The 115,343-nt window shown below is 50.5% G+C and carries 78 protein-coding genes and 1 tRNA gene (2 of these 79 cut by a window edge); 45 read left to right on the top strand and 34 right to left on the bottom strand.

What is annotated here, in order from left to right:
• From BUB94_RS07120 to BUB94_RS07135, 3 genes are all read left to right on the top strand, one after another.
• Positions 1 to 498, top strand: partial view of a peptidase associated/transthyretin-like domain-containing protein gene (locus tag BUB94_RS07120; RefSeq protein WP_073235530.1) — the final stretch only. 1,848 nt of this gene lie to the left of the window's left edge; only the last 498 of its 2,346 coding nucleotides appear in the window; its start codon lies beyond the left edge, outside the window; its stop codon occupies positions 496 to 498.
• A 42-nt stretch (positions 499 to 540) separates the two neighbouring features.
• Positions 541 to 1,224, top strand: a complete 684-nt coding sequence (locus tag BUB94_RS07125) for a M15 family metallopeptidase (protein WP_083538167.1) — start codon at positions 541 to 543, stop codon at positions 1,222 to 1,224.
• Between the two features lie 119 nt (positions 1,225 to 1,343).
• The gene (locus BUB94_RS07135; protein ID WP_175549692.1) at positions 1,344 to 3,434 is read left to right on the top strand and encodes a PEGA domain-containing protein; all 2,091 of its coding nucleotides are present in this window, start codon (positions 1,344 to 1,346) and stop codon (positions 3,432 to 3,434) included.
• Positions 3,435 to 3,502: 68 nt separating this feature from the next.
• Here the strand turns inward: BUB94_RS07135 and priA are convergent, their stop codons facing one another.
• A complete protein-coding gene (priA, locus tag BUB94_RS07140) occupies positions 3,503 to 5,590 on the bottom strand; it encodes a replication restart helicase PriA (protein WP_073235723.1) in 2,088 nt (695 codons plus the stop codon).
• A 128-nt stretch (positions 5,591 to 5,718) separates the two neighbouring features.
• Here priA and BUB94_RS07145 point away from each other — a divergent pair, with 128 nt between their 5' ends.
• Both BUB94_RS07145 and BUB94_RS07150 read left to right on the top strand, forming a co-directional pair.
• Positions 5,719 to 8,619: a DUF349 domain-containing protein gene (locus BUB94_RS07145; RefSeq protein ID WP_073235538.1), complete on the top strand. Its 2,901-nt coding sequence runs from the start codon at positions 5,719 to 5,721 to the stop codon at positions 8,617 to 8,619.
• A gap of 103 nt (positions 8,620 to 8,722) precedes the next feature.
• A complete protein-coding gene (locus tag BUB94_RS07150) occupies positions 8,723 to 9,694 on the top strand; it encodes an L-threonylcarbamoyladenylate synthase (RefSeq protein WP_073235541.1) in 972 nt (323 codons plus the stop codon).
• 125 nt (positions 9,695 to 9,819) lie between these two features.
• Here BUB94_RS07150 and gmk read toward each other — a convergent pair whose 3' ends face one another.
• The 4 genes from gmk to BUB94_RS07170 form a co-directional block, all read right to left on the bottom strand.
• Entirely contained in the window at positions 9,820 to 10,380 is a 561-nt protein-coding gene (gmk, locus tag BUB94_RS07155; RefSeq protein ID WP_073157260.1) for a guanylate kinase, read from the bottom strand.
• Positions 10,381 to 10,499: 119 nt separating this feature from the next.
• Complete coding sequence (locus BUB94_RS07160; RefSeq protein ID WP_073157257.1) at positions 10,500 to 11,411, bottom strand: glycosyltransferase family 2 protein; 912 nt, start codon at positions 11,409 to 11,411, stop codon at positions 10,500 to 10,502.
• A gap of 20 nt (positions 11,412 to 11,431) precedes the next feature.
• On the bottom strand, positions 11,432 to 14,038 hold the full coding sequence (locus tag BUB94_RS07165; protein ID WP_073235544.1) for an NPCBM/NEW2 domain-containing protein: 2,607 nt from the start codon (positions 14,036 to 14,038) through the stop codon (positions 11,432 to 11,434).
• Positions 14,035 to 15,999, bottom strand: a complete 1,965-nt coding sequence (locus tag BUB94_RS07170) for a M6 family metalloprotease domain-containing protein (protein ID WP_175549693.1) — start codon at positions 15,997 to 15,999, stop codon at positions 14,035 to 14,037. The genes BUB94_RS07165 and BUB94_RS07170 overlap by 4 nt, the downstream gene beginning before the upstream one ends.
• Positions 16,000 to 16,224: 225 nt before the next feature.
• On the opposite strand from BUB94_RS07170, the gene BUB94_RS07175 reads away from it, so the two are divergent.
• The 3 genes from BUB94_RS07175 (at position 16,225) to BUB94_RS07185 (ending at position 19,871) form a co-directional block, all read left to right on the top strand.
• The gene (locus tag BUB94_RS07175) at positions 16,225 to 18,294 is read left to right on the top strand and encodes a transketolase family protein (RefSeq protein WP_073157248.1); all 2,070 of its coding nucleotides are present in this window, start codon (positions 16,225 to 16,227) and stop codon (positions 18,292 to 18,294) included.
• 147 nt (positions 18,295 to 18,441) lie between these two features.
• Positions 18,442 to 18,885, top strand: coding sequence for a transcriptional regulator NrdR (nrdR, locus tag BUB94_RS07180; RefSeq protein ID WP_073157245.1), 444 nt, complete (start codon positions 18,442 to 18,444; stop codon positions 18,883 to 18,885).
• A gap of 32 nt (positions 18,886 to 18,917) precedes the next feature.
• Entirely contained in the window at positions 18,918 to 19,871 is a 954-nt protein-coding gene (locus BUB94_RS07185) for a class I SAM-dependent rRNA methyltransferase (RefSeq protein ID WP_073235554.1), read from the top strand.
• Here the strand turns inward: BUB94_RS07185 and BUB94_RS07190 are convergent.
• The 5 genes from BUB94_RS07190 to BUB94_RS07210 all read right to left on the bottom strand — a co-directional run bounded on the left by BUB94_RS07190 (position 19,868) and on the right by BUB94_RS07210 (position 36,826).
• Complete coding sequence (locus tag BUB94_RS07190; RefSeq protein WP_073157238.1) at positions 19,868 to 21,394, bottom strand: sigma-54 dependent transcriptional regulator; 1,527 nt, start codon at positions 21,392 to 21,394, stop codon at positions 19,868 to 19,870. The two genes, BUB94_RS07185 and BUB94_RS07190, sit on opposite strands and share 4 nt — an antisense overlap.
• A 24-nt stretch (positions 21,395 to 21,418) precedes the next feature.
• Positions 21,419 to 21,793, bottom strand: a complete 375-nt coding sequence (locus tag BUB94_RS07195) for a response regulator transcription factor (RefSeq protein ID WP_073157234.1) — start codon at positions 21,791 to 21,793, stop codon at positions 21,419 to 21,421.
• 1 nt (position 21,794) lies between these two features.
• Positions 21,795 to 24,080 (bottom strand): PAS domain-containing sensor histidine kinase, encoded by a 2,286-nt coding sequence (locus BUB94_RS07200; protein ID WP_073235557.1) that lies wholly within the window; start codon positions 24,078 to 24,080, stop codon positions 21,795 to 21,797.
• An 85-nt stretch (positions 24,081 to 24,165) separates the two neighbouring features.
• Positions 24,166 to 30,069 (bottom strand): glycoside hydrolase family 9 protein, encoded by a 5,904-nt coding sequence (locus tag BUB94_RS07205; RefSeq protein ID WP_073235560.1) that lies wholly within the window; start codon positions 30,067 to 30,069, stop codon positions 24,166 to 24,168.
• A 94-nt stretch (positions 30,070 to 30,163) separates the two neighbouring features.
• On the bottom strand, positions 30,164 to 36,826 hold the full coding sequence (locus BUB94_RS07210; RefSeq protein WP_175549694.1) for a glycoside hydrolase family 9 protein: 6,663 nt from the start codon (positions 36,824 to 36,826) through the stop codon (positions 30,164 to 30,166).
• 131 nt (positions 36,827 to 36,957) lie between these two features.
• On the opposite strand from BUB94_RS07210, the gene BUB94_RS07215 reads away from it, so the two are divergent.
• Complete coding sequence (locus BUB94_RS07215; protein ID WP_073157221.1) at positions 36,958 to 38,064, top strand: hypothetical protein; 1,107 nt, start codon at positions 36,958 to 36,960, stop codon at positions 38,062 to 38,064.
• A 432-nt stretch (positions 38,065 to 38,496) separates the two neighbouring features.
• Here the strand turns inward: BUB94_RS07215 and BUB94_RS17040 are convergent, their stop codons facing one another.
• A complete protein-coding gene (locus BUB94_RS17040) occupies positions 38,497 to 39,135 on the bottom strand; it encodes a hypothetical protein (protein ID WP_073235566.1) in 639 nt (212 codons plus the stop codon).
• A gap of 62 nt (positions 39,136 to 39,197) precedes the next feature.
• On the opposite strand from BUB94_RS17040, the gene BUB94_RS16730 reads away from it, so the two are divergent.
• The gene (locus BUB94_RS16730) at positions 39,198 to 39,338 is read left to right on the top strand and encodes a hypothetical protein (protein WP_175549695.1); all 141 of its coding nucleotides are present in this window, start codon (positions 39,198 to 39,200) and stop codon (positions 39,336 to 39,338) included.
• 1,009 nt (positions 39,339 to 40,347) lie between these two features.
• Complete coding sequence (locus tag BUB94_RS07225) at positions 40,348 to 41,982, top strand: fumarate hydratase (protein ID WP_073235569.1); 1,635 nt, start codon at positions 40,348 to 40,350, stop codon at positions 41,980 to 41,982.
• Positions 41,983 to 42,127: 145 nt separating this feature from the next.
• Here the strand turns inward: BUB94_RS07225 and BUB94_RS07230 are convergent, their stop codons facing one another.
• The 3 genes from BUB94_RS07230 to BUB94_RS07240 form a co-directional block, all read right to left on the bottom strand.
• The gene (locus tag BUB94_RS07230; protein WP_073157212.1) at positions 42,128 to 42,679 is read right to left on the bottom strand and encodes a pseudouridine synthase; all 552 of its coding nucleotides are present in this window, start codon (positions 42,677 to 42,679) and stop codon (positions 42,128 to 42,130) included.
• Positions 42,680 to 42,763: 84 nt separating this feature from the next.
• Positions 42,764 to 44,545: a pectate lyase family protein gene (locus tag BUB94_RS07235; protein WP_139260162.1), complete on the bottom strand. Its 1,782-nt coding sequence runs from the start codon at positions 44,543 to 44,545 to the stop codon at positions 42,764 to 42,766.
• Between the two features lie 290 nt (positions 44,546 to 44,835).
• Positions 44,836 to 46,020: a TraB/GumN family protein gene (locus BUB94_RS07240; protein WP_073157417.1), complete on the bottom strand. Its 1,185-nt coding sequence runs from the start codon at positions 46,018 to 46,020 to the stop codon at positions 44,836 to 44,838.
• 114 nt (positions 46,021 to 46,134) lie between these two features.
• On the opposite strand from BUB94_RS07240, the gene BUB94_RS07245 reads away from it, so the two are divergent.
• The 13 genes from BUB94_RS07245 to BUB94_RS07300 all read left to right on the top strand — a co-directional run bounded on the left by BUB94_RS07245 (position 46,135) and on the right by BUB94_RS07300 (position 61,033).
• Complete coding sequence (locus tag BUB94_RS07245) at positions 46,135 to 46,749, top strand: hypothetical protein (RefSeq protein WP_073157207.1); 615 nt, start codon at positions 46,135 to 46,137, stop codon at positions 46,747 to 46,749.
• Positions 46,750 to 47,129: 380 nt separating this feature from the next.
• Complete coding sequence (locus tag BUB94_RS07250) at positions 47,130 to 47,573, top strand: hypothetical protein (RefSeq protein WP_083538161.1); 444 nt, start codon at positions 47,130 to 47,132, stop codon at positions 47,571 to 47,573.
• A gap of 88 nt (positions 47,574 to 47,661) precedes the next feature.
• Positions 47,662 to 48,330, top strand: a complete 669-nt coding sequence (cmk, locus tag BUB94_RS07255) for a (d)CMP kinase (protein WP_073157203.1) — start codon at positions 47,662 to 47,664, stop codon at positions 48,328 to 48,330.
• A 35-nt stretch (positions 48,331 to 48,365) separates the two neighbouring features.
• Positions 48,366 to 50,114 carry a 30S ribosomal protein S1 gene (gene rpsA, locus BUB94_RS07260; RefSeq protein ID WP_073157201.1) on the top strand — a complete coding sequence of 583 codons (1,749 nt, stop codon included), beginning with the start codon at positions 48,366 to 48,368 and terminating at the stop codon, positions 50,112 to 50,114.
• Between the two features lie 461 nt (positions 50,115 to 50,575).
• Positions 50,576 to 51,895, top strand: a complete 1,320-nt coding sequence (locus tag BUB94_RS07265; RefSeq protein ID WP_073235572.1) for a bifunctional phosphopantothenoylcysteine decarboxylase/phosphopantothenate synthase — start codon at positions 50,576 to 50,578, stop codon at positions 51,893 to 51,895.
• A 2-nt stretch (positions 51,896 to 51,897) separates the two neighbouring features.
• Positions 51,898 to 52,845 carry a uracil-DNA glycosylase family protein gene (locus BUB94_RS07270; RefSeq protein ID WP_073235573.1) on the top strand — a complete coding sequence of 316 codons (948 nt, stop codon included), beginning with the start codon at positions 51,898 to 51,900 and terminating at the stop codon, positions 52,843 to 52,845.
• A 108-nt stretch (positions 52,846 to 52,953) separates the two neighbouring features.
• Positions 52,954 to 54,471 carry a replicative DNA helicase gene (dnaB, locus tag BUB94_RS07275; RefSeq protein WP_083538162.1) on the top strand — a complete coding sequence of 506 codons (1,518 nt, stop codon included), beginning with the start codon at positions 52,954 to 52,956 and terminating at the stop codon, positions 54,469 to 54,471.
• Positions 54,472 to 54,483: 12 nt separating this feature from the next.
• Positions 54,484 to 55,266, top strand: coding sequence for an MlaE family ABC transporter permease (locus BUB94_RS07280; RefSeq protein WP_073157193.1), 783 nt, complete (start codon positions 54,484 to 54,486; stop codon positions 55,264 to 55,266).
• 12 nt (positions 55,267 to 55,278) lie between these two features.
• Positions 55,279 to 56,073 (top strand): ABC transporter ATP-binding protein, encoded by a 795-nt coding sequence (locus tag BUB94_RS07285; protein WP_073157190.1) that lies wholly within the window; start codon positions 55,279 to 55,281, stop codon positions 56,071 to 56,073.
• A 66-nt stretch (positions 56,074 to 56,139) separates the two neighbouring features.
• Positions 56,140 to 57,456, top strand: coding sequence for a hypothetical protein (locus BUB94_RS07290; protein ID WP_073235576.1), 1,317 nt, complete (start codon positions 56,140 to 56,142; stop codon positions 57,454 to 57,456).
• 150 nt (positions 57,457 to 57,606) lie between these two features.
• Positions 57,607 to 58,827 (top strand): hypothetical protein, encoded by a 1,221-nt coding sequence (locus tag BUB94_RS07295; RefSeq protein ID WP_139260163.1) that lies wholly within the window; start codon positions 57,607 to 57,609, stop codon positions 58,825 to 58,827.
• 8 nt (positions 58,828 to 58,835) lie between these two features.
• Positions 58,836 to 59,396: a hypothetical protein gene (locus BUB94_RS16420; RefSeq protein ID WP_139258202.1), complete on the top strand. Its 561-nt coding sequence runs from the start codon at positions 58,836 to 58,838 to the stop codon at positions 59,394 to 59,396.
• Positions 59,397 to 59,491: 95 nt separating this feature from the next.
• On the top strand, positions 59,492 to 61,033 hold the full coding sequence (locus tag BUB94_RS07300) for a nitrilase-related carbon-nitrogen hydrolase (protein WP_073235582.1): 1,542 nt from the start codon (positions 59,492 to 59,494) through the stop codon (positions 61,031 to 61,033).
• Here the strand turns inward: BUB94_RS07300 and BUB94_RS07305 are convergent.
• From BUB94_RS07305 to BUB94_RS07335, 7 genes are all read right to left on the bottom strand, one after another.
• Positions 61,030 to 61,671, bottom strand: a complete 642-nt coding sequence (locus BUB94_RS07305; protein WP_073235585.1) for a DedA family protein — start codon at positions 61,669 to 61,671, stop codon at positions 61,030 to 61,032. The genes BUB94_RS07300 and BUB94_RS07305 overlap by 4 nt on opposite strands.
• 97 nt (positions 61,672 to 61,768) lie before the next feature.
• Entirely contained in the window at positions 61,769 to 63,385 is a 1,617-nt protein-coding gene (locus BUB94_RS07310) for a tetratricopeptide repeat protein (RefSeq protein WP_073157177.1), read from the bottom strand.
• A 56-nt stretch (positions 63,386 to 63,441) separates the two neighbouring features.
• The gene (locus BUB94_RS07315) at positions 63,442 to 65,007 is read right to left on the bottom strand and encodes a peptidase associated/transthyretin-like domain-containing protein (protein WP_139258200.1); all 1,566 of its coding nucleotides are present in this window, start codon (positions 65,005 to 65,007) and stop codon (positions 63,442 to 63,444) included.
• A gap of 8 nt (positions 65,008 to 65,015) precedes the next feature.
• Positions 65,016 to 65,642 carry a hypothetical protein gene (locus tag BUB94_RS07320; protein ID WP_073235588.1) on the bottom strand — a complete coding sequence of 209 codons (627 nt, stop codon included), beginning with the start codon at positions 65,640 to 65,642 and terminating at the stop codon, positions 65,016 to 65,018.
• Between the two features lies 1 nt (position 65,643).
• Positions 65,644 to 66,969 (bottom strand): hypothetical protein, encoded by a 1,326-nt coding sequence (locus BUB94_RS07325; RefSeq protein ID WP_073235591.1) that lies wholly within the window; start codon positions 66,967 to 66,969, stop codon positions 65,644 to 65,646.
• A complete protein-coding gene (locus BUB94_RS07330; protein WP_073235594.1) occupies positions 66,969 to 68,255 on the bottom strand; it encodes a hypothetical protein in 1,287 nt (428 codons plus the stop codon). The genes BUB94_RS07325 and BUB94_RS07330 overlap by 1 nt, the downstream gene beginning before the upstream one ends.
• Positions 68,252 to 68,959, bottom strand: coding sequence for a hypothetical protein (locus BUB94_RS07335; protein WP_073235597.1), 708 nt, complete (start codon positions 68,957 to 68,959; stop codon positions 68,252 to 68,254). The genes BUB94_RS07330 and BUB94_RS07335 overlap by 4 nt, the downstream gene beginning before the upstream one ends.
• 36 nt (positions 68,960 to 68,995) lie before the next feature.
• Between BUB94_RS07335 and xseB the strand changes: the two genes are divergently transcribed.
• From xseB to BUB94_RS07365, 6 genes are all read left to right on the top strand, one after another.
• A complete protein-coding gene (xseB, locus tag BUB94_RS07340; RefSeq protein WP_073157160.1) occupies positions 68,996 to 69,208 on the top strand; it encodes an exodeoxyribonuclease VII small subunit in 213 nt (70 codons plus the stop codon).
• A gap of 3 nt (positions 69,209 to 69,211) precedes the next feature.
• Entirely contained in the window at positions 69,212 to 70,033 is an 822-nt protein-coding gene (locus BUB94_RS07345; RefSeq protein ID WP_073157157.1) for an ABC transporter ATP-binding protein, read from the top strand.
• A gap of 10 nt (positions 70,034 to 70,043) precedes the next feature.
• Entirely contained in the window at positions 70,044 to 71,285 is a 1,242-nt protein-coding gene (locus tag BUB94_RS07350; RefSeq protein WP_073235600.1) for a class I SAM-dependent RNA methyltransferase, read from the top strand.
• A gap of 65 nt (positions 71,286 to 71,350) precedes the next feature.
• Positions 71,351 to 71,788 carry a hypothetical protein gene (locus tag BUB94_RS07355; RefSeq protein WP_083539634.1) on the top strand — a complete coding sequence of 146 codons (438 nt, stop codon included), beginning with the start codon at positions 71,351 to 71,353 and terminating at the stop codon, positions 71,786 to 71,788.
• Between the two features lie 4 nt (positions 71,789 to 71,792).
• Positions 71,793 to 72,728, top strand: a complete 936-nt coding sequence (locus BUB94_RS07360; protein WP_073157149.1) for a GIY-YIG nuclease family protein — start codon at positions 71,793 to 71,795, stop codon at positions 72,726 to 72,728.
• Complete coding sequence (locus BUB94_RS07365) at positions 72,728 to 73,159, top strand: hypothetical protein (protein WP_073157146.1); 432 nt, start codon at positions 72,728 to 72,730, stop codon at positions 73,157 to 73,159. Before BUB94_RS07360 ends, BUB94_RS07365 begins: the two co-directional genes overlap by 1 nt.
• 52 nt (positions 73,160 to 73,211) lie before the next feature.
• On the opposite strand, the gene BUB94_RS07370 is transcribed toward BUB94_RS07365, so the two are convergent.
• Both BUB94_RS07370 and BUB94_RS07375 read right to left on the bottom strand, forming a co-directional pair.
• The gene (locus BUB94_RS07370) at positions 73,212 to 76,703 is read right to left on the bottom strand and encodes a PD40 domain-containing protein (RefSeq protein WP_073235603.1); all 3,492 of its coding nucleotides are present in this window, start codon (positions 76,701 to 76,703) and stop codon (positions 73,212 to 73,214) included.
• A 165-nt stretch (positions 76,704 to 76,868) separates the two neighbouring features.
• A complete protein-coding gene (locus tag BUB94_RS07375) occupies positions 76,869 to 78,920 on the bottom strand; it encodes a cellulase family glycosylhydrolase (protein ID WP_073235606.1) in 2,052 nt (683 codons plus the stop codon).
• Positions 78,921 to 79,064: 144 nt separating this feature from the next.
• Between BUB94_RS07375 and BUB94_RS07380 the strand changes: the two genes are divergently transcribed.
• Positions 79,065 to 80,480: a nitroreductase family protein gene (locus BUB94_RS07380; protein ID WP_073235609.1), complete on the top strand. Its 1,416-nt coding sequence runs from the start codon at positions 79,065 to 79,067 to the stop codon at positions 80,478 to 80,480.
• Positions 80,481 to 80,486: 6 nt separating this feature from the next.
• Positions 80,487 to 81,446, top strand: coding sequence for a hypothetical protein (locus BUB94_RS07385; RefSeq protein WP_073235612.1), 960 nt, complete (start codon positions 80,487 to 80,489; stop codon positions 81,444 to 81,446).
• A 16-nt stretch (positions 81,447 to 81,462) separates the two neighbouring features.
• On the opposite strand, the gene BUB94_RS07390 is transcribed toward BUB94_RS07385, so the two are convergent.
• Together BUB94_RS07390 and BUB94_RS07395 are read right to left on the bottom strand one after the other, a co-directional pair.
• Entirely contained in the window at positions 81,463 to 82,155 is a 693-nt protein-coding gene (locus BUB94_RS07390; RefSeq protein ID WP_073235615.1) for an LrgB family protein, read from the bottom strand.
• Entirely contained in the window at positions 82,152 to 82,562 is a 411-nt protein-coding gene (locus BUB94_RS07395; RefSeq protein WP_073235618.1) for a CidA/LrgA family protein, read from the bottom strand. Before BUB94_RS07395 ends, BUB94_RS07390 begins: the two co-directional genes overlap by 4 nt.
• Before the next feature lie 124 nt (positions 82,563 to 82,686).
• Here BUB94_RS07395 and fmt point away from each other — a divergent pair, with 124 nt between their 5' ends.
• From fmt to BUB94_RS07415, 4 genes are read left to right on the top strand one after another with little or no spacing between them, the layout of a single operon-like run.
• Entirely contained in the window at positions 82,687 to 83,613 is a 927-nt protein-coding gene (gene fmt / locus BUB94_RS07400) for a methionyl-tRNA formyltransferase (protein WP_073235621.1), read from the top strand.
• Positions 83,614 to 83,621: 8 nt separating this feature from the next.
• Positions 83,622 to 84,923 (top strand): transcription antitermination factor NusB, encoded by a 1,302-nt coding sequence (locus tag BUB94_RS07405; protein ID WP_073235624.1) that lies wholly within the window; start codon positions 83,622 to 83,624, stop codon positions 84,921 to 84,923.
• 15 nt (positions 84,924 to 84,938) lie between these two features.
• Positions 84,939 to 85,544 (top strand): hypothetical protein, encoded by a 606-nt coding sequence (locus BUB94_RS07410; protein WP_073235626.1) that lies wholly within the window; start codon positions 84,939 to 84,941, stop codon positions 85,542 to 85,544.
• The gene (locus BUB94_RS07415; protein ID WP_073235629.1) at positions 85,544 to 87,250 is read left to right on the top strand and encodes a hypothetical protein; all 1,707 of its coding nucleotides are present in this window, start codon (positions 85,544 to 85,546) and stop codon (positions 87,248 to 87,250) included. Before BUB94_RS07410 ends, BUB94_RS07415 begins: the two co-directional genes overlap by 1 nt.
• Here the strand turns inward: BUB94_RS07415 and BUB94_RS07420 are convergent.
• The 9 genes from BUB94_RS07420 to BUB94_RS07460 all read right to left on the bottom strand — a co-directional run bounded on the left by BUB94_RS07420 (position 87,247) and on the right by BUB94_RS07460 (position 97,393).
• The gene (locus BUB94_RS07420; protein WP_073157120.1) at positions 87,247 to 88,329 is read right to left on the bottom strand and encodes an A/G-specific adenine glycosylase; all 1,083 of its coding nucleotides are present in this window, start codon (positions 88,327 to 88,329) and stop codon (positions 87,247 to 87,249) included. The genes BUB94_RS07415 and BUB94_RS07420 overlap by 4 nt on opposite strands.
• 148 nt (positions 88,330 to 88,477) lie before the next feature.
• Entirely contained in the window at positions 88,478 to 89,917 is a 1,440-nt protein-coding gene (locus tag BUB94_RS07425) for a glycosyltransferase (protein WP_073157117.1), read from the bottom strand.
• Entirely contained in the window at positions 89,880 to 90,662 is a 783-nt protein-coding gene (gene hisA / locus BUB94_RS07430) for a phosphoribosylformimino-5-aminoimidazole carboxamide ribotide isomerase (RefSeq protein WP_073157114.1), read from the bottom strand. Before hisA ends, BUB94_RS07425 begins: the two co-directional genes overlap by 38 nt.
• Before the next feature lie 15 nt (positions 90,663 to 90,677).
• Positions 90,678 to 91,712: a hypothetical protein gene (locus tag BUB94_RS07435; protein WP_073235632.1), complete on the bottom strand. Its 1,035-nt coding sequence runs from the start codon at positions 91,710 to 91,712 to the stop codon at positions 90,678 to 90,680.
• Between the two features lie 21 nt (positions 91,713 to 91,733).
• Entirely contained in the window at positions 91,734 to 92,717 is a 984-nt protein-coding gene (locus BUB94_RS07440; RefSeq protein ID WP_073157110.1) for a GDP-mannose 4,6-dehydratase, read from the bottom strand.
• Positions 92,718 to 92,802: 85 nt separating this feature from the next.
• Complete coding sequence (gene aroB, locus BUB94_RS07445; RefSeq protein ID WP_073235634.1) at positions 92,803 to 94,416, bottom strand: 3-dehydroquinate synthase; 1,614 nt, start codon at positions 94,414 to 94,416, stop codon at positions 92,803 to 92,805.
• A gap of 2 nt (positions 94,417 to 94,418) precedes the next feature.
• Positions 94,419 to 95,306 (bottom strand): shikimate dehydrogenase, encoded by an 888-nt coding sequence (gene aroE, locus BUB94_RS07450; RefSeq protein WP_249269291.1) that lies wholly within the window; start codon positions 95,304 to 95,306, stop codon positions 94,419 to 94,421.
• 87 nt (positions 95,307 to 95,393) lie between these two features.
• Positions 95,394 to 97,184 (bottom strand): helicase-associated domain-containing protein, encoded by a 1,791-nt coding sequence (locus BUB94_RS07455; RefSeq protein ID WP_073157104.1) that lies wholly within the window; start codon positions 97,182 to 97,184, stop codon positions 95,394 to 95,396.
• A gap of 136 nt (positions 97,185 to 97,320) precedes the next feature.
• Positions 97,321 to 97,393, bottom strand: a tRNA-Thr gene (locus BUB94_RS07460).
• 109 nt (positions 97,394 to 97,502) lie between these two features.
• Between BUB94_RS07460 and BUB94_RS07465 the strand changes: the two genes are divergently transcribed.
• The 9 genes from BUB94_RS07465 to BUB94_RS07505 all read left to right on the top strand — a co-directional run.
• The gene (locus tag BUB94_RS07465) at positions 97,503 to 98,186 is read left to right on the top strand and encodes a tetratricopeptide repeat protein (RefSeq protein ID WP_073157101.1); all 684 of its coding nucleotides are present in this window, start codon (positions 97,503 to 97,505) and stop codon (positions 98,184 to 98,186) included.
• Positions 98,187 to 99,164: 978 nt separating this feature from the next.
• Complete coding sequence (locus BUB94_RS07470) at positions 99,165 to 99,659, top strand: type IV pilus modification PilV family protein (protein ID WP_254793699.1); 495 nt, start codon at positions 99,165 to 99,167, stop codon at positions 99,657 to 99,659.
• Positions 99,656 to 100,942 carry a PulJ/GspJ family protein gene (locus BUB94_RS07475; RefSeq protein WP_073235640.1) on the top strand — a complete coding sequence of 429 codons (1,287 nt, stop codon included), beginning with the start codon at positions 99,656 to 99,658 and terminating at the stop codon, positions 100,940 to 100,942. The genes BUB94_RS07470 and BUB94_RS07475 overlap by 4 nt, the downstream gene beginning before the upstream one ends.
• Before the next feature lie 11 nt (positions 100,943 to 100,953).
• Positions 100,954 to 109,407 (top strand): hypothetical protein, encoded by an 8,454-nt coding sequence (locus tag BUB94_RS07480; protein ID WP_073235644.1) that lies wholly within the window; start codon positions 100,954 to 100,956, stop codon positions 109,405 to 109,407.
• Positions 109,408 to 109,631: 224 nt separating this feature from the next.
• Positions 109,632 to 109,823, top strand: coding sequence for a hypothetical protein (locus BUB94_RS07485; protein ID WP_073235645.1), 192 nt, complete (start codon positions 109,632 to 109,634; stop codon positions 109,821 to 109,823).
• Between the two features lie 95 nt (positions 109,824 to 109,918).
• Positions 109,919 to 109,972: a prepilin-type N-terminal cleavage/methylation domain-containing protein gene (locus BUB94_RS17485; RefSeq protein ID WP_073157404.1), complete on the top strand. Its 54-nt coding sequence runs from the start codon at positions 109,919 to 109,921 to the stop codon at positions 109,970 to 109,972.
• Between the two features lie 211 nt (positions 109,973 to 110,183).
• On the top strand, positions 110,184 to 111,983 hold the full coding sequence (locus tag BUB94_RS07495; RefSeq protein ID WP_073235649.1) for an ATP-dependent nuclease: 1,800 nt from the start codon (positions 110,184 to 110,186) through the stop codon (positions 111,981 to 111,983).
• 22 nt (positions 111,984 to 112,005) lie between these two features.
• Positions 112,006 to 113,712: a LamG domain-containing protein gene (locus tag BUB94_RS07500; RefSeq protein WP_073235651.1), complete on the top strand. Its 1,707-nt coding sequence runs from the start codon at positions 112,006 to 112,008 to the stop codon at positions 113,710 to 113,712.
• A gap of 209 nt (positions 113,713 to 113,921) precedes the next feature.
• Positions 113,922 to 115,343: the 5' portion of a BamA/OMP85 family outer membrane protein gene (locus BUB94_RS07505; protein WP_254793700.1), read on the top strand. The gene runs 1,332 nt beyond the window's last position; the window shows 1,422 of its 2,754 coding nt (coding positions 1-1,422); it begins with the start codon at positions 113,922 to 113,924; its stop codon lies beyond the right edge, outside the window.

Consider the following 115,343-nt stretch of genomic DNA (forward strand, 5'->3'; position numbering starts at 1 on the left):
AGCTCTGTCTACGGTGAATATGAACTGGATGGCGGTAGGAGCTTGCCCTGGGAAGCCAATTCCCGTCTTGATATTCTTTCTCACTTCCGCTACTATCCCCGCAAGGACTCTATCGTGTCTGTAATTTTGACTCATCATGCAGCCTTGCATCGTCCGCTGTATTACTATTCGGTTACCCCGGCTACAGCCAATTCCATTGGCACTCGAGAACTGAAAGATTATCACCAGTTTACGGATTTCTTCCGCACAGACCTTCGCGTCAATTTGGATTTGATTCCCAAGAAGAGTTTCTTCCGTACGGCCAGGTTCTATCTGGAACTTGATAACATCTTTGCAAATCTGGATGTTGAATTCCTGGGTTCCGACAACTACCGCGAACGTTCTTATGTAACTCGTGATGACCGCAAGAAGAATTCTGCTGACGGTTATGATCTGGTTCCCTTTATGGCTAAGGGCTTGGGATTGTACCCTCAGTTTGGTGTAGAAGTTCAGTTCTAGTTTAGCTTGTTCCGCCTTCTTGTAATTTTGGCCCTTTGTGGTATGGCATTGGCGAATCCTACGGATGTCGCCTTTGTTCCGCCTAAGCCCGAAAAACCTTTGCGATTCTGTTCCGCAGTAAAGCAGTGGATTGCCTTTGCCGAACAGGATTCCAGCCTTGTGGAAATTACCCGTATGAAAGGCTTGCGCATGGATTTACGCTATGCGACTTTTGATAACGTAACGGGACATGACTTGTATTGCGGCGTGCAGCGGGCTTTTGTCCGCAAAGAAGCCTACGAGAAACTGAAGAAAACCATCCGTGTCATGGAACAGGAATTCCCGGGAGCCAAGCTAGTCATCTTTGATGCCGCTCGACCTGTTTACGCTCAGGCTGCCCTGAGGAATACCGTGCGAGGAACTCCATATTCCCATTACGTTTCTTCTCCGGCGAAAGGGGGGCTTCATAATTTCGGACTTGCTCTGGATTTGAGTCTTACGGATGCAGAAGGAAACTTGCTGGATATGGGGACTGATTTTGATTCCTTTGAACGCTGTGCGGGTTCTGTAGGGGAGTCTGAAGCTTTGCAAAGTGGTCGTTTGACTCAACAGCAGATAGACAATCGCAATAAACTTCGTTCTATTATGAAAAAGGCGGGATGGGTTCCTCTAGGAAGCGAATGGTGGCATTTTAATGCCTTTACCCGAGATTATACCTACGAAAATTTTGAGAAGTTTGGCATCTAATTTCCCCTATGCTTGCTTTCCTACATACCCTTTAGGGTTGATTTTTGAGTGGTGAGTTGTTGCATATAAATCATATAGAATGTATCTTTTCTATTACATAAGATTTTGAGGGACGCGATATGAATTTAAAAGTTCTTTTTGGAGCGCTAGTACTTTGCAGTTCGGTTGTTTTGGCTGATGATTGGGATTCTGTAGGTTGGGACGACGCTGGTTGGGATGAACCTGCTCCCGCGGCAAAACCTGCTCCTAAGCCCGCTCCGGCCCCAGCTCCTGCACCCGCTCCTGAGGCTCAGCCCGCTCCGGCTCCTACCCCGGCACCCGCTCCTGAGGCTCAGCCCGCTCCGGCTCCTACCCCGGCACCCGCTCCTGAGGCTCAGCCTGCTCCGGCTCCTGCCCCGGCACCCGCCCCTGTGGCCCAGCCCGCTCCGGCTCCTGCCCCGGCACCCGCCCCTGTGGCCCAGCCCGCTCCGGCTCCTGCCCCGGCACCCGCTCCTGTGGCCCAGCCCGCTCCGGCTCCTGCCCCGGCTGCCGAACAACCTGCTACTTTCGTACCGTCGGTTGCTCCCGTAGCATCAGAACCGGCTCCGCAGAGTCCTACCCCTGTGGCTAATGTGGCTCCTGCTGGTGCTGCTTTGGATCTGGATAAGTTGACCGCCAAGGATACCGACGACTTTAACATTTATTCCAACCGACTGCAGCTGATTATGGACAGCGTTACCGCCGCCCACGTTTTCGTACAGCAGATTGAATCCGATGTCAAGGCTCAATTGCCCCCTCTGGCTCCCAAGGGCGAATTTGAAAAGATGGCTGATTTTGAAAAACGCAGAGCTGTCTACGACAAGGAAGTTAAGTCACTTTCTGAAGCACGTTCCCGCGTTGCAGTAAAGCGTATCGCTGAACTTGAAGAAGCGGCTGATAAAATCAGGAAGATTCAGTCTGGTATGTACTCCGATGTAGAAGTGCGTACCTTCCCCGAAAATGCTCAAGTGGTTCTGTCTACTACGGGTGAGTCCTTGGAAGCTCCCGCTAAGTTCGAAAGCGTTGTTCCTGGCAAGTTGACGGTGACCGTTTCTTATCCCTCTTACGAAACAAGAGTTGTAGAAGTTGAATTGAAGGCCAATACCAAGTTGAAACTTGATGTTGTTCTTGAAGAACAGAGCATTTTCTCTAGAGAAGGTGAAATCAAACTTTCTGAACTTCTGCTCAAGAATTCCACAAAGTCTGAAGAGTATAAGGCTCGTGTGGTTATCATCGAAAATCGTATCAGACAGACTGATGGCGAACGCACTCAGATGATCAACAAGTTTATGGCCACTTACCCCAAGTTGTCTCCCCAGCAGCCAAACGAATCATCCGAAGAATTCGCTCGCCGTAGGGATCAGTGGCAAGAAGAAGGAAACCGTCAGTATAGTGAACTGATTTCCCGTTGTGACAAGTATCGTGAACGTCTGCTTCGCGCCATTGAAGTCTTGAACGACTACATGGTTGCTGTTCAGGCGGAGACTATTCGTGCCGAAGCTCCCAAGGCTCAGGTGACCATTGGTTCTTATGATTCTGAAGCTGAAACCTTCAGCGTGTCCGTGGTGGATTCCTTGGATGTCGCAACTCCGTTCTTGTTTAGCGGTGTGATGAAAATGCCGATTGACAAGGCTGCAACCTTTGATCGTTCCGCTCCTTTCAAGACCGAAGTGGAATATCTGAATTTCCCGTTGAAGACTCAGGCTGGCGACCGCTATATCGCAATGTCCAATCTTTACTTGAGCCGTGGCGGAGTTCCCTTTGACGTGGACGGTTCTTTCTCTGTGAATGAATTTGCCAATGAACCTGAATTTGTCAATTGGAAGGCCAAGTCCGATTCTATTCTTGCTGGTGAATTGAAAACCCGCGGCCTTACTGCAGAATATGCCTACGGTAGCGATATGCCTTCGGCTCAGCAGCAGTCTGGCGAGTCCTGGACTTGGCGCGCATGGACCCGAATTGCTGCCGCAGTTCTTATTGCCGGTGGTGTAGGTGTGGGCATCTATGAGAACTCAAAGGCTAATGATGTTGCTAACGATTATAACACTTCTGTGTTCAGCAATTACGAAGAAAAACAGGCTGCTCAGAAAAAGGCTGTAGATGATATCGACCATCATCAGACGCTCCGTAACGTTTTCTATGGCGTTGCCGGTGCAGGTCTTTTGGCTGGTGTGATTACCTTTGTGTTCTAAGTCAAAACGTTTCTAACGAAGAACGGATGCTCCTATAAGGAACATCCGTTTTTTTTTGTATGCGTTTCCTATTGAATTTCCACCTTTATATCTACTCCCATAACCCAGGGTTTGGGGGAGTTGACGATGGGCGAAAGAATTCTCCGCACGGGGGCCAGATCCTGTGTCTTGATGTAGAGTCTGGTCCAGTGTACGTTTTGCACAATGGGGACGAAGGCGTCTACGGGGCCTAATACCATAAAGCTCTTGTCGGCGCGGAGGATGTTTTCTAGACGTTCCACCGTATGGCGTAAAAGGTCTGGGTCCTTGCTGCCGCAGCTGATTTCTACCAGCTTGCAGAAGGGCGGGTAGCAGGCGGCTTGTCGGTCGTCAGTTTCCATGGAGGCGAAACCTTCGAAGTCATGGTGAATGGCAAATTGCATCACCGGCTCGGAGGGCTTTAAAGTCTGAATGAAGACTCGGCCTTGGTCGCTTTGCGGGTCGTCGGATTTGCGGGAGGCTCGGCCGGCTCGACCTGCCGTCTGACTCAATAATTGGTAAAGACGTTCGGTTGTTCTAAAATCGGGGATGCCTGTGCCGCTGTCGGCTCCGACGATTCCTACCAAGCGAACTCCGGGGAAGTCGTGGCCCTTGGCAACCATCTGGGTGCCAAGCAAAATGTTGAATTCACCGCTGCGGAACTGGTCCAGAATTTTTTCGGTGGCACCTACGTTCTGGGTGGTGTCGCGGTCCATGCGGATGACTTTGGCTCCGGGAACCCAGCCGTTGATTTCTTCTTCCAGCATTTCGATGGCTCCGCCCACGAATTCGTAGGTGTCTGCTCCGCAGCTGCCGCAGGGGGTGTTTACGGGGTAGAGGGTGGCGCAGTAATGGCACATGAGAGAACGGTACTGCTTATGATATACCAGAGGAATGTGGCAGTTCTTGCAGTAAAGGGTTTCTCCACATTCCGTGCAGACTCGAACCTTTGAATAACCGCGGCGGTTCATCAGGATGATGGCCTGGTCTCCGGCGGCCACGTTTTCGGTCAGGGCTTCGCGGAGGGCGGGGGAGAGCATGATGCCTTTCTGCTGGCGGTTCTTGCCCATGTCTACGATGTCGATGTGAGGCATGGGTGCCTGGGTGGCGCGTTCCTTTAGCGTCAACAGCTTTAGCTTTCCGGTTTGTGCGTTTGTGTAGGTTTCAAGGCAAGGAGTTGCGCTGCCTAAAACCACAAGGGCTCCATGCTTGAATGCCAAGTGGAATGCTAGTTCACGGGTGTGATATCGTGGGGCAGGGTCCTGCTGCTTGAAAGAAGAATCGTGTTCTTCGTCTAAGATGACAAGGTCAAAGTCGAAGGGAGCCAGAATGGCGCTGCGGGTACCAAGGACTACTTTTGCATCACCGCGCATAATGGACAGATAGCCTTCTCGCTTTTTGGGGGCGGACAGGGCGGAGTGCAGAACCACGATGGGAACTTGCAGAAAGTCTTCAAACCGTTTGGAAGTCTGCGGTGTCAAACCGATTTCGGGAACCAGGATTAAAACTTTTTTGCCCTGGCTCAGGGCGACTCGGGCTAACTCCTGATAAATGCGGGTCTTGCCGGAACCGGTAACGCCGTGAAGGAGGGTGCCGCGGAAACCTGTGCCGTTAAGATCGGCGACTAGGGACTGCAGTGCGTTATTTTGTTCTAACGTCAGCGGCGGCTGGGCGGTAGATTCTGCGGATGGCTTTATGGTTGCACTAGGGGTGTCTGCCGGCAAGTCTGAATTTTTCGATGCGGCCAGGGCGTCCAGGAACTTTTCAAAATCGGCAGGCCAAAAAACAAATAGCGATTTCATTGGCGTGCTTATATAATACCTGGCGACCCATTCCAGATTTTCCATATATCGTTCGTTAAAGGAGAATCCGGATTGGTGAGGGTAGGCGGGGCGCACCTGGAATGAGGGCCGCTGCTGGTGTACCTTGGAAACTACGGCCAGGGCAGGCTTCTTGCGTGTGGCGAACTGAACCCATACAACATCACCGCGTTTCAGGGTGACGCCAACAGGGACTCCGTATGTATAGACATCGGGAGCCATGGGGATGTACACTTCGCAGAAGTCGGTCAGCAGCTCGGGTTTGAGCTTGTTATGAACTTCTTCGGGTGCGTTTAGTTTGGGAATTCGTCTTGCCACGGCAACAAAGATAGTTAATAGTGTAAAAAGCACCTAATTTCTGCCATTTTTTTATTGACAAAACTTTTTTTAGTTAGATTATGCTATACACGAGCCCCCAAGGGCTTGTCTACCTATTGGAGAAATTTATGAGCTTATTTGATTTTGTAAAACCGAACTGGAAAAAGTCTGACCCCGCTATCCGCCTCAAGGCAGTAGACGAAGTCGACGATCAGGACATTATTGAAGGTCTTGCCAGCGACGTGGATGTTCGTGTTCGTACAGCTGCCGTCAAGAAGGTGGCTAGCCTGGATACTCTCAAGCGCATCTCTCAGAATGATGCCGACGAAAGTGTAAAGTCCCTGGCAAAGAACCGCTATCTGGAAGAAATCGTCAAGAAGCTGAAGTCCCTGGATTCTGCAACGAGTGAAGATATTGCACTGCTTTCTGAAATTAAGGATACTCACTTCGCCGATGACTTGCTGAAGGCTGCCGCTACTTGCGATGCCATTCGCGAAGAACTGGTGAAGTCTTGCACCAAGGCTAGCGTTCTTACCATTGTGGCTACCCGCGATGCCAAGGAATCCGTTGCCATGGCCGCTGCCGAAAAGGTGACTTCTGAATCCTTTATGGCTGACATCGCCAAGAGCTCCAAGCATACTTCCGTCCGTAAGATGGTGGCCGATAAGATTCGCGCCAAGAAGGAAGCCGAAGATGGTGGCAAGAAGGCTGCTGCTCTGTTGGCAGGTAAGCAGGAGGCTCTGCTGGGTCAGGCACATCACCTGGCTGCCCAGAAGGATCCTCTGGCTGTGAAGTCTCAGTTTGAAGAACTGATGGCCGAAGCCCGCGCCTTGGGCATGGGTGACAAGCAGGCTGCCCTGGATGAAGTTTATGCAAGCTTTAATAAGTTCTGCGATGAAGCCAATGCCGAAAAGATTGCCGCTGAAAAGGCTGCCGTCGAAAAGGCCGCCAAGATTGCCGCTCTTTCTGCTAGCCTCGAAGAACTGGAACAGCTGGTTTCCGAAAACAAGTTGGCCGATAGCGCAGAACGCGTTGACGCTATCTTGAACGATTGGGCCGAAGGCAAGTCCATGATGGATGCCTCCTTGATCAAGCGCTTTAACAACGCCTACTTCAAGGTTCAGGAAGTCCGCAAGCCTGTGGTGGTGGATGCTCCTGCTGTAGACGCTGCTGACGAATCCGCCCGTCCGGAACTGCTGGAACGTCTGCAGGCTCTGGCTGACACCGACGTAAATGAAACTACCGGTAAGCACCTTCACGGCATTGTCCGCGAATGGGAAAAGCTGCCACTGCTTGAAGGTGAAGATCCGATCCTTCAGTCCTACAATGCTCTTCGCAATAAGCTTTCCGAAAAGATTTCTTCCTTCACTGAATCCGCTCAGAAGATGGTTGAAGAAAACTCCGTCAAGCTGAAGGCCATTATCGAAAAGGTCAAGTCCTTCGACGAAAATGAAGACTTCCGCGAACTGAACAAGAAGGTTCGTGAATGCTACAACCAGTGGAAGGAAATCGTTGGCGAACAGAAGTTCAAGTACCACGACCTGTGGCAGGAATATAAGGCTGCAACCAGCCGTTTCCAGGAAATGCAGCAGTGGGAAAACTGGCGTAACGAACAGGCTCGCGATGAACTGCTGACCGAAATGGAAGCACTGACCAAGGAAGAAGCTAGCCAGAACGTTCTTAGCAAGCTCCGCGAATTCAGCAACCGCTGGAAGGAAATCGGCCCCGTATCTGCAGCAAAGCTTCAGGACTACCGCGATCGCTTCCAGGGTTACTATGAAAAGGTCAAGGAAAACTGCACTGCCTTTATCGAAGAGATGAATGCAGAACGCGTTAAGAACCTGGCCGACAAGGAAGCCATTTGCCAGAAGATCGAAGAACTGGTTGCCAATGCTGAAATTTTCTGGAAGGACAAGTTCAAGTCCGTTCAGGAACTCCAGGAATCCTGGAAGAACATCGGCATGGTTCCCAAGGAAAACGTGGCTGCCCTTACCGAACGTTTCAAGGCCGCTACCAACGCTTTCTATGCTCAGCATAAGGAAAACCTGAAGGCTGAAGATGAATCCCGCGAAGCTAACTACGAAAAGAAAGTTGCCCTCTGCCTGGAAGCAGAAGCCATTCAGGAATCCAGCGACTGGAATGCAACTTCTAACAAGTTAAAACAGCTGCAGGATGCATGGAAGGCTACTGGCCCCGTACCCAAGAGCAAGTCTGACGAAATCTGGACTCGCTTCCGTACCGCCTGCGATGCCTTCTTTGAAAAGAAGCGTGCTCACTTCGAAGAAATGGATGCTTCCAAGCAGAAGAATCTGGAGGCCAAGACCGCCCTTTGCGAAAAGCTGGAAGGTACTAGCGAACAGACTTCCCTGGAAGAATTGAAGGCCGCCGAAGCAGAATGGAAGTCTTTGGGTATGGTTCCCAAGGAAGCCGTAGAAGCTATCAGCGATCGCTTCAATACCGTTTACAATAAGATTCTTGCCCGCCTGGCAGAAGCCGATGAAACCCTGGCTGCCGCCCTTGCCGAAATCAAGGCCAAGAAGCAGGAAATGATCAACAAGGTTTCTGAATTTGCAGAAAGCGCCGGTTCCAACCAGTTGGCCGATGCTGTCCGCGAAATCCAGAAGGAATGGCGTGAAGCCGGTTCTTGCGGAGCCGAAGACATGACTATGTACAAGCGCTTCCGCGAAATCTGCGATGACTTCTTCACCCGCCGTCGTGACCAGCTGGACATTCAGGAACAGGCTCGCCAGAACAACCTTCAGAAGAAGTTGCTGCTCTGCGAACAGGCCGAAGACCTGCTGACCGACCTGAGCGAAGCTACCGTGGGCGCTTCCATGAACAAGGTGAAGCACCTCCGTCGCCTCTGGAAGGAAGTGGGTGCCGTTCCCCGTGAACATTCCGAGAAGACTTGGAACCGCTTTAACTCCGCCTGCGACAAGGTGTTCGCTTTTGGCCGCAAGGATGAACCCAAGGCTGAAGAAGCTGCTGCTGCTGCTGCAGAGGCTCCCGCTGCCGAAACCGCAGAATAAGCGGAAACCTAAGGATAAATGCAAAAATTTAAGGATGGTCCTTTGGGCCATCCTTTTTTTGCATCTAGCAGAATCGGTGTCAAATTTCTAAATTTGGGCCATCATGAAATTTCCCCCTTGGACATCAGTGGATGAAGCCGCCCGACTTTTGGCAGACGGGCAGGTGGTGGCTATTCCTACCGAAACGGTTTACGGCTTGGCCGGCAATGCATACGAGCCTAAGGCTCTGGCACAGATTTTTGCCATTAAGGAACGTCCGACCTTTGATCCCCTGATTGTTCATATTTGCGATGTGGAACAGTTGAAGGATATTGCCAAGGATATTCCCGAGGCGGCCTACAAGCTGGCTGAAGCTTATTGGCCTGGTCCCATGACCTTGATCCTTCCCAAGAAGGATTGCATCCCTGACCTGTGTACTAGCGGCCTTCCTTCTGTAGCTGTACGCTTCCCGGCTCATCCCATTGCCCAGGAAATTATCCGCAAGGCTGGTGTGCCTTTGGCGGCCCCTAGCGCAAACCTGTTTAAGCACGTGAGCCCCACAACCGCCCAGCATGTGGCAGACCAGCTGGCTGATCGTGGGTTGGCGGGTATTGTTGATGGTGGCGCCTGCGACGTGGGCGTTGAAAGTTCCATCATATCCGTGGTGACGGAAATTCCTACGGTTCTTCGCCCCGGTGCCATAACTCCCGAAATGGTGGAGAAGGTCTTGGGCAAGGTGGCTATCAAGGAATCTACATCCAAGCCGGGTCAACCCATGGCCGCTCCTGGCCAGTGCGATACCCATTACCGCCCTCAGGTGCCTCTTTATTACGGCGAGGTTCCTGCCGGATTCAAACTTCCGGAACATACTGTGCGTATTGCATTTGGTGATACCGTCGGGCCGATTCCCGCTACCCTTAATCTTTCCGAAAAGGGAGATATGTTGGAAGCGACCGCCAAACTGTATGCCTACATGCATGATCTGGATTTGCCGGAATACGATTTGATCTTGGTGGACCCGATTCCCAATGTTGGGGTGGGGATGGCCTTGAACGATCGCCTAAAGAGAGCTTCTATAAAGATGCATGGGGGCTAACTGCCCTCCTGGACCCCTGCTCAGAATGTGCGTTGCACATTCTGGTCGTTGAGTTTCGCTTCAACGATTTTTTGTTTGTCAATCCCGAGCCCTCTCGGGATTGACTGTTTTATTTCAACGATTTTTTATTTCTTTTTCAGGATGGCGCGGAGTTCGTCGGCGGCTTTTTGCAGGTCGTCGTTGACGATGATGTGTTCGTACTTGCCCTGAGTTTTAGCAAATTCAACTTCCTTCTTGGCGTTTGCAAGGCGGAGCTGGATGACTTCTTCGGAGTCGGTGCCACGACCGCGGAGGCGACGTTCCAATTCTTCGTCGCTGGGCGGGAGAATCAGGATGCCTGTTGCGGTGGGATAGACTTTGTCAAAATTCACCTTGCCGAAAACATCAAGGTCAAACAGGACTCGATTGCCTTCGGCCAGAGTCTGTTCAACGAAACTCTTGGGAGTTCCATAGTAGTTTCCATGAACTTCATTCCATTCAATCAGACCGTCATTCTTGATCAGTTCTTCAAATTCTTCCTTGGTCTTGAAAAAGTAATGAACGCCATCGACTTCACCGGCACGGGGCTGGCGGGTGGTTGCAGAGATGGAATACTTGATGTCCGGAAAGTCCTTGATGACCAGGTCCTTGAGGGTGGTCTTGCCTGCGCCACTAGCGGCACTCATAACGAATAATTTGTTGTTCATATTCTGCTTTCAGTTTTCAGTTTCGAGCTCGCAACTGCGTTGCTTTCTGCTCTGTTTAACGCGGCTTCGCCGCCTTGTTTAAATCTCAATGCTCGCCACTCATCACTCGTGGCTGTCTACTATTTCTTGTCTTCGATGTACAGGGGACGCTGCTTGACTTCGTCATAGATTCGTCCGATGTATTCGCCCATGATTCCAATGGAAATCAACTGTACACCGCCAAAGAACACGATGGCCGTCATGAGAGATGCCCAGCCGGGAACCGTGGTGGTGGGGTAGAAAATCTTTTCGATAATGGACCAGACGAACAGACCGAGTCCCACGATTGTGGCAAACATGCCTGCGTAGAAACTGAGCTTCAAGGGGGCGGAACTGAATCCAGTAATGCCGTCGAACGCCAGTCGGAGCATCTTCTTTAGGGGATACTTGGAGGTGCCTGCAGTACGTTCGGCTCGATCGTACTTGACTCCGATTTTCTTGAAGCCTACCCAGCACACGAGACCGCGGAGGAATCGGCTACGTTCCGGCAGGTTCTTCAGCTGGTCCACCACGCAACGGTCCATAAGACGGAAGTCGCCTGTGTCGGGCGGAATCTCGATGCTGGTCAACTTGCCGATAAGGCGATAAAATGCAAATGCGGTAAACTTCTTGAAAATGGTTTCGCCGGCACGCTTGTTGCGCTGGGCGTAGACAACTTGATAACCTTCACGCCACTTTTCCAGCATTTCGTGAATCAGGCTGGGCGGGTCCTGCAGGTCACCGTCAATAATGACGACTGCATCGCCAGAAGCCTTGTCCAGGCCTGCGCTAAAGGCTGCCTGGTGACCGAAGTTGCGGCTGAAGTTCACGATCTTGTTGTTGGGGTTGCTGGGAAGTAAACCTTCTACAATTTCGCGAGTGCGGTCCTTGGATCCGTCGTTCACGAAAATTAATTCATGTTCCACGTTTTTCAGTTCTTCTTCAAGAACTTCGTATGTCTTGGCAACGATTTCTTCTTCGTTAAAGACGGGAATAATAACAGATAAAAGCATTTTAACCTAACCGATTTAAACTAGGGAATAAGAACTGCATTTACGAAGTCTACGTGAGTGCAGTCCTTGCTGCCCTTGGGGGTCGACTTCAAAGTTAGCTTTTGGACACCTTCAATACGAACTGTTAAGGTGTGTGCGGTACCATTTGTGAAGACCGGTGTAGAATTCAACACCTTTCCGTCACCTTCAATTTCTACAAAAACGCCGTCACTGCAGAGGGATTCGTCATCCAGACCCACTGTGGTGCGGAATAGGGAGTACTTGCCGCCGACATCGTAAGTCGTCTGGGAGGGGGAATGGGTTCCCAGTCCGCTGTCGTAATTTTGCCCGTCAACGGTCATCTTCTTCCCTTCGATGCTTGTGTTGAAGTGAAGATTGCCCCAGCCTTGCTGATGACTTTCATAATTCAATTCGGTTAGCGGAATGGCGCCACCTTCCTTGTTCATATAGTTAATCACCTTGTCTACCAGTTTTTTCTGCTTACTTGTGTCATTAACTATAAAGCGGAACTGGTTGAAACCGGGCTGCAAGGCCTCCGTCGAGGTGACCTGCTGGAACTCACCAAGTTGGTAAGGCTTGCGGATCATAATCTTGTTGTTCAGAGTAATGATCAGTTCCCAGTTTGCGATGGCTTCGCTAGATTCCTTTAGGGAGTAGGAAATGCTCAAGGTGTCGGTGACGACTTTATTTACGTCTGTGTTTTCATCAACCTCGTTCAAGTTTTTTTCTGCGGGCTGTGCTTCGGTTAGCTTGGGTTCCTGGACGTCAATAATCTTTTGAGTATTGTAGTTCTTGCGACCGTTAAACTTGGCGATTTGAACCCAGTAGTTGTTCGTAATAAGGATGTTCTTGATTCCGTCCATTTCCATTTCGCGCTCGAATACGTCGCAAGTGGTGGGGATGCGGTGTTCCACTGCTTTCTTGTGGTAGGTCTTGCTATCCCAACAATCCAGTCCACGGATATAATAGACTTCTCCCTGGTAGCGATCTATCAATTTCTGCATATCTTCGGAGGACAGATTTCTGGCCCTGTCATAATGAATGGAAGAAATTCCGTAACCGACAAAGTGCCAAGGTCTGCCATAGATAAACATCCTCGGTTTCTTGGGAAGTTCTCCCAGCCATTCTAGGATGGAATGTTCTTCTACGGTCAGGTGATTGCGGTTATACATGATGTTGTTGTTGAAGTCTGCCTTGTAGTGGAACGTCCACCCGGTAAAGCCGAGGGCGACCAGTATCATAATGGCGATCAGAGTGACCGGCGAAGGCTTCTTGTCACTTAGGCTGTTGGCCAATGCCTGGATCAAGTGGGCTATGGGCAGTGCTGCCACGAAAGCCATACTGGGAATCATGACTAGGCTGTAGCGCTGGTTGATCTGGATGCCGAAATCCCCGGAGACGTTTTCAAGAATCATGTAGGTCTGGATATGGTAGAGGAGCAGGAACGCCAGCATTTTCAGATAGAAGTAGCGGCTTTCTCCGGATCCCTTAACGGAATCCCAGACGGCTCTGCATAGCAGGTAGATTCCGCCAACGGCAAACAGATAGTTGAAGTAAGTCAGGAAGGGGTTGGTCAGTTCGCCGTTTTCCTTGAGGGGTAAGGTCATCTCTTGCCAGTTCTTGACCAGGTCTTCAAGGAAGTGGCCGTGGGCGCTGAATTCGCCCCCCTGGAAACCGAATCCCTGGAAGTAGCTGATGGTCAGCAAAACGGGGGTAGAGAATACGGAAAGGATAACGAAGAAGGTGGGGCACTTGGCGCTTTTGGAATCCAACAGTTTGGGTAATGCAAACAGGATGAAGGGCGCAAAGCAGAATACTGTTTCTTGACGGGTCTGGGCGAAGAAGGCCAGAACCAGTGCCAGTATGGCCCAATGCTTGATTGTGTTACGGTCATAGGTCCATTTGAAAACCAGGAGTGCCAGGGCCGAAAGGAAAATGTAGAGGGGTTCCACGGACATGGCGCGGAACTGGAAAAGTACGGTGGGTTGTAGCGCCATTAACAGGGAGGCGAAGAAGGCTAGGAGCGGTTGCCTTGTCCAGGCGACCACGGCCAGGAACATGAGCAGGATGGCCAGAGGAAGCATGGCCAATTCCATGTTGAATATCCAATGAAGATCAGTGCCGAGGAACGGCATACCGATGAGGTAGAGGAATGCCAGACCCTTGGTCTTGAAGCTGTTGGATTTGGCGATGCAGTTCAGGGAACCGTTTTCGAAGTACCCCTGGTTGCAAGTTCCTGATTCCTGGTTGTAGAACATGTTCTGTGCAACAGAAAGGAAAATGCTTTCATCGCTTTGGACTCGATGGCGGGCCTCAATCTGGGTGCCGGCAAAAATGGTAATGGCTGCTGTAAAGACCAGGATGGCGATGCAGTAAGGTTTCGCCGGTAGGATGGACTTGAGCCAATCGCGCAAATCCTTGTGAAGCATGACAAGCAGGGCGATCCCTGCGGCGAGCTGCACGAGGAATAGGGGCATAGGCAATTTAAGATCCAGCATCTGTATGGTGGACTTGTGGCCTACATTAGGTCCGAGGTAAATGAGAAAGGGAATTATGATGGCTACGATAAGACCGACAATGGTTCCACCATGAGCCAGATTTTTCAAAAGTTTCTTTAGAGAATTCATTCCCTAAATATAAATAAACTGTGCCCGATTTTTTTGCCGTTGCGGCTTACCGATAGCATCAATGGTTGCCTATAATGGCGAAGCTTTTCTGTGGGCATGCTGCCGGTGAATTCTTCCTGGAATAAAAGCTGACCGTTCATAGAGAAAACCTGCAAGGTCTTGACTTGCGTGCTTTCAAAATTTGTCTGCGAAAGCCTGTTTCCGGTAACGTCCTCTTCGGCGATTTCAATCCAGGGGGAGGAACTGGATTCAGGCTCCGGTTCCACTTCCGCTTTGCTGCTGGAAGATACCTGGAGATCGATGATTTCTTCATCCACGGGAACGCTGTCCGAGGGTACTTCCATCAGGTCCTCTGCAGTACCTTCCATCAGGTCGATGCTTCCTGAGTCGGCGTCCATATCCACATTGAACGTGATGTAGGAATAGTTGCGAGATTCGGAAATATTGCTAATGGATACCCCCAGGTCTGTGTTGCCCCAGGTGATGAATTTGTTAAAACTTCTGACTCGCGCGCTTCCGGGGAATGGCGTTCTTGTTCGGTTCTGATAGCTTCCGTTTCCGCTGGCTTCTTCGATGTCTACGTGCAGGTGAACGCCCGTATTTACGGCGGCGGAATCCCAGGCATTCTTGTTATAGTCGATATGCCATATGAGCATGCCGTGGGTAGGCAAGGCTTTGTCCCATCCCGAGGAACTGCGGTATTCCATCAAGAAAAATTCGTCGGGATTTTTGGGGCTGGTCACTTGCAGGGCGACGTTGTTCTGGAGGCCACTCAGTTTGACGGATCCTTTTATATTCAATTCCGTAGTAGAAATCCAGCCCAGTGAAAGTCTCTCAAATGCAGATAAATTTGGCGGAACCGTTCCTGCCGCTTCTTTAGTCGTTAGACGGTCGTAGGCTCCGGCGTCCATAAGGTCCCAGGTGGAAGGCGTGAAAATGGTATCGTTGTTTGAATACAGGTCCATAAGACCTAACAGATGGCTGAATTCATGAAGGAACTGCCCGACACCCGATGTTATTTTTGTCGTGGAATCTTGCTGGTTCGTTGCTCCATCCAGTTCGGCGCTGCAGGCGTAGGGTTCTACGTAGTAGGTCTTTCTCAGGGATGTCGAAACCCTGTAGGGACTTCTGAATATCCATTTATGGGGCCAAATGGAAGAATCCTGTTTGGAATCGTGGGCGCCGAAGCCGGCAAAGATCATGTGGACGAAGTCTAGGTAACGGTTGTTGTCGTTGTCGTACTTGCTAAAATCAAAATTCTGTTTTTTAAGAGAGTCCAGCGCTTCCTTCAAGGCGTTTTGCGCCCCCATGGTTCCGTTGCGGGATAGTTCTCCGTAATTGGCTACTGTGTTGCTGACAGTGAATGGACCGACCACGTCAAAGTGGGGCTTGAATATGCCAAGGGAATTGTCTACATAGTAATCTCTGGCGCTGCCCTGATTTCCGCCTAGCTTGTATCCTTCCTGGTTGAGTAGACTATCGAAAACGGCCTGGGGATTCTCGGAAGAGAATTTCACATCCTGGAATTGGACGAGGACGACTAGGACGTTTTTTTCTCCGGATTTCAGGTTGGGATTTACGGCGGGCATACGGAGGGGCGACGGGGTGGATTGCTCCGTATTGGCGCTATCCATTTTTGCCGGGGCGTCCGGATTGATAGGGTTGCTGATTTGTTCGCGGAGTTTGCTGAGGGCGTCTGATTTTTTGTGCGGCTTTCTGGAAGAGGGTTTGCCGTCATCGCCTACGTAACGGAGTACGCCCTTGCTGTCGCGGGTCATGGGGTAGCCGTCAACGGATTCGACGTAATGGAATCTTTCGTCCCCCTTCTTGGTTACGGTTAGGGTGGTTCCGTCGGGTTGTCTTACCTCGTAGTTCTTTTCGGGGGCGGGTATGCTCCAGACACTGGTCGCCAGGATGAGTGACCATACAAAGACCCAGATAGGACAACGAGACGTTTTCATGATAATGAACATAAAAAAAATAAGATGGCAGAGAAACACTCAAACTTTTATAGAAATGAGGTTTTTTGTTTCGTTTAGTGAACGTCTGTGTACTGCTTGGGGCTGAAATTCCCGTTTTCGTTCACGTAGTGGGATATGTGGCCTTGAGAATTTTATGTAAAAAACTAAATTTGGCTCAAATTTTAAGGGCGGCTCATCGCCTATTATATAGAGAGAGGTAAAAAAGTGCAAGACGCGATCGTTACTAAAGCGGCCGACAACGTTCGAATTCTTTCCGCTGCCATGGTGCAGAAGGCTAAGTCCGGTCATCCGGGTGGAGCCATGGGTGCAGCTGATGCTATCAGCCTGCTTTTCGCAGAATTCCTCCGCTTCGATCCTGAAAACCCCAATTGGGAAGCTCGTGACCGTTTCTTCATGGATCCGGGCCATATGTCTGCACTTCTCTATTCCGAACTTGCCCTCCAGGGTAAGCTCAATATGGAAGACCTGAAGAACTTCCGCCAGCTGAACAGCCGTACTCCCGGTCATCCGGAAGTTGAAGTGGCTCTTGGCATCGAAAACTCCAGTGGTCCTCTGGGCATCGGTCATGCAGTTGCCCTGGGTAACGCCATTGCAGAACGCTTCATGGTGGAACGTTTCGGCGACATCCTGAACCACAAGGTGGTCTGCCTGGTTTCCGACGGCGGTCTCGAAGAAGAAATCGCCTACGGCGTGGGCCGCGTTGCTGGTCACCTCAAACTCTCTAACTTGATTTTCTTCTACGATGCAAACCAGGTCCAGCTGTCCTGCCGTTGCGAAGACGTGATGAGCCACGACTTCAAGAAGCAGTACGAAGCATGGGGCTTCCGCGTTATCGACGTGGCTGATGGTTCCGACATTGCATCTCTCCGTAAGGCTTTCAAGGAAGCATGGGCAGAAACTGAAAAGCCCACTATCGTGATTGGTCACACCACCATGGCCAAGGGTGCCATTGCTGAAGACGGTAAGTCCTTCGAAGGTGCTGTTTCCACTCACGGCCAGCCGCTGAATGCCGCTGGTGCTTCTACCGACGCTACCGTCAAGAATCTGGGTGGCGATCCGGCTGATCCGTTCAAAATTTTCCCCGAAGTTGCAGAAGCATTCGAAGCCCGCAAGGCCGAACTCCGCAAGGAAGTTGAAGCCTGGAAGAAGGCCAAGGCTGCCTGGGACGCTGCAAATCCTGAAAAGGCTGCAACCCTCAAGGAATGGCTCTCCGGCAAGGCTCCGAAGATCGACCTCTCCGGTCTGGAACTGAAGGAAGGCGTTGCAACTCGCGTTACCTCCGGTACCATCCTCGGCCACCTGGCTGAAAATGTGAAGAACTGCATCTGCTCTTCTGCTGACCTTTCTAACTCCGATAACACTCAGGCCTTCCTGAACAAGACCGGTATCTTCCGCGCTAACGACTTCAAGGGCGGCTTCGTCCAGGTTGGCGTTGCAGAATTGACCATGGGTGCTATCTGCTGCGGTATCGCCCTCCACGGCGGTCTCTACCCGATTTGCGCCACCTTCTTCGTGTTCAGCGACTTCATGAAGCCGGTGCTCCGTATGGCTGCTCTCATGGGTCTGCCTGTTAAGTTTATGTACACCCACGACAGCTTCCGCGTTGGCGAAGACGGTCCCACTCATCAGCCCATCGAACACGAAACTCAGATTCGTCTTCTGGAAGGCCTCAAGAAGGCTAACGGTAAGTCTGAAATGCTGGTCCTCCGTCCGGCTGACGCTTTTGAAACTGTGGCTGCCTGGGAAATGGCTTTCGAAAACAACGATAGCCCCACTACCATCATCCTGACCCGCCAGAACGTGAAGACTCTCCCCGGCGATCGCAAGGTTGAAGCTGCCAAGTGCCGCAAGGGTGCTTACGTTGTTAGTGATAACTGCGGTTCCGCCCGTCCGGACCTCACCTTCGTCTCTAACGGTTCCGATGTGCTCCTGACTCACGACGCTGCTGAAGTGCTCCGTGCCGAAGGCCTCAAGGTTCGCGTTGTTTCTATGATTAGCCCGGCCCTCTTCATGAGCCAGAGCAAGGAATACCGCGACTCCGTCATCACTCCGTGGACTCCGGTGTTTGCCAAGTCCAGCGGTCTCCCGCTGCTGTTCGCTCAGGTTGTAGGTGGCTTTGGTAAGGTTTCCGGTCTGGAACGCTTCGGTGCTTCCGCTCCGGCTGGCGTCCTGGAAAAGGAATTCGGTTACACTCCGGAAGCCGTTGTTGCCGCAGCCAAGGAATACCTGGCTGAATACAAGGCTAACGTAGAGGAATTCAAGAAGAATAACTAGCTGTGAGGGCGGCGCTTTGCGCCTTCGAGGTGTGAGCTCGCCTTGCTGCGCAAGGCTTTGGGGTAAAGCAAGTGTGAAATCTCTGTTTTATCTTCGGAACCTCACTCCTCTAGGGCCATAGGCCCGACCTCATACCTCAATACCAATATGATTTGCCCGTTTTGCAAGAAAGATAACGACAAGGTCGTTGATAGCCGCGCTATCGGTTCCTACATCAGGCGCCGTCGCGAGTGCGTGGAATGCGGTCGCCGCTTCTCCACTCGTGAGTACGTGGAACTTCAGCCCTTGACTGTTATCAAACGCAACGGGGAACATGAACCGTTCCAGCGCGAAAAACTTCTTCGCGGAGTCATCAACTCCTGCAAGAAACGTCCTGTCTCCGTTTCTGATATGGAACAGCTGGCGATCAACGTTGAAAACGCCTTGACCGTTACCGAAAATTTCGAAGTGACTTACGATCAGATCGGTAACCTGGTCATGCAGGAACTGAAGAAACTGGATGCGGTCGCCTATGTGCGATTTGCGTCCATCTATCGCGAATTCAAGGAAGTTGACGAATTCGTCAATCAGATCAAAACTATGGATAAGTAAGGAGACCCTGTGGGCTCCTTTTTATTTGTTCTATGGCCGACTTCAAGAATCTTCTGCTGCAAGCCCACGAAAAACGTTCGCCTCTCTTTGATGTGACGGATGCCTATCGTGTTGTCAATGGGGCAGCAGATGGCTTTCCCGGCTTGACTCTGGATAAGTTTGGCGACCGTTTTCAGATTCAGTTCTTTGGACCTGAACTGTTGAGTCAGAAAAAGGCCGTTGCCACGGCCATAGCAGACATTTTTAATCCCGTATGCCTTGTGGTTAAGGAACGCCTTTCTCGGGCTGGAAAATCCCTCGAAAACGCCCCTATGGAGGTCCTAGTTGGTTCTCCTGCTGATTCCGTGGGAATTGTTCACGAAGGACCTGCCCAATTCAACATCGACCTGCTGGATACGGTGAATCCGGGACTCTTCCTGGATATGCGTTCTGTGCGCTTGGAAATAGGTAAACGCTGTGCTGGCAGGCGTTTTTTGAACCTGTTCAGCTATACCTGTTCTTTCTCTGTTCATGCACGCCTCGGCGGTGCTGAAATCGCTACCAATGCCGACATTAGCGGAAAGATTCTGGACAAGGGCCGCGAGAACTTTAAGCTGAATGGACTGGATTTGCGCCCGGGAGAATTCTTCCGTGGTAACGCCATCGAGTACGTTCACTGGGCTCAGAAGAAAGGCCTCAAGTTCGACGGCATCGTTCTGGATCCGCCCAGCTTTGCCCGATTCAAGGGTGCGAACTTTAACGTCAGGGAACACTTGATGCCGCTGGTTGCAGACTGTGCGACCATCCTGAACAAGGGTGGCTTTTTCATGGTCAGTTCCAACTACAGCGAATTCAATTTGAACGCCTTTGCCCGCGATGTCCGGGATGCGGTGGCTTCTGTACATGGAAACGCACAGACCGCCTGGAAACGTTCCCAGGACATTGATTTTAATGGAAGCGGTAACACCAAGGATAGCTGCCTGGTGGCAACTCTCGTTGAAGTCTAATCTTCCCCGTTCATTTCAATCTTGAGGTCTTTAAGCTTGCGCCATAGGGTGGCGCGGCTGATGCCTAGTTTGCTGCAGACCAGGGTCTTGTTGTTCTTGCAGACGCTGAGGGCACGAAGGATATATCGACGTTCCATTTCCTCGAGGGTAATCAGGTCGTCGTTTTCTTCGACGGGTGCTGCTGCGGGGGCGGCGACAGTCGGCGTTGCGGGGCTGCTTTCGTGGGCGATGGCAATGGGGCTGATCGGGGCGTTGAAAACCACCGTTCCGTAATCGATAGATTCCGTGGCGGCATTCTGCTCAGCAGATTCTTCAGTCTCGCTGTCTGCTTCCCGCTTGATATGGGGAATAGCGACGGTAGCTTCTCGGGAAACGTTCTGGACGTTTTCGGGGAGGTCTTCGAAACGGATGATGCCCCCCTCGGATAGCACGATGGCGTGTTCCAGAATATTTTCCAGTTCACGGATGTTGCCGGGGTAGGGGTATTTGGTCAGGGCATACAAGGCCGCCGGTTCCACATCTACAATATCCTTGCCCTGACTTTCCTTGTTCTTTAGGATAAAGTATTTAATCAGGTTGGGAAGCGCAGCCTTTCGTTCGCGAAGGGGCGGCAATTGCAGATGGAACGTGTTCAGTCGGTAGTACAGGTCTTCGCGGAAATTTCCGCTGACCATGCGGTCTTGCAGGTTCCTGTTGGTGGCGGCGATAATGCGAACGTCCAGGTAGCGGGCTTCGGTTTCGCCTACCCTGCGAATTTCATGACTCTGCAAGAATCGCAGCAACTTGACTTGGGTCGCAGGAGAAAGTTCGCCCACTTCATCAAGGAAGAGCGTGCCTCCGTTGGCGGATTCGAACAAGCCCTTCTTGTCGGTGGTAGAGCCGGTGTAGGCTCCCTTCTTGCTACCGAACAATTCACTTTCCACAAGGTTCTCGGGAATGGCTCCGCAGTTTACGGCTACGAAGGGCTCGTTGGCTCGCTTGCTGTAGCGGTGTACCACGTTGGCCAGGAATTCCTTGCCGGAACCGGATTCGCCGGTGATGAGGACTGTGCTGTTGGTAGGGGCGATCTTGTAGACCGTCTTCAGAATCTTTCGCATTTCGGGAGTGTTGCCCAAAAGGCTGTCCAGCACCTGAGACTCCATGAGCTGGTTGTTGGACTTGTTCTGAAGCTGAGCCTGGATTTTCTGTGCGGTGCTTTCCAGTAGCGAAAGCGTTACGGGTTTCTTTAAGAAACTGTTGGCTCCGCGGGTGATGGCGCTGGCTGCTCCCTGCCAGTTGCGGTCATCGCACAGTACAAAAATTTCAATTCCCGGGTGGCGTTCCTTGAGGTAGCTCACCATATCCATATTGTCTTGCATCAAGAAAGGAACCTCGATAAACGCAAGGTCTATCGAGCCTTCTTTTGCAATAGGCATGAGTTCGCTCTCGGTACTGCAAGTACGCAGGTTGGTGCCTGCTACAGACCAGGAACGCTGGATGTCGCTGATAAATTTCTGATCAAAGTCAGCGATCAGGATGTTCATGGACTACTAAACCTAAACAACCGATTAGGCGTGAGCCTTGATGATTTCTTCCACCTTGGCGCGGAGAGCCTGCAGGTCCACCGGCTTGTTGAAGGTAGCGGCAACATCGAAGTGCTGTGCGGTAATCAGATAGTCGTCGGCTGCAGTTCTGCCACCACCGCTAACGGCGATGGTACGGTCGCTCATGTTCAGGCGACGGAGGTCCAGGATGACTTCGTAACCGTCAACATCCGGCATGATGATGTCGGTGATGATCACGTCATAAGTCTTGTTCTGGTAAAGGGCCTTGGCGTCCTTGCCGTTAGAGGCTGTTTCGACGGAATAGCCCTTGATTTCAAGAGCGGATTTCAACATCAGGTTGAACTGTTCGTCGTCATCGATAACCAAAATAGTGGACATATTAGTCCTCCTTCTTCGTTTCAGTTTCACTTTCTATATACAAAGGCCAATATAGATTAAAAGTTGTGCCCTTACCTAAGGTTGTATGCACAGTGAAGTACGCATTTCCCTCTTTTAGCAGTCTTAGGGCCGAAGAAAGGCCCAATCCCAGGCCTTCGCCCGGTGCCTTGGTGGTAAAGAAGGGGGCGAATATGCGTTCCAGGGTTCCCGAATCCATGCCGCTGCCGGTATCCGAAATGTCCATCTGGGCGTATTGTCCTGCCGGTACGGGGGGCGCATAGGGGGTAATCAGTTCCTTTTCCAGAATTGCCTGGTGGAGGGTGAATGTCAGGGTGCCTCCGGTCTTCTTCATGGCGAAAATAGCGTTGTTGGCCATGTTGCTTATGATGCGGTCCAAAGAGGCGACGATGCCCTTGATTTTTAGGCTGTGGTCCAGTTCTCGGCTGTTCAGCGTAATGTTGGGCGGAAGAGTCAGCGAAACCTTCTTAACCACATCTTCGATAATCATGTAGGGAGAGAACACCATGGCCGGCGTTGCAGCGCTGGCGTTTCCGCGGATGGCGTTCAACAGTTCTTCTAGGGATGTCTTGCCTCGCTGGGCGGCCTTCAGGGCTTCGGCGATGAACATGCTGGCTTGGTGTCCTTCGGGAAGCATTTCCTGGGCAAGTTGGCAGAAACCAATCTGGGAACCGAGAATGTTGTTGTAGTCATGGGCGAATGCACCGCACATAGTACCCAATTCTTCGAGGCGGGAATGGATGAACTTCTGTTCGCGGAGCATGTTTCGTTCCTGTTCCAGTCTGCGCTGTTCCGTCATGTCCACCTTGATACACAGGGTCTTGTAGGGGGCCTTGCCCTGGATAATAGGAATGTACATGTTGTCGAAGAATCCGTAGGATTCCCCATTCTTGGCCAGCGCGTTGGCTTCGTCCTGGGTAATCTCCTTGCCGTCCTTATCTTCGATGGATGGGTGTACGCGGACTTCGCCCAGTTCTCTTGCATCCCGTTCAAAACTGGTAATGTCCTGAGCGTCATCGCTGGCGCCTTCGCGGGCACCGTTCTTTTCTAGATCCAGCTGATTCTGTTTCTGGTAGACACCCAGTTCGTTCTTGTACCACACTCTAAAGGGGAGCGCGTTAATCAAGGTGTTCAGGACGTTTTCCTTTTCGGCCTTGATGCTGGCTTCTCTATTTAGACGGTCCTGGTAACGGACGAGGTCGTGAGTGTATTCCACATACTGGTCGTTCAACGTCTTCAAATTTTGCTGTAGGAGCAAGGTCTTTGACTGGTCTACAAAAAAGGCGATGTTCAGCACGGTGGTCAAGGTCTGACTGTTCTTGAAGAAATGAATCTTGAAAGAGTGCGTCTCGCCGTTGATGGTAATGCGAATGTCGTTGTAGACCGTTTCCTTGAAGAATTCCAGACTGGGCGGGAAGATACTCTTGATGGAGCGACCTTTCATGTTGGTCGTGGAAATTCCTAACAACTTAGCGGCGCCCTGGTTGGCATGCTCGATTTGTCCGTTGTCATCGAAATAGATGATGCCTTCTTCCATCTTGCTGATCAGCTTGTTAACTAACCAGTAGGAACTTTTATTTTTATAAGATACCGAGGTGTAGTATTGACCGCAAAGAAGAGTGAGGAATACCGCCATGAACTGGTTCCAGATCATGAGCTGCGTTGTGCCCGGTATGAATTTTTCGGGGCCGGTATAGACTCCCTTCAGCAAGGGAATGATGATGTCGAAACAGAAGGCCAGAGCCGCAATGATAGCGAAGGACACACCCATGTAAGAACTGGTCTTGGCCGCCACGACGTTGATGGAGCTGAGTCCGTTTCGTCCCAGTTGATAAATGACGGCTATGTAGCTGGGCAACAGGAAGACCATGTATATAAGAACGAATGCAATGAAAATTGGACGTTCCTTAAACGGCTGGATTTCCCAAAAAGTCAAACTGGTCAAAGCTTCGGGAGCAATCGCTAGCAATAGAGTTAATGCTAGGATGATAATAGTTCCGATGGTGTTGGATAGGGTGCGGAATTTTTCGTGCTTCTTGAACGATACCTGTTCTCCAATATGGTAGCATTCATTACCGACTCTAATCCAGGCGAGAGCCTGGATCCCGAATACAATCTGGCGCCCGATATGAGCCGATGAACCGGGTTCCATGATTCCGCTAAAAAAGAGAATGCCGATGATACTACACAGGTTCCAGACGATGTTAATCAAGATCAGACGACGGAGCGGCTTCGGTATCAGCTGAACCGTCATCTTGTTTCCGAGCATTGTCGGAAAATAGCAGGATAGCACAAGTGCTATTGCCGATAGAATTAACAAGTATGGGGAATCTGAGTAGATAATCTCGGACATTTTATTTTGCTCGTTTTACACCAAACTTTTCGGTTTTGTCGTAGGAATCCTTGTAATTGAATCTGCTGATTGTCTTACTATCCTTAGACAGGTTCGGTGTGAAAATGTAGTCTATCTGAGCCTTGAATATGTAGGCACCTGTTCCCACAGAGCGTCCATTTTCAGACTGAAGGCCTGTTACTGCCATATTGGGCCATTCCAGGTAGAGTTTTATCTTGCCGGCAGTTGACAGATGCTTGTCGGGAGTCAAGACGTACCGAACCAGGGAACGGTTAACATAGCTGCCCAGGTTGGAGTAGATAGGCATGTTAAGTTTGAATGTGAGTGCGTCCCATGCTGCAGATTCCGAAGTGGAGGCTCCACGGGGGACTTCCATCTCGATTTCCCAGATGGCTCCACGAAGAAGATCGGGACTGATTCCTGTTTGAACGATTTGACCGTTCTCTATAAGGTCTAATTTTTTTGTATTTACGTCAAGTGCATAGAATCTTATACCGGACTTTCCGGGAAGGCTCAAGTCGGTAGCAAGGGGTCTTGTCACCTGTTCGCGGAGGTGAATGTCAAACTTGATGGTCGGATTACCAGAACCAGAAATAGGAATCCAGGGGTTGTTCAGCGAGGGGGTGTTTCCGTTCTGGTCCACCAGGGCGCTGAATTCCTTGGGCTGCATACGGAGCAGACTTCCGTCGTTAATGGTAATCTTGTCATTCTGCAGGTAGATTCCCTGTATATGAGAATTTCCGCCGAGTAGCGCGCAAGACTGAATCGTGTTTTGATAGATTGCCGAATCCGCGTCGCCATTTTTCTGGCGATAGAAAATTTGATTTATGTCGTGGATATTTACCGGTTCACTAATTTCGATGTCCAGCAGGTCAAACTTGTCTGTCCTTGTGAGGTGTGCGGACACGAACACGGGACCGACAGAATCCTTTGCGAGAATTTCGTTTGATTCGTAGGATGCGTCTGAACCGAGGTGCTGTGCAACCTTACCTGCATTGTTCATCCCGATGGTTCCTCCATCATAAGGACCGCTTGTGTTACCGTAGCTGAAGGGAATAGGGAGATTCAGGCTTGCGTAGAGACTGTCCGGAGTGAAGGTCAGGGAGGTGCCTGCAACCCACAGAGTTTCCGGCTTTGCCTTGCCGAAGATAATGGATATCTGGTCAGGAATGTGTTTTCTGTCCATGGCTCGGGAGTATTGCAGGTCGATATGTTCTGCAGAGCCGTCTTCGTCTGCGTCGGAAATCACTGCATACTGCAGCGGGATTGGCAGTAACTTCAGAGTTATGGGGAGGATGGGCTGCCCGCAGACTTCAGATACCTTGTTGCCGCTCTTGTCGGTAATGGAACTGGTGGTCAACAGCTGGCCGAACATGCCTTCTGTTACGGCGGAACTGCCATCAGCGTTGAAGGCAATTTCGAATTCCCAAACGTTCAAGGAGTCGTTGTAAAGCTGAGAGAACAAGACGGTGGGGGCCTCTGCCTTAGTCGACTTATCCGTTGCGAAAAGCTGGATGGGCCAGATTTCGCCGGGGGCCGAAATCGGTTCGCTGAACTTCATGTACACCTTATCTGTTTTCGCGGTGTCCATACGTTCCAGAACGGAGATTGACAGCAAAGTGGGTGCGATACCGTCTAGGTATTGAGCTTCCTCGTTCTTGATTTCTCCCTTATAGTTAGAGAGGAGGGCTATGTATCCGGAGGGATTCGTGTTCGTTGTGGTGTCGCTGATATTGAGAGCGAGGACAATGTCCTTTCCGGATTGGCTGACGATATTGGTTGTTGTAAGGGTATCGGACTTATAAAGGTATCTGACCTCGATGAAGGAGGCACTGTCGTCGTAAGCCTTTGACAGGGTGATGTTCAATGCGTCTGGCTTGTTGTCGCAATCGGTGTCTACCATCTTGGCCACTTCGATAATGGGCCAGGGCGGCAGATCCTGAATGAATAGTTCCGCAGAGGCTGGCTGGTACTCAATCTTGGAGCCGCCACTGCTGCGGGCATACATTATGGTCGTGTCTGCAATGCTGGAGGCGACATAGAATGTGGCTTCTCCATTAATCAGGGTGATGCTGGTAATAGAGATTGTGGCATCATAGGTGGCATAGAACTGAACCGTATTGTTGTCTGTAGTCAGTTCCAGCGTAATGCTAACCGTATCCATAAGGGCCATTGTACTGTCTAGCAGGGATACGTGAACTTCGGCCTTGTGGGCTCCATTTTCGCCCTTGTAGGTAACATACTGCTTCTTGTCAAAAACAAGATAGCGCTGTTCCGGCGGGGTTGTAATGGTGTCGACTTCTACGTTGGTCCTATAGATGGCGCAGGCGCAGTCATACTGATTCTGGGAACTCTTATTGGCGCCATGGTTGTGCCAGCTGACCCATTCTACGTAGTTGTTACCGTAACCTAGAATGGAATCCTTCTTGAAGATGAAGGAGTCGGTACGCGGAGAGGCGTCGTATACGAAGTCCTGGGAGACTCCATTCATTTCCAGGTCATCCAGGAAGCCTGTGGGGCTTACGGTGCTGGATCCCACATAGGAGATTGCGGAGTCAACTGTTTCAACAGAATAATGGGGGCTGATAAAGGGCGAGGTGAAATTCAGGGCTACGGTGCGGTTGACCTGGGGACCATTTTCCGGAGTGTAGTCGGGGCCATAGCCGTAGATATGCTTGCCGTGATAGTAAACAACGATGTAGGGGTCTTCCACGTAGGAAATAACCTTGTTGCCGTTGGCATCGGTTTCCACCGCTTCAGTTTCCTGGGCGGTGAAGTAGGGTGCCTGTGTAAGGTCTACGCCTGCGAAATAGGCCGGGTCGCTGCTTGCTGTATGGGGAATGAGGGACCAGCCGCCATCAAAGTCCTTGAAGGTGGCTCCGCCATCCATAAACTTGACCTGGAAAATCATCTGGCCCGAAACGCTCAAGGTATCCTTGATGGTAATGGGCAGGTAGTACTCGCCATTTGTAGGAGTGGGGTTTCCGAAAGAAATCTCCTTGATCGATTTCATGGTTCCATTGCCATTCCAGTTCTGGGTAAGGGGAGTCCAGGTGATTACCTGGAAGTTTGACGATTTACCCAGATAGAGTCTGACTTCAAAATCATGGAAGCTGATGGAATCGTTGTTGGATATAGAAATGAAGAATTCATGGCAGTCTTGCCAGTTGGTGCATTCTGCCTGGTAGGAACTGGGCTTGATATATATTTCCAGGTCGGCGTAGGTGGCGTAGGAATCCGTTGTGAAACTGTAACCTGTGCCGCCGTTGTTATCGGTGGTGATGCCTGAAGAAACGGTAAAGTAGTATGTCGTGCCCGGCTGTAAATCGGTAAGTTTTGCTTCGTGGAACAGAACAGCTCCGCCTTCTGCATTTTGAGCTTCGTTCAGGGCGCTCATGGAGGTGCCGTAATTGACAACGCCATTCATGCGGTCAGAAGACCACCAGTAAATCTTTGCGCTCCTATTGTCGACCTGGCAGATGGTTACGCCGCTGATCGTTGTGGCGGCCTTGGTCATGGTAAACTGGTACCACTGTCCATGATTGTCATCGGTGGTCATATTGCGCTTGGTGTCCATACCTTCCAGGAAGAAGTAGTAGGTTTCACCCAAGGTCAGACCTTCCAAGGTAATGGCGCCGCCCTTGGTTGCCTTTGATTGCTGCACGGACTTGGCGGTAGAAAGATCGGGGGAGGTGTTGTAGAATACGGTTACCAGGGCGACTTCGTTTGCGTCCCAGCTAATAATGGCTTCTGTGTCAGAAATCGGAGTGCCTGCAATGTTGCTGAACAGCGGACCTTCTGCATCGATGGGCAAGGTTTGTGCCAAACTCTGAGCCGGGAAGAGAAGCTGTGCAGAGAAGTCAATGCAAGTTTCTGTAGAGGTGAATTTGCTCCAGTCTTCAATCAATGTCTTTGTGGGTTCACGTCCTCCCATGAGGGCGCCGATGGGGCACTTGTACTTGTAGGGCATTGCGCCTGCATTATATCCATCGGGGTTGGCGGCTCGGTTATGGGGGTGCTGCGGGTTCTTGTCGCCAGCGCCCAGTAGCAGAGAAATATCCCAGGGGTTTGCACCTAATGCATAATACATGTTGTCAAGAGAAACTCTCAGGTAGCGTTCATCCTGCATCAGTTCGTAAAGAAGGAACACAGCGACGGCCGAACCCATATTGTAACGGACAACACCCCAGTCAAAGCCTGGCCATACCAGGTTGTAGGGCGGTGTTACTTGAACCTTAGTCTCGCTTTCTCTGGGTTCTCCTGCGGATCCCGGATAGGTGACTGCGGTGGAATCTCCGCTAGTGTTTGTTTGGATCTGCTTGCGGAAAGCGGCCATGACTCGCTTTGTGAGTGCATCTCGTTCCGTTTCAGAAATGTTGTACTTGGCTGTAACTTGCGGATCGTTAAGAATCAATTTCTGGATCGAGAACAGGACATAGGCAAAAAGATTCTGATAGTCTGTTGCCCAGGAATTGTTGAAACCCGGACCTGTTCCCAGATAACCAGCTTCAAAGAAGGCTAGGTCATATACGGCATGGCTATTGACATTCAGTTCCTTGTTGTTGAACAAGTCATATTTATAGGTCGTGTCTCCGGTTGCGTACCAAAGAGAGGTGGCGGCCGCTGCCGCATCGTCTTCGCAGAGACCCATGCCGGAGTAGTAACCCTTACCATTAAACTGGATTGGATCGGTAGGATCGGTCTTGTAGAAAGTGGCCTTTCCTTTTCTAGCGCAGGCTTTTTCTGAAAATTCCCCTTCCTTTTCGCTTCCGTATTTTATGAATGTGGGCTTGACAATCTTGGAATAGATTGTCTTGGCTGCTTCCAGGAGGGAATCCGAATAATCGGGGTCGTAGACTTTATAGCCTGCGGCAACGTTGGCCAGGGCCGCTGCATAAACGCCGGCAACGTTCGTTCCGATGTCCTTGAGAACCAGTCGATCAGGACCACCTTTTGCCTGAGACTGTTTGTCCTGACGTTCGGGCAAATCCCAGAAGGCATGGTCAAAGTCACTCATGCCCACGGTATGATACATATCGCCTTTTTCAATGAGACCATCTTCCACAGAAGCGTTATAGAGCTTCATGATGTAATCGGTTCCGACTTTGGCCTCGTACAGAACGTCGGGAATGCCATCGGTAAACACCGTGTCGGCATAGGAGTTCCCGTAACGGTCTTCGGCCTTGTCCTGGTAGGTGAGGTAGACCATGGATAAAACGTATGAGGCATAGCCTACGGTTTCTGCAACCTTGAAATGGTCACCGCAATCGTGCCAGCCACCTGTCAAGTCATGGCCTACTCTAGAACCGTCCTGCAGATGGCATGCTCCATGGAAATGGGATTTCGTATTTCCGCAACGTTGAATGCCGAAGAACTTCAGAGAGTTTTCAAGAATGGCGTTGTATATAGACGGATGGATATGGAAGGTCGCTGAAGTATCGTTTCCCACCACGACAAAGTATTCGCCAGGTGTGGTAGGGGATAACTTGGTGAAGTCCGCCCTATAGAGACTTTCTGTATTGGTTGTTTCCGTCGTATCGCCGAATTCATAAACGCTTTCAAGAGAATTAAAAGCTCCGTTAATCCAAATGTTTGGCTTGATGGCGTTAGAACGGATTAGGCTTAATGATCCGCTAAAGGATTCTGCCCCCGTCTTGGCGTCAACGACAGAGAACTTGGTGGCCTTTGGGTCGGCCACATAGGCGTATTTGTAATCCTGCGGTCTAAAACCACTTTGGTTCAGACGAATAGAACGTCGGCCGTAAACGTTGACTGAGTCCTGGTAGCGACGGTCATGGACCTTGTCGGTCCTGTCAAGGTTTGGAAGGTCGGCTGCAATTACACTGGATGCCGCCATGCCTAAAAACAATAAAATTCCAACTAGTTTCTTGAAACTTTTACTCATAAAAAAAACTCCTACCCGTTTCAAATAACACAAAAGAATGTGGTCTTTCTGGACCACATTCTCTCGCTATCATAAGTTTTATAACACCTGCATCTTACTGCTTGATTCGCCTAAACCCGAAGGTCTTGGTGAAGGTGTCAGAACCGCTGATGTCTTCTCTGGTGTCGCCAGCTTCCTTAACTTCCGGGAAGACCGTGCTAGAGGCATGGGTCTTGAACTTGGCGATGTAAGGACCAGTACCAATCTTCTTTCCGTCGGCACTCATGGGGTAATCTTCAGGAGCGCACCATTCCAGATAGAAGGTGATTGTGCTACCTGCAGAGATGAAATCCTTGAGGTACTTGGTGGAATCGGCATAATGGGTGTTAATGACATAGGCGCCGATGTTTGTAAAGATGCTCAGGTCAAAGCCCAAACCGTATTCACGGGTGTTGCCGAAGGGCAGTGCGACTTCGATTTCGAATACAGGGCCTGCGCTCTTGTAGTTAGGAATCGGAGCGGAACCTACCTTGTTGAGTACGTTGTCGCCTGCAGCCAGGATGATGGTCTCGCCAGCCTTGTTCTTTGCGGTCAGACGGAAGTTTTCGCCCTTTGCAAAAGGTGTGCCGCCGTAGTAAACATCATAATTGTTTCTGGACTTGGTAACCGGTTCGGTAGAGACAATTGTGAACTTCACGTTGGATACAGATCCGGTGACGGGGACCCAGGGAGTTTCCTGTCCCGGGAAGTTTCCTGCCATATCTCTGAGAGTGCCGAGGCTTATGTCAGAAACCATGCGGAGGGAGTCGCCAATCCAGATGGCTGCTGCTTCCTTATGCATGTAACTCAGACGGATCGAGGAAGATCCAGAAGAAAGAATCATTGCGAGGGTCGGAGTATTCATGGGGCTGTAGAATACGCCTGCGGCACCTTCGCGGCTTCTTTCCACCACGCGGGGCTGATATACGGTGTCAATCGGTTCAGAGAAGGTCAGATTGACTTCATCCTGAGAACCTCTTTCCTCGTCACCGATGTCGAAGCCTCGCCACTGAGCAGAAAGGAGAATCGGGGCGCAGTTATCATGGAGGTCTGCAGTATTGTCGGAAATCTGGCTTTCAATGGGGCCGAGACGGGGACGCACGGTACCCTTGTATTCGTTGGTCTTGGGATCCTTGTTGGAACCGTAGGTCATATTCTTGTAGATGCCCTTCTCAACAGCCACACGGATGATGGAGTGGTAGAGAATAGAATCCTTGGTTCCCAGGGTGTCGATCTTCGGGACGAAAGTGGAATCCTGCTTGGTTTCGTAGGTAGAGCAGGTCTGCTTTGTCATTGTAGAAGTGGTATCGACCTTCAATACGGTACTGTCGGTGGGCGCGAGCGTAGAATCATCGGCAGGATAAGTGTAGTTCCAGGTAGTATCTGTTTCTACAACAATGATATCCTTGAATTCAACACAGGTCTTCTGAATGCTACCCTTGATCCAGGTACCGTTTGCGGAGTCCAGCTTTGTGTCGTAGATCGTAACGGTTCCTGCTTTGATTTCCTCCCTGGTCCAGCCGTTAACAGGCATAGTGAATGCCTGGTATACTGCCGGGTTACCCCAGTATACATCGATGGTGTCCGGGATGTCCTTGTCGCGGAGAGCCCTTACGAATTCCACGTAGATCTCATCGGGCTGTCCATCGCCAGTAACGTCAGTAATCTTTGCGTACTGAACGGGAACGGGGCGAACGGCTTCGATGATGGTCACGGGGGCGCAAGTTGCGAGCTTATTGCCAAACAGGTCTGTAATGTTGAAGGCCTGGGGAACTTCAGCCTGCTTACCTGCCTTGACTGCGAAGTTTTCGTTTCCTTCGATAACGTACTGCCAGCTCTTGCCGTTGTCATCCGTCTTTGCCGAGACAACCTTGATGGAACTCAAATCCACGGCAGTCTGGTTTTCGTATACGGAGAGAGGCCAGCTCTTGGTATCAACAATATTGACCGGTTCAGAGAATACCAGCTTCAGGGTATCCTGAGCATTCACATGATCTTCGTTTTCGAGGATAGAGACGCTGGTCAACTTGGGCTTTACGCGATCGGTGAGAGCGACTTCTGCAGAACTTGCAGTGCCCTTTTCTCGCATGTAGACAATCACCTTGCCGACGGGGTTAGCACCAACCAGGGAGTCTGCGACGGAGAATGATATTTCCTTGCCTGTAACCGTTGCTGTGGGAACTAGGGTGAATCTATCGCCTTCGGAGGAGCCTTCAGATTCCATAACCACAATCATACTATCCATGATGATGTCGGTGCCGTCAAAGGAGGCGTTGTCGAAGCTTACGGTCAATGTTGCACTTGTCAGGGCATCGCCAGTCAAAGTACAGACATTGTTCTGCACGACTGCTTCCTTCGGGGTCGGCTTGGTGGCTTCAGCGTAGAACCAGGCAGAATCGCGGTCATCTTCATCTTCTGCGTCGACGTATTTCACCATGATGGTGTCGCCGCCGTAGAACGGAATGTGGGGGAGGCCTCCTTCGCTAGCAGAGGCGTTGAGCATATCGCTGCTGAAGTAACCGAGATTTTCGTCAGTTCTCTTCAGGGTTACAATTGCGGAATCCTTTGTGCGGGAATTATGCACAGAAACGGTTACCGTTGAATTGTTGCGGTTGTCCTTGTCGCGGAGTTCGATATGGAACTTGTTGGAACCATCGATCGGAGCCGGACTAGAGACGGAATTTCCATCCTGGGCAATGAGCAACAGAGAACTCTGAGTGCGGTCACCCTTGCTGAACTGGATGTAGTAGGAACGGTTGATAAAGGCGCAACCACCGTTTTCTACGCAGTAGGAACATGACGGATCCGGGCCTGCAAATACGGTAATGTCAACCTTGTTGGTACCGATGGTCAGCTTGACCGGAATATCCAGGGCATAACGACCGGTAGAATTGTCGTAAATGGCTGCCTTGGCCAGCTGTTCGTTGGTCAGCGCGACACCGTTTACCCAGATGGAATTCACGTAACCGCTTTCGGTGATGAATGCCTGACCCTTGACATGCATGGTGCTGGTGGTAGAGTCAATCTGGATGTAGGAACCGTTAGATACGTTGAAGGGGGCGTCAAAACTCATCGTGATTTCGTAGTTGGCGCGCTTGTTAATCATTTCGTCGTAAGAGGGGCTAAAGCCAGAAATGAATTCGCCCTTGCGGTAAACTGCAATGTAGGGGTTCACAGGAGCCTGTTCAATATCGCCCTGGTCCTTTTCCCAGGAAGGAACACCTGCGTAGTCGGCACCGTCAACTTCACGAGAGTGGGCCGTCCAGGTCCAGTCCTTGGTATTGGGGATGAGGAAGCGCTTCTTGCCAGGAGTACGCAGTGTTTCGCACATGTTGTTCTGATAGATACCAGAAGAGAAGCCTACGTCAACACGCATACGAGAAGAGGACTTGATGAGAGTTCCGCCCAGCGGGATAGGAATGTACCAGTCGTATTCTCCCGTTGCCGGGTTGTAGGTGTCTTCCAGCTTGACAGGAACGGCATGACGCAAGTAATAGCGGAGAGAGTCGTCAACGTTTTCGCCTGCGGCATTTACGCAAGGTCTGTTGAAGCCTGCTTCATCGTAAGCCTGGCAGATATCGGAGTCGATCAGCAGCGGGCAAGTACCCGGCTGGTTGTTCACGCCAGGAACAGCTTCGATTTCTTCGGGCTTTGCAGTCACGTAGAGACGCAGTTCGATATTGTCGAATTGACGGTCTTCATTATTGATAAGGTTCAGGTTCAGGAAGTCCATTCCACCGAATTCATACTGATAGACGCTGACATCAAAGTTGTAGCGGGTAACGGGGGTGGTGAACTTGAGGGGCTGACCCTTGTCGTCGTTGCAGCGGATGGAACCGTTACTTTCGACGCAGTAATAATAGGTAGTCTGTTCTTCCAGGTCGCCGAACTTGACGTAATGGAAACTGGTGGGGATGCCGGAAACGTCAGCGTTGCCGACGATGTCGCAACTTTGGGCTGCTGCACCCGGGCAGATCATCTGGTCGTAGGGTTTGACTTCGGTATCCCAGTATACCTTGGATTCGTACTGACCGTTAGGAGTGTACCACATGACTTCGGCGGTATCTGCAGTCAGGTTACAGATCTTGACGTTCTGGATATCGGCATCGCCCGGAGGGCTTACGAGCGTCGTGAAGGAGAAGGGGGTGCTGGTGCTGTCTACAAGCCACTTGGTGGTGTAGGCTTCACTACGTGCGTTAATGGAAATGACCTTGAAGTAGTAAGTGGTTCCGTTCTGGAGTTCAGTCAGGTTGAATTCGTGAGTGACACTGTTGATGGTGTCCTTGACCGGAGTATTGAAAGGACCAGTTTCGTTGGTGCTGTACAGAATCATTGCGGGGCCGCGGACATCCTGGCCAACCTTGATGATTGCGCTGTTATAGCCGACGTAACGAATTTCCACATTGATTTCGGAAGGTGCGCGGTTGCGATCTTCTTCCTTGATGGCGGCAGAGGCTGCGGCAAGGAACATTGCGGTTGCGTCGATACAGGTTTCAGACTTGTAGTAGTCTTCCCAGCTCAGGGTAGACGGATCCCATTCGTTGTCGCCTTCGGGAGGAACACCGCCGAACAAGGCGCCTACAGGGGGCTTATAGGTATAACCAGCACCCGGCATGTTCTTGCCTTCGGGGTTTGCTGCACGATGATGGGGGTGGTTGTCGCTCTTGTCGCCCACGCCGATCATAAAGGAAATATCCCAGGGGTTCACACCGAAGAGGTAGTTCAGCTGGTTGATACCGAGCTGCTTCATCTTTTCGGAATTCCAGTTCTGAACGCCCTTCTGGGGAAGTCTAACTCCTTCCAGGTCCTTGGTTACGTCTGCGTATGCGAACACGTCAAAGATGTTGCCTGCCTGGTAGCGGTTGTAAATCCAGGCCATCTGAGTCTGCATCTGGTACCAGAGGTCGCTTGCAGAAACGTTCTTGGTTCCATCGCTGGGGTTCGGAATAGGAATAGAGGTGGAGCCTGTGCCGGAACGGGCTGCTACGTTGTTAGCCAACATGAAGGCGACGTTTTCTGCATACCAGAGACGTTCGTCGTGAGTGATTCCGTAATGGGTAGAAATACTGTCGTTCTTGAGGAGGAGCTTGTAGAAACCGTACAGGGCGTAGGTCTGAACGTTTGCCCAGTCGGTGTTACTGCTCTTACGCATACCGTCACGCTTGGCTGCCATCCAGCCACCGCGGAAGAAGCCTACGCCAGGTTCCTGATCGGTACCGATGGTCTTGTCTTCTACGGCATCGTTAAGGTACTTCATACCGGAATCGGGGTAGGTTCCATAATGCAGGGCTACTGCTGCGATACTGATATCGTCGATGTAGGAGTTGCTTCCGCTATAGGCGGGAGTGCCCCATTCGCCCTTTTCCTTGTTGTTGTTGAACTTCAAACCATTGCCGTAGGTCGGCTGGTCCAGAGCGAGAGCTCTTGCGAATTCATAGATAGCTACGGCTGCCATCTTACAGGAGTCGGCGAAAGCCTTGTCGTAGAAGGCGTATTCCTTACCGAGAATAGCGAGACCTGCTGCAATTTCACTAGAAACGTTGGCGCCCAGTTCACCCAGACGGACGTCACGTTCATGAGGACCTCCTCTACCCTTCAAGGTTGCGGGAAGGGCGTCCTGGTTTTCCGGTCTGCCCCACCAGCCGTGGTCAGCGCCGAAGTTACCCACAGAAACAGGCATATTGTCTACAATGCCGCCAGCTACGCGGTAAGCTCTCAGGAAGTAGTCTGCACCATGCTTGGCTTCGCGGAGAATGTCGGGAATACCGTCGGTGTTGACTGTTTCGGCGTGGTTGTAGGCGTAGTTGTCATCGTCGCGATCCGGGTTACCGGCGGCGGTAATGGCAAGAACCATGAATGCATAAGCCTGGGTGTAAGATTCCTTAAGATGGTCACCGCAGTCGTACCAGCCACCTTGGAGGTCGCCTTCCTTGGGGGAGATGGGGGTTGCTGCTGCACCAGCGGTAATGTTGTTGACCACGGGGCCACCACCATCCTTGGTATGGCTGGGCTTGTGGAACCAGGATTCAGAGTTACCGCTTCGGTTGACGCCGTAGAACTTCAGCAAGGCGTCGCGAACCATGGAGTAAACGCGGGGGCTGATGATGAATGTTGATGAGTACTGCTTGAGGACCTTCACGCGGTAGCGGGTGTCCTGGGCGAGGCCACCGGCAAGCTGGGTCAGGTTACCGATACAGACCTTGCCTTCGGGAGCGTCGGCAGAGGATGTATAGCGGCCCTGGTTGGCTGTTGCGGCGTCGGTACCAGCCTTAATGTTCCAGGAAGAGGTCGTTGTCAGACCAGACGACATGAAGGTACCACCCTTGGCCACTTCGTTACCATCCAGGTCAACGACGGAATAGGTTTCGGTACAGTTTCCGTCAGAAACGTAGTAGAACTGCATTTCCGGATCGTCGGGCAGGTAGCCTGCCTGGTTAATACGGATACGACCGATGCGGAGGTTTTGCGCGTCGCGGAATGCCTGGTTCAGGGAGTCAGGAATCAGTCCGTTGGGAACGAAGTCCTGAGGCATGGAACCGACTGCGGGCACAGTATTGTGCTTCTTTGCGTTGGGCACGTACTTACTAAAACTCTGTACGGTACCGCCTTCATCAGTAGCGGCGGTATCCCACGTCATCGGCCAAATAGGTCGAATCAGATCGTACGGGGTCGGTTGCTCCTGTTCTACAGCGAACAACGCTGTCGCTAGCAACAATACGGGTACAACAAAAAACGGCATAAAGCCTCCTTTAGAAAAAAATCCCATCAACACGGGAACAAGATAGCCTTTTTTTCGTGACTTGTTTCACCGAAAAAAAATTACAAAGACTAAAAGGTGAAAAAACGTGTTTTTTATCTATATTTACATGCATGACTGTGTTTGGCAATCTTACAAAAAACTTTTCTTTAGTGGCGGCCGGTCTTGCCTTTGGTTTGGCGGCATGTGGCGAAGATGCTACAAGTGCTAACGAACCTTCTCACGAAGCCAATGTTTACTCCAGTGCCGGAGTAGATGTTGTGACTAGTTCCAATTCCGACGCTACCCCTGATTCCGGTTCTGACGTTGGTCCGGCCTCTTCCGCTGCGCAACAGCAGGCAAGGTCCTCTTCCGCCAAGAAATCCGAAACCGCAAGCTCTGACGAAGTGCTTAACGAACCCTCTGGCGTCGTGAACGGATCCTGCTCTCCTTCTACAGACGTTATTCAAAAAGGTGAAATTGCCACTTGGTCCTTCTATCGTGAATCCGGCGATGTCTTCGATGCGATCATGTCTCCCTTCGTCTGGAAGTTCCCGGAACTGAATAAGACTGTTTCCGGTAACGGCATGAATTCCGTGAACATCACCTATACCGAATCCGGCATCTATACTGCGACCCTGAATGTCGATGGTAGCGAAGTGCAGTGCGGTTCCTTGCAGGTTCAGGGCGTGCCCATTGTGGTGAAATCCTGCTCCGCCGAAAAGGCTTCTGTCAATGCTGGCGAAACCATGAGCTGGAATGTGGTTGCTGAATCCGAATCCAAGATTACCGGCTATAGCTGGAGTTCCGATGATGGTGCTATTTCTGGATCTGGTGCCTCGGCTTCTATGACCGCGACTGGCGAAATGCATAAGAAGTCTGTTAAGGTTTCTGTGTCCGTCACCAACGAAGACAAAACCGTGCAGACCTATAGCTGTGACCCGGTTACCGTGGTTGACCCCAATCAGGTTGATGTGGTTATGGCTCACTCCATGGCAGACTCTTCCAAGGCCTTCCCGGGTGGCGAAACCATCGTTGCCCAGTATCCGCCTCAAGCTGTTAACTGTGGCCTGGTCTGCGGTGGTAGCGGAAATGGAATCCTTCTGAATATCGATGGCGAAGAATACACCATTGACTACTCTGCAAACCTTACTCCTGCTGCTTGTACCGACGGTTCTGCCGCCGGAACCAAGATCACGGTTAGCGCTTCCATGAACGTACTTTGCTACGTCACTTACTAGTATATAGGTGAAAGCGGAAAGGTAAAGCAAACCTTATGGACAAGGGCCCGGTGTTAAACCGGGCCTTTTCCGCATAAAGAAAACCGCTGTCATGCAGGAGGTTTCGTTAATGCTTCCTGACGCTCATAAAATAAACGTCATAATGAATTGGCGAAAAAAAGCACCTCCCTAGCGGATCGTGGCCCTCCTTTGTCTCATCTAGCGAGATTGGGCCAAGACGCAGGCACTAGACCAGTCTTTTTATGCGAACGGTCAAAAACGCAAAAACCTGCCTTTGGGGACAGGTTTTTAGCAGGGGAGATTTTAAGGGGGGCGTAGCCCTCCTTTGTCTTGTACCGTGAATAAGAAAAGACTCCGTGATAAGCGGAGTCTTTTCTTATGAGAGTGTGCATTGACGCAGGTACTAGACCAGACGTTTTATGCGAACGGTCATTAATCCTTGCCGGTGAAGATGATGACGAGGACGGATGCAACGAATGCTGCAGAGACAATCAGGAATTCCCAGGGATTTTCCATGATGGTGGTCTTTGCAGAACCCATGGATTCGGATTCCATCTTGGCGCGTTCTTCAGCTTCAGCCTTTGCCTGAGCTTCGGCAGCCTTCTTTTCGGCTTCAGCCTTAGCGAGAGCAGCAGAATCAACCGGTGCGGGTTCTGCCTTAGTTTCGAGAACTTCAGCCTTTGCAGTGTCAGCGGCAGGAGCAGCTTCAGCAACCGGTGCGGCTTCAGCAGGAGCGGCTTCAGCGGCAGGTGCGGCAGCGGAATCAGTTGCAGCTACGGCTTCGGCAGGAGCAGCTTCAGCAGCGGGAGCGGCTTCGGCAGCAGGTGCAGCGGCAGCTTCAGCAGCGGGAGCGGCTTCGGCGGCAGGAGCAGCTTCAGCCTTTGCTTCGGCAGCAGGTGCAGCAGCTTCAGCCTTCGGTGCTTCAGCGGCAGGAGCGGCTTCAGCCTTTACTTCGGCAGCGGGAGCCGGTGCAGCGGCGGGTGCAGCAGCGGCAGCGGGTGCTGCAGCTTCAGCAGCGAATGCAATTGCAGAGGCAAACATAGTTGCCAGCATCAGATTCTTCATCTTCATAGGATTCCTCTTTATTTAAAAACTTTAACATTCCAAAAAATAACTCATATTGAGCCGTTTTGATGAGTTTTATGAAAAAAAAGATACAAAAATACCTCAAAAACGTCACCAGACCATCAAATTTTACCTTTGGAGAGCGGCCTAACCGCATTTTGATGCTGTCGGCGACTGGCGGAGGCGGTTCAGATAAAAGTGATGAGTGATGAGTGATGAGTGATGAGTGATGAGTGATGAGTGGTGAGTGGTGAGTGATGAGTGGTGAGTGATGAGTGGTGAGTGATGAGTGGTGAGCGGTGAGTGATGAGCGGTGAGTGATGAGCGGTGAGTGATGAGTGATGAGTGATGTGCTGAGGGGGGGATCAGATATGAATAGCTTATAGTTTAAAGTTTAAAGTATAAAGAATAATGCTCGCGCCTCGTACCTCGTATCTCGTACCTCTCTGCGGCACTTCACTGTTCACTATCCACTCTATAGTTAGCGCTCCCGCTCCCAATGTCCAAACTGAATAGCTTATAGTTTAAAGTGTAAAGAATAATGCTCGCGCCTCGTACCTCACACCTCACACCTCGTACTTCTCTGCGGCACTTCACTGTTCACTATCCACTCTATAGTTAGCGCTCCCGCTCCCAATGTCCAAACTGAATAGCTTATAGTTTAAAGTTTAAAGTATAAAGAATAATGCTCGCGCCTCGTACCTCACACCTCACACCTCACGCCTCGTACTTCTCTGCGGCACTTCACTGTTCACTATCCACTCTATGGTTAGCGCTCCCGCTCCCAATGTCCAAACTGAATAGCTTATAGTTTAAAGTTTAAAGTATAAAGAATAATGCTCGCACCTCGTACCTCACACCTCACACCTCGTACTTCTCTGCGGCACTTCACTGTTCACTATCCACTCTATAGTTAGCGCTCCCGCTCCCAATGTCCGAACTGAATAGCTTATAGTTTAAAGTTTAAAGTATAAAGAATAATGCTCGCACCTCGTACCTCGTACCTCACACCTCACAGCTGTTTCTTTTCGCTTTAATCTTTCCGCTTTCCGCTAATATTATGTAATTTTTCCCATGTAACTTTAACCCTACGGGTAATTACGAGTTATGAATTATAAAGTATGAATTATGAGAGGAATAATCGCAGCTGCGCTGCCTGGTTAAATCTTGTAATTCGTAATTCGTAATTTGTAATTGCCGAAATCATGAGGCATATTTATGGCATTCAAGTACGAAGCAACCGTACAGCACACCGGTGACACCACCGAATACGTCAACTTGGGCAAGGAAGGCGTTTCCGTAGCCGAATTCGAAGGCAAGAAGATCCTGAAGGTTTCCAAGGAAGCCCTCACCAAGATCGCCCAGGCTGCTTTCGAAGAAGTCAGCTTCCGTCTCCGTCCGGCTCACACCGCCAAGGTTGCAAAGATCCTCCAGGATCCGGAAGCTTCCGACAACGATAAGTTCGTTGCTCTTACCCTCTTGAAGAACGCATGCGTTGCCGCCAAGGGCGTGCTCCCGTTCTGCCAGGATACCGGTACCGCCATCTGCGTTGCCCACAAGGGTCAGCAGGTCTGGACTGGCTGCGATGACTTCGAAGCCATCTCCGAAGGTATCTACAATGCCTATACCACCAAGAATCTCCGCTACAGCCAGATCGCTCCTCTGACCATGTACGAAGAAAAGAACACCGCTTGCAACCTCCCGGCCCAGATCGACATCCACGCCGAAGAAGGTGCAGACATGAAGTTCCTCTTCGTCGCCAAGGGCGGTGGCTCTGCCAACAAGACTTACTACTGGCCCATGACCAAGGCCCTCCTCACCCCGAAGAACTTGGAAAAGTTCATCTCCGAAAAGGTGAAGACCTTGGGTACTGCTGCTTGCCCGCCGTACCACCTGGCTATCGTTATCGGCGGTACCTCTGCCGAAATGAATACCCACACCGTTAAGCTGGCTAGCTGCGGTTACTATGATGATCTTCCGACCACCGGTTCCGAAGGCGGCCGTATGTTCCGCGACGTGGAAATGGAAGAAAAGGTTCTCCACATCTGTCAGAAGACTGGCATCGGCGCTCAGTTCGGCGGTAAGTACCTGGTCCACGACGTTCGCGTGATCCGTTGCCCCCGTCATGCTGCAAGCTGCCCGGTTTCCATCGGCGTTTCCTGCTCTGCTGACCGCAACATCAAGGCTAAGATCGACGAAAACGGTCTGTGGCTCGAAAAGATGGAACACAATCCGGAACAGTACCTGCCGAAGGGCGAAGCAAAGATCGCCGCTGCAGTGGAAATCGACCTTGATCGTCCCATGAAGGATGTCTGCGCTGAACTGACCAAGTACCCGGTTGCAACTCGCCTGAACCTGAAGGGCACCATGATCGTGGCTCGCGACATGGCTCACGCCAAGATCGCAGAAATCCTGGACAAGCAGGAAGCTGGTCAGGAACTTTCCGATATCGAAAAGAAGGTTCTGGAAGTTGTTTCCAACCACCCGATTTACTACGCCGGTCCGGCTAAGACTCCGGAAGGCATGCCCACCGGTTCCTTCGGTCCTACCACTGCTGGCCGTATGGACCCGTACGTCATGCGCTTCCAGAGCAAGGGCCACTCCATGATCATGGTGGCTAAGGGAAACCGTTCTCAGGATGTTACGGACGCTTGCCAGAAGTTCGGTGGCTTCTACCTGGGCTCCATCGGTGGTCCGGCTGCAATCCTCGCTGAACAGAACATCCTGTCCAACGACATCGTGGCCTTCCCGGAACTGGGCATGGAAGCAATCCGCAAGATCACCATTAAGGACTTCCCCGCCTTTATCTTGGTCGACGATAAGGGTAATGATTTCTTTAAAGGTCTGCTGTAATTGACGACGCGCGAAAGCGCGGTGTCACCCCGAGCGAAGTCGAGGGACCTAGCATAAAAACAACCCCGTCGGAAAAATCCGGCGGGGTGTTTTTTTTAGAGTGTCATTGCGAGCCGAAGGCGTGGCAATCTTTTAGAAGGCAAACTTAAATCACTTTCTCTGTGACTACTCGCCATTCGCCGGGCTGCAAATCTGCCAGGGGAATGTTTCCGATTTTTACGCGGACCAGACGTAGGGTAGGGAAGCCCACTGCGGCGGTCATGTGACGGACTTGACGGTTTTTTCCTTCAATGAGAGTCAGCTCTACCCAGCTAGTGGGAATGTTGGCGCGGAAACGGACCGGCGGATTGCGGTCCCAGATCCAGTCTGGTGCTGGCACGATGCGGGCCTTGCAGGGCTTGGTATGATACCCCTTGATGTCTACTCCGGCGGCGAGGCGTCGCACGGCTTCTTCGGTAATTTGTCCGTCAACTTGCGCGAGATAAGTGCGAGGATGTTCGAACTTGGGGTCCAGAAGTTTCTTGATGAGCTTGCCGTTATCGGTCAGCAACAAGGCGCCTTCGCTGTCATGATCCAGGCGGCCAGCAGCGTACACTCCGGGCGGAAAGCCGAAGGTGTCCAGAGCGGGGTGACCCGACTCCGGCGTGAACTGGCTTAATACGCCAAAAGGCTTGTTGAACAGGATGACGGTAGACATTGACTCAAATATAAAAAAGCTGAACTCATAAAAGAAAAAACTCCGTTCGATTCTGAACGGAGCTTTTTTATTGGTGGAAGAATTCTAACGAATGGAGATAATGTGGTTAACGCGATTTATACGGACCATGTATCTTCCAGAATTGGGAATGTCGGTTACGATCCGTTCGCTGTTAATCATGCCGGCTTTTAGTGGGCGGCCTTGCATATCGAAGATGGCGAATGACTTGCCCTTGGCGCCTTCGATGGTGACGGCGTGACCATTTGCAGTGATGGTGTGTTTGAAGTTTGTGGTGGCTGCGATGGCCTGGGTTTGACTTTCTGCGGAACTGCTAGTCGGTTCTGCATCCTGCTCGCTGCTGGAGAAATCTTCGACGGGCTCGCTGCTGGATGAATCTTCTTTGGTTACGCTGCTGGAACTTTCCGGATTCTTGTTGTTTTCGTCTTTTCCGTTTTCGTCGGTCTTGCCGCTTTCTGTTCCTGCAGTAACGGTGATTGTTCCGCTCTTCGTTGCGGTGGAGTTGCCGCCTGTGGTGGTGATGGTGTACTTGTAACTACCTGCGGCTGCGTTTGCAGAAACGGTTCCCGAAATGTAGAAGTCGGAACCCTTCAATGTTCCGCTGACGCCCTCGGGCAATCCGGTGACGGTTGCGCCGGTGGCGCCTGCAATGGTGTAGTAGAATTCATCGATGGCGCTGCCGGCGGCGACGGTCTGGCTGGAGTTGCCTGTGCCGTGTTTTGTAAGGCTTGCTTCGCCAGAGACGGCTACGGAACTGCTGGAGATGTCATTGCGGGAGCTGGAAGAGTTGGTGGCGGTGGTTGAAGAACTGATTTGAACTTCGGAGGATGAACTTGCCGGAGTGACGGTTCCGCTGCTTCCTGGGTTAGGCAAGGTGGCGCCTGCATACTGTTTAATGGAATCGCGGAGGGCGTAAGCTTTGGCTTGGGTACTTACGTCCGTAAGGCTCATGGAATAGCTGGGTTTGAATGCGGTGCCGGTGCCAGCTTGCTTCTTCTTCACGTTTTCTTCATAGTTGTTGATCATTTGGGCTGCTGTGATGGTGCCATCGCTGGTGTACAAGTCTAGAGCCTTCTGTACGTTCAAGAACACGTTGTTTTCGATGCGAATGTCGGCTTCAACAGCGGCGCGAACGCAGTAGCTGGCGTCCTTGCTATCGAACAGGTTGTTGGCTACGTGGACCTTGCCGAAGCGCACGCGAGGCATGCGTTCCACAACGCCGTCTGCCCACCAAGTGTGATGGAAGGTGACGTTGAGATGGCCTCGGTCTGAAGTTTTTGTCTTGCTGTTGCCAATGAGGTTGCTGAACTGATGGCCTGTACTCTTGTTAGTATAGCTGAACTTGGTCCAGGAAATGGTCACGTAGTCAGAAGCGTTGGTGATGTCCAGGTTGCCGTCGTGACCGTCATAAATGTCGACGTGGTCAATCCAGACGTTCTTGGATTCGTGATTCACCTGGAGGCAATCTTCGTCGTCATCGTCGTGGGCGCCGATGCCCTGGAATTTCAGGTTGCGGATAATGACGTTCTTGGATCCGCTAAGCTTCATGGCGCTGCCGGTGGTGGGTTGGGTGATGACTGCGCCCTGGTAACCGTAGATGGTTACGTTGCTACCCACGTTGATGGGGCCTGCGTAAGTACCCGGCTTTACATAGATAATCTTGTTTCCCGCCTTGGCGTAATTGGCCAATTCACTGGTGGTGCTGACGGTAACTTCGCCGTAGCCCTTGCCGCCGGTGGTGCCGCCGTTCTGGGTGGCGAAACCGGTCATAGGAAAGTCCGGAGAAGTAATTGCCGTTGCGACGGTGGCGAGGCCAAAGGCCATTGCTGTGAAAATTTTGGAATTCATACCCACATCCCTTTTTTATAACACCTTGATTTTGAGACAATCGTTTTTACTTAAAGTTTAATGTTCTCAAAATCTTTCTCATAATTTAATCCTGGAATTAAGGCGTGTCAATAGGGGATGGTGAATATTTGTTTAAATTTTACACAAAATTTAAACAAATATTTTGAAAGTTTAATTTTGTGTTCTCAAAATTTGTTGAATACCGTGTTTTTGAACGTTCCTGTATAACAGAAAAGCCCCCGTGCTTGCGGAGGCTTCTAAAAAATGAGATTCGGCCTAAATTTGTTTTTTTACAGAGCCTGGTAAATATTGAAAATTGCCAGGATCTTGCCCACGATAGCGGGGAGGCCCGGGCACAGGAAGCAGAGGATCACTCGGGTCACACGGTTCTTCCACCAGCGCTTGACCTGCCAGATGTCGTCGGTAAGGGTTTCCATTTCGGCCACGCGGGGCGGACGCATGTAGACCTGGGTAAGGGCGGTAAAGAATCCAACGCCAATGAGGGGCGTAAGGCCTGTGAAGGGGGCTGTTATCAGGGCCACCAAAATGGTCAGAGGGTGACCTCCGGCGATAATGGTTCCCAGCATGGCTCCACCGCCGGTCAGCATGGCCCACTGGAGGCTCAGTTCTCCAGCCTTGGCGGCTCCGGCGTGAATACCCACGGCGATAATGCTTGCAATGATGGCGATGGGAATGGCCCAGCCGATAATTTTCCAGATGGGTGCGCTCTTGGGGATGACACTGATGGATTCTTCGCTGGGGAGTTCCTTGTCTTCTTCGATGATGCTTGCGATGCCGCGCATATGGCCTGCGCCGACTACAGCGACAATCTTGTTGCCGGGGGCGTTCTTGATCTTGCTGGCCAGGAACTGGTCGCGTTCGTCGATGAGGACCTGCTTCACTTCGGGGAAGGACTTGCCGAATTCCTGCATCATTCCGTTCAGGGCGTCCTGTTCCTTGATCTTTGCCAGTTCCTCTTCGCTGACTTCGGTCTTGTCGAAAATGCTGGCGAAAAGACCGCCCAAAAGGCTGAGCTTGCGATACCAGGGAGTGCAGGCCCAGGTGCGGCGGAGGGTAATCTTGATGTCGCGGTCTGCCAAGACCAGCTCGTGTCCGGCGTTTTCGGCCACGTCAACGGCTTCTTTCAGTTCGGAGCCGGGCTTGACGCCAGTCTGTGCGCCCATGCGCTTCTGATAGGAGCCCAGCACCAGGTTGGCGATAAGGGTGCCTAATTGCTTGTTCTTGATGACCTGTCGCAGGTCCATCGTTTTCCAGCGGTCGGGGTCCTTGATAGACTTGAGACGGCCGTCATCCAGTTCAACGCAGACGGTATCCGGTTTTTCGGCCTCGATGGTCTCGCGGACGAGGTCCTTGGAGGCCTGGGAAATGTGGGCTGTGCCGATAAGGATGATTTCCCTGGGGGTGCCTTGGGTGTTTTCCTTGTTTATACGGTAGATGTCTGCGCTTTCTGTCATGGTGAATGCCAATGTAGCAAAGAGATGCGTAAAAATTTTTTTGAAATTTGCAAATATTTCGTAAAAGTGTGTATATTTAGGCGGGATTTTTAAATTTTTTCGGAGGAATGTCCTATGAAAAAAATTCTGGTGTGCTTTGCAGCTTTGGCTGCTATGGTTCTGTCTGCCTGTAGCGGAACTAAGGCTGACGATCCTGAAGCCTTGGATAACGCACTGGTTGCATTTACTTCTTGTGTGCAGGGTTCCCGTTGGCAGGAAGCTCTGGAGTATGTGACTCCGGATGAAGCCGATGCTATCGCAACCTCTGACGGCTACGAATTTAAGGAAGACTACAAGGTCGCCGCACGTCGTCTGCCCCTTTCCACCCTCCGCCGCGCCGGTCTGGAAGTGGACTCCAAGGGTCGTCTGGTAGGTATCAAGGATGCCATGGACGAAGCCAACGAACGTAACGTCATGTCTGCAGAACAGGCCAAGGTCGGTACCAACTTGAAGCAGATGGAAGACGAACGCATCAAGCGCCGCCTCGAACAGGGTCAGAAGATTATGCAGGAAGAAGAAGAAGCTGCTAATCAGGAACAGGAAGAAATTGTCTATTCCAACAAGCTGACTGAAGAAGAAAAGCGCAAGTACGGTAGCACCCGCGATCTGCAGGCTCCCGAGGAATTCTCTGACGAGAATACCCAGGCCGCTGAAGAACAAATCTACAACGGCGACTACGACAATCCGTAATTGGAATGCAACGAATTTAAGAAGCGGGCTTCGGCTCGCTTTTTTTTATGAGTGGCAGATGGCGGGTTTACTAACTAAATAGGGGTGGAGGCCGATTTGGTTAGTAAAAATGTGAAAAATCACAGGGTGCTTTGGAGTGGAGGTGGTATCGCTACTGACCAAATGGACAGTAAGATGGCTTTGGGTTAGTAAAGATCCTTGGAAATGGGGAAAAGGGAGTGTGGATAAATTAATTTTTTACTAACCATTTGGCTTTTTTAGGATGGATTGGTTCGTAGGGTGTAATGGAACTACCTTCCAAATGCGCGAAAAAATGAGTTTTGGTTAGTAAAAAAGGCGTGGGGTATGCCTGTGGTTTGATGAACTTTCTATTTTATCGGATGATGAAAGTCAAACTGTTTAAAACACTTGTTTGCCCGTTGGCGCTGTTGACCCTGCTCCTGGTGGGGTGTGGTGACTTGACTGCGGGGGACCCGGCGGCAAACGGATATCAGTTCAACAAGAGCTTTTACTATTACTATTCCGAGACCTGCAGGTACGATGCCATTGGCGCCTATGACTGCGGCCGCCTGGAATCCATCAGCCCTTCGTTCAAGGTGAGGCTCCGGATCGATTCCGATGATTTTGCAACCTTGAATCTGGATGGGACGTACTACTATTATATGCCTAGTGAATATGGCCGCGGTTACGACGATGACTTTGGCGGTTATTACAGTTTTTATGAGGATGAAGACCGCCTTGATGTCTATAAGAGCGGGGAATTGATGGCATATTGGGGCGATGATGGCTATGTCACGTTCTATTATTATGATTTGCCGTACTAAAAGGACGTTTTATTCCCCTTTTTTTATAGATCGGTTAGCGGGCTCTACTTGAAGCCCCTTTTTATTTTTTCTAAATTACGCGCCACTCATGAGTACATCCGAAAACTTTGTTATTGCACTTGATGGTGGCAGCGGTACCGGTAAGAGCACCACTGCAAAGCTGATTGCCAAGAAGCTGGGCATTACCTACCTGGATACAGGGGCTATGTACCGCGCTGTGACTTTCGCCGCCCTCGAGAAGGGACTTCCTGCCGAGGAAGGTCCTGCCATGGATGAACTCCTCAAGAATTTAAAGCTTAGCTTTGACTCCGAAAACCACATCCTCATCGACGGCGTGTCTTACGAATCCGACATCCGCGGTATGCGCGTTTCTTCTAACGTGAGCATCTACTGCGCCCTGCCGTCTGTCCGCCGCGCCATGACCGACAAGCAGCGCGAGATCGGTGCCGTTTCCAGTTGCATCCTGGATGGCCGCGACATCGGTACCGTGGTTTTCCCCAATGCCAAGTACAAGTTTTTCCTCGTCACCGACGTGAAGGTTCGCGCCGAACGACGCCTCAAGGAACTCCTTGAACGCGGAGAAAAGGTGACCTATGAGGAAGTTCTGGAGAACCTGGTCGAACGTGACCGTCTGGATTCCTCTAGAGCTACGGCCCCTCTCAAGAAGGCCGACGACGCTATTGAAATTGACACTACACAAACCTCAATTGAACAACAGGTTCAAAAAATTCTCGACTACGTAGGTGTAGTGGCGTAGCTTGAATTTTTTTAACCGCAACCAAACAAACTAATATGGCAAACACAATCAAATTCGGTTCTCAGGCTGACCTCGACGAAATCCTTGCTGCACAGGCTTCTTGCACTGCTGACTTCCGCAAGGCTAACGCTGACATCTACGCTGGTATGGACTGCCTCGAACAGGGCAAGCTCGTTACCGGTAAGATCTCTCAGGTCAACGATCAGGAAGTTCTCATCGACGTGAACTACAAGTCCGAAGGCGTTATCGAACGCGGTGAATTCAAGGACTCTGACTCCCTGGAAATCGGTTCTGAAATTGAAGTTTTCGTAGAAAAGCTTGAAGATGAAGACGGCCGTCTCATCCTCTCCAAGCAGAAGGCTGACTTCGTTCGCGTATGGGATCGCATCCATGCTGCATTCGAAAACAACGAAGTGGTCAAGGGTACCCTCACCAAGCGCATCAAGGGCGGCGTTGTTGTCGACCTGTTCGGTATCGATGCATTCCTCCCGGGTTCCCAGATCGATCTCCGCCAGATTCCGGACATCAATGCCCTCATCGGTCAGGACTTCGACCTCAAGGTTATCAAGGTTAACAAGGCTCGTCGTAACATCGTCGTTTCCCGCCGTGTTGTTCTCGAAGAAGAACGCAACAAGCAGCGTGGCGACGTTCTCGAAACCCTCGAAAAGAACCAGGTTCGCAAGGGTATCGTCAAGAACATCACCGACTTCGGTGCATTCATTGACCTCGGCGGCGTAGATGGCCTCCTCCACATCACCGACATGAGCTACAAGCGCATCAACCACCCCACCGAAATGGTCCAGCTCGGCCAGGAAGTGGAAGTCATGGTGCTCGACTTCAACGACAAGAAGGAACGTATCTCTCTCGGCATGAAGCAGCTTAAGCCGCATCCCTGGAAGGATATCGCTGAACGTTACCCCGAAGGCGCTATCGTTAAGGGTAAGGTTGTTTCCATCACCGATTACGGTGCATTCATTGAACTGGATTCCGGCGTTGAAGGCCTCATCCACGTTTCTGAAATGTCCTGGACTCAGCACGTTAAGCATCCGTCCAAGATCCTCACTGTCGGTCAGGAAGTCGAAGCTGTCGTTCTCAAGGTTGAAGAAGATGCAGAACGTATCTCTCTCGGCATGAAGCAGCTGGAATCCGATCCGTGGGATACCATCGAAACCGAACTTCCCCCGGGCGCACGCGTGGTTGGTGAAATCCGCAACATCGCTTCCTTCGGCGCATTCGTCGAAATCAAGGAAGGTGTTGATGGCCTCATCCACGTTTCTGACATGTCCTGGACCAAGAAGATCACCCATCCGAACGAAATGGTCAAGAAGGGTGACAAGGTCGAATGCGTCGTTCTCGCTGTCGATAAGGAAAAGCGCCGCATTTCTCTGTCCATGAAGCACCTCACCGAAGATCCGTGGGATTCCATCGATGCTTCTTATCCGGTTAACGCAGAAGTGAACGGCAAGATCGTTCGCATGCTGGACCGCGGTGTTGTTGTTGAACTGGGCGAAGGCATCGAAGGCTTCATCCCCGTTTCCAAGCTGACTGCTGAATACATCAAGGTTCCTGCCGATGCATTCAAGGTTGGTGACGAAGTTCCGGCTGTTGTTACTGAAATCGATCAGAACAACCGCAAGATTTACCTCTCTGTTGTCGACTACTTCAAGAGCCGTGAATCTGCTGAACTGAAGGCTTGGATGGACTCTCATAAGCCGGGCGAAAACGGCACCACTATCGGTGACGCAGCTCCCAAGGCTAAGAAGTCCGCTAAGAAGGAAGCTTAATAGCGAAGGGCTGTGAGGTATGAGGTCGCAAGCCTTCGGCTTGCTTTGAGGTGACTCAAGACTCATGCCCCATTTCTCAAAACACATAGCTTGAGGAATCCCGTGGTTAACGCCGCGGGGTTTCTTTTTTTGATTTGGTGAAAATTTGGACTCCAATTGCGGGAAAAATTATGGTTTGGAGTCCATTTATTTACGTTGTTTGTATATGCGAGAGTGCGATTAAGGTCAATATGGACTCCATTTAGCGTATTTGGGGAAATTTGGAGCCCATCTGTTAGAAAAATTAATGGGGATAATTGACTTTTTGCGTTAATTTGTTCTAAATTATGGACTCCAAATAAACATGATCGCTCGGTTTGGAGCCCATTTATGCCCGAAACGGTCCTTTTGCATTTAAATTCGACCTGATGTTGTTAGATTTTCTGCAGGATTTAAGTTTTAATTTTTCTACAATTTAGGACATGGATTTAGCTGGAAAGAAAATTCTACTTGGTGTTTCTGGCGGGATTGCCGCCTACAAGTCCTGCGAACTTTTGCGACTGTTGCAAAAGAAGGGGGCCGAGGTGCGCGTCTGCATGACGGAGGCTGCAACTCAGTTTGTGGCGCCCCTGACGTTTGCTAGCCTTTCCAAGTGTCCCGTGTATTTGAAGAACGGGGCGGTGGAGGCTCGTCCTTTCCAGCATATTGATTTCCCCCGATGGGCCGACATCTACCTGGTGGTCCCCGCCACGGCCAATGTAATCGGTAAGTTCGCCTACGGCATTGCCGATGATCCTGTAAGCCTCTGCTTTATGAGTTGCACTTGCGAACGTTTTGTGGCGCCTGCCATGAATGTGGCTATGTATAATTCGCCGGCGGTCAAGCGCAATCTGGAAACACTTCGTCATTTTGAAAATACCTGTGTGCTGGAAAGTCCCGCTGGCTTTTTGGCCTGCGGCGAAGTGGGGCAGGGAAGGCTTCTGGAACCCGCGCAGATTGTGGATTTTTTGGAGGCGAGAGAGGAACGTCGAACGGAGTGCGAAAAGTCTGTGGCCCAACCGCAGGTTTCTGACGCTCAGAAGTTCCTTGAGGAGTCTGCTAAACTTGACTTACCTGGTGCCTGTAACCTGTCGCCTGAAGCCTCGACTCGCCGAGTTCTGATTACTGCCGGTCGAACCGAAGAAGCTATCGATCCGGTCCGTTATATTTCTAATCGCAGCAGCGGAAAGACTGCTGTCGCCTTGTCTGCGGTGTTCCTGGCAAATGGTTTTGACGTAGAAGTGGTGGCCGGTCCCATGGAAGCTGAATTCCCCGGTGGCGTCAAGGTGACCCGAGTCAAGAGCGCTTGTGAAATGCATGACGCGGTTCTTGCCCGCCAGCCCCACGTAGATGCCCTTGTCCATTGTGCGGCCGTGGCTGATTACCGCCCAGCCAATCCGGCTAACGAAAAAATCAAGGATAGCCGCAGTCAGCTGGTTATCGAACTGGTTCCCAATCCCAACATCTTGCGGGACTGTTCCGCTGCCCGAAAGCAGGGACAGGTGATTGTCGGTTTCGCCCTGGAAACAGATCATTTCAAGGAACATGCTGCCGAAAAATTCCAGAAGTCCGGAGCCGATGCTCTCCTCCTGAATGCGCCTGTGGCTTCGGATAGCGGCTTCGGAAAGGATAACGTGCGCTTTGCCCTGGTGGAGCACGACAAGCCTATTCCGGAACTTTCCATGGGCAGCAAGGTTTCCCTGGCAGAGACCATCGTCAATTTCTGTATGTCCCGTCTGACCCAAAATCGAGTTGAGGGGTAAGCATGTCTGAAGAATACAATTTTAGCGCTCTACGCAATTATCTGGCCGCCCAGATTGACCTGGGTGATGCGGACTTGCTGATGGATGAACCTTGGGCTCCCGTGAAGAAGGCTGTTGCCCGTCCTGCAGGCCGTAACCTGCCGCCGATTCCCAGACCCCAGGCCGCCCCAGCCCCCGCAGCGGCTCCCCGTCCGGTTCCCAGGAACTTGCCGCCTACATTCCCCAATGCAAGGCCCGCTTCTCAGGAATCCATGGAAGACTCTTCGGAAGGCTTGTCTATTCCAAATATGCCCATTCCCGACAATACCGGACTTACGGGCAGTTTCTTTGGGGATATTCCTGCAGCCCCTGCACAGGCTGCTGTTCCCGCTCCGGCACCTCGCACCGTCAAGAGAGCCGCTTCCGCTTACGAATCAGTGCTGAGCCTGAACGACTTTTACGAAGCTATCAAGTCCGAGGCCTTGTACGCCAAGGAACCGCAGGTCTTGCGTTATGCCGGACCTGCCAATCCCAAGTTGCTGTTCCTTTTGCAGGCTGCCAAGCAGGGCGAAACTACTGAGAATTTCTTGACCACTCCTGTGGGTGAAATGCTTGGACGCCTTTTTGTTAGCCTAGGCTATGATGTAGCGGATATCGGCATCACGTACTTCTTCAAGTCTACGGATCGCCCCCTGGCCCCCCTATTGGACGCGGCCCTCAAGAAAATGTTGGCCAAGGAAGTTTCCTTTATCAAGCCTGAAATCATGGTCACCTTTGGTCAGCCCCTGTTCTACAAGGTCATGGGCAAGAACAAGAATTTTGACGAATTGGCTGGTACCGCCCAGGACTTCGAAGGGGTAAGAACCGTAAGCCTGGTGGACCCCTACGCCATGGTGAACGATAAGCAGATGAAATGGCTCACCTGGAAAATTCACATTCCCCGCAGTGGTTTGTTCAAGGCAAAAGTCTAGGAATTGCATTGCGATCCTTTCAAAAAAACACCGTTTTGATACGATGAATAACGGCTCCCTGAAAATGGGAGCCTTTTCAAATTTTATATTTCAAAATGGAAAATTATTATGTCAGAATTTGATAACGAACAGAACTTCCCTGAGCCGGAATTCGATCAGGGCTATTCGGAACCGAACTACAGCGAACCGGAATATACGCCGAAGAAGCGTGGCTCCGATTCTGGAAAGTTTGAAGGCCGTCAGGTCCCTATGGACCTGGATGCGGAACGTTGCCTGCTGGGCAGCATCTTGCGCGATCCTGAAGTGATGGGCGAAGCCATCATGATTATTAAAGATGAAGGGTACTTCTACCTGGAAAAACATCAGCTGATATGGACCGCCTTGTGTACGTTAAATCGTAACGTTACCCCTATTGACCTGGTGACCTTGGCTTCTGAACTGGAAACCATGGGCAAGCTGTCTTTGGTGGGCGGTCGTGAGTATCTGTTCGATTTGATGGAATCGGTGGCGTCTTCGGCAAACGCTTCCTGGCATATGGAGCTGCTCCGCAAGAAGGCTTCTTTGCGTAAACTCATCGATATGAGTTCCACCATTATCAGGAATGCCATGGATCCGGCTGCCGCTCCCGACGAGGTGCTGCAAGATGCCGAACGCGATATGTTTGCCATCGCCGATGACCAGGTCCGCGATTCCCTGAAGCCTATTAACCAGTTCATGACGCCTCTCCTGGAACGTCTGAATAACCGTAAGGATGGCATTACCGGCATTCGAACCGGCATTACTGAACTGGATGAACTGACCAACGGTCTACAGAAGTCCGACTTGATTATTCTGGCAGCCCGTCCTGGTGTGGGTAAGACCTCTTTCGCCATGACCATTGCCGCAAACGCCGCCATCAAGTTCAATCAGAACGTGGCCTTCTTCAGCCTAGAAATGGATGGTGTGCAGTTGGCTCAGCGTCTACTGAGCTCCCAGGCTGGCATCGACCAGAGCCGCCTTCGTAACGGCCACTTGACCAACGACGAAAAGCGCCAGCTTATTGCCGCTGTGACTCCCATTAGCCAGGCTCCTTTGTACGTGGACGACAATGCTGACCTTGGCATTATGGAACTGATGAGTAAGGCCCGCCAGCTCAAGCGCAAGAACAAGCTGGATCTCTTGATTATCGACTACTTGCAGTTGATGAAGACCGGCAAGGAAGAAAACCGTGCCGTGGCTATCGGCGCCATTTCCCGTGGTCTTAAAATCCTGGCCAAGGAAATGCAGATTCCGGTTATTGCCTTGGCACAGCTCTCCCGTAAGGTGGAAGAAAAGGGCCGCGAACGCCCCCAGTTGTCCGACCTTCGTGAATCAGGCTCTATCGAACAGGATGCCGACATGGTTTGGTTCGTGGAACGTAAGTTTGTCCAGACTCATGCCGAAGATGACCGCAACAAGGCGGAACTGATTGTGGCCAAGCATCGTAACGGTTCCGTTAAGGATATCAGGATGACTTTCATTCCCGAATATACCACCTTCTACGATGCCGCACCCGATGATATGGATGAAGGTGGTGATGGTGGAGCCTACGTCTATGATGATGGTGGCGATATGGGGGGCGGCGCTCCCGACTTTGCGGACTTTTAAGGAGAATTTCTGATGCCTTTGCTCCTTCGTCCTTTTGCCTGGATTGGCGAAATCATCGTAACCGGTATTTCCAATATCGGTGAGGTTGTCTGCATTCTGTTGAATACGCTGAAGCAGCTCCGTTACATCCACAAGAATCCTGACCTTATTGCGAAGCAGATGATTTCCATTGGCGTATCGTCTCTTCCGTTGTTGTTTGTGACCTCTCTATTTACGGGCATGGTGGCTACGGTTTGTGCAAAGTTCGAATTCCACAATTTGGTGGCCGATAAGTTTGTCGGTACTGCGGCCTGTAAGATGGTGCTTATCGAACTGGGCCCCCTGCTTACTGCTATTGTGCTTTCTGGCCGTGTAGGTAGCGCCATTGCCGCAGAACTGGGTTCCATGAAAGAAAAGGAAGAACTGGCGGCGTACACCGTGCTCGGACTGGAACCGTACCGTTACCTGGCGTTGCCTCGCTTTGTGGCCTTCTTTACCATGATTCCCTGTCTGACCATTATTTCTAATGCCCTGGCCATTATCGGTGGTTGGATTGTTTGCGTGTTGGGTCTGGATATTACGACTTACACCTATGTGACGGGTATGCAGTACTTGTTCGATCCTATGGATCTTTGGTCTGGTGTGTTGAAGTCCTTTGTTTTTGGAACCCTCATCTTCTTGTTGGGCTACTACCATGGCGTTAATGCCAAGGCCGGCGCCCGAGGTGTGGGTCTTGCGACCATGAGCGTTGTTGTGTCCAGTTGCCTTATGATCTTGATTGCTGACTTTGTCCTGGATGCATTCCTATTCTTCTAGAGCAGGTAGATTATGCCCAATGTGAAGATTGACCCGAACGATATCGCCATCCGCCTGAAGGGCCTTAAGAAGTCCTTCGGACCTCAGGACGTGCTTTGCGATGTGAACCTGGATATCCGCCGTGGCGAGACCATGGTGATCATCGGTAAGTCCGGTGGTGGTAAGTCTGTGATTCTGAAGCACATGATCGGTCTGTTGCAGCCCGATGGTGGTGAAGTGACTGTGGACGGTGTGACTATCAGTACGCCTAAATTTTTTGATACCCATACCATTCGTCGCAAGATGGGCATGCTGTTCCAGATGGGCGCCTTGTTCGACTCCATGGATACCGGTGAGAACATTGCCTTCGCTCTTCGCGAACATCATCCGGAACTGTCTGAAAAACAGATTCAGGATGTGGTGACCGAAAAACTTCAGATGATCAACCTGGTACCGGAATTCCGAACCAAGATGCCTTCTGAACTTTCTGGCGGTATGCGCAAGCGTGTTGCCCTGGCCCGCGCCATTGCCCTGAATCCCGAAATCTTGCTGTACGATGAACCCACAACCGGTCTGGACCCCATTACCAGCGACGTGATTAACGACTTGATCCTGGATATGCAGAGCAAGCTTGGTGTGACCTCCGTGGTGGTGACCCATGACATGGTGAGCGCCTTCAAGGTGGCTGACCGAATCGCCATGCTTTACAATGGACGTATCATTGAAGTGGGTACGGTAGACGAAATAAAGAACACCAGTAACCCATATGTGCACCAATTTATTACGGGACAGCGTAAAATCTCTGTAGAAGAGGATCATCAGGGGTAAAAACACCCTTTAACCTGTAACGTTTTGACTTAGAATAATGTATTTTTAGAGGAAAGAGGTTTATTTATGAACAAGAAGATTATTGCTGGACTTATGTCTGCTGCTGCAGTAGGTACCTTCTGGGCTTGCGGTAGCGGTAATATCTATGAAGCTGATTCTGATGATCAGGTTATTTCCGCAACCTTTGTTAGCCCCTCTAAGACCGATGCCGAAAACGACTCGATGGTTGTTTCTGGCCTTATCAAGGTCTCCAAGGAAAAGTGCCAGGCAGACCCGGAATGCGCTGCAGCCTATGTGCCTTACCTTAGCGGTCAGGAAGTTGTTGCTCCCGCATCTTCCGCTAGCGAAGTTCCCAATAATGGCAATCAGCCTCTGGTAGACGTTTCCTCTTCTTCCCGTGTGATTGGTGGCAACCCTGTATCTTCCGCCACTATCAATACCGGAACTGATCCTGTCGCCAGCTCTACCTCTGGTGGTGGTAGCACTATAACTGGTCTGGGTACCTGTGCCGAATCAACTGGCAAGACCTCCATTACCAAGGGTGAATCTGTTCGATTCAAGGTGACTCCTAATGGTGCTGCCCTGCCTGATCCTATGGCTATTGTTAGCGCCACTTATGAATGGCACTATAACAGTGGTACTCCCGATGGTTCCGGCGACGGCAAGAAGACTAGTGATAACATCACCTTTACCGAGTCCGGTGACGCAGACGTTTCCGTGACCATTTATGCAGGTGGAGAATCTGAAACCATTCCTTGCCCGCTGCATATTAATGGTGACCCCATCACTGGTTGCGAATGTACCACACCAGAAAAAACTGTTGACTATACTGTTTCTCCGGAAGTGGCTTGGACTGCAGGCGGTTGTATTTCTGCTGGTCATACCCTCAGCTACTACTGGGATGATGCTGAAGGTACTACAACCTTTGCCAAGACTTTTGCTGAAGCTCAGCCGGGTTTTGCTCCCAAGCTTGTGGTCAAGAGCGACGACAACTCCCTGGTTGAAGTGACTTGCCCCGCAGTGAAGACTACCAAGGGCGCTGAATACGGAATTAAAATTGTTGGTAACCAGATTCCTCAGGCTAAGGTTGAAGTTGCAAATGGTGGCTGCCTTACCGTAACGGGTGAATGGACTGAAGCCAACTATCTGCCGTCCTTGAAGGTTGTTTGTGACCTGAAGGGTCAGGGTGTTTCTTTGACCATTACTCATGGTACTGAAACAGCTTCTGATGAAGGTCAGTATGGTGTTAACAACGTAAGTCTCGGTCTTGGAAAGATTGGTGTTGGTGCCATCAACATCGACATGATTTGCATTGACTATACTGCTGCTGGATTCGGTGCAACTGATCCGGGTAAGGCAGAATGTGGCTTGGGTACTAACTAAGTTGTAGATGAAATTCAAGCAAAAGACCGGCTCCTCTGGAGTCGGTCTTTTTATATCCGGTTAGACGTTTTCTATTGCTTTTGTAATTATATTTTAACTATAGAAGTAGAAAACCTCGCTGTATAGAATTGACTAAAACCAGGAGGGTCCATGTCTAGAAGTTTTGTAGCTTTGCCGATTGTACTGGCCGTATGGGGATGTTCTGATTTTACGGAAGATCTTTCTGACGGAAATTATCAGAAAAATTTTGTCAGTTCCCTGGATGAACTGACGTCTCATTCTTGTACGTCCAAGAACGAGGGGGAAATCATTATCATGAGTAATCCTGACAAGGTTTCCTTTTCGTACCAGTGTGAAGATGGAAAATGGGTTGGCGATGAGGGCGATGAAGTCGCTGTGAAAAAGTCTAGCGATTCCAAGGCGTCTTCCAGTAGCAAGGCCAAATCATCCAATTCGGCTAAGGAGGAATCTTCTTCGTCTGTATTGTCTATCGACGATATCAGTTCTTCTTCTCGGGTTGTATTAAATGGAATGGGTGAGCCTGCCTTGGGCGTCTGTGCCCCTGTTGATGGCAGTACCTCCATTGGTAAGGGAACTTCTGTTGCTTTCAAGTTTACGGCAGACGGTTCCCTGATTGAAGATCCGGCTCTTTTGACTACGGCGACTTACGAATGGGATTATGGTGATTTTGAAATTTCCGAAGATTCCGAAAATGGAAGAACTAGCAGTAAGGTCCTCTTTAGTTCCGGTGGAGATCATAAGATTCATGTGATCGTTTCTATCGGCGATAAGGTGCAGACTGTAGCATGTCCCGTTCATGTGAACGGTGTGCCGATTTCTGGATGCTCATGTAATTCTGATGCTAAAGTGGTGAACTATCAAGAAACTCCCGAAGTGACTTGGTCTGTTTCGGGTTGCAGAACCGAGGCGGCTTCCCTGACTTATGCCTGGGATGGCAGGCCGGCTGGCGATGATGTCAGCTATACCAAGACTTTTAATGAACCTCGGGCTAGTTATGCTCCCGTGCTGACGGTCAACAATTCCGACAATACCCAGATGGAAGTACTGTGTCCTGGCGTGAAGGTGACTGAAGGTGCTGAGTATCAGATGGATGGACATGAAAGGGTGGAGTTTCCGGCGGGAGATTTTAGCGTGCTTATGACGGCGCCGAAAGAACGTTGTACCGATAGTTTTGGAGCCGATTTTTACTGTAGCTTCGAAGGCGGAGACTATTCTATCATGGTCGTAGATGGCGAGGAATACGAAGTTTCGTATTTTCATTCGGTGGATTTGCCTTGTGATAAAGCCACGGGGGATTATAGTCTTTCGCTTCGGCTGAGTGCTCCTGCTTTGTGTAGTTTGATGATGTGAGGGGTTGCATGAAGTGGCGGTATGGAATAGCGGCTGTTTCCGTGGTGCTGGGGGCTTGTTCTGAAACGACCCTTAAGGCGGACGAGTTTGAGGAATATTCCTGCCAGACGGAAAGTTCTTCATCTGAAGAGGAGCCTTTAAGCAGCTCCGTTTCGGAACTTGTCTTTGTCCGCTCTTCTTCCAGCCTGCAGGATAATTTAACCAGTAGTTCCGCTGAATTTTCTAGCAGTAGTTCTAATATTGAAATCCCGATAGAATCCTCGGCTGCAGTTTCGTCTAGTTCCCATTCGGTGTTCCGCATTACAGGTTGCCTGTGCGAGGCTGCCGCCACTGAGGTGGATTTTGAGACGAATCCTTCTGCCTCATGGTCGGTAAGCGGTTGTGAATCTGACGCCTCTATAGAACACTATGAGTGGGGCGATTTGTCTAGTAAGGGCCCCTTGGCTCTATACTACTTCTCCTATGTTGGGGAGTCTGTGGCACCTAGGGTTGTCGTATATGATAGCGATATGAATTATGTTATTGTCAGCTGTCCTGAAGTCCGAGCTGTAAATAAGGATGGTTTGTAGGCGTTATCCTAAACTTCGTTAAAAATACATTTTTCTTACTTTTTATTACATTCGTAGTTATATTAGAGGATGTGTAAAGGGTTGAGGTGTCTTAAATGAAGTTTATCCAGAGTTTCCTGAAACGTTTTACGTCATACGTTGGAGAATACGGCAAGTCAAATCTACCGTTGCTGCTGCTGGTGGTGGGCTGCGTGTTTATGTTCTTGCCCTCGATGTTCCCGGACATTAAGGTTTTGTATGTCCTGGGTGTCTGGATCTGGCCGTTCTGCTTTCTGTACTATTGCCGTCTGAGTGAACATCGCTTTAGCCAGGCCATTCTCTATATATTCTTGGCCGTGGGCCTGTGTGTCCGTTTTTATGGGGTTCTTGGTGTGGGGCTTGAAAAAGAGTGCCTGGTATTTACGGCTTTGCAGGCTTGTCTTTTTTGGGTTCCTTTTGCGTGGGACGTTCGCTATTGTGTTAAGGAGGCTCCCTTTGTCAATACGCTGGTTTTCCCCACGGTATACGGTACCTTGAACCTTGTTTTTTCGGCTTGCGATCTTATTCCCCTGAACAACTTATCCTATGCCCAGTACGACAATAGGGCCATATTCCAGGTTTTGTCTGTTGTGGGGGAATTCGGACTTACCTTTCTTATAACTTTTGTGGGTTCCGTAGCCGTATACGTGATTATGCATTGGAACCGTGATGGTGCCAAACGTATAGGACTTGGCATGTTGCTAGCCTTGGTGGCCATGCATGCCTGGGGCATTTTCCAGATGGCTCATGATGAATCGTCTGATACGGTGCGAATTGCCCAGGCAATTGGGCCTAAAGTCGATCAACACAAGGATGGTAGCTGGGAACCCTTGAGTTACGAACGTTATCTCCGTAGCTTTAACACGCTTGCAGAATCGGCTTACCGTGAACGTGCGCAGATGTTGGTTTTTAGCGAGGAGGCCTTTGCCGTTGCAGATTCGAGTGAGGGTGATTTTATTGCCAATGCCTCGGAGTATGCCCGTAAATTCAATATGCCCATCTTGCTGTCCCTAGGTGTCTATGATACGGATAACAGCCGAGAAGGGCTCTTCCAGAACAAGGTTGTACTGATAAATAACCAGGGAAAGATTTTATACGAGTATAACAAGCATAAACCTGTTCCCCTGGTAGAATCCTTTGATCTGGATGTGGGGCGTGAAAAGCTACCTGCGGTCCCTCTGGAAATAGGGGGGAAGGCCCATATTGTTTCTTTTGCCATTTGTTACGACGGCAATTTCTCGGATTTTCTTAGACCCCTGGATCCCAAGGTTCAGTTACTCTTTATTCCGTCATGGGCTTGGGATGGTATAAATGATTTTCATTACAGATCCTTGGCGGTTCGCGCGGTGGAACACGGTGTGAATCTGGTTGTGACTTCCTATGATGGCGTTTCGCTTGTCAGCGACGAGTACGGCCGAGAGGTCAATCGGAGACCGTTTAAGGATGTGGGATACGATAGGCTATTTATCTCTGACGTTCCTACGTCTGCCCATGAAACAGTGTATGCCAAAAACGGCGGATTTTTGAACTACGTCTACTTGATTCTATCGTTGATGTTCATTGGGCTTGGTGCCCGACGTACTAAGGATGGAAGTATCGAGGAACAGGCTGGTGCCTAGTCCTGCTTGTTGTCGCCCTTTTTCTTGTTGGGCTTGACAGCGTTCCAGATCATATAACCGATAAATAGAACGCCAAAGGCGAGAAGTGCAATTCCCAACTCGGAGTTGTACTTTTCGATGATATCCTTCTGACCGTGAGCCAAGTAGCCAAGGAAGGCCAGCACGCAGTTCCAGATGGTTGCGCCCAGGAATGTGAAAATGGCGAAGGGCAGAACCTTCATGCCGGCGATGCCTGCGGGAATGGAAATCAGCTGACGGATCACGGTGATGAGACGGCCGACAAAAGTGGAAATGACGCCGTGTTCACGGAAATAATCTTCGGCTTTCTGAACCTTCTGAACGTCCAGAAGCAGGAAGTGGCCCAGGCGGCTGTCTGCGAATTTGTAGATAATGGGACGACCCAGGAACTTTGCCAGATAATAGTTGATGAATGCGCCGATCATGGCGCCGATGCTTGCGAAGAGCACGATCAGTACGATGTTCAGACCGGAATCGGGCTGGAGAGCCTTATAGGCTGCAGGGGGAACTACCAATTCAGACGGGAACGGGATGAAAGAACTTTCTACGGCCATGAGGAGGGTGATTGTGCCGTAGTTCAGGTGGGCGTTGTACCAGTCGATAATCAAGTTGTAAATCATGGTAGGCAAATATAGAAAAGCTAACTGTCTAGATTATGACAATAAGAAAAAGCGCAGCCATAAGGACTGCGCTTTTAAATTTTTTAGAACAAGTTAATTACTTCTTTTTCTTGCCCTTGGCTTTCTTGGAAGCTTTCTTGTCTTTCTTGGCTTTCTTATCCTTCTTGTCCTTCTTGCCACTCTTCTTGGACTTGGACGGTGCCGGTTCTTCTTCTTCTTCCTGTTCGACAACTTCCTGTTCCGGTTCGGCCTCAGGTGTGGTGTCGTAGGTTTCGCCAGTCTGGTATTCGATCACAGAAGATTCGCCAGAAGCTCTCTTGATGGCTTCCTTTGCTTCGTTGACGTATCTGCCGTCGGGGAAACGCTTCAGGTAGATTTCGTAGTCCTTGACGCGGTTGCCTGCCTTAACCAGTTCGAAGATTCCGGTTTCGGCTTCGTCGCGGAAGGCTCCGTTGGGATTGTCATTCAAGTAGGCGAGGAATGCCTTGAAGGTGTTCTGTGCCTGGATGACGCGGAACTTGTCGTATTCGCTGAGAGAGCGAAGCTTGGCTTCAACTTCTGCACGGCGCGGAGAGTCCGGATAGTATTCGATGAACATCTGCAGCATTTCGGGGTCGTTGCTAGCCATGACCTGATCGAAACGGCCGTCTTCCTGGCGTACCTGGTATTCCTTAAGTTCAACCTTGCTGGAGTCCATGGTGGCGTAGAGCTGTTCCTTGGTGGCCAGGTCTGCAGGGTGGCAGAAGGCCAGGTAGCTTTCGAGCACGTCGGTGAACTGAGTACGAGTAAATGCTTCGCTCATGTCGGGCAGGTTGCCGTCATCGTCGAGGTAGAAGCGGTAGTCGCGTTCAATGGCCATGCAGTCCCAGTCAGACAGGGTGTCCTTGACTTCGCTGTTCTGACGGAGTACGTCGTCGCGGTCATGGAGCTTGAAGCGCATCTGGCGGTCACGGCGGCTTTCGCGGCCGAAGTCCAGAGAAATTTCCAGGCCGACGCGTACAGGCCATTTGTACTCAACCTTGGTCATGGTCAGGTCGGAGTAGGGAGACGGGCTTGCACTTGCATCCTTGGTACGGGCTGTAATGTCTTCGTAGGGCATGAATTCCTTGCGGACATTCAGGCCGATCTTCAGGTCCACGTCCTTGAACACTTCGGTGATGCGGTATTCCAAAGCGCCAGAGACAAAGGCCGTATTGAGAATTTCGGTGTGGGTTTCGGTGTTGCCCAGATAGTCGTCATAGAACGAGAAGAAGTGGAAGCCGAAGCCGCCGAGAACGCGGAGGTCCAGGTCGCCGACCAGGTTTACGGAGAAACCGGCGAGGAAGGACGGAGCGTAAGTCATGAAAGACAGTTCGCGGTCGTTCTGTTCGCCCTTGCGCTTGCCACCATTCACTTCATCGGGAACGGTGTATTCGGGACTATCTTCGATGGTACCGAACTGGATGGAGTTGACTTCCACACCCAGCCAGATAGTAAAGGGAATATCGGCCTTCCAGAAGGGGGTGATGAGGGGAGACCAGAGTGCACCGGCAGAGATGGGCACTGTCATGACTTCAGCATCGATACCTTCGTCTAGGATGCCGTTTTCACCCTTAAAGTTCAGGAAAGCGGGCTCACCCTGCACATAGAGCTGGGTACGCCAGTTGGAACGTTCAAAGTCTGCGGCCTGTGAGGCGGCAGCGATAAAAGACAAAATTGCAAATATTTTACGCATCAGTGTAAATCTAATTTTTTATTACAGTTGTCGTGGGGCGATTTTGAGGATAATGGCTAAAAAGTGAGTAAAAAACCTACTCCAAACATTAATATCCCAGTTCCAATTAGGGATCCGCCGACAGTTAACTTGCGGTCGCCCTTCTTGACCAGGTCATGGTTCTTGTTCACCTGGGCCTGGTAATGGCTGCCATTTAACGTCGAGGGAATGTTTAACTGGTCTTTGATGTGGCGGGCATCGTCGTAATCCTGGTTGGCGAGATAGGATAGAAGTGCTCCTGCCAGCAGGGGGGCGATGGACGAACCCATCAGGACCTTGCCTATGAAGTTCTTTTTCTGTTCCTTGACCCATGCATTCTGGATTTCCATTTCAACGGGGGTTGTAATGGGTTGCAGGGTGACATTTACACTGGTCGGGTCTGTGGGACTGGCATAGAAAGAAACAAGTGTGTCCTTGAAGCCCTCTTTACGAATTTGAATAAATGAACTGCCAATGTCGTTTAGGTCGAATTTGTTGGGGGACTTTCCAATGGCGTGTGAGGTGGGGGAAATGGGTGAGGATCCTGCGTAAATGTAGGCCCCTTCGGGAATGGTGAATACGCGAAGTTCCGGTTTGACCTTCTTTAGCTTTACAGAAAGTTTTGTGGTGTCATAGGGAATCGGTTTGATGGTCTTCTTTGCGCCCCAGATTTGGCTATTGACTTTCCAGTAGGCGTAGATATCAACTTTTTCGGTGTCCTGGAGGGCGAATGTGCAGGGTGTCTTACAGATGTCGTCCTTGCCGGGGATGGTAATTGTGGCACCTTCCGGTTCCGATTCCAACTTGACGTAGCTGACGTTTCTTTTCTTGGTGGGGAGCGGTTCTCCCTTGAGTTGTTTGATGAAGTTGGAAAGTTTGTTGTCGGTAATGGCGTCGCCTAAGCCATTGAAAACAGAGAGGTTTACGGTTGCGGTAAGGGGCTTTGCCGTTGAATCGGTCAAGTCGAGATGTGTCATGTAGAGTGTCAGGGAATCCTGGCTTGCGCCGGCAGAGATGCTCCCCTGGTATACGGAGGCTGCTCCGTAGAGTGCCAGCGAATCCTTGATGCAGGCGGAACTTCTGCAGTAACCGAATTGAGTCCTGTTGGCGACGACAAGGGGTGTTCCTGATTCCTTGATCAGCTGGAGTAATATTGGAGAAAGCTGTGCATCGAGAGCTGAATCAATGGATCTTTTTTCTAGGGCTACAAAGATGTGCTTTCCTGCCACGGAGTCCAGGAAGGTGGGCTGTCTTTGTTCTTCGGATTGTTCGGTGGACGCCTCGGTAGATTGTTCCGGGAGTGCTTCCTGGGAAGAATCTGCCTGGGTGGCTGTGGTGTCTGCGACTTGTTGGGCTTTGGGATTCAATAAGTCATTGCCCTGTTCGTCAACAATGCTCTTGAATCGGTTCTTGGCAATCTTGATAATGGTAAACTGTCCCTTGATGTTTCCGCCAAGGAGGACTGAATCCTGTTGGATGCCGATAAACTGGGCGTATTGAGTGACGCCGGAAACCAGGTCGACCTTGGCTCTAACGCCGTGATCCTCGGCAGCGAACAGGAACGTGATGCCTGCAGTCAATAATAGAAGAAGAATTTTTTTCATAGAAATGCCTAGAACGAAAGGATGAATCCTAAGGTGAGCAGAGTGGCGCCTGTTGCGAGGCCTGCGATAGTTGTCTTGCGTGCGGTTTTTGCCTTGTCTCTGGAATCACGGAAGTCCTGTTTTGCATTTTCATAGGACTGTGAATGTATCCGAGTTTTTTCTAGAGTCTTCTTGGCATCTTCGGCGCGGGATATCTGGTAATAGGTGACAGCACCTGCAATTCCGCTAACGAATAGGGGGATTGCCGAGCCGATCATCATCTTGTATCCGAAACTGCGACGACCCCTCTTGGCGACAATGTCGTTTTGTTCCTTGATCAGATTGTCGTCATAGGTGGGGTGCAGGGATACGATCAGGTAGGAAGTGTCTTTTGGAGAAAGTGTAACTCGGATGGTGGTGTCGGTGAATTCCGGACGGAACAGGTGCAGTAAAACTTCTCCCATGAGAGCTTGTTCTTCGGATATGCTGACAAATGCTGATGAAACATAGTCGGGCTTATCTGCAAGGTCTGGCCTGGAGGTGCCGATATAGATATCTGCATTGCTGGGGATTGTAGATACATGCAAAAGCTTTTGAGCATGAGCTCCAGTAAACAATGCCAGAATGACGAGTAGGGTCGAGAGTATGGTTTTCATCTTAGAACCCCTCCCTAAGGAATGGCCCGCTAATGACGACCTGTTCGTTGATGTTTTCTAGAACCCAGTATGTATTTGGGAACGGATTGTTGGCGTAGTCTTCGCCTTCGATAACAATGGAACAGGAATATTTACAGGGGTTTGGTATGGCGAGTAGGGAATTCCGGAAACTGTAGGTTAGATTGTCTGACCCTGATGTGACCCGAATCTTTGCGGGATTTACTCCAGAACCCATATCGATGACGTTGAAGTAGATTGTGTCTGAATGGGCTGCGCTAGTTTTGTTTGGTGCCAGTTGCGGAGGAATATCATCCGTAAAGTAAATGGTGCTTGCCGTAATGGCTGTACTCTCGGGAATGTCTACTTCTTGCTTGTTTGCTGTGTATTCCGGTCTGCTAATGTCGCGGGCGTAAATGTGTAGACCTGTCTGGGCCTCCACGGGAACCTGAATTTCGGAGTGAGATTCACTATTCGTAACGACTTGCAAGGTGTCGCCTGCAGCATTGGTCAGGATGATTTCTGTGTTGACCGTCTGATCGTAGGGGAAACCCCTATAGATGACCGGAATGGTCAATAGGGATTGCTCTTCGGTTTTAGTGGTAAAACTAAAGACATCTGTAGTTGTCGTATAGCCCTTGCCTGCATCGTTTGTGACGAGCATGCTGACGGCCCAGTAGACCGTGTTACTTGGAAGGTCTTCGTTTACGATGCCTTTGAGGCTGATATTGTTGTTGCAGTCTGTGGTGCCTAGGGAACTGGCCCAGATGTCATCCTTTTCATCGCTGGCGTAAATGGTGCAGTAAGCTGTTTCCCATGGATCCAGCCCCTCGGTCTTCCAGCGGAGGGGAATGCCCTTTTCGTTGTTTCGTTCTACTTGGTTATAACCGTTAGCGGGATATTCCAGCTGAATTCTATTGGGTGTGTTGACTAGAACTTCAAAATGAGTGCGAACGGTGTCTCCGTATAGGTCTACTGTTTCAAGGAATCCTTTTTTTATTCCGGATGAAGTGAAGGCGTATTGGAACGATTCTATGTTGAAGAACTGACCGTCAAGTTCCCAAAGCAGACTGGCGTATAGAGAACTAGCCTCGTTGACGGGTTCGTCGTTGAGGGTGTACCCTGCATAAAATTTGTAGGTCTGGTTTGCTTCCAGATAGATGGTGTCGCCGATGACGTAGTGGGAACGGTTGTCGTTCGATAAACTTGCTCCCGATGGTAGCACGTACACCTGTTGGCTAAGAACGTCCTCTGGTTCTCCGATAAGGGCGTCGCTGCCACATGCGACCAGCATACAGGCGAGAAGCGGTAAGAAGGATAGCTTTCTCATTATGGATCCTCTCTGTATGTTTTGTCGGAGTACAGATAAAAGTACCGAGTGCTCTTGTTTCCGCTCTGATCGTAAACTTCAATGGATAGAATTCGGTAGGTCCATGTGCTGGAGATGGGCATTATCACCTTAAGGGTGTCTCTACTAATGTTGTAATCCAGGATGATGTTTCCGTCAAGCTTTGCAGAACTTGTGGAAAGTACGACGCTGCCTCCGCCATCCTTTAAGATGAAATTCAAAGTGTCCTGGAGGAGGAGGGTATCTTTATTGTCGATGGAAGAAATTGTTGGGGGCGTGATGTCGGCGAACTGCAGCGAATCAAGGCTGTATACCTGATTTTCCTTAAGGGAAATTTCCCTTATAATTGGCTGTAAGTCGGGAGTGTCGCTGGCAGATACGATGAATGTTATTTTGCCTGGGGTGATTGGCTTGATGTAGAATCTTCCTGCGGAATCGGCGTGAAATTCCTTTGCCCTGTACAGAGTGTCGCCGGAATTGCTGATAATCGTGACTTGGATAGATTGGGGAATCTGTTTAGACGGGGGAATGACCGTAGCGAGAATTCCACTTTCGTTCGAAAGGCCGGCGGTATAGAACTCACCCTCGATGGATTGCGAGGATTTCATATCCAGTTCGTTGTAGGCCGATACAGACCAAGTGTATTTGGTGAGCGGAGCAAGGCCTTTGTTGTAGCTGAAAGTCGATGAACTTAGGATTGTGTCCAGAATGATGCCGTTGTCTTTTTGGGATGTCGGGAAGGCTTCTTTTAAGACGAAGTGGTAATATGTATCCCAGTATCGGTCTTGTTCTGTGGTGTACCAGGAAAAGTTGATGTCTTCGTTGGGTGGAATTTCCTGGGTGCTGTTTGCCGGAATGATTTTTTTCAAGTTCAGTGTGGGAGGAATGGCTGCATAGAGGGTGATTGTGTCGCTGATGGTATCGCCAAAGAAGTCTACCAGGACGAATGCGACTTTATGCAGGCCGGGTGTCTTGACTGAAGCCTTGAAACTATACTCTGTGGCAAAGGGTGTTCCGTCAAGGGTCCAGAAGATATCCTGGCTGCGAATGGCTTTAGATGGATATACAGAAGACAGAAAAATCAGGGAATCGTTGGGGGCGACAGTGTCGTTCTTGATTCGAACGGAAGTTTCGTCAAAGGTCTGTGTGATGAAGGCGTCTACCCGGACTTCCTGGTGGTCGCGTTCGTCAAAAATATAATTGTCGGAATCGGTGCAGGCGACAATTGCGATTGCAATAAGGGCGGTGAGGAGGGAGGCTATTTTCACTGTTTACCTCCGGAAGATTCTTTAACGTAGAACGTCCTTATGGAAGTGGTATCGCTATCGCCCAGGGGATCGGTCACAATGACTCGGAAAGAGTGCTTGCCCTTTGCAAGTCCCGATTGCCTGATTTCATTGAGTTCACCCACTGCATAATTTGTGTGGTCGATTGTAATCACATGTTCCAGCAGCTGGTTCCTGTCGTTGTCGCTACTGCTCCACTTGAAAAGAAAGGCGGTGTGGCTATCCCCGATTAGAGTGTCTCCGTCGGAGGGAATGGTTGTCTCGCTCAACATAGGGGGTGCATTGATAACAACTGTGAATTCCCTCTCGATGGAATTGCCGTCTTGATCGTGAATGACGACCTTGTTCGGGATGCGGTTAGGATTTGTCTGCCCTGCTAGGGCATTTTTTGAGGATATGGGGAATGTCCGTCCACTATCAATAAGTTCCTGATCGTTATACCAGTAGTAGGAAACATCATCTTTATACTTGCTGGGTCGAACCTTTGCAATTAGAGCCGAGGACTCATTGGAATTGATTTTTCGAAGGGTGGAGTCCTGCTTGCCGAATTGTTCTACGACGACAGACGCGCCTGTGATGACCGAAGAGGTGCTTGGGGCGTCGGGAATGTCTAGGCATGCGACAAGAAGTGCTCCCATGAGGATGGCGGCACCTGCGTTAAATAGGGCGAAAAGTAGTTTTCCCATACAAAACATTTTAGCAAATCTTCTATATTCCTGTTTATGAGTGAAGAAAATTTTGAGTACAAAAATGCCATGGATCGTCTGGAGTCCATTTTGGAACGGATTGACAATTCCGAAATGGAAATTGACGAATTGGCTGGCCAGGTTCAGGAAGCGACAGAACTGTTGCGCAAGTGCCGCCAGATTCTCCTGAAAACCGAACAAAATGTACAAGAGGCTTTGGCTAGCCTCGATGGCGAAGTGGAAAAATAACAGATGTCTGAATCTGCTAATGGAATCCCGTCTTCTATCCCCGCCCTGGAGGTGGATGGCCTGACTGTAAAGTTCCCCATTCGCGGGGGCGTTCTGAGCAAGGTCCAGAGCTACTTTACGGCTGTGGATCATGTCAGCTTTACCTTACCCCAGGGAAAGATCCTTTCTATTGTGGGGGAGTCGGGCTGTGGAAAGTCTACCCTTGTAAAGGCCCTTGTGGGCCTGAATCCCATTGCTTCCGGAAGTTTCAAGGTCTTTGGCCAGGAAGGGGGCCGTGCCGCAGGTGGCAAGGGACTCCGCATTTCGGACGTGATGCAGATGGTTTTCCAGGATCCCTTTAGCAGTCTCAATCCGAGGCAGACCGTTTCTGAAATTTTGACCGCGCCGGTGGTGGCTCGGGGAGCATCCTTTGAAGAAGCCGAGAAGCGGGCTCGTGAACTGTTAGACCGCGTGTCGATTCCCAATGGAGCCCTGGACAAGTTCCCTCATGAATTTTCCGGTGGCCAGCGACAGCGCCTGTGCATCGCCCGCAGTCTGATGGTGCAGCCTAAAATTTTGCTTTGCGACGAAGTGACAAGCGCCCTTGACGTTTCTGTGCAGGCGCAGATTCTGCATTTGTTGAATGACCTGCGAAATGACCTGGGGCTTTCCATTGTGTTCATCAGTCATGATATGCAGGTGGTCCGTGCGTTAAGTGACGAAGTCCTGGTCATGTACTTTGGCAAGGTGGTTGAACGTGGCGACGCCGACGTTGTCTTGACCAATCCCCAGGATGATTATACGAAAAAATTGCTGGCTAGTGTGCCTACCATCAAGCGAACCTAGAATTTGATTTATGGCTAATTTCCGTAGAAAAACAGAATCCCGCGAAACCCGCTTTTATGAACTGCGGATCGAAAAAATGGTTCAGGGTGGCGATGGCATGGCCCGTTTGCCCGATGGCCGAATTTGCTTTGTGCAGGGAGCCCTGCCTGGGGAATTGTGCAAGGTTCTGCTAACCTTTTCCAAGAAAGATTTTACCCGCGGAAAGGCTATCGAAATCATAGAGGAATCTCCAGATCGCGTAAAGCCGTTTTGCCCCCATTATGGTAAGTGCGGCGGATGTAGCCTGCAGCACCTGGATGCATCAAGGCAGATTGAATATATGGAACGTGTGGAACGGGAAAACTTTAAGCGCCTGGCTCATACGGAACTGCCTGCCGATTTTAGAATTCACTTTGGTAAACCTTGGGGATATCGCAATCGTGCCCGCGTAGTTTATTGCGGCGACCGCGGCAAGGGCGAAAGAGGAGCTTTCGGTTTCCGCGGTCAGGAAAGCAACGATGTGGTGCCTTTCAAGAAGTGCCCTGTACTGACACCTGCCCTGAATGAATTCCTGAACGGTGCCGGCCGGGAACTTTGTGCCGCTAACCGCGATGCCCGCGAACTGAACATCTTTGATAACGGTGCGGGCGAAGTCAGCTATTTCTATCGCGGTATGCCCAAGTCCGATTTTGAAAAGAATGCGGTCAGCGTGGTGGATATTTGCGGCAAGAAAATCGAGTCCGATGCGTCGGTGTTTTTCCAGAGTAATTTAGGATTGTTGCCGGAACTGGTGGAAAGCGTTCGTAAGGCTGTGGAGGCTGGTATCGCCTCCGGAGAATCCAGCGATGAATGGCTGATTGACCTGTTCAGCGGCGTAGGCTTCTTTGCCGCCCTTTTGCAGGACAAGTTTAAACGCGTGACGACGGTGGAACGTGAAGACGGTTGCCTTAAGCATGCCAAGGTGAATCTGGCGGGTACCGCCAACTGCGAAAATGTTTCTGCCCCTGCCGAAGACTGGCTGGCCAACCATGTGGTGGATGTTCCTGCTACGCTTATTGTGGACCCTCCTAGAACAGGACTTCCCAAGGAGGCGCTGGAGGCCATTATTGCCAGTTCCGTAAACCGTCTGATTTATGTTTCCTGCGACCCCGTCACCTTAGCCCGTGATTATGCCAAGTTTGCTGTGGCAGGGTTCAGCTTGAAGCAGGCGGAAGGTTTTGCCTTCTACCCACAGACTCCCCATATGGAAATGATGTTTGTACTGTCCCGCTAAAATTTTTATTACACAATTAGATGTTCCATTTTTGCTACTTTACCTATAGTAAGAAAAGAGGTGTTATGAAAAAGTTGTTCCTTGCCATGATGGCTTTCGCTCTTGCAATTTTTGCCGGATGCACTACCGAAGAACCTTCCATTGTCTGTGGCCGTGACTGGAATGCCGGCTCCATGGTTGTTGCCGATACGACCAGTGAATTTGATTTGGCCGACCAGATGGTAGTGCAGTTCAAGTATGGCAAGAACTTCGACTTTACCAACTTGAAGGTTGCCTTTTACGAAGGTTCTACGGCTCAGAAGGGTGCCGAAATCTGGTCTCGCGATGTAAAGGTTACCGAAAAGATGGGTGTGTATACCTTGCAGGGTAAGTCTAGACATGGTGGCATGATGCTGGCCCGCGAAATGTGCAAGCATCGCAAACCCGGTTCAGTCATGATCGAGTTTAGCGCCGATGGCCGAGTGCTTGCTACCAAGGATATTCAACTTGTAAAGACCCGCTAATTTTATGAAGAAGAGTAATTTGATCCTGGCGGGTTCCGCCATTGCCTTGAGTGCAGCCCTGGTGGCTTGCGGTGATTTTCCCGTGACCATGAACTATACGCTTTCGGAACCGGTTAAAATGGAAATGATTGCCGAAAGCTATATCACCACTCTCGATGAAAAGGGTGACGAACGCGTTGGTACTCATACCTTGACCAATGTGAAAATTCAGTATTCAACATCGGGCGATACCACCAAGGTCCATAGGGATTACGTCATCGACAATTCCAGTGGCTACCTGAAGAACTATTACCCGACGGCTCTGGCCTGGCGTGCAAAGTCTGTGGACTTGGCTGCCATCGATCGCAAGGTCGTTAGCATTGACGGTCTGAACGAAGGCTACGATAGCATTGTGACGAAACTGCCCATGCCCAAGCTGTGGCACGAACAGTTGCTGAATCCTGAATTTAAGCCTCACCTGGCCCGTGCCGAAAAGCACCGCTGGGAAATGGATCACCTGCTGGTGGGTGAAATTCCTGCCAAGGGAAACATCACGCAAAAGCTGAAGGATGAAGGCCGATTGAATTTCGCCTTGATCCAGGTTGATTCTGTGGTTGTCCGCGGTTTTGAAAATCGCGACCATCGTCGCTGCCTGGATTATGTGGTTTACTTGCAGGAAACGGAAAGCTTCCCCTATTTCATATGGGAACAGCATGTCAATTCCAAGATCGTAGACGAAAAGTTCAAGAAGTATAACAAGGGCCTTAAGGCTGAATACCAGACCCGCTACGAAATCATGATTGACCCCAAGACCGGTATCCCCTGCCTTTCTCATGAAACCAAGGTCGGTACCCATACCATGGTGAATCCGGAAACTCGCGATACGGTGACCTTCACCAGCCATATTACCGTGGAACGTATGTTCAATACCATAAAGCCTGGCGAAGAGGGTAACGAGTAATGCGTCGCTTGGTTCCTGCAGCTTTTGTCGCGGCCTTGTTGGCTGGTTGTGCTAGCCATCCCTCGCCTCAGCAGACGATGGTAGACGACCGCCACCTGGTTTACGTGGATATGTATAAGGCCTATAGAAAGGCTGAAGAAGACTATCTGAACTTGCTGTTCAATATTGAACGCATGCCGGAGGAAGAAGAACTCTGGATGATGAAACGCGAAAAGATGCTGGAACTGAATCAGCTGAAAGAATTTATGCTGAATGCCCGCCAGGAACTGGATGAAGCCATGCGACTGTGGGAAATGCATTTGTTGGATGTTCAGGCTGATTTGAAACAGGCTCAGTTAAAGGCCTTTAATCCCAACTTCAAGGGAGAGGATGCCCAAAGGACAAGTCCGGGACAGTTATTGCCTAACGAGGCCAATCAAATTCACAAGTAATTTAAAAAGACCTTCGCTGATGCGGAGGTCTTTCTGCTATTGTGGGTATTGGCTACTGCCAAGTGTTGAGGAAGCCCATGCCAACCGCAAACTTGATTCGGGTGGGGGCGATGCATTCGGGAATGATGGGCAAGTCGATAGGATTCAGCTTGCGGCCTCCCTCTAGATTTTCGTCTTCACCGATGCGACTGAGGCCGCGGGCGAATGTCAGGCTGATATCCAGGGGAATGCTATAGAACAGCTTGTTGCTCCAGCGGAAACTCAGGCCTACGTCGCGATCCCAGAATTTGCCCTTGGTCATTTTGTGAGGATCGAACCATCTGCCGTTCCATGCTGCACCAATCTGGGCGAACAAGTCGAAGTAGAAATCGCGGGTGCTGAAGATCCATGCAGACTTGCGCCAGTCGCTGTAGATGGGGAACAGGTAGTGGACTTCGGCCATGGCGGTTCTGGTGCCTGCCAGGGTATAGTCTTCGGAACTGCGGAGGTAGGGGTAACCTTCCAGGAATAGCGGGAGATAATAGTAGGTGTCCAGGGAGTCTTCCTTGGTGTCGGTATGCCATTTGAAGATCCCGTTGATTTTTCCGCCTGCTGCAAGGCGGGCTCCTGTCCAGGGACTCTGCAGACTTCCGTAGAGATCGATGCCCACCTGGTTCAGGGTGAAGTTCCTGTACTTGGGGGTAATCTTGCCAGAGGCGTCGACGGTAAAGCTTTCGGAGAATGTTCCCGGACGATACAAATCCGAGTTGGACGTCTGATAGTAAAGGAACAGACCGTTGCCTTGTCCGTCAATTCCGGTGCCGCCTTCGCTATGGTCGCCATAGAGGCCAAGGGCGAATAAGGCGGTAACGCGCTTTTGGTAAGTCCAGTCAAAGTTGTCTTCGTAAAGGTTGAAGTTGGCCCAGTCGTAACTGAGGGCGAATTGCAACGTGTCGATGGTCTTGAAAATGCTGTAGCCTGCGGCACCCATAACGGATTGCATGGGGACTGCATAATGGGTGGTGCCGATTGAATCTCCATAGGCTCGAGGATCTTCGTAGCGGATGGTGTCCATGCTGGTGTAGTTGGCGTAGGAGTAGGCGAGACTCAAATCAATGGGTGTGCTGCGGTTTTCCCAGGAAATGAAGAATTCCTTTTCTTGCCTGGGGTTTAGACCGCTTCCGTTGATGTAGTCAAAGCCGGAACCTATTTCCAGCAAGAGTCCCATCTGGATGGTGTTCTTCTTGAGGGGGTCATTGAGAAGTACTGCCAGACCGGCCTTGGCCTTGACTTGGCCGTCTCCAAAGACTGTTAGGTCCGGAGCGTTTTCCGAGAAGGCTACCATGGGAACAAACAGGGGAACTGACGGAATTGGCTTATAGTCTTCTTCGATGCCTGCAAATTCCAATTCCTGGAAATCAATTGCCTTGACCACGCGCTGTAAGGGGGCTCCCTTGAGAACAATTTCCTTGGAACCTTCGTGGGAGGTAATGGTTCTGGTGGTGTCTGCGATTTTTATGATGGAGTCGCGGAGGGCGATGGAGGGCTGCGGTGTGCAGGGTGCCACGGAGTCTGCGACGGTAGAATCGGTGAGGGCGGTGTCGCCACTTGTTGTGTCAGCGTTGCAGACGCTCCAGGTTGTATCTGCAATCTGGATGGTGGAATCTCGTTGGGTAACGCTAACTGTTGTGTCTGAAGATGCGGGAACAAAAATGCTGTAGGCCAACTTATACAGGGAGAATCCGTCCTTGTCGTAGTTGGTATAGTACAGTGTATCCCCTGCCAGGGTCGGAGTGAATGCGCCACCAACTACGTTGGTCAGGGCGTGCTCTACGCCGGTATTGATGTTCTTCTCTATAAGGTTGAAGATTCCGTTTCTGTTGCTGGAGAAGACAATCTTTTCGTTGTTCAGCCAGTTTACGTCACGTTCGTCAAATTTCGTGTTACTGATAATCTTGAAGTTCTTTCCGTCGGAGTCCAGCAGGGCGATGCCGCGGGTTTCGTTATCGAAGAAGCCGAAAGCAATCTTCTTTCCGTCGGGGCTGAATTTCGGACTATAGATGTTATAGTACCGGAGGCTGGAATCAGGAACGTACAAGTCTACTGGTTCTTCCGTTTCGTAATCCTTAAGATCCTTGGGGAAGGAAACCTTACTCAGGACGAAGCGTGTGCTGTAGGGTTCGCGACGGACAAAAGCGATGGTTGTACCTTGAGGATCGATTGCAGGATATACTGCATCTGTCAGGTAGGATACCGTGATTTCATTCTTGTTGGTGTCGGCTACGGCGATGTCGAAATGGGCGTGGCCATCCTTGTCGCGGTTCTGGTAGGTGACGTAGGCTAGCATAGGTCCGCGGATGGAATCTTCGTAGACGTCGATGCCCTTATCCAGCCATGCCTTTTTCAGTTTGAATCCTGTCTTTGCGAAATCGGATATGTCGATGGTGCTGTCTGCGCCTTCGATGTCCACTTCTCCAATTTCCACTTTTACGTTGGCGGTATCTACGGCGGAACTATCCTTGTTTGCTTCGGTGCTGTCCTTTTCCTCTTCGAGAGGCATCTTGAACAGGCCGCCATCAAACCATGCGCCGCCAAAGTTGGAAACGCCGTAGAGGTGCTTGCCTGCTACGATGGGAAAGTCATTCCAGAAAGCGTCTTCGGTAAGCTTGGTGCCTTCGACCAGTTTTCCCAGGGAGTCTTTCTGCGCGGTGTAAGCTTCTGTGATTTCCTTTTTCCAGGCGTCGTAAAGTTCCTGCTCGCTAATGCCAAGAACGTTTCTGATGGCACCATCCAGGGTCATGCGCTGGTATTTAGAAAGGTTTTCCCAGATTTTTGGGACTGCGTCTTCACCGTAATGCTTGTCGATGTAGCGGACCAGGGCGAATCCCTGAGTGTAGGGGCCCAATTCCGCAAAGAGGGAATTGTCCGAAAAGTCGTGCATGTATTCCAGGCTGAGCAGACTGTCGTTCAGGGCGGCCACGCGGAGGAGCATGTCACGGTGGGTGTCCCATCCGTCAAAGCCCATGCGGCTGGATTCATATTGTGCCGTACCTTCGGCAAGCCAGAGGGGCTGCAGGGTGAAGGGCAGCAGGCTGGCGAAATCGCTGGTGGTGCGTTCGTTGTAATAGTCGGTGTAGCTGAACTGAAGGCCGTATACGTGGGGGTTAAACTTGCTTCCGCTTTCGATACTGACCAGGTGGCTGAATTCGTGGGTCACCACGTCGGTGAGCCAGCCATGGGAACTGCGAACCTTAAAGTCCCAGTTGGTGAGCCACAGGTTCAGTGCGTTTTCGCTGGGGATGGCGCTGCCGTTACTGTAGAGGGCGTTGTTCAGTGTGACGTTGACGCGGCCGGGCAGGTCGTGGTAACGACCGACGACGCTGTCGTAGACAGCCTCGGCGTAAGCCGATGCCTTGGCCGCGTGATCGGTGTATTCTGCGGGATAATGGAATTGGAAGTGCTGTGTTCCTGCAGTCTTCCATTTGATATCGCTCTGGTTGCCGTAAAAACCTGCGGCCATGACCGTCGCCGAAAAGAGGGCTACGGAACCTACCAGCTTTTTCACAAGTCTCGTTTTATGTATGCGTTTTTTTATCAGCTTTTTCAAAATAAAAATCCAAATTATCTATTCCTCTAAAATCTATAAAAATTAGGGGTCGTAAATACCAAAAGACCGTCCCATAAGAGACGGTCTTTCGTGTTTAGGAGGAGAATGAATTTCTAGATCGAATTACTTGCCGAAGTAGGCTTCCTTCATGCCGTCGATCAGCTTGGTGCCCTGCTGAGAACCTGCTGCGGATTCGAAGAGAGCGAACTGACCGGTGTAACCCCAGTGCTGCAGCGGAATTTCAAGTTCTTCGCTGATTTCGCGGAGGGCGGTCATGTAGTTCAGCACGGACTGTGCGTCGGCACCGGTATTCAGTGCACCGAATTCGTTGATGATCACCGGAACGTTGTTCTTTACAGCCCAATTCTTGGCGGGGAGGACAACGCTCATGATGAATTCCTTGCTGCCGCGCTTGTAGTAATTCTTGATGTTGGACTTGATATAGCTTACGGTGGACTTGGTTACGCCGAAGTCTGCAGAGTATTCGCTCCACTTTTCCTTGTCGTAGGGGAACATCAGGTTCTTGATGGTCTTGGTGTCGCTCCAGCTTGCACCCTGGTGGGTGAATTCAAACGGATCGTAAGTGTGAACGGCGTAGATGATCTTGTCGTCGTTCAGCGGTTCGCCCTTGGCAAGGTTGCTGATGGAGTACCATTCTGCATCGCCGAAGACCAACATGTGGTTCTTGTCGACGGTACGGATGGAGTCGATGATTTCCTGTGCAGCCTTGCGCCAGGAGGCGGAAGTGACTGCGCCGTTGGACATATCCGGTTCGTTCAAAAGTTCGAAGAAGATGCTTTCGCGGCTGTTGCTTGCATAGTGCTGGGCCACATGCTTCCAGACGTTTGCCATCATGGTTACGTACTGGGGATCGGCTGCGGTTTCCTTGTTGTAGCCGTTGTCGTATTCATGGTAGTCGATAACGAAGGACATGCCTGCCTTTTCAGTCCAGGTGGCGAAGGAATCCAGAACGGCGAAGAGGTTCTTGTCGTCAAATTCCAGAGCGGCGGCCTTACCGGCAACGACGTCGTCGCGGTTGGTGGCGTAAGCATCCAGGTCAATGGGGAGGCGCAGAGCCTTGATTCCATTTTCGGCCATCAGCTTGATGTCGCTTTCGTCAAACTTGAACTTGCCATTGAAGGTGTAATTTGCATCTTCGAGCCAGTTGGTAATGTTGATGCCCTTGTCCAGCAACTGCATTGCCTTTGCCTGCAGCGGGTTGCTGATGGTGATGTCGCCAATGACGTTTTCCGGGAATTCAGGATCCTTGATGGTCATGTCGGCCACGTCCTTAGCCACTTCGCTGGTGTCCTGCAGGTACAGGTTGTCGATAAGAACGGAGTCCATTCTTGCCTTACCCTTGGCCTGGAAGCTGATCTTTTCGATATGGGCTGCGTTGAATTCAACCTTTTCGCCCCAGCCACCCTGAGTCAGGTCCTTGAAGCGGACTTCCACCTTCTTCCACACACGGGATGCCTTGACAGTTGCAAGATGTACGTCGTAGTCTTCAACGTCAGAGATTTCTACATGGATTTCATGAGCGTCACCCTTGAACCAGTAGGTAACTCCGCCGTATTTGGTAAAATCCATGTCGTCGCTGGCGATATAGACGCCCCAGCCTACATACGGATCATATTCGTAACCACCCTTGTCCAGGTTATAGTAGACTGCAAAGGCGTAATCAGTGCCGTTGTCGGAACGACGTGCCTTGGGGTAGCCGTTATCGTCTACCGGGGTAAGGATGGTGGAATTGCCCTTGTTGTCCTTGTCGCTATAGGTGTACCAGCCTGCTTCGTTAATCAGGGCCACGCCGTCACCGTCTTCGAAGTCATCCACCAGGAGGCCGATGCCGGTTTCTGCGGGGATGTTGATGGCCGGAGTAATCTCGGTGGCTTCTTCAGGAATGGTCAACACGAACTCTTCAGTGGTGTCTGAGGGAACGACGGTGGTGTCGCCCGGAACAACAGGAACAGTCGTAGTGTCAACGGGGGTTTCCCCTGCCGGCAAAGTGTCTACAGGCGTGGTGTTGCCGGTTCCGCTAGTGGTGTCTGCAGGGAGAACTGCAGGATCGTCGGAATTGGCACCGGAAGAAGAACTGTCACCGCAAGCAGTTGCCATGAGGGCGAAGGTGGCTGCTGCAGAGAGTGTTGCCAGAGATTTCAGCTTAAGATTCATTTTATCCTCGTAAAGAGTTTTTGATGAAATTAGACATTGTATTTCCGATGTAAAAATATAATTGGAGGGGGCTTTTTTGCCCTTTTAAAAAGAATAAAGAATCAAAACTGTAGTTAATGTTTTTATATTGTTTTATGTTTCCCAATGTTTTACACAGAGTATTATCACCAGTCCATACAGAAGACGTCTAAAAAGGCGGCTGGTGCTGCAGCGTTACATTGGGAACGTCAGAAGATTTCTGACCGTCGGTATTCCGGTTGCAATCGTATTGATGTTCACGAAGGTGAGGTTCCCTCTTTCGGTTATGTTTCGTCTGATGGGATGGAACAAGTTGGCGTATATGTGGTGCTTCGGGGGCGCAATTTCCCCGATGGCATTTATGCCTATGATGCTGATGGCCGTAGCGGTGCTCCCAATGTGGCGGGACAGCTGGTAAAAATCGGCGGAAAAGATGAAATGAAACGTCTGGCCGAGGCGTTCCCCCATAAGGATTTTTTGCTGGACACTCCGATTCTGTATCTGTTTACTGGAATTTTGGAACGATCCGTGTGTCGTTTCAAGGAAGGGGCTTACTCTCGAATTCTGCAAGATGTGGGTGCCTGTGTGGGAAGCGTGATGCTGCATGCCAAGGCCAAGGGGGCGAAGGTTTTCCCCTTGGGCGGTTTTGTGGATGACCAGGTGGCTGTTTCCCTGAAACTCCCTTCTACGGAAGTGCCTCTGGCGGGCCTTGCGGTGTTTCCGGAGTATAGCGAACTGGCTTACGATTCCATTGACGATGGTGTTGGGGAGTCGGCATACTCCAATCGCAGCGAGGCGGATCCCTTGTTGATGGCGGCGGAGCCTGGTGCCAGTTTTGATGCGGGTTGTGTAAGTGCCTCTAGCCGTTACCCGTCCCGATTTATGCGCCAGAATCGTGGAGAGTGCATTGAAGATTTGAGCAAGTGCATCCGTGTGCGTCGCCTTGCTACGCAAGCCCTGCCTGGGGATGAGTTTCCCTTGACTCCTGCAAGATATGACAGCAAACTTTATGGTCAAGTGGTGAATGATCTTGGGAAGGTTCCGCAGAGGCGAATTCCCTTTAAGCGAACTTCCTTTGACCTGGATGAATTTTCCAGTATGTTGCGCTGGCTGGAACAGGGCAAAATCAACTTGTTTGGCGCAGGCCTGTTAAAAATCTGGATTGTGGTTTTTGACGTGATGTTCGTGTTCCCCGGCGTGTACCGCTATGTGCCTGTACGCAAGTCTATTTACATGCAGGGCGGAGTGGTGGCGGCAAAGAAATTCGTCAAGTGTCATGTTGTTCCCGAAGAGGTTGAAAATGCGGCCTTTGCCGTGGTGCTTACTGCCGACCTGAAGGAAGCCTGCAACTTGCTGGGTGAACGTGCCTATCGCTATTTGAACATGAATGCAGGATACATTCTGCAGTCGTTGAGCCTGTCTGGACGAGTGTTGAACAAGACTGTACGCGATCAACATTTCTTCTATGAAGATGACCTGAAGAAACTCTGCAATTTGCCGGATGGCGAAAGTGTGATTTCCGAAATTCTCGTGGGAAAGTAAGTTTGTATGTTGAACTGTTTTTTGAGTTTTCTTTCGGATGCTATACAAGTATCCTTATATTTATTAATAGCTTTGGTCTTATGCATTCCGCTATGGCTGGGATTCCTATTTTCTTTTATTAATTCCCAGACCCGCTTTAAGAAATTAGGTGCTGTTCTTTGGTCCGTGCTGATGGCACTTATTTTGGGGATTGTTGTTCTGGCAATCTTTAAAGCTCATATTTTCAATTATGAAATCTTGTGGCTGGCCGTGACGCCTATAGTTTGCTTTGCCGCCATAGTACCGATCTTTTTGGCAACAAGTGCATTTGGCCGAGTGTTTAAACGGAAGAAAAAATTCCATTGGCTTGTTTTCCCCATATCATACGTTATTTCTTTTGTGTTGGTCGTGATGTTTTGTGGGTCGTTGATTGCGAACCCGTTTGGACAATATACGGAGAATAATCTTTCAAAGGAAGAAATGGAAAAATCGGAAGGTTATGATTTTGAAATAGGACTTTTCCGTGGATCCGACTATGATGTTTCAAAATTGCAAATTAGAGGGAAAGGAGATTCTGTCTACTATCGAGTCAAGTATGATTTATGTCCCTATGTTCTAGACAACAAGGATTTTATTGCGAAATATACGGAACCTCTAGAGAATGTTGCTACTCCCTGGACTTTGTTGGATAAGGAAAAATCTTCCATAGCATTTGAGTTAAGAAAATCCATGATGACCTATGAAAGTGAATGGACTACGGTAATGGTTTTGGATGGATATTGCATCGGTTTGGGAATAAATGATTTTCAGAAGAAAAAATCGCGTCATTTTAGTTTCTGCAATGCGGATATTTCAAATGTGCCTAAGGCCTACGCTATGGAAAAAATGAGTGATAGCCTTTGGCCCCCTCGCGAGACTTATACGAAATATTCCATTGAACAGGCGGAAAAAGCCTGCCGAGAAAGTCAGAATTATACGGGCGAATAATTTGATCAACGGGCGGTTACCCGATTAACTTCAACAGCAACGGAGCGACAACGGCGGTAAAGATGCCGGCGATGCCGATGGCCAGGGAGCTCATGGCGCCTTGGGTTTCGCCGATTTCCATGGCGCGGGTGGTGCCTAGGGCGTGGCTTGCTGTACCGATGGCGATACCTTGGGCCACCTTGTGCTTAATGTGGAAGAACTTGCAAACCACAGAGGCGGTAACGGCGCCGGTAATTCCCGTAATCACGATGGAAATAATGGTAATGCTGGGAATGCCGCCGATCTGTGCGGAAACCACGGAACCCATGGGGATGGTAATGGATTTGGGCACCAAGGAAAGCATCAAGGTTTCGCTGAGGCCAACCAACTTAGAGGCTGCCACCACACAACAAATGGAGGTGAGGCTACCGACGGCGATGCCTGCCAAAATCGGGAGCCAGTGCTTTTTGAGGTTGCCCAGCTGCCTGTACAAGGGAACGGCCAAAACCACAGTAGCGGGGCCAAGCATCATGGAAATGTAGTCGCCGCCTACCTTGTAGCTGTCGTAGCTGATTCCCGTAATCATCAGGAATCCCACAATGAGAATGAGGCCGATGAGCAGCGGGTTCAAGATGGAGTACTTGAATTTCTTGTTCAGAGCCACGCCCACTTCGAAGGCGGCCAAGGTCAAGAAAATTCCGAACAGGGGCGAGTTTATGATGGTGTTCATTTCTTCCCCCTGGTGGCTTGCTTCATCTCTTCATCTTCAAGTTGTTCGATGTTCAGGCGCTTTTCTTGACGGCCAATGAGAAACTGCGTGGTAAGGCCGGTGGCTGCCAAGCTGATGAGCGTCAGCACAATGCAAAGAAGGAGTAGGGTGGGCCACTGGCTAAGAATGTCGTCGCCAACGGTCATAATGGCGATGCTTGGCGGCAAGAAGAAAAGTGCCAGATGGTTCAAGAAGAAACTGGAAACGCCGGAAATCTGCTCCGGTTTAAGAATTTTAGTACAAAGTAATATAAGGAGCAGAACCATGCCGAGAATGTTGCCCGGGATAGGGATGCCAACCACTCGGTTCAGAAATTCGCCTACTAGGCAAATGGCGAAAATTACGGCAATTTGAAGAGGTATTCTCATAGCGATGCCAAATATAGGAAAATGGGAAAGTGGTTAGTAGACAGTGGTTAGTAAACAGTGTTTTGCGGGAATATTTAAATAACTGACCACTAACCACTAATCACTGTTTACTACATTACATGTTATGAAAATTGTATTTATGGGTACGCCGGAATTTGCGGCTTGTTTCTTGAAGCACTTGAAAGAAAGTGACTTCGCTGATGTAGTTGGTGTTGTAACTCAGCCGGATCGCCCCGCTGGTCGTGGCCGCGTGCTGACTCCTCCGCCTGTGAAGAGCCTGGCTCTGGAATATGGCCTGCCGGTTTTGCAGCCTGTGGACTTGAAGGCTCCGGAATTTGAAGAAGAACTCCGCGCCTTTGGTGCAGATCTTTTTGTGGTGGTGGCTTATTCCATCCTGCCCAAGAACATTCTTGGTGTTGCCAAGTTTGGCGCCGTAAACGTTCACGGCAGCATGTTGCCTAAGTATCGTGGAGCCGCTCCTGTACAGCGCGCCATTGCCGACGGCCTGCCTGCAACTGGCGTTACCGTTTTCCGTCTGGATGAAAAGATGGACCACGGTCCTATTCTTGCCCAGCGCGAAATCATTATCGACCATCAGGACACTACCGCCTCCTTGCTGGAAAAGATGGTGGCTCCCGGTTGCGAAGCTCTGGACGATGCCATCAACCAGCTCATTACCGGTACCGAAAAGGATTTGACCCAGGATCACGCTCTGGCTTCTGGCGCTCCCAAGCTGAAGAAGGAAGAAGGTCTCATTGACTTCAACCTGCCGGCTCGCGTCATTCACAACCGCATTCGCGCTTTCAATCCGTGGCCCGGTGGATACGGCAAGCTGGGTGGCCGCATGGTTTACCTCCGCGTCACCGACACTCCGGAAAACGGCCCCAGCCTGACTCCGGGCGCAGTGGCCTTCAAGGACAAGCGTTTCTATGTAGGTACCGGTGAAGGTCTTCTGGAAGTGATTGAAATTCAGGCAGAAGGCAAGAAGCCTATGCCGGTGGCTGACTTTATGCGTGGCATCCAGAATCATGATGGACTTTCCTTTTGCTAGAGGCTAAGATGGACGCGGTACAAGGCCAGAAATATGTGGATCCCCTGAAGGAACGTAAGGACGCCTACCGCGTTCTTTTGCAGTGGCAGAGGGATGGTGCTTTCATCAAGGAAGGTGGACTTTCTCCTTTTGCCATGGAACTTGCCTTGGGCGTGTGCCGCAGGTATTTGTACTTGCTGTACGTCATCAAGCATTTGACCAAGCGCATGCCTTCTGAAGAAGCGGGTACCATTATCGCAATGGGCCTTGTGCAGATGTTGTACATGAACGTCCCTGATTACGCCGCCATTGCCACAAGTGCTGACCTTGCAAAAGCTGTTGGCCTTGGGGATGGAACCGCCAGCCTTGTAAACGGAGTTCTTCGCGGAGCCCGTCGCAACGGCTTGCCGGAACTGCCTACTCAGCGAGTCCGTAAGGTTTCCATCGAAAACTCTGTGCCTGAATGGTTGGTACGTCGCTGGTTTGATATTTACGGTGGCGACCGCGCCGAAGAAATTGCCCGCACTACTTTGGCCCGCCCTGCAGAATGGCTTCGCGTAAACCTGCAGAAGACTAACGCTCCCAAGTTGGCTCAGAAGCTTGGCTTCGAGAACGCCTCTATCCTGTATGACCGTTTTATCGAGGTTCCCGAAAATGCGAAGCTGAAAGCGGTTCTGGAATCGGACTCTTTCGTCAAGGGTGAATTCAGTCTGCAGAATCCTTCCGCATACGAAGTGGTTAAACTGCTGGATCTTAAGTCGGGTTTAAAAGTCTGGGATGCCTGTGCCGCCCCCGGTGGCAAGTCCGCCCTCATGGCCGAAATGGACCCCAGTCTGGATATTCTCGCCAGCGATGTTTCTGAAAACCGTATGGCGAAAATGCAGGATTTGGCAAAGCGTCTGGGCCTTGCCAACATTAAGACATCCTGCATCGATGTTCTTTCTCTGAAGTCTGCTGAGGCTACAAAGAATATTGGCGGTTCCACCCGATTGGCTTCTGCCTATGATCGAATTCTTTTGGATGTTCCCTGCAGCAACATGGGCGTTCTTGCCCGCCGCCCCGAAGTGGTATACCGTTTGAGCCCTCAATCCTTTAAGGAATTGGCTGAACTGCAGTACAGCATTCTTGAAGCTGCTGCCACCCGCCTTGCTGTTGGCGGTCGCCTGGTGTACGCCACCTGTAGCCCCGATCCGCTGGAAACCACCCAGGTGGTGAATCGCTTCGTGAAGGCTCATCCTGAATTTGTGAAGGTTGGAGACCCTGTGCTTCCTGCCAATAAGGATTCCCGCTTTGACGGTTTCTTTGCCCAGGCTCTTGTAAAGAACCCGTAGACCTAACGAGGTTTTATGAAAAAGATCTTCTTGTTGTTGGCTCTTGCGGTGTCTATGGCTTTGTCCCAGACCCCAGCAGACTTGGTTCAGAACCCCACAGACGTAGCTTTCTCCAAGGCCTACCTGGCTATTGAAGGTGGTGAAGTTTACCCTTGGGGTTCCTTGGCCGATGCTGTACAGAATACCTATTATGCAGGAATCAGTTTCCGCTATACCTACTGGGATAACGTAGACGGTATCGTCATGTTTAACTATTCCTATTTCAAGCCTCGCCCCGATGACATCTCCTTTGATGGTGCTCATCAGTTTACAGGTCGCCTGGGCTTGGATTGGAAGTGGTCCAAGATTCGCCCCATTGTCCTGGGAGCGGGTTTCGCCTGCAATTGGGTTCGCGCTGACCTGGATGATGGTGTGGACAAGGATGAACTTTACAGAAAACCGGGTGGCACCCTGGGGGATAACGAAACCGAATTCGGCTGGTACGGACGCTTTAGTGTTCCGCTGTGGAAATACCAAAAGTTCAATGTCGGTTTGAATGTTATCTACGAAGAAATTTGGACCTTGCCTCGTCGATCTGACGTTCTGACTGTCGGTATTTATGTTGAAAGGAGTCTCTGGTAATGAAACACCTTTTGAAAGCTTTTCTCCTGACCAGTGTCGCTGCCTTTGCTACTGAAACGGTTCCCTCCATTATCCCCGCAGAAATGGAAGGCATGGAAGCAGAACTCCGCGCTGACGGAACGTTCCTTATTGGTGGCCCCACTTTTATCTATGATCGAATCCTGGGCGCTGGCGGCATGCATTCCGAAAGTGAATTGTGGAGCCCTGCCAAGCTGCGCGACCGTCTGCTTTTCAATCGCATGACAGGAATTATGTCCTGGACTCCCATGGCTCCCTCTATCTGGATGAAGACGGGAAACGAGCTGGGCGATATGCTCTATCAGGATTTCATTACCTCAGAAAAGGATCGCCCCACGAACTACACTCCTATTCTGGAAGGTGGTTTCAGGACTCCCAGTTTCCACGGCTTCTGGGCTACGGCACGACTTTTCCAGGATGACCATTTTTCTCAGAAGTATATGCCTTCTCGAAGAAAAATGGTGGATGATAGTTATTCTCATTTTGGTGAAAACTGGCCTCTCTTCAGTTCTGCCTACGGTGGTCTCGGTTACGCCAACTCCTTGATCGACGCTTCCGTTTTGGCTGGTGAGGAATACTACTGGATTTTCTCTGAAACTTCCCGCTGGCTTCCGGTTCATAACAAACCCCGCGTAGAAGGCCGTGTCGATGTGATGAATCTTAGCCTCACCGTGGCATACGAAGATGCTGAATATCAGAACAAACTGGAAGAGGAACGCGGCACCCGCAAGGAACTGAACGGATCCGTTTATTACCGATGCGGAAAGGCTTGCAAGGATGGAGTGTTCCAGATTTCTGCTGGCTTGGCCTTCCGTGCCGTTGACGATTCTGGAGCCGTATACACGGAACTGGAAGAGGATCGAGTTTTCTGGCCCTTCATGGAACTGCGCATTCAACCTGTTAAACGTTTGACTGCCGATGTGATGTTCGGTATAAATGAACGTGACTGGATGGTGCAGGATAGTATCCAGTTTAACGCTCCCACGCCCAAGGATATGGGTTCGCTGGTTGGCGTAAAGAATATTTCTGCCACCCGCCTGAATCCTCTGGCCGATACCAAGGAAATCTACGGCAAGGAAGAAATCAACCTGACCGCAGATGGACAGATGAATTTGCTGCAGGCTTACATGGCCTTTGTCGATACCATGGGCAATGTAGCTGTAGGTGGCCGTGCCAGTGTGTGGACCGAATACGGTGCCGAAACCTTTGAAGTCGAACGTTACGCCGAGGACAATAAATTCAAAGTCCGCTATGGCGATGTAGGTCGAATCAACTCCTGGCTGAAGGGTGTCACTGCAGAACTCTGGCTTGGCATGTGGTACGAAAAGATTTTCAACTTCAAGGCTTCAGCCGGATTTGAACGCATCGATGGTGACCTTGGCGAAGCCGAAGTGAGCCCTGCTGAATACTATGTTGGCTTTGCCGCCGACTGGTTTATCCGAAAGTCCTTCAAGGTTAGCCATTCTATCCATTATCGCAGCGATGCCCAGTGGAACCTCCGCTTCGCCAATCCTCTGGAGGTCAAGGGCGACTGGTATTGGGATGCCTCTTTCGAACAGCAGTTCCCCAAGCAGGGGATTTACCTGACGGGAACCTTGATGCACGTCTTGGCTAGCGAAACCATGGAAGCTCCCAACGCAAGCAACAACTCCTTACGCTTTATCTGTTCCGCAAAGAAAACTTTCTAGGGAATAACCTTAGCCAGCTTCAATGCCTTAAGGCTGAAACTATTGGCCAGTGCCTCTGTGGCGCTGGCTTTTTCAATCCAGCGGATTTCCATTTTGTTTTTTATATGGGGTTCGCAGGATGGTCCCGCTAACTTTATATAAAGGACTTGGCAGTCCATCTTATGTACGGTAATGCTATGCTTAAAGGAACCGCAATCCTCTACAAGTTCCGCAGATTCCGTAATGCCATAGCAGGCCATTTCCGCAGGGACACCCACCGTCGCATTTCTCGGGGATTCGTAGTGGGGGAGCGCAAACTGATTGTTAAAGAATTTCTGCCCGCCGTGAACTGTTAGAATCTTATTGTCAGCGCTTTCGATTACGAGGACTGTTCCGTGCCAATCTTTTTGCAAGTGCTTCTTGGATGGCGGAAATGATGGTGTGAGGCCTTCGGCGTGGGCCTTGCATTCGCTGCGTAGAGGGCAGTTTTCACATTCGGGGGATTTTACCTTGCATGTGGTGCGGCCCAGTTCCATCAGGGCTTCGTTATGCAGAAATCCCTTGGGGTGGTCCGATACTTCGCGGGCGTAGTTCCAGTAAGTTTCGTTACTGTCGCGGGAATCCGTCGGCAGAAAATCCAGCAGGTATAGACGCGAAAATACGCGGACCAGATTTCCATCCAGGATGGCTTCAGGTTTGTGGTAGGCGAGGCTTAGAATTGCTCCTGCCGTGTAGGCGCCGATACCTGGTAATGCTTCCAGTTCCTTGCGGGTGGCGGGCATGACTCCAGCGCAATTTTCGGTTACGATTCTTGCGGTCTTCAGGATGTTGCGGGCTCTGCTGTAATACCCGAGTCCCTGCCAGTACTTAAAGACTTCCTCTTCCTCGGCGGCGGCCAATGTCTTCACATTCGGGAATCTCTTCATCCATCGCGTGAAGTAATCCTTTACTGTAGACACCTGGGTCTGCTGCAACATGGTCTCGCTAATCCACACGGCATAGGGATCACGGAAATCGCAAACATCGGAAGGACGCCACGGAAGTTCCGCCGCATTCTTGATGAACCAATCGCGCAGTCTCTTTAATTCGCGAGAAAACATAAAGAGTGAACCGTGAAGAGTCGTAAGCAATGAGTTTTGAGCGGTGAGTTAAGATTAGGCGCCTTCGGCGCGATTATCTAGCTCAAAGGAGCCGCAGGCTCCGCCCTCATACCTCGTACCTGAAACCCGGGGCCTCGTGCCTCGAACCTTACAGCTTGTAGTGCTTCTTTGCCACCTGACGGAAGAATTCGAACTGGGACTTGCTGGAATTTTCCAGGGTGTAACGCTTGCTGCGTTCATGGCAATCCTTGCGCATCTGTTCGTAGCCGGATTCGCGTTCCAGTTTCAGGGTGCGGCAGTTTTCGAGAGCGTCAAGCCACTTGTCTTCTTCGATGGGGAGAATCCAGCCGTACTTTTCGTTGTCTACGATATTGCGGGGGCCGCCATAGTTGCTGACCACAGCCGGAGTTCCCGTAGACATGGCTTCTACCACCACATTTCCGAAGGTGTCCGTGGTACTGGGGAACAGGAAGAAGTCAGCGTCGGCATACAGGCCTGACAAGGTTTCGCCACCCTGCTCGCCTGCAAAGCTGACAGACTTGTCCCCTTCAAAGTACTTCTTGATTTCTTCCAGATACCAGCCGTAGCCAACGTACATCAGTTCCACGTCGTCGTGGCGGGCAGCGAATTTCTTCCACACGTTATTCAGGAATTCCAGATTCTTTTCCTTGGAGATTCGACCGATAAAGGCGAAACGAACCTTACGCTGTTCGCGAGTGCTGCCGAACTTTTCCCAGGTTCCCTTGCCGCGCATATCGGGTTGGAATCGTTCCAGGGGGAGTCCGCGGGGCATCAGCTTCACCTGGTCGCGGGGAACCTTCAGCTCATTTACCAGGGCATCGGAATAGTCGTCGCAGGGGCTAATGACGGGGCGGGCCATCCAGTAGAATACCTGCATCAGCCAGAGCACGTAGGCGTGCATCCACTTGGCCTTCACCAAGGTGCGGGTGTACTGGGGAACGTCGGTGCGGTAATGGCTCATGACCTTCACGCCGGCAATGATACCGCAAATGGCAATCAGCCAGGCTCCAGGGCTGGGAGTTTCCAGCTCGATAATGTCTACAGGGTAGCGCTTCATCAAGCGGAGTACCGGACCTACGCGGGGGATAGCCAGTTCGCTGTTGGCGTATCCCAGCTGTTCCATGCTGAACATGCGGGGCAGCAACATGCAGTAGCTGTTTTCGACCACGCCGCAGGGGCGGGTATTAAAGGCGCTGCCTGCCAGGAAGGCTTTCAGACCGTGAGCACGCATATAGGGAATCACGTTGCGCAGGTTGTTGGCGATGCCGTTAGTCTCATCCAGGTTGTCGGAGTAGTACAGCACGCTAACGTCGTCTGGATTCTTGCTTAGACGTTCCTTGCGTTCCTTCTTCAGGTGAAAGCGAAGCTTCAGAAGCTTGGGCAGGTTCAGCAGGGCGGAACCGAAAACGATGGGCGGAATCCAGCAAGTGCGAATGTTGCCAGGGGGCTTGTGCTTGATGCCGTATTCCTTGCGGAAAGTACTGGTGACGGTGCGTCCGAAAATATTCGGGCGGCTGTCCAACTTTTCGTTAGCCTTGAGCTTGGTTGAATTTGACGCATTCGTCATACTTTACTCCTTTGCCACCGAAAAGGTCCAGGGCGCTTCCGATGGTGAGGTCAATTTTTCCGTCAGAAATTTCTTTGCAATGTTCCAGGTCGGCGAGGCACTTGGCGCCACCTGCGTAGGTGACCTTGATGGGGCTATGCTTAGACAGGAACCGGATCAGGTCGTCGTCCATGCCCTGCTGCTTGCCTTCGACGTCTGCGGCATGAACCAGGAATTCATTGCAATAGCGGGCCAGGTCCTGCAGGTTTTCTGGCGTAATTTGAATATCGATAAGGGTTTGCCAGCGGTTTGTGGCAATGCTCCATTGGGGTTCGGAGCCGGGTTCGTTGGTGCGCTTGCAGCTCAAGTCTAGAACCAGATGTTCCTTGCCGGTTACAGCGACCAATGCTTCCAGGCGTTCGCGGTCCAGTTTGCCTTCGGGGAATATCCAACTGGTGACGATGACATGACTTGCACCTGCATCCAGATATTCCTTGGCGTTATCGGCAGAGATGCCTCCACCTACTTGCAGTCCGCCGGGGTAAGCGGCCAGGGCAGCCTTTGCGGCTTCAACGTTTCCCTTGCCCAGCATAATGACATGTCCACCCTTGATGCCGTCTTTCTTGTAAAGTTCGGCGAACCAGGCAGAAGAACGGTCCGTTTCAAAGTTGGTCTTGAGGCCCGCTCCCGAATCATTTAGGGAACTTCCTACAATCTGCTTGACCTTGCCGTCGTGCAGGTCTATACAAGGGCGAAATTTTGTCATAACATCTTTGCCAGGTTAGTCCTTGGCTCCTGTAATACACCAATCCAGTTTTTTACCGCTGTTCAAGTCGCTACGTCCGCGGTAGAAGAACACCTCGCCGCCTGCGGCAATCTTGAAAGCCTTCTTGGCGAACCAGCCGTCCACCTTGTCCAGGATACTAGCCTTCTGGAAAGGCTTGGCGGCATTAAACTGCAATTGGGGAACGTTCTCTTCGTTCCATAAAAAGTTTAACGAACCCTTCGGGAAGTCCTTCCCGTTATAGGCGGCATCGCCTTCCTTCACTTCCTTGGGGGTGACAACCTTCGTTCCCTCGGCACCATTGTAAATGGCGTAGCCCAGTAGCTTTCCGTCCTTGGTCATGGAAATGCGGCCGGCATAAAGGGGGCTGCGGCTGTTGGTACTGAAGTTGACGGAACGGATGGCCAGGTCCGTGGCCTGAACCGTTTGCCAGGTCTGATCCATGTAGGCATAGCCCTTCACCGTCAGGGTGTCTTCGTTATAGCCGATGCGGCCGGATACGCGGCCATAGGGAATGTGGATGTATTGTCCGAATTTTTCGTTACCCACTTTCCAGACACCGTCGCCCAAGACTTTGCCCTGTTCCGCGGATTCAAATGTCAGGTCCAGGAACCACTTGCCGTTCTTGTCGGCAGTGAACAGTACACGGTGTCCCTTGCCCGGCTTGTTTTCCATCAGGTATTCGTTCTTGATGTTGATGGTGTTTTTTTCTTTTATGGGCTGGAGTCGTTCCGGGGGGTACTGGCGGCCGATAGTGTAGGACTTTCCCTTGAAATTCCAGAAGGACATTTCGGTGGTGTTCTTGCGGCCGGTGCCGGGGATGTGCATCAGACCAAAGTTCACGAAGGCTCGGGTGCCGTTGTCGAAGACAAACTGGTAGCTCCAGGTTTCGTTGAATTCCTTGGTGGTTGCCTGGTGGGGCATAAAGTCGTTGACGGTAACGTTACGGACGTTACCCTTGGGGGCTGAAACATCGGCGGCAAAAACGCCAATCGATAAAATCAGGAGCGTATAAAAAGAGGACCTAACCATAGGTCCTAATTTAGAAATTTTTTAGAGTCGCAGGTCTTTGCCCATGCCCATCTTCAGTTCGATTCGACGGCGCTGAACCATTTCGTTGAACAGGTCGGTCAAACTGTCTTCCATGCAGATCATGGGTTTCCAGCCGATATCCATAATCTTGGTGGGGTCACCGATGAGTAGAGGTATTTCGTTACGTCGTTCGTAACCGGGGTCGAAGCGGAAATCGACACTTACGTCTGCAATATCCACCATCATCTCCACTACTTCGCGGATGGTGTAGGACTTTCCGCAGCAGATGTTGTAGATGTCACCGGATTCGGCCTGGTTCAGGATCTGGATCATGCCGCGGGCCACGTCACGTACGTCCACAATGTCTCGGCTTACGTCAAGGCTTCCGGAATAGATGGTGGGTTCTGCGCCATAGTACTTGATCTTTACCAGCTGATAGGCGATGGATGGGATCACGAAACGGCGGCTGTGGTGAGGACCCGTAAAGTAGAAGGGGCGCACGAATACCACATGGAGCCCGTTGGCGTTGCGGAACTGGTTTCCCAGAAGTTCCATGCAGGCCTTGGAAGTGGCATAAGGAGTAAGGGGATTAGGTAGGTCGGTTTCCTTATGGAGGTACGTCAAGTTTTTTTCGGTACGGCCATAAATTTCGCTGGAACTTAGGAGCATTACCTTAGCCTTGGGGCAGACCTGACGCACCGCTTCCAGAAGGTTCTGGGTTCCCATCAAGTTGATGTTCAGGGTTTCGTTGGGCTTCATGTAGCTGATGCCAACGGAAGACTGACTGGCCAGATGGTAAATGTGGGTGGGGGAAACCTTCTGCAACATTTCAAGTACATCCTTGAAATTCAGAAGGTCGCCGTTCAGGTAAGTAACTCCGTCGGCCTTTTGCCACGGCTGAGGCTGTTCGTCACTAAAACTGTAAAGGTCATGGGTTGTTCCAGCCAAGCTGGAAAGAATGTGAAAACCTAATGCTCCTGTACCGCCTGTAACTAGAATGCTCATATAACCTCGTAAAACCAATCTACAAACTATAAATAAAAATACAAGAAAGTTGATTCGTATTACTCAATTATTACTCAAATTTTTATTACAACTTGATAGCTTTCCAGGCTTCTGCCACCACATTCTGGTCGATGTTGGTCACCTTCTTCACCTCGCCAATCTTGGTGGGCAAGATGTATACGCGGGTCCCCTTTTCGGCCTTCTTGTCAACAGCCATGGCGTCCCAGGCCTTGGCTACGTCGATGTCGTAAGTCTTGGGGAATCCGAGATCGTCCAGCAACTTGTTCTGACGGGCTTCGTCGGCGGCAGACATCTTGTTCAGGAGAACAGCGGCGCGGGCTGCCACTCGCATGCCCAGGGACACGGCGATACCGTGGGTGTACAGTTCGTAGTGGGTCAGGTTCTCGATGGCGTGGCCAAAGGTGTGACCGTAGTTCAAGATGGCGCGGAGACCGGCTTCCTTTTCGTCGATGCCCACCACTTCAGCCTTGATGGCGCAGCTGCGGTAGATCAGGTGCTTCAGCACATCCAGGTCATGGGCCTTGATCTTATCTACGTTCTCTTCCATATAGCGGAAGAATTCCTCGTCATAGATAACACCATACTTCACGATTTCGGCAAGGCCTGCCAGGTATTCGTTTTCGGGAAGGGTGCTGAGTACGGCCAGGTCTACCACCACGGCGTGGGGCTGGTAGAAGGCACCAATCATGTTCTTGCCTTCGGGGTGGTTCACGGCCACCTTACCGCCTACGGAACTGTCTACCATGGAGAGCAGGGTGGTGGGGAACTGGATAAAGGGAATGCCGCGCTGGTAGGTGGCTGCGCCGAAACCGGCCATGTCGCCTACGACGCCACCGCTAAACTGCAGCAGGCAGCTCTTGCGGGTGTAACCGCGGTGCAGCATAAAACTGTACAACTGGTTCAGGTTGTGCAAAGTCTTGTTCTTTTCGCCGGCCTGGAATTTGAATACCGGGCAGCGTCCGGCCTGGCAGCGCAATTCGCCCAGGGTGTTGCTCTGGGCCTTGGCGATGTTGGTGTCGGTGCAGACCAAAAAGTCGTGGGTGGGTGAGAGCTTAAGACTTTCCAACAGGACGCCAACGTCAGAAATAATGTTCTTGCCGATGAAGATGGGGTAGCGTCCGCCGCTGCTGGGGCGTACGTCCAGGGCGTGGCTTTCCCAGAACTTCAGGATGTGAAGAATGCGTTCGATAACGTGGTCTTCGGTAAAGTCGTTGGAACTTTCTACGCTAAAGTCTGCATGGGCGTAGTTGGGCTCGCGATCCTTCAGCATCTGCTTGATCTTGGCCAGGCGTTCTTCATCGCTCAGGTTAGCCAGCAGGGGGCGGGTGTTCTTGCGACCGATACGTTCCGAGAGAACCTCGGGCTTAGCCCACAGACGGATGATGGTACCGTTTTCGCGGATCACCTTCAAGTTGGCATCCTGGGTCAGGGCACCACCACCTAGAGAAATAACGTGGGGCTCCGTCTTGGAGGCGAATTCTGCTACAACATCACGTTCCATTTCGCGGAACTTGGCTTCGCCGTCCTGTTCGAAAATTTCGCTAATAGTCTTGCCGGCACGTTCGACGATGATGGCGTCGGTGTCCACATAGGGGCGGTTCAGTCGTTCTGCCAGAGCGCGACCGGTGCGGGACTTGCCGCTAGCCATAAAACCCGTAAAGAAAATATGCTTACCCATAATTAACCCTGCATTCCTTTGCGCATGATTGCGGCTAGTTCGTCGTTAGTCTTGTTTTCAGTTTCTTTAGGGAACCACTTGCGGAAGCTTTCGATTCCCTGGTGTACCAGCATGCCTTCGCCGGTAACGACCTTGCATCCCACTTCATCGGCCAGCTGCAAAAGCTTGGTGCAAAGGGGCGTGTAAACGATGTCGCAAACGGCCTGATGGGGTCTCAGTTCCTCCCTGGGAAGGGGCGAATCGTCTACATTGGGTGTCATACCCACGGAAGTTGCATTGATGATAATGTCGATGGAGTCGGTAATGGCGGCGAAGTCATCGAAGGTGACCATCATGACCTGCGGAGCGGAATCGTTAAAGGCCATGTTCAGCATGTTGGCCAGGGCCTGTCCCTTTTCTGCGGTACGGCATACGATGGTCAATTCGCATTTTTTTTCTACCAATGTGTAGGCGATGGCCTTGGCGGCTCCACCGTTACCCAACAAGGCGACTTTCTTGCCGCTGACGTTCACGCCGAATTCTTCCAGGTTGCGGATGCAGCCGTAGGGATCTGTTGTGGTGCCACAGAGGGTGCCGCCGACAATTCCATTTTTCCAGTAAAGCGTATTTACGCTACAGGTAAATCTTGATATGTCAGAAAGTTCGTCTACAAGTTCCATGACAGGAGTCTTGTAAGGAATGGTGACGTTGGCGCCGCGGATCTTTAGTGCCCTGAAACCCTTAATGGCATCAGCCAGGTTCTGGGGCTCCGGAGAGAACGGCACGTAGGCCGCATTGATGCCCAGGGCTTCGAAAAGCGCATTGTGCATCAGGGGCGATTTGCTATGTCCAATAGGATTACCGAAGATGCAAAGCGTCTCCGACTTTCCATTCAATTTAATCTGGCTCAAAAAAACCTCTTCTTTTACAAAAAGAAAAATAAATAAAAAAAGGCCGCAGCAATAAACTGCGGTCTTTAAATACCCTTGAATAAGGCCTTACTTGCGGGCGGCCAGTTCTTCGGGGGTTCTGGCCAGAATGTCCCAGTCACCGCGCTTGATTATCTTGTAGGCGTAACCCTGTTCGGTCAGGAACAGCTGACGGTTCATGGCGAATTCCTGTTCCTTGGAATCCTGGGTCACGATACTGTAGAAGTGGGCTGCACCGCCATCCTGCTTGGGACGGAGTACGCGGCCCAGACGCTGTGCTTCTTCCTGGCGGCTACCGAAGGTACCGGAAATCTGGATCAGCACGTTGGCATCGGGCAGGTCGATGGCGAAGTTACCCACCTTGGAAATCATCAGGTTCTTGAGGCTTCCGTCACGGAAGGCGGCATAAAGGCGGTCGCGGTCCTTGTTGGGAGTCTTGCCGGTAATCAGGGGAATGTCTAGAGTGGCGGACAGGTTTTCCAGCTGGTCGATATACTGGCCGATAATCAGAACTCGGTCTTCGGGAGCGGAGTAGTGCTTCAGCAGGCGCTGCACGATATCCGTCTTTTCGGGGTTGGTGCTGGCCAGGGTGATCTTTTCGCGGACCGGAGCCAGGGCGTACTTCATCTTCAATTCCGCTTCCATGGGAATGCGGATCTCGTTACAGTCGGCGGTGGCAATCCAGCCCTGGGCTTCGAGAATACGCCAAGGGATGTCGTATTTCTTGGGACCGATAAGGCTGAACACTTCCGTTTCCTTGTGGTCTTCGCGGACCAGGGTTGCGGTAAGGCCCAGACGGCGGGTGGCCTGCATTTCGGTACTCAGGCGGAACACGGGAGCGGGCAGCAGATGGACTTCGTCGTAAATCATCAGGCCCCACTTCTGCTGACTAAACAACGGGAAGTTTGCCAGTTCCTTCTTGACTTCTTCTTCGGTTCCTTCTTCCAGGTCGATTTCTGCCAGTTCCGGATTTTCCTTGTCAGACTTCTTGGCGCGCTTGCGCTGGGTTAGAATCTGGTAGGTGGCCACGGTAACGGGGCCGATTTCCTTCACTTCGCCGGAGTATTCCTTCACCATGTCGGGAGTAAGGTCGGTCTTGTCGCAGATTTCGCGGATCCACTGGCGGGAAGCGGAAATGTTGGGGGTAAGAATCAAGGTCTTGGTCTGGATGAGTGCCATGGTGGCGATGCCGATCACTGTCTTACCGGAGCCGCAAGGCAGCACGATCACGCCGGAGCCACCCTTTTCGGAGCCGGAGGCGTAGAACACCTGGGCGGCTTCCTTCTGGTAGTCGCGAAGCTTGAATTCCTTGCCGCAGAGCATGGTATCGCGGAGCTTGATGGGCAGCGGGTCGCCAACGGTATAACCTGCCAAGTCTTCTACCGGGAAGCCGGCGTTGGTCAGGGCCATCTTCAGGTGACCGCGGCGTTCCGGGTCTACGATGGCGTGGCAGTCGTCGATGAATTCCAGGATATAGGGAGCCACTTCCTTCAGCTGGCAGATTTCCGTGAACATGAACTTGTCGTCGGATTCCACGATCAGGTTGTTGCCATCGTCCTTCTTCATGCGGAGCAGGCCGTAACGGCCCATGTAGTCTTCCACTTCGGAAATCACGGTCTGGGGAATGGGGTAACGGCTCTGGCTGTCCAGGCGTTCCAGAACTTCCTTGGCGCGAAGGCCCGTTGCTGCGGCGTTCCACAGACTGAGGGGGCTGATCTTATAGGTATGCAGGTGTTCCGGGCTCTTTACCAGTTCGGTGAAAGGAGCGATTGCGTCACGTGCTGCTTCGTAGGTGGGAGCGTCGACTTCCACCATAATTTCCATGTTACTCTGAACAATAATAGCGCCATTTGGATTCATAGGGCGCCAAAGATACTAAAAACCAGGGGGAACGGCAAGGTTTTTGAAACTTACTAAAAACTCCGGAGAAGAAGCTCTAACTGGGAAAGGGGAAAATAAGAAACGCCGGAAAGAAATTCTTTCCGACGTTTCGAAGAGCCACCCAGCAGACTTGAACTGCCGACCTGCTGATTACGAATCAGCTGCTCTACCAGCTGAGCTAGAGTGGCGTAGTGGGTGCAAAGGTAGTAATCGCCCTATAATTTGTCAAGACTGGCTGACAAGCCCTCTTTTTTTTGCTATGATTGGTTCACAAAAAATTTAACATGGACATTAAACATGGCTAACGAAACTAATACTAATAGCTCTGAAGTTAAGGATTTCTTTGTTGCTCACGGCTCCAAGCTGATCGCAGTTGTTGTCGCAATCATCGTGATTGTGGTGGGTGTGGTCCAGTTCCGTGACTACCAGAAGGCTGCCGCAACCGAACAGGCCGAACTGCTTGGTCCGGGCATGGCAATGCTCTATGCTGGCGAAAAGGAAAATGCTTTTGCCGAATTCCAGTCTAAGATCAATGGTGGCAAACTGAGCGGCGTGGCTCTGGCCAAGGCTGCTCTCTATTCCGCAAACATCAAGTACGAAGCCGGTGACTTCGACGCTGCAGCAGCCCTCTTCCAGAAGTCTCTGGACAATGCCGGTTCTGTGGCCCTGGTCCGTAGCGCAGCCCTCCACGGTCTCGCTTCCGTGAAGATCGAAAAGGGTGACTACTCTGCCGCTGCCGGTCTGCTCGAAAAGTACATCGGCGAATACGCAAAGCGTACCGGTGACAAGGAAGACCGCTACCAGAAGGATGAACCTGTGGACGAAGTCCCCATGGTTGCAGATGCTATGTGGAAGCTCACTCTGGTGTACCAGCAGCTGGGTGCCGCCGACAAGGCCAAGAAGACTGCTGAACGTATCCTGGTGGTCTACGGCGACAACAACAACTACGCCGACAAGGCCAAGAAGTTCCTGGCTGACTAAGACCGGAACGGTGACCGCACCGATCGTCCATCGGATTAAGAACCTCCGGTAATCGGTGCTGCGCTTGGGAAAGGAGCGCGTACACTCGGGCAGTTGCAAAAAGAAAAACTCCGCTTCAAAGGCGGAGTTTTTTACGTATAAGGTAATTGTTTCGAAAGAAATCTTGTTTAGGGCTTATACCCGCTTTGGGTATCGTGCAAATCATCGGCATCGACGATTTGGTGTGCTTTGTTGATGAACTCCTCAGAAACGCCTAACAGTTTAAAAACGCTGAAAGTTTTTGCGCTTTTATCAGCACCAACTTCCTGGATTAGGACTAATCCAATTCAAGCAATCGGAGCTTGAACCGGTTGCAAATTGCAATGTCTTAGAACCGGTTGCGTTGTAACAACTGATCAAATCCCATGTTCCTGGTCCAAGTTCCTTGTCTCCATTAACATCAAACACATTGGCAGGAAGATCCTCTACCATAATTTGCTGGCATAAAACAAGAACGCTAAAGCAATGCTTTAGAGCAACTTGAGAGTGTCTTCCATATCGGAATCAGAAATGTGGAGGTAGTGACTGATTCGGCCCCTGACGATCCCCTTACCATTGAAGGTGAGCCAACCGTCGCGTACGTATTCCCACCGGAAAATAGCCCACTCGAAAAAACTATGCCAAACAACCCTTTTTGACCGCGTTTAGCCATGAATTGACAACTTCGCCAATTAAAATTGGCGGAGGATTTGTGTTGTTTGTATCACTGTATCAACCGTATCACCCTTACTAATTCCAATTCCCTTGCAAACATGTAAAATCCGATGTCCCGAAAACAACGTGTTTTAGGTCATTCCTGGTAAACCGCAATTTACACTGCAAGGAATATTTATATATATTATGCCAAAATAGGAATACACATTTTTGTGTTTTATTCCTTTCCTGGGAATTGAAATAACACCACTCAGGCGCTGGTCTGGGTGGTGTGGAGGATTTTTAATGGATCCTGTAAAAAACATGTGCAAACTGTGTTTGCCGACCCGTAAGAACGCGAAGAGAGGCTTCGGAATCGTCGAAGTCATGGTTTCTATCGTGGTTCTCGGCTTCATGTATGTGGCGCTAAGTAAGCTGCAAGGCGGAAACCATGATGCGTTCATCCGAATTCGCGGACGTGACGGGGCTGTCGAAGTGGCCCAACGAGTACTGGATTCGCTGAAGACTGTTGGAGCCGCATCCATCACATCCAAGGCGAACGGAGACACGACTCTATTCCTAGGAGATGTATCCCTAAAATGGGAACGAGGCCTTGGTGGTTTCGCAACGATAGCCTACTCACCGCGTGTTATCGTAAAACCGACAAATGATTACGAATCTACAGCACGTTCCAGTTACGAAAACATCTCACACATTTATGCAAAACAAGTAGAAGTCCAAGTGGATTGGAATTTCAAGGGTTCAGCCCAATCCATTAACGTTTCGGGGGTAATCCGATGAACAAACGCGGCTTCACATTAATGGAACTTTTGGTCTATATGGCCATCGTTGGCATCGTGGTAGTAATCGCGGGCCAGGTTTACAGCGATAGCACAAAGATGCGAATCCGCACTCAAGGTATGATCAGGGCGAACGAAGCTGTCGAAAACGTGGGATCCCTGATTCGCGACGACCTGGGACAAATGGGAGCAAAAAGTTCCTGGGTCGATCGAGCCATGTCATCGGACTCCTTTTACGTCGCCCAGGAAACTTTCATGGATCCCGTCAATGGAGACTATTCATCATTCTTCCTCAAAAAGAATGGCAGTGCTGACGCCCGCAAGGACAGTCTGGCATTTAGGTACATGCGCTACGATACGGAAGGCAAGTACAAGGGTGTACACCAAATTTCCTGGTATGTAGAAGATGGTATTCTTTGGAGAGTCTGCAAGCCCTTGGCAACAGATGGAACAGACTACGAAGCATGCCCGGCAGACGCTGTCCCAGTGGAAGTCACTGATGGTGTAGAGTCCTTCGAAATCGTGCCCGCAACTCCGGGCGTTCTCGACGGAGCAGAGAACACAGTTCTGTTCCCGCCTGGAAGCGCAAACGAATTCCGATTCGTTTCCCGATACGACGGTTCCAAGTATTTCCGAGCAACAATTGTACCCTCTGAAGGCGGTGAGACTGTTACCGTCCGCGGTTTTGTATCCAACTACGATTTCGACCAGGAAGAAGTTACCGTCGAGAAAAAAGTAAACGAATTCTTCGCAGCAGGTAAAAACGGCACTGATGACGAATGGGAAAATCTCTGCACCCAGATGACATTTGTCCCAGGAACCAACTACGAAATTTCCTTTAAGATGCTGAACCTATCCGAAAGGGATCGCGCCCAGATGTTTGTCGCAGGCAAGGACCACTTGGCAGTAGGCTTCAGAAACTTAGACGGATCTAGCACACCCATCCGAGACTTTGTCTTCTACCCGCCAATGGCCGATGAAGCCAACGACGTTCTGCGAGTCATGAATTTTTCCGTAAGGGATTCCGTCAAGAACGTCTGCCTCGCATTTAATGTCGCCGCCTACTCACCCCTGCTTTCGATGGGTTCTTTGAATTTCACTTCACTGAAAGTGCAGAAATCCATGGACGCCAACTACACATTCGACAGTGATTACGAGCCCCAAGTTGTCGACAAGAAAAACGTAAAGGCCTTCCGAATGAAGTTGAAGGTCAAAAAGAACAATGAATTTGGTTCCGTGTCATTAGTTATTCCGGTTCCTAGCAATGGTGTAGGAAACCATTAAGGAGTACTTTTATGATTACCAATAAGAAAGGTGTATCTCTTGTAACCGTTTTGCTATTCATGCTGATAGCAACAATCGCAGGCACAGCAACATATAAGTGGCTGTCATCCGCAGGCAGTTCCTCTGCAGCACGCATGCAGATGCAGGAAGCTGAATTCGCGGCAAAGTCTGGCATTGAATCAGCCCGTTCCTGGATGACATATCATGGAGCCGAAACTGGCGCCATTATTCGCCAGTACCTAAAGAATAAAAATCCGGTTTCCTTGGACACTCTGCTCACGCCAATGAAGAGCGGCAAGGTAAATTATTCCGTTTGGCTTATCGGTGCCGATATCGAAACTAGCCCTTATAAGATTAAGCTGCTCTCCTTTGGCAAATCTGCCAATGGGTCTGCAAAGTACAGTAAATCCGCAATTCTCAACGTGAATGGCCTTTACCGCGTAAAGGTTCCCAAGGAACCTAAAACCCCGCCCTTCGAAGAAGCTCTTTATAGTGGTCCGGCAGATGGCATTTCTCTAGACGTAACTTCCGGCATCGTGAACGGTGACGCAAAATTCAACACCAAGGTTGACGTACAGAAAAAGCTTGTAGTCACAGGCGACATGAGCGTCAACAGCAGTTCCATTTTTAAGGATCTGTACGTTTACGGCAATATGTACACCTGTACAAACTTCGACGTCACCAACAACACTTATGTCCGAGGCATGGTGTACCTGAACGGAACCCAGAGTTACGGTGGAGACTTCTATGCAGAAGGCGGCCTTGATTTATCAGGAACAGGAACAGGTAAGGCTCAGTGCTCTACCGGATCTGGCGGATCCATCACCGTCGGTGGAAACACAACCACAAACGGAAATATCATCACCCCGAAACATACTGCAGCAAACAAGTATCTTTTCAAAGGGAACGTTGTTCTTGGCAACGGATCAAAACTCATCTTTCCGAACGTAAGTGACTACGGCGGAATGATTGCCCAGCAAGGATACTCCATAAATTTCATGGGTAACGTTTATCTGTCCGGCGGCATCAATGATGACGGATTCCATTTGACTTATCAATGGGCAGATAGTATCTCCTTTGGTACGCCCGGAAAGAAAGTTTATTCAGGCTCCCATTTTTACCGTGTTTCGGACGCAGATGGTTTCGTTTCTGAAAATACCGACTATTACAATTACTGGCTGGGCGGTGATGTGCAAACTGAAGAAGCTCACAAAATCAAATACAAAACGCAATGGGGTGGCTACAATACATCAACCGGCCTAGCCTCGAATACATTCTGTAGCAAGCCTAATTGCGGACCTGCAGATGGCGGTGGCGGTAGTGCAGACAATTTTTGGTACAACAAGACCTTCTATAATTGCGGATCAGACAAGACCGTTCAGGACTGGAGCAATAACGGAGCTTATGTCACCATCGGTGAAAACTGCCAGATTGCACGAAACGAAGTTTACTTTACGGTTAAGGGCGATTATGTAACTTCCGTCGATACAACCGGATGGGGTGCAGACCCCATGTCCGATGTTGCAGAATCCATCGTAACCACTTCCGAAGGAAACTGTACAGGAGCTCACATAAAGGAACCTCTCCAGTTCAACAGGGACCTATTGAATAGTCCCTTTGTCCATAGTGCAGAAAAGAAGGGAGCCTGCGATGGTAGTGATTTCTATTATAACGGAGTTTCCTTCTGGGAAGCAACGAACAATCTTGACCGTTGGCCCATGCTTGAAAAATGCTACGCCAAGGCCAAGGATGCCAAGGAACTTTATGATGGAAAGTGGCTCCTGATCAGAGTCCCCGGAAACAATGACCAATTCCACATGGTCAGTGGCAGCGACACGTTGACACATAATTATGTCATCATGTTTGATGATTATGTTAGAGCTACATTGCCGGCAACTTCTGCGGACGCACAAGTCATGATGTACTGGCCTCAAGGTGGAGACCTGTTTATGGCAAATAACGCTACAAATAGGAACTACTTCATCTTTAGCGAAGGCGATATTGGTTGGAACGCCGACGGAAAGTCTATTACAGGATCCCTATTCCTTTCAGACTGCCATAAGATTACAGGCGTGAATACGATTGACATCAAGTACAATTCCACATTGACTAGCGGTCTGTCTAATTCCGCTATTCTTTGCGAAAACGACGGAACAAAATCCTGTTCTAAGACTGCTTCTTCCGGTGGCGCAAGCGGAGGTGAAGGGGGTGGTTATGACTCCTTCTTTGATGACGGCTATGACCAGTTCTTCGTTCCCGTCTCCCCACAACTTTTGCTTACCGTTGAATCCGAGTACAAAAGCACAAAGACTGACCTGACTAACAAAAATGGTGAAGCCATTAAGCCGTCCATCATCGTGATGCCGCGCGTAATTTATCTATCCCGAGCTCCCAAGGGCAGACTTTCCGACTATTACGACGTGTTGAACCTGAACGGCGCTACAGAAGTAAAAGATGAAAGCAAAGCCTACTGTAGTCCCACTGGCATTCCCACTGCACAGAGATTTGGCTCCTTTACGGATTCCCTGAAACAGGGATCCTACAAATGCGTCTATAGAACAGAAGCATATGAAGATTCTCCGTTCTACGTGATTGTAGAAAACACGACCGAATCCAACATGAGCATCGCCTTTGCAGAAGAAAAAGTTGAAATTTCAAAGGGCGAAACCGTAGACGTTCCTATCAGGGTTCCTGCAGGCAGTACAAGCCCGCAGCCTATTTCCGTGGACATCTATGTAGAAAAGCCCTCCGCATGGACCGTAGTGCCTGATCAGTCAATGACCTTCACCGGTCCTAAGACTAATCCCAACGGATCTCAGGTCTACACATTCTCATTCATCCCTGGAGAAAATCCGCAAACAGTAACGGCGTTCCATGTAACCATGCCTGATGCAGAAAATGCCGGTAACGCAGCAACATTCCAGCTAATTCCACCTTGCGACGGTTGCATTATCGGAGCACCTCCTTATTTAGGCGTGGTCACGTCGGGAACAGTCAAAGTCAAACGAGAGGAAGTTTCCAAATACTGCGACGGCTACCCCACAAATTGCCAAAATGCAGATGGAACTAATAAATATTATTCCGTAATTCACGCGCCAGCCTGCGTTGGCGAGGGATTGCTGGATCCTTCTGACATCTGGGTTTACGCCAGCGGCGTGGACTGTATAGCCTCCATCTCTCAGCCCAACGATCAATGGACCTGCAACATGAACCACGAGGTTCATCTTTTAAAGAAAACCATTCCTGCCGTGGAGAAATACTGCGACATCGTCATTCCTCCTTACGATAACAGTTTCAGCGCCACTTTTGATGGACAGGAAGGCGTTCTTTACGCAAGTGTAGCCCGAAAGACAAAGACACTCAATCTCTCTGTCATAGGCGCTTCAGACCCCAACACTGCAGTCCTGATGAAAAAATCAAGCAATATTCACGCCACAGAACCTGACGACAACACTAGCGAAATTTGCCTTAGCGGAGGAAACTGTCAGTTCGTTGTCTATCCGGGCTACAGATACTTCTTCTACGCAGAACCCGCCCGCACCGACGACAAGTTCTCTTACTTCAAATGTTCCGGAAAGGACTGTCCCACCAATGCGCAGATCATGGCGGTCAACCCATACCAACTTTCAGTTCAGGAAGACGACAACACCATTATCGCAAGATTCAACGATGTAGATGACCATTGCCTTTACGAGGACTTTTCGCCTAGCGACAACACTGCATTCGGTTCATTCTGCGGAGCTGACCAGACGAGATGTATAGACACTTGTGCAGTCACTCAATCCGCAGGCAACTCCTGCTCCGTAACGGAAGGTTCCATAGAAAGGAGCGGTTCCGGTAAGAAGGCTGACTGGGTCATGGTTTATAACAACAGGAAGCCATCTTGTACCACCTACAAGTACGATGACCACACCACCTGTACTTATCAGTTGTTGGGTGTCTGGCATCCCTTATTCTGTTCTGAAAAGATTGGTACAACATGCGGTAGCAAAGCCAGCAATACAAAACAGTTGCCACCAAAGATCGCCAACAACTACATTACCGCCAATGCAGATGCGGATACCTATTCCAATTATAAGAATGGAACCCAGGCAGTCATTCTAAGTTCCAAGGATGCTGGATTTAACGGAACTTTGACATCCTTGTTCACCACGAGCGTAAGACCTATTCCCAATTCCGGTTTCATCTTCAGATCCAACGACAATGCTACAGAATACTTCAGTTTGAGTGTATACGGCAAGGCTGTGACAACCATCGGAAGTATTTATGCAGCCTCCATGATCTACGCACGACTTTGCTATGTAAACGGCCAAACTGTAGGCATGAACTCCGCAAGCGAAAAGTGCGTTGAAAAGGAACTGACCGCCGACCAGAATACCATTACATCCTGGATTAAGAACATCACTCTTGCAACATCATTCACCATGGTGTTGGATGCAAATGGATCCGAAGTCAACGCTTCATTCGCTGTTGACAGAACCATCTCTATGGACGCAAAAATCAATGCCAGCTTTGATTTGATCAAGGAATTTGGCATTTCTCTTGATGACGAGCGCCATAATCGAGTAGGTATGAAGCTATCCGACGAGAACTTCAACGTCCACGACATTTCCTGGATGAGTGAAAATTATAATGGTGAATGCTGGGCAGCTCCCAAAATCGTATGTTCCTTCAAGTCCAACTATCTAGGAGGCATGGTCCCGAAGGATGCCGATGTTACTCCCTGGGTAAGCTATTCTTCTTTCCTTAACGACAAGAAGTACGAAAAGTGCAAGCTGAAGTTCTATTACAATGGCTGTGATATGAACATTCGAAACTTTGAACTGACATGGAACACCGCATGGAATTCCATGTACCAGGTTTTCGGCTGTGTTGGTTCTGGAACAAACAAAATCGGCTCTTATTGGGATGTAGGTTCCCCCATCAGCGGAGCGTTCTACAACTTCAATCGAGATGGAAAGCACGGTTATTACGTACCTAAGGATGGAGATCGAAGTGCAGGCTTCGCTTTGGATGCGAAGGTGATATTGGATTGCTCCAACGCTTCTGTTACCCCACCGTCTTCCTTGCAGAAACATCAAACCTGCGGTGAATTCCTTGTCGGCAAAATGGAATACTGTTCCGAAAGTTACGAATACTTCGCTTCCAGCGATGCAATCGATTGCAACAACGGAGGTTGCATCATCGACACAAAGGTGAACGGCATGGGAACCAACCTTAGAGACGCACTGTTGGAATTAAAATTCTCCAATCCGGACGAAGCTCAGATAAAGGTTGTTCTATTGGATGACGCAGGAACGGAATCCCAGCCCGCAACCGTAACAGGAACATCTTATTCACTGGACGTAAATTCCGTATCCAACGTTGACGGATTCAATCCCCAGGCCATTACCGAAGTACGAGTCACCAGCGAAAATTCCAGTGTGGGTGTATACAGTGTCATGAGTAACTGTCCCTATGCACTAGGCGTATCCAGCTGTACAGCTTTCTATAACGGCATTTCCTGGACTGTCGACGCCAACGTCACGAATGCGTTCACCTGCGACGTAACGCCGCCACTTGCATTAAGTGGTGTCGACAAGAAGGAAAATGTCATCTGCGACGGACATTCCTCATTCTCATTTGAAAATCCTGATTTGCTTGCTGGACTCGGTTCTGAAACTGATTTTGAATTCAGCATTACCGCCTACAACCAGGACAAGTCCAAATCATTTACAAAGTCCTGCGTCACAACATCTGTCAAGCCCATCACGGCAACCTGCGATGTGGAAGACAGCAAGAGAAGAGTAATGAAGGGAACAGGCGTTCCTGCATTCAACTTCACCTTCGAAAACTGTGACCAGTATAGAAACGGAACCTGCAACTATCAAGTGTCCCTAAAGGATCTTACTGATGCCGTACCTGGATCAGCCTCAAGCTCCGCAGAATATACTGGATCAACGAGTCCTTTCAATACAATAAACCAGCCATCAAATCCTCTTCCTGCAGGAACCTATTCCTGGCTTGTAGTTGGTCCCAGCACCCTAAGCACATGCTATGCATCCTTTGACGTGTATGAACCAAATTACAAGGCAGATGCAGACTTATGTAATCTGTCCGAAGAAGGGATTTTCTCCGCCGACATTACAAGTTCTGGCGACTGGATTGCCTCACTTTCTATCACGGACGCCTACGGTTTTGTGAAAATAACCGGTATCAACTCCGTTGAAAAAACAGGTGACGGCCGATACAACTACCAGATTGACGAATCAATCTTGACCAAGGGAGATCACGTAGCCCTTATTCTCAACGGTTCCGAAGTTTGTTCCAAGCCCTTCGGCGTTGAAGACCCAGGTACCGACCCGGGCACTGATCCTGACGATCCTATCGATGATCCAGAAAAGCCCGCACAGATATTGTGCCACTACAGAACTGATGGTCAGTCGCATAATAGCTGGGAACCGCTTAGTTTAGGCCCAGGCAAATACGTCTGGAAACACAACTGCAAGGCTTCCCCTGGTTGGTGGGTTTATTGCAACGGATCCGTGATTGTGAACGGCACATCCTATGAGTGCAATAAGCAGACTAACTTGTCCGGAGGAACCTATACTGCACAGAACCATCTTGTCCCCAGTGGTTCCATTATTGAAGTTCCCGAAGGTGTCACACTCAAAAAGATTGGTTGCGAAGCTAATCCCGGAGTGCCCGAAGGATGCGAAGGCCATCCCAATGAAGTGATTGACGGTGACGGAACAGTCGTTCCCTCAACTCCTACAGGCAAGAAGACCATCTGTATTGCATCTAATGGAACCGCCGAGGCGAAATTGGACAACATTCCTGTAGGCAATTATGGTCTTGTCCAGAACTGCAATCCGGATGTATTCTATAAGTGTACTGGAGACGTCAAACTCGATGGAACGGCATTGACTTGCGACAACAACGAACATAAGTTCAGTGCTCCGCTGGCAGGTTCTGCAGTTCCCGAGCTGACAGTAACGGGCTCACTATCCTATCTGAAGTGCGCTAAAAATTCCTACGCTTATGCAATGCCGTCTTGCCCGTCCACCGAAGTGAAGGATGAGGAACCGCCTTCCTACACAGGAAACCGCAGTTCCTGTAACTTCGACAAGAGTTCCTATGGCGGCGGAGAACAGGCTGTATTCAAGTTCAAGACCTCCGCCTGGAACGGTCGCGATTATGAACTTCTGGATCCCAACGGCACCAAGGTTGGCGAAGGCAAGATTCCTGCTGGAGAACAGGAAACTTCCATCACCGTATCCAATCCGAAATCCGGTGACTATAGTCTCTCCCTAAAGGCAACAGGCGTGATGGGCCTCGGCTATCAGCCGGCCCAGATGATCTGTAAGGCAACCGCAAATGTTCTCGTAGCATCAGCATCCTGCAACATAACGGCATCCGATAACGGTTACCAGTTCAGGGCAGATCTTACCAACTGCGGTAGCGGCTGCAAGTGGTATCTGAAACAGAACGGCAGCAACATCGCTTCAGGAACAAGCTACGGTTCTATCGGCTCTACACTGGATGACTATGGTGAATATACGTTGCATCTGGGGACTGAAAACTCTGCTGCAGTATGTACCGAAACAATCGCCAAAAAACCACAAAGTACAAGTTGCTGGTTCGGAACCTCTAGCCAAACCCAGTGGGAATACGACAAGACCTATACGTTTACAGTAAAGGATCTTCGTGCGAAAATTTATAGCAAGTGGACTCTGCACGACCCAGACGGAAATGTCATTGACAATGGTACATTCCTTGCCGGTTGGTACGGCTCTGTCAACTGGAGTGCCGGAGCCTCGGCAAAGCTAAAGAAAGGCGGTGAATACGTATTCAAGATTGAAGGCGAAGAATACTGCGCTACGACAGTAACACTGAAGAATGCACCCAAGGCGGAAAACTGTCGCTTTGACAACAGCACTATTGGTTATGGTTCCACAACCACGTTCCGATTCCAGATGAGCGGCTGCGATGTAAACTGGTCCTGGGGAAAACGCTCCTCAGACTGCGAATACGAAGTGCTACTCAACGGCACCGTAATCGGCAACATGGCTAACGTGGATAATGGCGAGCAAACCATGCAGGTGGCCGCCGGAGGAACCTATAAGGTGAAGGTCAACGGTAACGAAACCTGTTCTGCAACGTTGGAAAAGAGCGGCACAGCCATTCCGCCAGGAACCTACCAGTATGCAGTAGGCGACTGGGGCGATGCCAATACATTGACCAACGGAACCATTGACGGGCCCTTTATCGCAGGATCCTACACCTTCCAGATGAACAGAGCTTGTTCCCATGCACAAATGCATGCAGGAGGCATGTCAAATGCCACCTACACCATTAATGGATCCACACAGAAATGCGAATACAAGGAAATCAGCATCACTCCATTGATAGATATATCTTTGAACATTGGAGCTGGCTGCGAAATTCAAAAAATCTATTTCTGGGATTGTAAGGGACAGAAATAATTCCCATTCTGAAACTCTACAAACAAAGTCCGGTAGCATCCGCTGCCGGACTTTTTCTTTCAGTTGCTTTTTTCACAAAAATTGTTTTATGAGAAAAACATTAGAGTAAAGAACAGCGTTCTCTACTGTAAATTCCAGTGGTAATCCAAACGTTCAAAGGTCCCGCATCTGCGGGACCTTCCTGGTATACAGCAAAGAAAAATATCCCTACTTTGCTGGATACTATGCCTGAAAATCGTCTGGCCATTGATTATGCTGATGCAAATGGGGCGTTGGATCCTGAAGATGATCCGGAAAACTTCTCTCTGAACGACCTCTATGTTCAGGTGCGTATGATTTGGACTGACAAGAATGGCGTTTCTGACTACAGTGAATGGTCTAATCCGTTGCTGTTGTCTAAGTGCAGCGCCCAATAGTTGTTGGTTTGAATTAAAAAGGCTTTCCGCAATTTCGCGGGGAGCCCTTTTTCGTTCTTATATTATTTTTGTGGAATCCTAGGAAGGAATGTATTATGCGTCAAGGTTTTACACTTATTGAGTTGATGATCGTGGTAGTGGCTGGTTGAATGGCGGAAAGAATGGCTGGGAAAAAGATCCTGCAAGGAGTGGTTGCCTTTCCTTGCGTAGAGTCTAAATAACTGTCATTAGGGCTCTGCGAATCTTTTAAAAGTATGCGTTTCAAAAGTTCAGTTTCCTTGGAAACTGGACTTTTTTCATAAAATCTTATAAAAATGTATATGTTGCCCCACATCCCGAATTTTTATATACATTGCGAGTATGCAACCCCAGGCTTTAAGACTTTCTGAGATTACCATTTCTAATCTGCGTTCTATCCAGAAGCAGAGGTTTCCTCTTAGTGGTTTCACGGCTCTGATTGGCTATAATAATGCGGGTAAGACCAACATCCTGATGGGGATTCGTTGGCTGTTGGCCCATTTTTCTTTGGATATTTCTTACTTTGACGACCCGAATATTCCTGTAGAGGTGGAGGGTGTCTTTGATGGTATTTCTGAACAGGTGCTGGCCCGCCTTGGTGAAGATCTTTCTGCGGAAATCAAGCCGTTCCTGGTGAATGCTGGCCCCAATATGGGACAGTTGCGGGTAAAAAAGGTGCAGCGGGTTCCTGGTGGCAATTCAGAATCCATGGAATTTTTCGCGTTTGTGCCTTCTAACAAGCGGAATGGAGCCTATAAGCGGGAATGGACCCGAGTAAATGATAGTTTTATGGCGGCCTTTAGCCGTATGTTCCCGGAATCCATCGCCATTTGGGATTTTGAAGGCAACCAGGCCTTCGTGAAGTTGCTCCACGAAATTTTTAGACCGCTGGAACGTCGATTCGGTGGCGAAATCAACATGCTGCTGAACAAGTTTAACGACTTGCTTTCTCCCGATAGCGAGAATCGGGCCGAAGAAATCGGCGCTTTCGATCGCGATGTCAATGAAAAGCTCCGTCCGTTGTTCCCCAGCGTGAAGGTGGAACTGGATATTCCTGTGCCGACCATGGAAACCTTCCTGAAGAGGGCTAGCCTGAAGGTCATGGATGAGGATGACGGTTTCGAGCGAGATATAAGCCGCATGGGGGCGGGGTCCCAGCGCGCTATCCAGATGGCCCTGATCCGCTATCTGGCTGATATCAAGAAGCATCATAACAACCATTATCTGAGTCGTACCTTACTGCTGATTGACTCTCCGGAATTGTATCTGCACCCTCAGGCGGTGGAACTTGTCCGCGTGGCCCTCAAGAATCTTTCTAACGAGGGGTACCAGGTGGTTTTTGCCACCCACAGCGCCCAGATGGTGACCAGCGAAGATGTAAGCACGTCCCTTTTGATTCGCAAGAACAAGGAACGTGGCACCTTTATGCGTAAGCGCATGGAAGATGCGGTACACCAGGTGGTTCAGGATGCGCCCAGCCAGCTACAGATGTTGTTCAGTCTTTCTAATAGTAATGAACTTTTGTTCGCTGACTATGTACTGCTAACCGAAGGTAAGACAGAACTGAGGGTTCTGCCCGCCTTGTTTGAACGTATTACGGGGCAGAGCTTTGCCTTAATCAAGTGCGCCCTGGTTCGTCAGGGTGGAGTTAGCAATACCCGCAAGAGTATGCAGGTCCTCGGGGCCATGGATATGCCTGTTCGCGCTATTGTGGACTTGGATTACGCCTTTACTACGGCTACCCATGATGGCTTCCTGGATTACAACGATCCTGATATCAAGTATTGTCAGAACTTGTTCCGAGAGCTGGCCTTCCAGCACCATTTACGCTTGGTGAATGGTTTGCCGGTGAGCAAGCATAGCAATACCACGGCGGCTCAGGCTTACGCCATGATGGCGGCCATGCCCGAGGCCGAAATGGCAATCCGCAGCATTCATGCCAAGCTTCGCAGTCAGGGAATCTGGGTGTGGACCCGCGGTGCCATCGAAGAACATTTAGGACTTGAAGCCAAGAGCGAAACCGCCTGGAGCAAGTTCATTGAACGGAGTAAATCACAGAATTTTGTAAAAACCCTGCCAGATTATGCCAGTATCGAGGAACTTTGCCGCTGGATTATCGCAGGAAGTCATGGACAATACTAATAGTTTGGTATATTTATATCGGATGATGAGTGTGGGTTTTGCAAGATCGTATTTTGCGACGTTTGGTGTCGCGCTGGCTGGATTCCTGGCCGGAGTGGTGGGGTGTTCTAACGATACCTCTGTGGCGGGAAACAGCGCTGAAACGGGTTCGCCGGAGTTGGCTTCTATCGAGGGCCGACTTTACCTGGGCGAGGGCGTGGCTTCTATGGCCCGCGTCAGTATCGTTCCTAAAGATTTCAATGTATTTGACGATTCAGTCGGTATCTTTGGCGAAACCGACGAAAGAGGCTCCTATCGTTTGACCGGAGTTGCTGCTGGTACTTATTCCCTTGAAGCGGTTGCGGTGTCTGGCGAACGTTTGCTGGTCCAGGATGTTGTGGTCTCGGATCATGATTCCGTGGTCATTCAGGACGATACCCTTAAGGTTCCGGGCTATGCGATGCTGAAGTCGGAAATGGCTGATGGGGCCGAGGGCGTGATAACCGCAGTGGGAACCACGATTTATCGTGAAGTTTCTGTTTCTGGTGGAATGATCCTTGTGGACTCCCTGCCGGCGGGTGAACTTGATTTGAGATTGTCGCTGGGCGGGAACGTGGAACTGTATAAGAACCTTAAGGTTACTCCCCAGGATACAGCAAAGGTGGGCTTTGATGCGGAGCCGGTTGCTACGGTGGATACCGTGGTGATGCGTTTTGTGGCCCCGTTGGCGGCCCCTAAGGGGAGTGTGGATTCCCTGATGGGCTTTGTCAGCGATATTCCGCTGGCCTTACGCCTGACTCCTGAAAACTGCAACTTTGATACTCTTGCGGGAATGGATGGCCGCTGGGAAGTTCGCCGTATTAATGCAGGTGGGGCGGCCAGTAAGAAACTGCCCATTACCTCGGGCTATTTCGATTCCCTGGCCCAGGAGGCGGTATTCTGGGTGAACGTGGATTCCCTGAATCTGGAAGATTCCCTGGAACTGGTCTTTAATAATGCCCTGACTTCCGGCTTTGCGCTGGATGTGTTCCCCACCAATAGGGCCTATAATATGGTATGGCATTTTGATGATGGTATCGCTCCCATAACGGACTGGGCAGAAAAGCAGAACTTCCCCGGTACTGCCTTTAAGGTTTCTTTGGTGGACGGGGTTGTGGGTAGCGGTGTCAAGATGTCAGCGACAAGCGCCCTGGTAGCGGATCATTCTGCAGAGGCGGATTCCTCTTTGCATGGGGACCTGGTGTTCGGTACCGAAGATGTCTTCAGTTTCTCTCTCTGGATTCGATTGGATAATCTGGGCGAAGAACAGCTGATTTTTGAAAAGGCTGGCGAATATGAACTGCGTTACGTTCCGGATTCCGGATTCGTGGTGAATTTTTACCACTTGGCCTCTGGGGTGGTTTCGGATGATGTTGCGGATACCGCCAGCTATAAATTGAGCTGGACGTCGGGTTCCGAAGGGCTGAAGGCGGCTTCGTGGGTCTATGTGGCTTTTAGCAAGCTTTCTATGGATGGGTTGGGCAATGGAAACAGCTGCCTGTTTGTGAATTCTTCAAAGGTCGAAAAGCCGGTCTTGTCTGATTGGGAAGGCGTTCGTGGCGAGGCTGCTGATTTTAGGATTGGCGGTTTTGCCGGTGCCATAGACGAAGTTTTCGTTGGCGGGAGTTATCGTGAGAATTCCTGGACTTACATGACTTACCTGAATCAGAAACCTTCTGATTACTGGCCGGTTTTAGTGGCGAAATTCTAATTTTCTTTAAAAATTTGCGTTTTAGGGCGGAACTTTTCCGCCCTTTTTGCGTACACAAATAAATTAACGATTCTTTTGTGGTGTAAATAGGGTGAAAAATGGTCTTTTGGGTGGGCTCCCCAGCTCCAAGTTTTGTATTTTTGGACGGAAAAATTTGAAAATTCTATTTAGGTAGGTTCATTCTGCGTACCCGTTTGCTGTTTTTAGTGATGTTTGTTGTGGGTCTGGCTCAGGCCCAGCTGTTGGACATGTCCGAAATGTCCGAGAGCTATATGGTGGAAAATAAGATCCACAAGGTGAAGGTGGAAGGTACCGTCCATATGGACGAACGTTCCGTGCTGAGTCGAATTGGTATTCGTGATGGCCAGAGTTATTCTCCTACGGGTCTTACCGAAAAGGTGCAGTCCTCGGTGACTTCTCTGTACGAGTCTGGTCTTTTTGACGATGTGACTGCCTGGATTGACTATGTGGGTGATGGTTCCGATGTGGACTTGATTTTCAAGATTAAGGAACTTCCTGCCTTGGATACCGCTGTTCTGGACGGCTGTGATGAAGTTTCTGAAGAAGATCTGCGCCTGAAGATCCGTCTGATTCCGGGCCAGGTTTATAGCAAGAGCCAGCTGGAACGTGACCGCCAGGCTATTTTGGAATACTACCGTTCCGAAGGTTATTTGCTGGCCGAAGTGGGCTATCGTGAAACTCCTGTAGATGAGAACAAGAATTTGGTGACCTTCATTGTCCGTGAAGGCGGCAAGGTGAAGGTTCGTGATTTCGATATCCAGGGTAACGACAATGTGCCCCGCGAAGATATTCTGGAACATATGCTGACCAAGCAGGACCAGTGGTGGGGCGGCGGCGAATTCAAGGAAAACGTGTTCGAAGCCGACCGCGATACGGTGTTGAACGCCATCCGCCATTTCGGTTTCCTGGATGCTGAACTGACTGAATATAGCGCTGAATATCTGCCGGACTCCTCCTGCCTGTTCTATCTGGGACGTATGGTTCCCCTGGGAGACAAGCTGGAACCGCTGTACAATCAGCTGAATCTGGCTCTCGGTGATACCGCCACCGCTTTCTACAAGATGGCTGGCAAGCCCACTATGCAGGTAACTCACCTGTTCCGCAATCATCGTGCCGTGGGCGAGATGCCCTGGGTGACTAGACCGATGCCCAAGGTCAAGTCTGAAGAAGACGCCTGGAAGTACCTGAACGACATTATCCGCTACGAAGATGCCCGCAAGGAATGGCTTGATATTGTAAAGGGCCGTAAGTGGAACAACCCGAAGATTGACTCCCTGTTGAAGATCAAGAAGATGAGTGCTTACGAGCAGAAGCTTGTGGTGCGCTATATGATCGAAGACATGTTCTCTGCCTTGAACAAGTATGATAACATCAAGACTTCCAGCTCGATCCTCATTCACATTCATATGATCGAAGGTCGTCGCTACTACATGGGTGGCCTCCACTTCTCCGGTAACGAAGTGCTGAACGACAATATGCTGAAGTATGCTTATCGTCTTGATAGTGGCGAAGTCTTTGACCAGTACAAGTATGACGCTTCCCGCAAGGCTCTGCTTGATGCCTACCGTGAAGACGGCTACCTGTTTGCAACTTACGAAGAAGAACGTACT

The sequence above is a fragment of the Fibrobacter sp. UWH9 genome (assembly GCF_900129715.1).
Taxonomy (GTDB): domain Bacteria; phylum Fibrobacterota; class Fibrobacteria; order Fibrobacterales; family Fibrobacteraceae; genus Fibrobacter.

Bases quoted from the DNA above. Each gene is read 5' to 3' on its own strand.
- BUB94_RS16420 (WP_139258202.1), top strand. From the start codon at position 58,836: ATGAAGTGGCGGTATGGAATAGCGGCTGTTTCCGTGGTGCTGGGGGCT.
- BUB94_RS07190 (WP_073157238.1), bottom strand. From the start codon at position 21,394: ATGAACATCCTGATCGCTGACTTTGATCAGAAATTTATCAGCGACATC.
- BUB94_RS07320 (WP_073235588.1), bottom strand. From the start codon at position 65,642: ATGAAAACCATACTCTCGACCCTACTCGTCATTCTGGCATTGTTTACT.
- xseB (WP_073157160.1), top strand. From the start codon at position 68,996: ATGAGTGAAGAAAATTTTGAGTACAAAAATGCCATGGATCGTCTGGAG.
- BUB94_RS07205 (WP_073235560.1), bottom strand. From the start codon at position 30,069: ATGAGTAAAAGTTTCAAGAAACTAGTTGGAATTTTATTGTTTTTAGGC.
- dnaB (WP_083538162.1), top strand. From the start codon at position 52,954: ATGTCAGAATTTGATAACGAACAGAACTTCCCTGAGCCGGAATTCGAT.
- BUB94_RS07170 (WP_175549693.1), bottom strand. From the start codon at position 15,999: ATGAAAACGTCTCGTTGTCCTATCTGGGTCTTTGTATGGTCACTCATC.
- BUB94_RS07435 (WP_073235632.1), bottom strand. From the start codon at position 91,712: ATGGTTAGGTCCTCTTTTTATACGCTCCTGATTTTATCGATTGGCGTT.
- BUB94_RS07295 (WP_139260163.1), top strand. From the start codon at position 57,607: ATGTCTAGAAGTTTTGTAGCTTTGCCGATTGTACTGGCCGTATGGGGA.
- BUB94_RS07495 (WP_073235649.1), top strand. From the start codon at position 110,184: ATGCAACCCCAGGCTTTAAGACTTTCTGAGATTACCATTTCTAATCTG.
- BUB94_RS07345 (WP_073157157.1), top strand. From the start codon at position 69,212: ATGTCTGAATCTGCTAATGGAATCCCGTCTTCTATCCCCGCCCTGGAG.
- BUB94_RS07410 (WP_073235626.1), top strand. From the start codon at position 84,939: ATGAAAAAGATCTTCTTGTTGTTGGCTCTTGCGGTGTCTATGGCTTTG.
- BUB94_RS07215 (WP_073157221.1), top strand. From the start codon at position 36,958: ATGACTGTGTTTGGCAATCTTACAAAAAACTTTTCTTTAGTGGCGGCC.
- BUB94_RS07250 (WP_083538161.1), top strand. From the start codon at position 47,130: ATGATGAAAGTCAAACTGTTTAAAACACTTGTTTGCCCGTTGGCGCTG.
- BUB94_RS07315 (WP_139258200.1), bottom strand. From the start codon at position 65,007: ATGAAAAAAATTCTTCTTCTATTATTGACTGCAGGCATCACGTTCCTG.
- BUB94_RS07325 (WP_073235591.1), bottom strand. From the start codon at position 66,969: ATGAGAAAGCTATCCTTCTTACCGCTTCTCGCCTGTATGCTGGTCGCA.
- rpsA (WP_073157201.1), top strand. From the start codon at position 48,366: ATGGCAAACACAATCAAATTCGGTTCTCAGGCTGACCTCGACGAAATC.
- nrdR (WP_073157245.1), top strand. From the start codon at position 18,442: ATGATTTGCCCGTTTTGCAAGAAAGATAACGACAAGGTCGTTGATAGC.
- BUB94_RS07440 (WP_073157110.1), bottom strand. From the start codon at position 92,717: ATGAGCATTCTAGTTACAGGCGGTACAGGAGCATTAGGTTTTCACATT.
- BUB94_RS17040 (WP_073235566.1), bottom strand. From the start codon at position 39,135: ATGAAGATGAAGAATCTGATGCTGGCAACTATGTTTGCCTCTGCAATT.
- BUB94_RS07265 (WP_073235572.1), top strand. From the start codon at position 50,576: ATGGATTTAGCTGGAAAGAAAATTCTACTTGGTGTTTCTGGCGGGATT.
- BUB94_RS07245 (WP_073157207.1), top strand. From the start codon at position 46,135: ATGAAAAAAATTCTGGTGTGCTTTGCAGCTTTGGCTGCTATGGTTCTG.
- BUB94_RS07290 (WP_073235576.1), top strand. From the start codon at position 56,140: ATGAACAAGAAGATTATTGCTGGACTTATGTCTGCTGCTGCAGTAGGT.
- BUB94_RS07285 (WP_073157190.1), top strand. From the start codon at position 55,279: ATGCCCAATGTGAAGATTGACCCGAACGATATCGCCATCCGCCTGAAG.
- BUB94_RS07500 (WP_073235651.1), top strand. From the start codon at position 112,006: ATGATGAGTGTGGGTTTTGCAAGATCGTATTTTGCGACGTTTGGTGTC.
- BUB94_RS07425 (WP_073157117.1), bottom strand. From the start codon at position 89,917: ATGACGAATGCGTCAAATTCAACCAAGCTCAAGGCTAACGAAAAGTTG.
- BUB94_RS07280 (WP_073157193.1), top strand. From the start codon at position 54,484: ATGCCTTTGCTCCTTCGTCCTTTTGCCTGGATTGGCGAAATCATCGTA.
- BUB94_RS07240 (WP_073157417.1), bottom strand. From the start codon at position 46,020: ATGACAGAAAGCGCAGACATCTACCGTATAAACAAGGAAAACACCCAA.
- BUB94_RS07225 (WP_073235569.1), top strand. From the start codon at position 40,348: ATGGCATTCAAGTACGAAGCAACCGTACAGCACACCGGTGACACCACC.
- BUB94_RS07360 (WP_073157149.1), top strand. From the start codon at position 71,793: ATGAAGAAGAGTAATTTGATCCTGGCGGGTTCCGCCATTGCCTTGAGT.
- BUB94_RS07310 (WP_073157177.1), bottom strand. From the start codon at position 63,385: ATGCGTAAAATATTTGCAATTTTGTCTTTTATCGCTGCCGCCTCACAG.
- BUB94_RS07415 (WP_073235629.1), top strand. From the start codon at position 85,544: ATGAAACACCTTTTGAAAGCTTTTCTCCTGACCAGTGTCGCTGCCTTT.
- BUB94_RS07385 (WP_073235612.1), top strand. From the start codon at position 80,487: ATGTTGAACTGTTTTTTGAGTTTTCTTTCGGATGCTATACAAGTATCC.
- BUB94_RS07395 (WP_073235618.1), bottom strand. From the start codon at position 82,562: ATGAGAATACCTCTTCAAATTGCCGTAATTTTCGCCATTTGCCTAGTA.
- BUB94_RS07335 (WP_073235597.1), bottom strand. From the start codon at position 68,959: ATGGGAAAACTACTTTTCGCCCTATTTAACGCAGGTGCCGCCATCCTC.
- BUB94_RS07160 (WP_073157257.1), bottom strand. From the start codon at position 11,411: ATGCTTTTATCTGTTATTATTCCCGTCTTTAACGAAGAAGAAATCGTT.
- BUB94_RS07210 (WP_175549694.1), bottom strand. From the start codon at position 36,826: ATGCCGTTTTTTGTTGTACCCGTATTGTTGCTAGCGACAGCGTTGTTC.
- BUB94_RS07420 (WP_073157120.1), bottom strand. From the start codon at position 88,329: ATGTTTTCTCGCGAATTAAAGAGACTGCGCGATTGGTTCATCAAGAAT.
- BUB94_RS07145 (WP_073235538.1), top strand. From the start codon at position 5,719: ATGAGCTTATTTGATTTTGTAAAACCGAACTGGAAAAAGTCTGACCCC.
- fmt (WP_073235621.1), top strand. From the start codon at position 82,687: ATGAAAATTGTATTTATGGGTACGCCGGAATTTGCGGCTTGTTTCTTG.
- BUB94_RS07355 (WP_083539634.1), top strand. From the start codon at position 71,351: ATGAAAAAGTTGTTCCTTGCCATGATGGCTTTCGCTCTTGCAATTTTT.
- aroB (WP_073235634.1), bottom strand. From the start codon at position 94,416: ATGGGTAAGCATATTTTCTTTACGGGTTTTATGGCTAGCGGCAAGTCC.
- gmk (WP_073157260.1), bottom strand. From the start codon at position 10,380: ATGAACAACAAATTATTCGTTATGAGTGCCGCTAGTGGCGCAGGCAAG.
- BUB94_RS07195 (WP_073157234.1), bottom strand. From the start codon at position 21,793: ATGTCCACTATTTTGGTTATCGATGACGACGAACAGTTCAACCTGATG.
- BUB94_RS16730 (WP_175549695.1), top strand. From the start codon at position 39,198: ATGAGTTTTATGAAAAAAAAGATACAAAAATACCTCAAAAACGTCACC.
- BUB94_RS07405 (WP_073235624.1), top strand. From the start codon at position 83,622: ATGGACGCGGTACAAGGCCAGAAATATGTGGATCCCCTGAAGGAACGT.
- BUB94_RS07200 (WP_073235557.1), bottom strand. From the start codon at position 24,080: ATGCTCGGAAACAAGATGACGGTTCAGCTGATACCGAAGCCGCTCCGT.
- BUB94_RS07480 (WP_073235644.1), top strand. From the start codon at position 100,954: ATGATTACCAATAAGAAAGGTGTATCTCTTGTAACCGTTTTGCTATTC.
- BUB94_RS07150 (WP_073235541.1), top strand. From the start codon at position 8,723: ATGAAATTTCCCCCTTGGACATCAGTGGATGAAGCCGCCCGACTTTTG.
- BUB94_RS07485 (WP_073235645.1), top strand. From the start codon at position 109,632: ATGCCTGAAAATCGTCTGGCCATTGATTATGCTGATGCAAATGGGGCG.
- BUB94_RS07135 (WP_175549692.1), top strand. From the start codon at position 1,344: ATGAATTTAAAAGTTCTTTTTGGAGCGCTAGTACTTTGCAGTTCGGTT.
- BUB94_RS07465 (WP_073157101.1), top strand. From the start codon at position 97,503: ATGGCTAACGAAACTAATACTAATAGCTCTGAAGTTAAGGATTTCTTT.
- BUB94_RS07350 (WP_073235600.1), top strand. From the start codon at position 70,044: ATGGCTAATTTCCGTAGAAAAACAGAATCCCGCGAAACCCGCTTTTAT.
- BUB94_RS07375 (WP_073235606.1), bottom strand. From the start codon at position 78,920: ATGAATCTTAAGCTGAAATCTCTGGCAACACTCTCTGCAGCAGCCACC.
- BUB94_RS07230 (WP_073157212.1), bottom strand. From the start codon at position 42,679: ATGTCTACCGTCATCCTGTTCAACAAGCCTTTTGGCGTATTAAGCCAG.
- BUB94_RS07235 (WP_139260162.1), bottom strand. From the start codon at position 44,545: ATGAATTCCAAAATTTTCACAGCAATGGCCTTTGGCCTCGCCACCGTC.
- BUB94_RS07365 (WP_073157146.1), top strand. From the start codon at position 72,728: ATGCGTCGCTTGGTTCCTGCAGCTTTTGTCGCGGCCTTGTTGGCTGGT.
- BUB94_RS07165 (WP_073235544.1), bottom strand. From the start codon at position 14,038: ATGAATTCTCTAAAGAAACTTTTGAAAAATCTGGCTCATGGTGGAACC.
- BUB94_RS07300 (WP_073235582.1), top strand. From the start codon at position 59,492: ATGAAGTTTATCCAGAGTTTCCTGAAACGTTTTACGTCATACGTTGGA.
- BUB94_RS07475 (WP_073235640.1), top strand. From the start codon at position 99,656: ATGAACAAACGCGGCTTCACATTAATGGAACTTTTGGTCTATATGGCC.
- BUB94_RS07470 (WP_254793699.1), top strand. From the start codon at position 99,165: ATGGATCCTGTAAAAAACATGTGCAAACTGTGTTTGCCGACCCGTAAG.
- cmk (WP_073157203.1), top strand. From the start codon at position 47,662: ATGAGTACATCCGAAAACTTTGTTATTGCACTTGATGGTGGCAGCGGT.
- hisA (WP_073157114.1), bottom strand. From the start codon at position 90,662: ATGACAAAATTTCGCCCTTGTATAGACCTGCACGACGGCAAGGTCAAG.
- BUB94_RS07380 (WP_073235609.1), top strand. From the start codon at position 79,065: ATGTTTTACACAGAGTATTATCACCAGTCCATACAGAAGACGTCTAAA.
- BUB94_RS07185 (WP_073235554.1), top strand. From the start codon at position 18,918: ATGGCCGACTTCAAGAATCTTCTGCTGCAAGCCCACGAAAAACGTTCG.
- BUB94_RS07125 (WP_083538167.1), top strand. From the start codon at position 541: ATGGCATTGGCGAATCCTACGGATGTCGCCTTTGTTCCGCCTAAGCCC.
- BUB94_RS07455 (WP_073157104.1), bottom strand. From the start codon at position 97,184: ATGAATCCAAATGGCGCTATTATTGTTCAGAGTAACATGGAAATTATG.
- BUB94_RS07305 (WP_073235585.1), bottom strand. From the start codon at position 61,671: ATGATTTACAACTTGATTATCGACTGGTACAACGCCCACCTGAACTAC.
- BUB94_RS07270 (WP_073235573.1), top strand. From the start codon at position 51,898: ATGTCTGAAGAATACAATTTTAGCGCTCTACGCAATTATCTGGCCGCC.
- BUB94_RS07390 (WP_073235615.1), bottom strand. From the start codon at position 82,155: ATGAACACCATCATAAACTCGCCCCTGTTCGGAATTTTCTTGACCTTG.